The sequence below is a fragment of the Pontibacter sp. CAU 1760 genome (assembly GCF_054482735.1).
The window spans coordinates 1-115,343 of sequence record NZ_JBTLRL010000003.1; the positions used below are offsets into that span (position 1 = coordinate 1).

101 protein-coding genes (1 of these 101 running past the window's edge) are annotated in these 115,343 nt (G+C 51.1%); 65 read left to right on the top strand and 36 right to left on the bottom strand.

Annotated features, from left to right (window positions below; all coding sequences use genetic code 11):
- Positions 1-142: 142 nt before the first annotated feature.
- Positions 143-1,495, bottom strand: coding sequence for an adenylosuccinate lyase (gene purB / locus ACXYMU_RS04835; RefSeq protein WP_458985231.1), 1,353 nt, complete (start codon positions 1,493-1,495; stop codon positions 143-145).
- A gap of 318 nt (positions 1,496-1,813) precedes the next feature.
- Here purB and ACXYMU_RS04840 point away from each other — a divergent pair, with 318 nt between their 5' ends.
- Entirely contained in the window at positions 1,814-3,817 is a 2,004-nt protein-coding gene (locus ACXYMU_RS04840) for a biosynthetic peptidoglycan transglycosylase (RefSeq protein WP_458985232.1), read from the top strand.
- Positions 3,818-3,905: 88 nt separating this feature from the next.
- Positions 3,906-4,958 carry a bile acid:sodium symporter family protein gene (locus ACXYMU_RS04845; RefSeq protein WP_458985233.1) on the top strand — a complete coding sequence of 351 codons (1,053 nt, stop codon included), beginning with the start codon at positions 3,906-3,908 and terminating at the stop codon, positions 4,956-4,958.
- Positions 4,959-5,036: 78 nt separating this feature from the next.
- Here ACXYMU_RS04845 and ACXYMU_RS04850 read toward each other — a convergent pair whose 3' ends face one another.
- The 8 genes from ACXYMU_RS04850 to hemG form a co-directional block, all read right to left on the bottom strand.
- Positions 5,037-5,360: a DUF3817 domain-containing protein gene (locus tag ACXYMU_RS04850; RefSeq protein WP_458985234.1), complete on the bottom strand. Its 324-nt coding sequence runs from the start codon at positions 5,358-5,360 to the stop codon at positions 5,037-5,039.
- 163 nt (positions 5,361-5,523) lie between these two features.
- Complete coding sequence (locus ACXYMU_RS04855) at positions 5,524-6,639, bottom strand: chorismate mutase (RefSeq protein WP_458985235.1); 1,116 nt, start codon at positions 6,637-6,639, stop codon at positions 5,524-5,526.
- Positions 6,626-7,816 carry a pyridoxal phosphate-dependent aminotransferase gene (locus ACXYMU_RS04860; RefSeq protein ID WP_458985236.1) on the bottom strand — a complete coding sequence of 397 codons (1,191 nt, stop codon included), beginning with the start codon at positions 7,814-7,816 and terminating at the stop codon, positions 6,626-6,628. Before ACXYMU_RS04860 ends, ACXYMU_RS04855 begins: the two co-directional genes overlap by 14 nt.
- A gap of 4 nt (positions 7,817-7,820) precedes the next feature.
- Positions 7,821-8,702, bottom strand: a complete 882-nt coding sequence (locus ACXYMU_RS04865) for a prephenate dehydratase (protein WP_458985237.1) — start codon at positions 8,700-8,702, stop codon at positions 7,821-7,823.
- 380 nt (positions 8,703-9,082) lie between these two features.
- Entirely contained in the window at positions 9,083-10,186 is a 1,104-nt protein-coding gene (locus tag ACXYMU_RS04870; protein WP_458985238.1) for a 3-deoxy-7-phosphoheptulonate synthase, read from the bottom strand.
- A gap of 359 nt (positions 10,187-10,545) precedes the next feature.
- Positions 10,546-11,490: a TerC family protein gene (locus ACXYMU_RS04875; protein ID WP_458985239.1), complete on the bottom strand. Its 945-nt coding sequence runs from the start codon at positions 11,488-11,490 to the stop codon at positions 10,546-10,548.
- Positions 11,491-11,763: 273 nt separating this feature from the next.
- A complete protein-coding gene (locus ACXYMU_RS04880; protein ID WP_458985240.1) occupies positions 11,764-12,498 on the bottom strand; it encodes a polyprenol monophosphomannose synthase in 735 nt (244 codons plus the stop codon).
- 17 nt (positions 12,499-12,515) lie between these two features.
- Positions 12,516-13,862, bottom strand: coding sequence for a protoporphyrinogen oxidase (hemG, locus tag ACXYMU_RS04885; RefSeq protein WP_458985241.1), 1,347 nt, complete (start codon positions 13,860-13,862; stop codon positions 12,516-12,518).
- 290 nt (positions 13,863-14,152) lie between these two features.
- Here hemG and ACXYMU_RS04890 point away from each other — a divergent pair, with 290 nt between their 5' ends.
- Positions 14,153-14,689, top strand: a complete 537-nt coding sequence (locus ACXYMU_RS04890; RefSeq protein ID WP_458985242.1) for a D-glycero-alpha-D-manno-heptose-1,7-bisphosphate 7-phosphatase — start codon at positions 14,153-14,155, stop codon at positions 14,687-14,689.
- A gap of 271 nt (positions 14,690-14,960) precedes the next feature.
- Here ACXYMU_RS04890 and ACXYMU_RS04895 read toward each other — a convergent pair whose 3' ends face one another.
- Positions 14,961-16,355, bottom strand: a complete 1,395-nt coding sequence (locus ACXYMU_RS04895; RefSeq protein WP_458985243.1) for a type III PLP-dependent enzyme domain-containing protein — start codon at positions 16,353-16,355, stop codon at positions 14,961-14,963.
- Positions 16,356-16,533: 178 nt separating this feature from the next.
- Between ACXYMU_RS04895 and rocF the strand changes: the two genes are divergently transcribed.
- The 5 genes from rocF to ACXYMU_RS04920 all read left to right on the top strand — a co-directional run bounded on the left by rocF (position 16,534) and on the right by ACXYMU_RS04920 (position 21,980).
- Positions 16,534-17,505: an arginase gene (gene rocF, locus ACXYMU_RS04900; RefSeq protein WP_458985244.1), complete on the top strand. Its 972-nt coding sequence runs from the start codon at positions 16,534-16,536 to the stop codon at positions 17,503-17,505.
- Positions 17,505-19,295, top strand: a complete 1,791-nt coding sequence (gene argS, locus ACXYMU_RS04905) for an arginine--tRNA ligase (RefSeq protein WP_458985245.1) — start codon at positions 17,505-17,507, stop codon at positions 19,293-19,295. The genes rocF and argS overlap by 1 nt, the downstream gene beginning before the upstream one ends.
- A 60-nt stretch (positions 19,296-19,355) precedes the next feature.
- A complete protein-coding gene (locus ACXYMU_RS04910) occupies positions 19,356-19,967 on the top strand; it encodes a glutathione peroxidase (protein WP_458985246.1) in 612 nt (203 codons plus the stop codon).
- A gap of 76 nt (positions 19,968-20,043) precedes the next feature.
- Positions 20,044-20,979: a 1,4-dihydroxy-2-naphthoate polyprenyltransferase gene (locus ACXYMU_RS04915; RefSeq protein WP_458985247.1), complete on the top strand. Its 936-nt coding sequence runs from the start codon at positions 20,044-20,046 to the stop codon at positions 20,977-20,979.
- 212 nt (positions 20,980-21,191) lie between these two features.
- Positions 21,192-21,980 (top strand): polysaccharide deacetylase family protein, encoded by a 789-nt coding sequence (locus ACXYMU_RS04920; protein WP_458985248.1) that lies wholly within the window; start codon positions 21,192-21,194, stop codon positions 21,978-21,980.
- Between the two features lie 74 nt (positions 21,981-22,054).
- On the opposite strand, the gene pncA is transcribed toward ACXYMU_RS04920, so the two are convergent.
- The gene (gene pncA, locus ACXYMU_RS04925) at positions 22,055-22,666 is read right to left on the bottom strand and encodes a bifunctional nicotinamidase/pyrazinamidase (RefSeq protein ID WP_458985249.1); all 612 of its coding nucleotides are present in this window, start codon (positions 22,664-22,666) and stop codon (positions 22,055-22,057) included.
- A gap of 120 nt (positions 22,667-22,786) precedes the next feature.
- Positions 22,787-24,241 carry a DEAD/DEAH box helicase gene (locus ACXYMU_RS04930; protein ID WP_458985250.1) on the bottom strand — a complete coding sequence of 485 codons (1,455 nt, stop codon included), beginning with the start codon at positions 24,239-24,241 and terminating at the stop codon, positions 22,787-22,789.
- Positions 24,242-24,895: 654 nt separating this feature from the next.
- On the opposite strand from ACXYMU_RS04930, the gene ACXYMU_RS04935 reads away from it, so the two are divergent.
- The 5 genes from ACXYMU_RS04935 (at position 24,896) to ACXYMU_RS04955 (ending at position 30,331) form a co-directional block, all read left to right on the top strand.
- On the top strand, positions 24,896-25,660 hold the full coding sequence (locus ACXYMU_RS04935) for a YebC/PmpR family DNA-binding transcriptional regulator (protein ID WP_458985251.1): 765 nt from the start codon (positions 24,896-24,898) through the stop codon (positions 25,658-25,660).
- A gap of 99 nt (positions 25,661-25,759) precedes the next feature.
- The gene (locus tag ACXYMU_RS04940; RefSeq protein ID WP_458985252.1) at positions 25,760-26,875 is read left to right on the top strand and encodes a CaiB/BaiF CoA transferase family protein; all 1,116 of its coding nucleotides are present in this window, start codon (positions 25,760-25,762) and stop codon (positions 26,873-26,875) included.
- 125 nt (positions 26,876-27,000) lie between these two features.
- Positions 27,001-27,681: a hypothetical protein gene (locus tag ACXYMU_RS04945; RefSeq protein WP_458985253.1), complete on the top strand. Its 681-nt coding sequence runs from the start codon at positions 27,001-27,003 to the stop codon at positions 27,679-27,681.
- A gap of 290 nt (positions 27,682-27,971) precedes the next feature.
- Complete coding sequence (locus ACXYMU_RS04950) at positions 27,972-29,048, top strand: alkaline phosphatase (protein ID WP_458985254.1); 1,077 nt, start codon at positions 27,972-27,974, stop codon at positions 29,046-29,048.
- Positions 29,049-29,200: 152 nt separating this feature from the next.
- Positions 29,201-30,331 carry a hypothetical protein gene (locus tag ACXYMU_RS04955; RefSeq protein ID WP_458985255.1) on the top strand — a complete coding sequence of 377 codons (1,131 nt, stop codon included), beginning with the start codon at positions 29,201-29,203 and terminating at the stop codon, positions 30,329-30,331.
- A 24-nt stretch (positions 30,332-30,355) separates the two neighbouring features.
- On the opposite strand, the gene ACXYMU_RS04960 is transcribed toward ACXYMU_RS04955, so the two are convergent.
- The 3 genes from ACXYMU_RS04960 to ACXYMU_RS04970 form a co-directional block, all read right to left on the bottom strand.
- The gene (locus tag ACXYMU_RS04960) at positions 30,356-32,242 is read right to left on the bottom strand and encodes an ABC-F family ATP-binding cassette domain-containing protein (RefSeq protein ID WP_458985256.1); all 1,887 of its coding nucleotides are present in this window, start codon (positions 32,240-32,242) and stop codon (positions 30,356-30,358) included.
- A gap of 91 nt (positions 32,243-32,333) precedes the next feature.
- Positions 32,334-32,723, bottom strand: a complete 390-nt coding sequence (locus tag ACXYMU_RS04965) for an SPW repeat protein (protein ID WP_458985257.1) — start codon at positions 32,721-32,723, stop codon at positions 32,334-32,336.
- An 86-nt stretch (positions 32,724-32,809) separates the two neighbouring features.
- Positions 32,810-33,310 (bottom strand): RDD family protein, encoded by a 501-nt coding sequence (locus ACXYMU_RS04970; protein ID WP_458985258.1) that lies wholly within the window; start codon positions 33,308-33,310, stop codon positions 32,810-32,812.
- 324 nt (positions 33,311-33,634) lie between these two features.
- Between ACXYMU_RS04970 and murI the strand changes: the two genes are divergently transcribed.
- The 17 genes from murI to ACXYMU_RS05055 all read left to right on the top strand — a co-directional run bounded on the left by murI (position 33,635) and on the right by ACXYMU_RS05055 (position 53,794).
- On the top strand, positions 33,635-34,450 hold the full coding sequence (gene murI, locus ACXYMU_RS04975) for a glutamate racemase (protein ID WP_458985259.1): 816 nt from the start codon (positions 33,635-33,637) through the stop codon (positions 34,448-34,450).
- 39 nt (positions 34,451-34,489) lie between these two features.
- Positions 34,490-35,557 (top strand): glycosyltransferase family 2 protein, encoded by a 1,068-nt coding sequence (locus ACXYMU_RS04980; protein WP_458985260.1) that lies wholly within the window; start codon positions 34,490-34,492, stop codon positions 35,555-35,557.
- A 47-nt stretch (positions 35,558-35,604) separates the two neighbouring features.
- Positions 35,605-36,153 carry a hypothetical protein gene (locus ACXYMU_RS04985; protein ID WP_458985261.1) on the top strand — a complete coding sequence of 183 codons (549 nt, stop codon included), beginning with the start codon at positions 35,605-35,607 and terminating at the stop codon, positions 36,151-36,153.
- Between the two features lie 18 nt (positions 36,154-36,171).
- On the top strand, positions 36,172-37,350 hold the full coding sequence (locus ACXYMU_RS04990; protein ID WP_458985262.1) for a glutathionylspermidine synthase family protein: 1,179 nt from the start codon (positions 36,172-36,174) through the stop codon (positions 37,348-37,350).
- A gap of 15 nt (positions 37,351-37,365) precedes the next feature.
- Positions 37,366-37,959 (top strand): hypothetical protein, encoded by a 594-nt coding sequence (locus ACXYMU_RS04995; RefSeq protein WP_458985263.1) that lies wholly within the window; start codon positions 37,366-37,368, stop codon positions 37,957-37,959.
- Positions 37,960-38,050: 91 nt separating this feature from the next.
- Positions 38,051-39,193, top strand: coding sequence for a glycerate kinase (locus ACXYMU_RS05000; RefSeq protein ID WP_458985264.1), 1,143 nt, complete (start codon positions 38,051-38,053; stop codon positions 39,191-39,193).
- Positions 39,194-39,434: 241 nt separating this feature from the next.
- Positions 39,435-40,097, top strand: a complete 663-nt coding sequence (locus ACXYMU_RS05005; RefSeq protein WP_458985265.1) for a DUF481 domain-containing protein — start codon at positions 39,435-39,437, stop codon at positions 40,095-40,097.
- Positions 40,098-40,133: 36 nt separating this feature from the next.
- The gene (locus tag ACXYMU_RS05010; protein ID WP_458985266.1) at positions 40,134-41,492 is read left to right on the top strand and encodes a GntP family permease; all 1,359 of its coding nucleotides are present in this window, start codon (positions 40,134-40,136) and stop codon (positions 41,490-41,492) included.
- 544 nt (positions 41,493-42,036) lie between these two features.
- Positions 42,037-43,140, top strand: coding sequence for a complex I subunit 1/NuoH family protein (locus ACXYMU_RS05015; protein WP_458985267.1), 1,104 nt, complete (start codon positions 42,037-42,039; stop codon positions 43,138-43,140).
- A 59-nt stretch (positions 43,141-43,199) separates the two neighbouring features.
- Positions 43,200-43,808 (top strand): NuoI/complex I 23 kDa subunit family protein, encoded by a 609-nt coding sequence (locus tag ACXYMU_RS05020; protein ID WP_458985268.1) that lies wholly within the window; start codon positions 43,200-43,202, stop codon positions 43,806-43,808.
- Between the two features lie 145 nt (positions 43,809-43,953).
- Positions 43,954-44,421: an NADH-quinone oxidoreductase subunit J family protein gene (locus tag ACXYMU_RS05025; RefSeq protein WP_458985269.1), complete on the top strand. Its 468-nt coding sequence runs from the start codon at positions 43,954-43,956 to the stop codon at positions 44,419-44,421.
- Entirely contained in the window at positions 44,421-44,732 is a 312-nt protein-coding gene (gene nuoK / locus ACXYMU_RS05030) for an NADH-quinone oxidoreductase subunit NuoK (RefSeq protein WP_458985561.1), read from the top strand. The genes ACXYMU_RS05025 and nuoK overlap by 1 nt, the downstream gene beginning before the upstream one ends.
- Positions 44,733-44,742: 10 nt before the next feature.
- The gene (nuoL, locus tag ACXYMU_RS05035; protein WP_458985270.1) at positions 44,743-46,929 is read left to right on the top strand and encodes an NADH-quinone oxidoreductase subunit L; all 2,187 of its coding nucleotides are present in this window, start codon (positions 44,743-44,745) and stop codon (positions 46,927-46,929) included.
- A 187-nt stretch (positions 46,930-47,116) separates the two neighbouring features.
- The gene (locus ACXYMU_RS05040; protein ID WP_458985271.1) at positions 47,117-48,862 is read left to right on the top strand and encodes a complex I subunit 4 family protein; all 1,746 of its coding nucleotides are present in this window, start codon (positions 47,117-47,119) and stop codon (positions 48,860-48,862) included.
- Entirely contained in the window at positions 48,863-50,368 is a 1,506-nt protein-coding gene (locus tag ACXYMU_RS05045) for an NADH-quinone oxidoreductase subunit N (RefSeq protein WP_458985272.1), read from the top strand. It begins immediately after the preceding gene.
- A 16-nt stretch (positions 50,369-50,384) separates the two neighbouring features.
- The gene (locus ACXYMU_RS05050; protein WP_458985273.1) at positions 50,385-52,280 is read left to right on the top strand and encodes an amidophosphoribosyltransferase; all 1,896 of its coding nucleotides are present in this window, start codon (positions 50,385-50,387) and stop codon (positions 52,278-52,280) included.
- Between the two features lie 311 nt (positions 52,281-52,591).
- Positions 52,592-53,794 carry a T9SS type A sorting domain-containing protein gene (locus ACXYMU_RS05055; RefSeq protein WP_458985274.1) on the top strand — a complete coding sequence of 401 codons (1,203 nt, stop codon included), beginning with the start codon at positions 52,592-52,594 and terminating at the stop codon, positions 53,792-53,794.
- A gap of 70 nt (positions 53,795-53,864) precedes the next feature.
- On the opposite strand, the gene ACXYMU_RS05060 is transcribed toward ACXYMU_RS05055, so the two are convergent.
- The 4 genes from ACXYMU_RS05060 to ACXYMU_RS05075 all read right to left on the bottom strand — a co-directional run bounded on the left by ACXYMU_RS05060 (position 53,865) and on the right by ACXYMU_RS05075 (position 56,370).
- Positions 53,865-54,191, bottom strand: coding sequence for a HesB/IscA family protein (locus tag ACXYMU_RS05060; RefSeq protein WP_377483653.1), 327 nt, complete (start codon positions 54,189-54,191; stop codon positions 53,865-53,867).
- Between the two features lie 13 nt (positions 54,192-54,204).
- A complete protein-coding gene (locus ACXYMU_RS05065) occupies positions 54,205-54,615 on the bottom strand; it encodes a hypothetical protein (protein ID WP_458985275.1) in 411 nt (136 codons plus the stop codon).
- A 12-nt stretch (positions 54,616-54,627) separates the two neighbouring features.
- Positions 54,628-55,041: a Fe-S cluster assembly scaffold IscU gene (iscU, locus tag ACXYMU_RS05070; RefSeq protein ID WP_458985276.1), complete on the bottom strand. Its 414-nt coding sequence runs from the start codon at positions 55,039-55,041 to the stop codon at positions 54,628-54,630.
- Between the two features lie 114 nt (positions 55,042-55,155).
- On the bottom strand, positions 55,156-56,370 hold the full coding sequence (locus ACXYMU_RS05075) for an IscS subfamily cysteine desulfurase (RefSeq protein WP_458985277.1): 1,215 nt from the start codon (positions 56,368-56,370) through the stop codon (positions 55,156-55,158).
- A gap of 116 nt (positions 56,371-56,486) precedes the next feature.
- Here ACXYMU_RS05075 and mce point away from each other — a divergent pair, with 116 nt between their 5' ends.
- The 3 genes from mce (at position 56,487) to ACXYMU_RS05090 (ending at position 59,648) form a co-directional block, all read left to right on the top strand.
- A complete protein-coding gene (gene mce, locus ACXYMU_RS05080) occupies positions 56,487-56,888 on the top strand; it encodes a methylmalonyl-CoA epimerase (protein ID WP_458985278.1) in 402 nt (133 codons plus the stop codon).
- A gap of 587 nt (positions 56,889-57,475) precedes the next feature.
- Entirely contained in the window at positions 57,476-58,048 is a 573-nt protein-coding gene (locus ACXYMU_RS05085) for an L-threonylcarbamoyladenylate synthase (RefSeq protein ID WP_458985279.1), read from the top strand.
- A 187-nt stretch (positions 58,049-58,235) separates the two neighbouring features.
- Positions 58,236-59,648 (top strand): CCA tRNA nucleotidyltransferase, encoded by a 1,413-nt coding sequence (locus ACXYMU_RS05090; RefSeq protein WP_458985280.1) that lies wholly within the window; start codon positions 58,236-58,238, stop codon positions 59,646-59,648.
- Between the two features lie 194 nt (positions 59,649-59,842).
- On the opposite strand, the gene ACXYMU_RS05095 is transcribed toward ACXYMU_RS05090, so the two are convergent.
- Together ACXYMU_RS05095 and ACXYMU_RS05100 are read right to left on the bottom strand one after the other, a co-directional pair.
- Positions 59,843-62,335: a PspC domain-containing protein gene (locus ACXYMU_RS05095; RefSeq protein WP_458985281.1), complete on the bottom strand. Its 2,493-nt coding sequence runs from the start codon at positions 62,333-62,335 to the stop codon at positions 59,843-59,845.
- Positions 62,332-62,676 carry a PadR family transcriptional regulator gene (locus ACXYMU_RS05100; protein ID WP_458985282.1) on the bottom strand — a complete coding sequence of 115 codons (345 nt, stop codon included), beginning with the start codon at positions 62,674-62,676 and terminating at the stop codon, positions 62,332-62,334. The genes ACXYMU_RS05095 and ACXYMU_RS05100 overlap by 4 nt, the downstream gene beginning before the upstream one ends.
- A 279-nt stretch (positions 62,677-62,955) precedes the next feature.
- On the opposite strand from ACXYMU_RS05100, the gene ACXYMU_RS05105 reads away from it, so the two are divergent.
- Together ACXYMU_RS05105 and porU2 are read left to right on the top strand one after the other, a co-directional pair.
- Positions 62,956-64,056 (top strand): putative type IX sorting system protein PorV2, encoded by a 1,101-nt coding sequence (locus ACXYMU_RS05105; protein WP_458985283.1) that lies wholly within the window; start codon positions 62,956-62,958, stop codon positions 64,054-64,056.
- Positions 64,057-64,093: 37 nt separating this feature from the next.
- Entirely contained in the window at positions 64,094-69,130 is a 5,037-nt protein-coding gene (gene porU2, locus ACXYMU_RS05110) for a putative type IX secretion system sortase PorU2 (protein WP_458985284.1), read from the top strand.
- An 81-nt stretch (positions 69,131-69,211) separates the two neighbouring features.
- On the opposite strand, the gene ACXYMU_RS05115 is transcribed toward porU2, so the two are convergent.
- The 3 genes from ACXYMU_RS05115 to ACXYMU_RS05125 all read right to left on the bottom strand — a co-directional run bounded on the left by ACXYMU_RS05115 (position 69,212) and on the right by ACXYMU_RS05125 (position 71,992).
- Positions 69,212-69,697, bottom strand: a complete 486-nt coding sequence (locus ACXYMU_RS05115) for a dihydrofolate reductase (RefSeq protein WP_458985285.1) — start codon at positions 69,695-69,697, stop codon at positions 69,212-69,214.
- A 142-nt stretch (positions 69,698-69,839) separates the two neighbouring features.
- On the bottom strand, positions 69,840-70,769 hold the full coding sequence (fmt, locus tag ACXYMU_RS05120) for a methionyl-tRNA formyltransferase (RefSeq protein ID WP_458985286.1): 930 nt from the start codon (positions 70,767-70,769) through the stop codon (positions 69,840-69,842).
- 2 nt (positions 70,770-70,771) lie between these two features.
- A complete protein-coding gene (locus ACXYMU_RS05125; protein WP_458985287.1) occupies positions 70,772-71,992 on the bottom strand; it encodes an exo-beta-N-acetylmuramidase NamZ family protein in 1,221 nt (406 codons plus the stop codon).
- Positions 71,993-72,064: 72 nt separating this feature from the next.
- Between ACXYMU_RS05125 and ACXYMU_RS05130 the strand changes: the two genes are divergently transcribed.
- Positions 72,065-73,273, top strand: coding sequence for an ABC transporter permease (locus ACXYMU_RS05130; RefSeq protein ID WP_458985288.1), 1,209 nt, complete (start codon positions 72,065-72,067; stop codon positions 73,271-73,273).
- 102 nt (positions 73,274-73,375) lie between these two features.
- On the opposite strand, the gene ACXYMU_RS05135 is transcribed toward ACXYMU_RS05130, so the two are convergent.
- The 3 genes from ACXYMU_RS05135 to ACXYMU_RS05145 form a co-directional block, all read right to left on the bottom strand.
- A complete protein-coding gene (locus ACXYMU_RS05135) occupies positions 73,376-74,197 on the bottom strand; it encodes a mechanosensitive ion channel family protein (protein ID WP_458985289.1) in 822 nt (273 codons plus the stop codon).
- 91 nt (positions 74,198-74,288) lie between these two features.
- Entirely contained in the window at positions 74,289-74,990 is a 702-nt protein-coding gene (locus ACXYMU_RS05140) for a peptidoglycan DD-metalloendopeptidase family protein (protein ID WP_458985290.1), read from the bottom strand.
- A gap of 60 nt (positions 74,991-75,050) precedes the next feature.
- Positions 75,051-75,611 carry an HNH endonuclease gene (locus tag ACXYMU_RS05145; RefSeq protein WP_458985291.1) on the bottom strand — a complete coding sequence of 187 codons (561 nt, stop codon included), beginning with the start codon at positions 75,609-75,611 and terminating at the stop codon, positions 75,051-75,053.
- A gap of 268 nt (positions 75,612-75,879) precedes the next feature.
- On the opposite strand from ACXYMU_RS05145, the gene ACXYMU_RS05150 reads away from it, so the two are divergent.
- Together ACXYMU_RS05150 and ACXYMU_RS05155 are read left to right on the top strand one after the other, a co-directional pair.
- The gene (locus ACXYMU_RS05150; RefSeq protein ID WP_458985292.1) at positions 75,880-76,962 is read left to right on the top strand and encodes a 2Fe-2S iron-sulfur cluster-binding protein; all 1,083 of its coding nucleotides are present in this window, start codon (positions 75,880-75,882) and stop codon (positions 76,960-76,962) included.
- Positions 76,963-77,078: 116 nt separating this feature from the next.
- Complete coding sequence (locus ACXYMU_RS05155; protein ID WP_458985293.1) at positions 77,079-78,809, top strand: M3 family oligoendopeptidase; 1,731 nt, start codon at positions 77,079-77,081, stop codon at positions 78,807-78,809.
- Between the two features lie 95 nt (positions 78,810-78,904).
- Here ACXYMU_RS05155 and paaD read toward each other — a convergent pair whose 3' ends face one another.
- The 5 genes from paaD to ACXYMU_RS05180 form a co-directional block, all read right to left on the bottom strand.
- Complete coding sequence (paaD, locus tag ACXYMU_RS05160) at positions 78,905-79,390, bottom strand: 1,2-phenylacetyl-CoA epoxidase subunit PaaD (RefSeq protein ID WP_458985294.1); 486 nt, start codon at positions 79,388-79,390, stop codon at positions 78,905-78,907.
- 80 nt (positions 79,391-79,470) lie between these two features.
- Positions 79,471-80,226, bottom strand: a complete 756-nt coding sequence (paaC, locus tag ACXYMU_RS05165) for a 1,2-phenylacetyl-CoA epoxidase subunit PaaC (RefSeq protein WP_458985295.1) — start codon at positions 80,224-80,226, stop codon at positions 79,471-79,473.
- Entirely contained in the window at positions 80,223-80,864 is a 642-nt protein-coding gene (locus ACXYMU_RS05170) for a phenylacetic acid degradation b (RefSeq protein WP_458985296.1), read from the bottom strand. Before ACXYMU_RS05170 ends, paaC begins: the two co-directional genes overlap by 4 nt.
- Positions 80,865-80,964: 100 nt before the next feature.
- Positions 80,965-81,951, bottom strand: a complete 987-nt coding sequence (gene paaA / locus ACXYMU_RS05175) for a 1,2-phenylacetyl-CoA epoxidase subunit PaaA (RefSeq protein WP_458985297.1) — start codon at positions 81,949-81,951, stop codon at positions 80,965-80,967.
- Between the two features lie 92 nt (positions 81,952-82,043).
- Positions 82,044-82,643 carry a TetR/AcrR family transcriptional regulator gene (locus ACXYMU_RS05180; RefSeq protein WP_458985298.1) on the bottom strand — a complete coding sequence of 200 codons (600 nt, stop codon included), beginning with the start codon at positions 82,641-82,643 and terminating at the stop codon, positions 82,044-82,046.
- A 263-nt stretch (positions 82,644-82,906) separates the two neighbouring features.
- Between ACXYMU_RS05180 and ACXYMU_RS05185 the strand changes: the two genes are divergently transcribed.
- From ACXYMU_RS05185 to ftsZ, 24 genes are all read left to right on the top strand, one after another.
- Positions 82,907-83,716 carry an enoyl-CoA hydratase/isomerase family protein gene (locus ACXYMU_RS05185; protein WP_458985299.1) on the top strand — a complete coding sequence of 270 codons (810 nt, stop codon included), beginning with the start codon at positions 82,907-82,909 and terminating at the stop codon, positions 83,714-83,716.
- A 50-nt stretch (positions 83,717-83,766) separates the two neighbouring features.
- The gene (locus ACXYMU_RS05190) at positions 83,767-84,252 is read left to right on the top strand and encodes a sterol desaturase family protein (RefSeq protein ID WP_458985300.1); all 486 of its coding nucleotides are present in this window, start codon (positions 83,767-83,769) and stop codon (positions 84,250-84,252) included.
- The gene (locus tag ACXYMU_RS05195) at positions 84,233-85,111 is read left to right on the top strand and encodes a MerR family transcriptional regulator (protein ID WP_458985301.1); all 879 of its coding nucleotides are present in this window, start codon (positions 84,233-84,235) and stop codon (positions 85,109-85,111) included. The genes ACXYMU_RS05190 and ACXYMU_RS05195 overlap by 20 nt, the downstream gene beginning before the upstream one ends.
- 224 nt (positions 85,112-85,335) lie before the next feature.
- Positions 85,336-85,851 (top strand): RNA polymerase sigma factor, encoded by a 516-nt coding sequence (locus tag ACXYMU_RS05200; protein ID WP_458985302.1) that lies wholly within the window; start codon positions 85,336-85,338, stop codon positions 85,849-85,851.
- Between the two features lie 32 nt (positions 85,852-85,883).
- Positions 85,884-87,392 (top strand): phytoene desaturase family protein, encoded by a 1,509-nt coding sequence (locus tag ACXYMU_RS05205; RefSeq protein ID WP_458985303.1) that lies wholly within the window; start codon positions 85,884-85,886, stop codon positions 87,390-87,392.
- A gap of 10 nt (positions 87,393-87,402) precedes the next feature.
- Positions 87,403-88,236 (top strand): phytoene/squalene synthase family protein, encoded by an 834-nt coding sequence (locus ACXYMU_RS05210; RefSeq protein WP_458985304.1) that lies wholly within the window; start codon positions 87,403-87,405, stop codon positions 88,234-88,236.
- 90 nt (positions 88,237-88,326) lie between these two features.
- A complete protein-coding gene (locus ACXYMU_RS05215) occupies positions 88,327-88,773 on the top strand; it encodes a hypothetical protein (protein WP_458985305.1) in 447 nt (148 codons plus the stop codon).
- Entirely contained in the window at positions 88,774-89,472 is a 699-nt protein-coding gene (locus tag ACXYMU_RS05220) for a lycopene cyclase domain-containing protein (RefSeq protein WP_458985306.1), read from the top strand.
- 6 nt (positions 89,473-89,478) lie between these two features.
- On the top strand, positions 89,479-90,330 hold the full coding sequence (locus tag ACXYMU_RS05225; RefSeq protein WP_458985307.1) for a 4-hydroxy-3-methylbut-2-enyl diphosphate reductase: 852 nt from the start codon (positions 89,479-89,481) through the stop codon (positions 90,328-90,330).
- Positions 90,331-90,373: 43 nt separating this feature from the next.
- Positions 90,374-91,063, top strand: coding sequence for a fatty acid desaturase (locus ACXYMU_RS05230; RefSeq protein ID WP_458985308.1), 690 nt, complete (start codon positions 90,374-90,376; stop codon positions 91,061-91,063).
- 648 nt (positions 91,064-91,711) lie between these two features.
- The gene (mraZ, locus tag ACXYMU_RS05235; RefSeq protein WP_458985309.1) at positions 91,712-92,179 is read left to right on the top strand and encodes a division/cell wall cluster transcriptional repressor MraZ; all 468 of its coding nucleotides are present in this window, start codon (positions 91,712-91,714) and stop codon (positions 92,177-92,179) included.
- Between the two features lie 3 nt (positions 92,180-92,182).
- A complete protein-coding gene (rsmH, locus tag ACXYMU_RS05240; RefSeq protein WP_458985310.1) occupies positions 92,183-93,103 on the top strand; it encodes a 16S rRNA (cytosine(1402)-N(4))-methyltransferase RsmH in 921 nt (306 codons plus the stop codon).
- Between the two features lie 33 nt (positions 93,104-93,136).
- Entirely contained in the window at positions 93,137-93,568 is a 432-nt protein-coding gene (locus ACXYMU_RS05245; RefSeq protein WP_458985311.1) for an FtsL-like putative cell division protein, read from the top strand.
- On the top strand, positions 93,558-95,660 hold the full coding sequence (locus ACXYMU_RS05250; RefSeq protein WP_458985312.1) for a penicillin-binding protein: 2,103 nt from the start codon (positions 93,558-93,560) through the stop codon (positions 95,658-95,660). Before ACXYMU_RS05245 ends, ACXYMU_RS05250 begins: the two co-directional genes overlap by 11 nt.
- The gene (locus ACXYMU_RS05255; RefSeq protein WP_458985313.1) at positions 95,660-97,123 is read left to right on the top strand and encodes a UDP-N-acetylmuramoyl-L-alanyl-D-glutamate--2,6-diaminopimelate ligase; all 1,464 of its coding nucleotides are present in this window, start codon (positions 95,660-95,662) and stop codon (positions 97,121-97,123) included. Before ACXYMU_RS05250 ends, ACXYMU_RS05255 begins: the two co-directional genes overlap by 1 nt.
- A 39-nt stretch (positions 97,124-97,162) precedes the next feature.
- Positions 97,163-98,383, top strand: a complete 1,221-nt coding sequence (gene mraY, locus ACXYMU_RS05260; RefSeq protein WP_458985314.1) for a phospho-N-acetylmuramoyl-pentapeptide-transferase — start codon at positions 97,163-97,165, stop codon at positions 98,381-98,383.
- A 49-nt stretch (positions 98,384-98,432) separates the two neighbouring features.
- Entirely contained in the window at positions 98,433-98,789 is a 357-nt protein-coding gene (locus ACXYMU_RS05265; RefSeq protein ID WP_458985315.1) for a four helix bundle protein, read from the top strand.
- 31 nt (positions 98,790-98,820) lie between these two features.
- Positions 98,821-100,164: a UDP-N-acetylmuramoyl-L-alanine--D-glutamate ligase gene (gene murD / locus ACXYMU_RS05270; RefSeq protein ID WP_458985316.1), complete on the top strand. Its 1,344-nt coding sequence runs from the start codon at positions 98,821-98,823 to the stop codon at positions 100,162-100,164.
- Between the two features lie 30 nt (positions 100,165-100,194).
- The gene (locus ACXYMU_RS05275; RefSeq protein WP_458985317.1) at positions 100,195-101,361 is read left to right on the top strand and encodes an FtsW/RodA/SpoVE family cell cycle protein; all 1,167 of its coding nucleotides are present in this window, start codon (positions 100,195-100,197) and stop codon (positions 101,359-101,361) included.
- Positions 101,354-102,466, top strand: coding sequence for an undecaprenyldiphospho-muramoylpentapeptide beta-N-acetylglucosaminyltransferase (gene murG / locus ACXYMU_RS05280; protein WP_458985318.1), 1,113 nt, complete (start codon positions 101,354-101,356; stop codon positions 102,464-102,466). The genes ACXYMU_RS05275 and murG overlap by 8 nt, the downstream gene beginning before the upstream one ends.
- The gene (gene murC / locus ACXYMU_RS05285; RefSeq protein ID WP_458985319.1) at positions 102,463-103,872 is read left to right on the top strand and encodes a UDP-N-acetylmuramate--L-alanine ligase; all 1,410 of its coding nucleotides are present in this window, start codon (positions 102,463-102,465) and stop codon (positions 103,870-103,872) included. The genes murG and murC overlap by 4 nt, the downstream gene beginning before the upstream one ends.
- A gap of 100 nt (positions 103,873-103,972) precedes the next feature.
- Entirely contained in the window at positions 103,973-104,623 is a 651-nt protein-coding gene (locus ACXYMU_RS05290; protein ID WP_458985320.1) for a cell division protein FtsQ/DivIB, read from the top strand.
- An 11-nt stretch (positions 104,624-104,634) separates the two neighbouring features.
- Positions 104,635-105,954, top strand: a complete 1,320-nt coding sequence (gene ftsA / locus ACXYMU_RS05295; RefSeq protein WP_458985321.1) for a cell division protein FtsA — start codon at positions 104,635-104,637, stop codon at positions 105,952-105,954.
- Positions 105,955-105,977: 23 nt separating this feature from the next.
- Entirely contained in the window at positions 105,978-107,531 is a 1,554-nt protein-coding gene (ftsZ, locus tag ACXYMU_RS05300) for a cell division protein FtsZ (RefSeq protein ID WP_458985322.1), read from the top strand.
- Between the two features lie 103 nt (positions 107,532-107,634).
- Here the strand turns inward: ftsZ and ACXYMU_RS05305 are convergent, their stop codons facing one another.
- The 4 genes from ACXYMU_RS05305 to ACXYMU_RS05320 all read right to left on the bottom strand — a co-directional run bounded on the left by ACXYMU_RS05305 (position 107,635) and on the right by ACXYMU_RS05320 (position 111,859).
- Positions 107,635-108,159 (bottom strand): NADPH-dependent FMN reductase, encoded by a 525-nt coding sequence (locus ACXYMU_RS05305; protein WP_458985323.1) that lies wholly within the window; start codon positions 108,157-108,159, stop codon positions 107,635-107,637.
- Positions 108,160-108,320: 161 nt separating this feature from the next.
- Positions 108,321-109,073 (bottom strand): succinate dehydrogenase/fumarate reductase iron-sulfur subunit, encoded by a 753-nt coding sequence (locus ACXYMU_RS05310; protein WP_458985562.1) that lies wholly within the window; start codon positions 109,071-109,073, stop codon positions 108,321-108,323.
- Positions 109,074-109,222: 149 nt separating this feature from the next.
- Positions 109,223-111,157, bottom strand: coding sequence for a fumarate reductase/succinate dehydrogenase flavoprotein subunit (locus ACXYMU_RS05315; RefSeq protein ID WP_458985324.1), 1,935 nt, complete (start codon positions 111,155-111,157; stop codon positions 109,223-109,225).
- A 21-nt stretch (positions 111,158-111,178) separates the two neighbouring features.
- Positions 111,179-111,859 (bottom strand): succinate dehydrogenase cytochrome b subunit, encoded by a 681-nt coding sequence (locus tag ACXYMU_RS05320; RefSeq protein WP_458985325.1) that lies wholly within the window; start codon positions 111,857-111,859, stop codon positions 111,179-111,181.
- A 222-nt stretch (positions 111,860-112,081) separates the two neighbouring features.
- Between ACXYMU_RS05320 and ACXYMU_RS05325 the strand changes: the two genes are divergently transcribed.
- The 3 genes from ACXYMU_RS05325 to fabD all read left to right on the top strand — a co-directional run.
- Positions 112,082-114,835 carry a T9SS type B sorting domain-containing protein gene (locus ACXYMU_RS05325; RefSeq protein WP_458985326.1) on the top strand — a complete coding sequence of 918 codons (2,754 nt, stop codon included), beginning with the start codon at positions 112,082-112,084 and terminating at the stop codon, positions 114,833-114,835.
- A complete protein-coding gene (locus ACXYMU_RS05330) occupies positions 114,832-115,260 on the top strand; it encodes a thiol-disulfide oxidoreductase DCC family protein (protein ID WP_458985327.1) in 429 nt (142 codons plus the stop codon). The genes ACXYMU_RS05325 and ACXYMU_RS05330 overlap by 4 nt, the downstream gene beginning before the upstream one ends.
- A gap of 81 nt (positions 115,261-115,341) precedes the next feature.
- Positions 115,342-115,343 carry a 2-nt sliver of an ACP S-malonyltransferase gene (fabD, locus tag ACXYMU_RS05335; RefSeq protein ID WP_458985328.1) on the top strand. Its footprint extends 874 nt past the window's final position, so only 2 of the gene's 876 nt are visible here; its start codon straddles the right edge of the window (only 2 of its three bases are visible, at positions 115,342-115,343); its stop codon lies off the right edge, out of view.

Genomic DNA, 115,343 nt, shown 5'->3' on the forward strand with positions numbered 1-115,343 from the left:
ACCGGCAAAGTAAGCTAAAGGCAAAACAGTGGAAAAAGAAAACCTCCAATACAAATGCACTGGAGGTCTCAAATTAAAAAGTAATTTCGTCTAAAATCCGTCAACTTATTTCAGGACAAGACATAATAAGTAGTGAAGAAGCTTACAGCAAGTCCACGCCTGTGTAATTGAACGGCGAGATCTGCTTAAGTTCGGCCTTCACGGCATCATTTATCTCCAGCGTATCTATGAATGCATGGATGCGCTGCTCGGTCATTTTTTCGTTTTTGCGGGTGAGGGCTTTCAGCGCCTCGTAAGGCTGCGGGTAACCTTCGCGGCGTAATACCGTCTGGATTCCCTCGGCCACCACAGCCCAGTTTGCTTCTAAGTGGGCATGTAAAGCGGCCTCGTTTAGCTCCAGTTTGCCAATACCACGCTCCAACGATTTAAGGGCTACCACCACATGTGCAAGCGGCACGCCCAGGTTACGCAGCACTGTAGAGTCTGTCAGGTCGCGCTGCAACCTGGAAACAGGCAACTTTGCCGCTAGGTGCTCCAATATCGCATTCGCGATACCGAGGTTGCCTTCTGCGTTCTCAAAATCGATCGGGTTCACCTTGTGCGGCATGGCCGAAGAGCCAACCTCGCCCGCTTTTATCTTCTGCTTGAAATAGCCCATGGAAATATATTGCCACACATCCTTCGAGAAATCCAGTAAGATAGTGTTTAGGCGCTTCAGGCCATCGAAGTAAGCGGCCAGGTTGTCGTAATGCTCAATCTGGGTCGTGTATTGGCTACGGTGAAGCCCCAGCGTTTCCTGCACAAAGCGGTTGCCGAAGGCAGGCCAGTCGACAGAAGGGTATGCCACGTGGTGCGCGTTGAAGTTACCAGTCGCGCCGCCAAACTTGGCAGAGAAAGGCACCTGACGCACCTGCTGCAACTGCGCCTGCAGGCGCTCGGCAAACACCATGATCTCTTTGCCCAGGCGTGTCGGTGAGGCGGGTTGCCCGTGGGTATGCGCCAGCATCGGGATGTCTTTCCATTCCTTTGCCAGGCTTGTCAGGGACTCCTGTAGCTGCTGGTAAGCTGGCTGAAGCACCTCCCTGTCTGCCTCCAACAGGGAGAGCGGAATTGCCGTATTGTTCACATCCTGCGAGGTCAGGCCAAAATGTATAAACTCCTTTGAATCACCTAGCCCCAAGGCATCAAATTTCTCCTTCAAGAAGTACTCCACTGCCTTTACGTCGTGGTTCGTCACCTTTTCGGTTTCTTTGATACTGAGTGCATCGGCCTCCGAAAATTGCCCGTAGATCTCGCGCAGCCTCGGGAAGGTAGCTTTATCCACGTGCTGTAACTGGGGCAATGGCAACTCGCAGAGCGCAATAAAATACTCTACCTCTACCAATACACGGTAGCGAATAAGGCCAAACTCAGAAAAATAGGCAGAAAGGTCGGCCGTGTTGCGGCGGTAGCGCCCATCCACCGGCGAAATAGCGGTTAGTGATGTCAGGTTCATAAAGGAAAAATACTTTGACCAAAGATACATACGTTTGCCTCAGGATGCCAACGCCTTGGCCCCGAATTACGCCGGAGCATATATGAATTCCTTGCTTGGTGTGTAAATGGTTGCTATTTACCATGATAAGGGGCGGAGTGGCCAGGCTTTGGCACCATGCTTGTAACAGGGGCACGTATAATATATCTTAAGTTAAATATTTCCGTAGAACGTGAGGAGCGTGCACACTGCTGCATCGTCAATTTTATGCGGAGAATCCCCTATCTTGCAGGCTGCACGGGAGGGTGAAACCATTTTTCTAATTTCTATCAAACTATTTTGGATCATCGATTAAGAAAAAGGCTTATAATTGTGTTCGGAGGCATCATTGCCTTTCTGGTGCTATTAGTGGTAGTGTTCTTTGTTTTCAGGAGCAGTGTGTTGCGGTATACCCTTGGCCTGATCGAGGAAAAAGTGGAGAACCGATACCCCGCCGACCTGACCATCGGGAACGCTGAGTTTGTGGATTGGAACTCGGTGGTCTTGACCGACATCTCCTTCGTGCCGCACAAGGCAGACACGCTTTTCCGGACAGACAGTGTGTATGCTTCCGTTAGTTTTCGGTCGATCTTCGCTGGCCGCATCGTTTTTAAGCGACTGGAAGTGGACAACAGCTTTCTAACGGCAGTGAAAAACGGCGACAAGAACAATTTCGGCTTCCTGTTTAAAAAGGACGACGAAGGGACAGAAGAAGTGCCCGCCGACACAACAGCCGAGGACCGCAACTACGGTGCCCTGCTGAACCGTGTGCTGGAGACTGCCTTTGAGAACGTACCGGATCAGGTAGACTTCGATAACCTCAATGCTTCCTACACTTCCCCGAACCGCACCATCGATATCAAGATGCCATACCTCCGGGTGGACGATGGGCGGATCGAGTCGCAGGTTTCGGTGCTAACGGACTCCATCGCAAACAACATGCGGGTATATGGCACCATCGACCCCAAGGATTACAATATTGCGGGCAAGCTTTACGCCTACGATGACATGGGCATCCGGCTCCCTTACGTCAAGGACAAACTGAATGCGGCGGTGTCGTTTGACACGGTGCGGTTTAGCTTGGTGGATAAAAGTTTCAGAAACGAAAAGCTGACCATGCGGGGAAGCGCCCAAGTGAACAACCTGACCTTGAACCACCCCAAACTGGCTGGCGAAGAAGACATTAATGTGCGTGAGGCGGCTGTTGACTATGTGGTAACGCTGGGGCAGAACCTATACGTGGTTGACAGCCTGACGGAAGTGCGCGTGAACAATGCCCGAGCCAATGTATTTGTCTCTTATCAGAACAAGGACTCCAAGATTATAGATCTGAAGGTAAAGACCGAGCAGGTGCCCGCCAACGATTTTTTTGGTTCGCTGCCTACGGGCCTGTTTGAGAACCTGGAGGGTATACAAGCACAGGGGAAACTGCAGTATGACCTGAACTTCCATGTGAACATGGACAGCCTGAAGCAGCTGGTCTTCAACTCCGACCTGGATGCTACCGAGGATTTCAAGATATTGAAGTGGGGCAACACCAATATCCAAAAGATAAACGGCTCTTTTGTGCATACCGTGTATGAGTATGGCAAACCCGTCCGAACGTTTACTGTTGGCCCATCCAACCCGTTTTACAGCCCGATAGGGCAAATATCAAGGCATTTACGCAATGCTATCCTGACGGCCGAAGACGCTGGCTTTTACAGCCACAAGGGTTTCCATGAGGAAGCTTTCCGGCAGGCAATCATCCAAAACCTCGAGAAAGAGGAGTTTGCCAGAGGGGGTAGCACGATCTCTATGCAGCTCGTGAAGAACGTGTTCCTGTCGCGGAAGAAAACAGTAGCCCGAAAAGTAGAGGAAGCTATTATTGTTTGGCTGATCGAAAACCAGAACCTGGTGTCTAAGAGCCGCATGTTTGAGGTATACCTGAACATCATCGAATGGGGGCCGGATGTATATGGCGCAAAGGATGCCTCGCGCTTTTATTTCGGCAAGCAGCCCTCAGAGCTGAATCTGGCCGAGGCGATCTTTCTGACCAGTATTATCCCAAGCCCGAAACGTTACCGCAGCTCCTTCGACAGCTATGGCAACTTGCGTAGTCATAAAGGCTACTACTATCGTTTGATAGGAGGCATCATGCGCCGCCGCGGCTTGATTACGGAAGAAGAGTATGAGAACCTTTACCCGAACGTACGCCTCTATGGCCGTGCCCGCGATCTGATCGTGACGTCCCGTGACACCTCAGCCATAGAGCAGGATACAACCCAGTTTGAACTCGAAACGATAGACTTGCTGGACTTTTAAGCCAGGAAATTGGCGACTATATTTGTCACGGCCATGCCCTGCGGTATGGCCGTGACGCTTTTAAGACTTCCCCTATCCAGGTTTTGGCATGACAGACAACGTTAAAAAAGAGGCAGGCAACGCGGTGGGCCTCATACCCAGGGCGGGTGCCCTGGCCGCACGGGCCGGGCTGGACTGGTTCCTGTTGGCCCTTGTCGGTATGATTGTGCTGGCCTCGTTTTTTCCGGAACTTGGGGTAGACCGGGATCCGCTTTCGCTGGGCGATCTAGCAGGGTATGGCGTATCGGTTATTTTCTTCTTTTATGGTCTGCGCCTTAGCCCCGCGAAACTGAAAGCCGGGCTAAGCAGTTGGAAACTGCACCTGGTGGTGCAACTCAGTACGTTCGTGCTATTTCCGCTACTCATCTTGCCTTTGCATTCCTTTTTTGAAGGAAGTGAGCAGGAACTGCTTTGGCTCGGCACTTTTTACCTGGCGGCATTGCCTTCTACGGTTTCTTCCTCGGTGGTGATGGTGTCGATTGCCGGTGGAAACCTTCCGGCGGCCATCTTCAACGCCAGCATTTCCAGCCTGATGGGCATTTTTCTGACACCACTTTGGATGGGACTTTTCCTCTCCGGTACCTCCACCGATTTTGACCTGGGCAGCGTGATGGGCAAACTGATACTACAGGTGTTATTGCCGGTGGTGCTGGGCATTTTGCTGCACCGCTACTGGGGCGGCTTTGCCGAGCGAAACAAAAAGCGGCTCCGGGTATTTGACCAAGTTATTATCCTGCTGATAGTGTTCACCTCGTTTTGCGAGTCCTTTGCCCGGGATATGTTCAGTGGCTATACCCTCGGTAATCTTCTGTTGCTGGGGATGGCTTTGATTGCCTTGTTCTTCCTGGTGTACTTTATCATTGCAGGTGTCAGCCGCTTGCTGGACTTTTCCAGAGAAGACAGCGTAACGGCGGTTTTCTGCGGCTCCAAAAAATCTCTGGTGCACGGCACTGTTATGTCCAAGGTGCTCTTCCCAGACGCCAATATGGTCGGTATTATCCTACTGCCTATTATGCTGTACCATGCCTTTCAGTTACTGGCTGCCAGCATCATTGCCCAGGCCTCGGCGCGCAAAGCCGGATTGGCAACAAGAGCGGAGTAATAGGTGCAAGGGGTATAAATGCGAACCGCCTGCCAATAATTTACCGGCAGGCGATTCGCGTGTATGAAGGCATGAAACTTAGGCTACTTGTCTTGGGCGCTGAGCAGCCTTTTCCTCTTCGGCGTGCAACAGTTTCTTGTCCAGTATAAACGGGCCGAAGGGCAGGAGCGAGGCGATTACACCAGCTGCCGCTTTCAGCAAAGACCAGCGATGCACCAGCACGACCTGCAGCAGAGCCACCATGTATAGAATAAACAGCACGCCGTGTGCCCAGCCAACGTACTTTACCACCTCCGGAATACCCAGCATATATTTGAGCGGCATGCCCACCCCGAGTAAAAGCAGGTAAGAGATTCCTTCGTAAATGCCTACGGTGCGGAGGCGGGAGATTGGAGTTTTCATGTGCTAAAAATTCATTTGGTTGATGCTGCATTGCAACAGCACAAAAGTAGGAATCGTGCCTTTGCCACCATAGTTTATGTGTCAGATTATTGGGGTGAGGCCACAAAAAAAGCGCGGCAAGTATAGTGGCTGCCGCGCTTTCTGAAATTATAGCTGAAGTATGTTACTTCTCAACAGAGCTTTCGGAGGCTTTCGGGGCCATGTTGATTACCTCGTTCTGCACCCCGATGGAGTGCTGGTGTATGGCATCGAAAATAGCGCTGATAAAACTCTCGTCCACTCCAATCTCATTGGCTAATTTTAGTCTATCTTCCACGATGTCTTTCCAACGGCCTGCCTGAAAAATATCCAGTTTGTTGGCACGCTTGTACTCTCCAATACGCTTCGACACGTCTGAGCGCAGGAACAGCATGTTGATCAGGTCATGGTCTAAACGGTCGATCAGGCTACGCAGGTCCTGAAGCTGCTCTGGGCTGGCTACATGCTCGTGGTCAAGGTCCAGTTTATTCAGCAGCGCTGTCAAGCCTTCAGGCGTCACCTGCTGTGAGGCATCGCTCAGGGCCACATCCGGGTTAATGTGCGACTCGATCATCAGGCCGTTCACACCCAGGTGCAGGGCCTGCTGGCTTACGGTTTCCAACAGGTCGCGACGGCCGGCAATATGGCTTGGGTCGCAGAAAAGCGGGATGCCCGGCGCCAACGCACGGATTTGCTGTATCGTTTCCCATTTCGGGTGGTTGCGGTATGGCTTGTTGTTTGGCGTAGAGAAACCTCTATGGATCAAACCTAGATCCGTAATGCCTGCTCTGTTCAGGCGCTCCAACGCACCCAGCCACAACTGAATATCGGGGTTAACCGGGTTTTTCACCAGCACCGGAATGTCCACGCCTTGCAGGGCATCGGCCACTTCCTGCACCGAGAACGGGTTTACCGTTGTGCGTGCACCCACCCACAGAATATCCACACCATACTTCAAGGCCTCTTCCACGTGTTGCGTGTTAGCCACCTCAACAGCCGTTGGCAAACCAGTTTCCTGCTTCACCGTTTGCAGCCACTCCAAACCTACTCTGCCCACACCCTCGAACAGACCCGGGCGCGTGCGCGGCTTCCAGATACCGGCTCTGAAAATGTGTACGCGATGGTCGCTGATCAGGCCGCGTGCTGTCTGCAGCATCTGCTCTTCGCTCTCGGCGCTGCAAGGGCCGGTGATAAGCGTTGGCAGCGGACCGCCGTATAAGATTTTAGAGTTAGGGGTAATGCTAAGGTTATTTGAGCTCATGGCTAACGGTTTGTAAGTTATGGTGTTTAATTCTTTTAATGGCTTCTTCTAACAAGTCTGCTGATACACAAAGCGATACGCGTAAATATCGTTCCCCTTGGCTACCGAAAATTTTGCCCGGAGTGATGAAAACGCCAGCTTCGTAAAGCAATTCGTCGAGGTAGGCTTCCACATCGGTGATGGCATCGGGCACGCGGGCCCATACAAACATACCTACTTGCTTCGGGTTATAACGGCAGTTCAGTTCGTCGAGTAGTCGGTGTGCCAGCACTTTACGCGCGGCATACACCTGGTTGCGGGCACTGTGCCACTCCTTGTCGTTACGCAGGGCCTCCACGGCAGCTTCCTGCAAGGGCAGGAACATGCCCGAGTCCATATTGCTTTTCACGGCTAAGACAGTGGACAAGTATTCTGGCTGGCCTAGCACCATCCCGATGCGCCAGCCAGCCATGTTATGCGACTTACTGAGCGAGTTCAGTTCAAGGCAGCAATCCTTCGCGCCAGGTATGCTCAACAGGCTCAGCGGTGATTGGTTTGGCAGCACCAGGCTGTATGGGTTGTCATTTATCAGCAAAATCCGGTGCTTGCGCGCAAAAGCCAGTAAATTCTCCAGCACCTGCCGGGTTGCTTCGGTACCGGTGGGCATGTGCGGATAGTTGATCCACATCAGCTTCACACCTCCTTCAGCCACCAGTTGCTCCAGCTCCTGCTCCTGCGGCAACCAGCCGTTTGCCTCGCTTAACTGATAGCTTACAGGCTCGGCACCAGCCAAGCGGGCCGCCGAAGAGTAGGCCGGGTAACCAGGGTTGGGCACCAGCACTTTGTCGCCCGGGTTCAGGAAAGCCATCGAGGTATGCACGATGCCTTCTTTGGATCCCATCAGCGGGAGCACTTCAGCCTCTGTCAGGTCTACGTGGTAGGTATGGCCGTACCACTCCGCCACCGCTTTCCGGAAAGCCGGGATGCCAGTATAAGGCTGGTAACCATGCCCGGTGCCTGATGAGGCAGCGGTATGCAGGGCCTCAATAGTAGCCGCGGAGGGTAACTGGTCCGGGTTGCCAATGCCCAGGTTAATGATCTGTTTGCCCTGTTCGTTAAGTGCCCGCACTTCGGCCAGCTTCCTGGCGAAGTAGTACTCTTGCACGTGCTGCAGGCGGTCTGCTTTCGGAATAATCATGGTGCTAGTGCTGTAATGCGTTAACCTTTTTCGCTGGGTTCGGATGCTCCGGGTATTTTGTTTTCTGATAAAGGCCGAGCAGGTACTGGTAGTCTACCAAAGGCTTCAGCGTAGCAATGGTTTCCTGCAGGTTCTCACTCGACTCACCTTCCAGTTCGATCACCAGGTAATGGGCATGGCTGCGCGCCGTGGCCGGCAGCGTCTGGATAAGCGCCGTATGAATGTGATGCAGGCTCAGTTGCGTGAAGATATCAGCCAAAGAGCCATCGTGTGAAACCTGCAGCAGCAGCGTAGCCTTATTAGAAAAGGCGTTGATTTGCTGCGGACGCTCCCGGTTCACGACTAGAAAGCGCGTGAAATTGTCGCGTCGGTCCTCGATGTTTTCTGCCAGCATCTCCAGGCCATACAAAGCGGCTGCCTGCTTGCTGGCAATGGCGGCTACGCCCATTAAACCCTTTGCTCTGATCTCTTTGGCGCTGTCAGCCGTGTCGTGGCTTTCCTGCTGTTGAATGTCCGGGTACTGCTTCAAGAACTCAGAGCACTGGTTCAGCGCCATCGGGTGTGTTACCACTTTGGTCAGCTCCTTCAACTGCTGGCCGGGCAGCGCCATCAGGTTCTGCTCAATGGGCAGCCAAAGCTCACCGGTAACAAACAGGTTATATTGGTGCAGCAGGTTGTAATTAGGCAAAATGCTGCCTGCGATGGTGTTTTCCACCGCCATCACGGCCCGGTCTGCCTCACCCTGCTGCAACACCTCGCACAACTGCCGGAACGACTGACAAGGAATACTTTGCACGTCAGACATTGGGAAGCACTGCTGGGCAGCAACTTCATGAAACGAGGCAGGCCCACCCTGTATCGCTACTTTTATTTTGTTCTGTACCATATAAAGAAAAAGCCCCGCTGTTGGCGGGGCTCTCTGAGTTTTATACTGTGATGCACTGACACAATAGCTTAGCTCTGGAGCCCCTATGGGGTACCAAAAAAGTAGTAGCTAAAGTAAAACGTGTTATGCATGGTGATTGTCTTGTTTGTAATGATGCCCTAAAACTACTGAAGGATTTTTATAATGCAAAGCTATTTTTGAATTTTTGTTAAAATATCAGCAAAAATAGTTGCCAACAGCCTAAGGAAGCTGGTAAAACAGAAGAAAAATTTGCGCAAGGGCTAGAGGGCAGGCCAGCGGTTTACTGCCAGCGAAGCGCAGGCTAAAGCTAAACCACGCCTGTTGCCAGGGCAAAACAGGCGTGGTCTAATATGAATGTGTTAGGCTACTGCAGAGCCGCCTAAGCCACTTGTGTGGTTGCTGTGGTGCTGCAACTCCAGCAATACGGACTCTACCAGGCTTTTCTCTTCGCTTTGGTCAAAAGAATGTTCCAGCAGGCTGTTCAGTTGCCTTTGCCAGCGCTGCACCGGCTGCCCTGGCTGCAATTTGCCCATCTGGCGCTCGCTCATTTTTTTCGACATCTCAGTGCGGCGCAACAACAACTCAAGCAACTCATCATCCAGGCTCTCTATCTGCTGGCTCAGTTCCGCCAGGTGGTCCACCAACTCAGAGGTGCCGGTCAGTTTCACGTTAGAGGCCACTGCGTTTACCAGCAAATCCAGTTCTTTCGGCAGCAGCTGCTGCTGCGGACTGCTCAGGGCCGCCGGCGGGTTGATGTGCGACTCAAACAACAGGCCATCCACTTCCATACCCACCGCTTTCTCGCTTACTGGGTACAGCAGGCTGCGCCGACCGGCTATGTGCGTGGCATCGCACAGGATAGGCAACTGCGGGTAGAGGTCTTTGAGTTGCAGCATGTGGTCCCAGCGCGGGTGGTTGCGGTAAGGGTACTGCTCATCTGTGGCAAAGCCTCTGTTTATCACGCCGATGTCCGTTAAGCCGGCTTGCTGCAAACGCTCCAGGGCACCTATCCAGAGATCCAGGCTAGGGTATACCGGGTTGTTTACCAGTATGGGTGTATGAGTGCCTTTCAGCACCGCGGCAATTTCCTCCATCGCGAAAGGGTTCACGGTGGCTCTTCCGCTGATGGTAAGGATGTCCACGTTGTGCTTCAGGGCCTCTGCCGTATGGGTGGCGTTGGCTACCTCGCAGGCGGTGCGCAACCCGGTTTCCTGCTTCACTATCTCCAGCCACTGTAGTCCCTGCGTGCCTACTCCTTTAAAAGAGTCTGGGCGCGTGCGCGATTTCCAGATACCGGCCCTGAAGACTGACATCCCTTTGACATCCTTCAGTTGTTGGGCTGTTTTTAGCATCTGTTCTTCGCTTTCTGCACTACATGGGCCAGCAATCAGCACAAGCGTGCCGTCCGGGTTGCGGAAGCTGCTCTCTGGTGCTACATTGATGGTTGTTCTACTAGCTTTCATGAGATTAGGTGTTAAGTGTTCTTGGGTTTACAGTGAGCTACTGGTTTTTTGGGTTGAACAATCGGGTTAAAACGACAGAAGCCCCGCTGTGGGCGGGGCTTCTGGAGGTATGTCAGTTCGAAAACTTTTAGCGCATCGCACTACCCACGGAGCCCCACGAGAGGAATCTGCTTACGGTTGGATAGAATTTGTGCGACTAGTCTTTTCATGTGTTTCTTTCTATGCACCAAAGTAAAGTAAAAGTTTTACTAAATGCAAACAAGAGATTGTGTAAATGCTTAAAAAATATAAAAATTAGAAATAGGCTATGCTTTATGGAGGGCTATGCAATCAAAATCATAATAATTTAATAACTACCCCTATTTATGAACAGGGGGTTCTGGTTGTTCTGCTTCTTTTTTAGGAAACAGTAACGATGCCACTACGGATGCTGTCAGGATTAGGCCCACTACAACCAGGGCATAGCGCATGTCTATTTCTACAAGATCACTGAGGAGCAGTTTGGCCCCGATAAACACCAGAATGGCTGATAAGCCATAATGCAGGTAATGGAATAACTGCATGATACCCGCCAACGCAAAGTATAGCGCCCGGAGCCCCAGTAGCGCAAACACGTTGGAGGTATACACAATAAACGGGTCTTTAGAAATAGCCAGAATGGCGGGAATCGAATCAGCCGCAAACACTACATCAGTGCTTTCCACCATAATCAATACCAGGAAAAGCGGCGTAGCAAACAGCTTTCCATCGTGCTTCACGAAAAACTTGCCTCCGACAGAAGTTTTGGTGATACGCATGTGCTTGCTTACCCAGTTTACCAATGGGTTGTTCTCCGGGTGCACTTCCTCATCGCCGTGCGAAAAGGCCATTTTAAGCCCCGTAAACACGAGGAAGCCGCCCAGCAGGTAAATGATAAAGTGAAACTTTGCAATAAGGGCTACCCCTACCAGAATAAACGTAGCCCGCAGCACCAGCGCCCCAATAATACCCCAAAACAGGATCTTGTGCTGGTATTTGGTAGGTACCTTAAAGAAATTGAAGATCAGGATAAAGACGAAAAGGTTATCGACGCTGAGCGACTTCTCGATCAGATAACCCGTGAGAAATTCGAGGGCGGGAGCGGGGCCTTGCCAATAATAGATCAAGGCGTTGAAACTCAGTGATAGCGCAATCCAGAATGCGCTCCAAAGCAACGCCTCCTTTATTTTGACTTCATGCTCTTTCCGGTGGAAAACAAAAAGGTCCAAGCCGAGGAGCAGGAGCACAAAAACATTGAATACAATCCAGAACGTGATGTCATTCATAAAAGAAAACTAAACGGTGTTTGCCACAGGGCAAGCAAGGGCAATACTTTACTGAATCAGTAAATTTAATGGGAAATGCCTACAATTACGCAATCCTACTGAAGTATAATTTGAAAGGATAGAAGCACAGGCACAGAAAAGCTAGGTAGCTTTTAGAATGCTGATCAATCCTGTATAGCATCATATCAATATGGGGTAACCTGCATTTGAAAGGAGATTATGGAGAAGAATGCAGTTGAGCAGGCAGGGGGATGCATGCCCCGGGAAGTTTGCTTAATATCGGTCGAAGTGACGGAAATAACTGTTGACTTTCATCTGCATAACACCCAGCACAGCTTCCTTGAAAATGCTTGACGACATTTTCGATACGCCTTTGGTACGGTCAGTGAATATGATCGGCACCTCCTTGATCTTGAAGCCAAACTTATAGGTAAGGAACTTCATCTCGATTTGGAAAGCGTAGCCCACGAACCGGATTTTGTTTAGCTGAATTGTTTCAAGCACTTTTCGGCGGTAGCACTTAAAGCCCGCCGTGGTGTCGGCAATAGGCATGCCCGTTACCAAGCGCACGTAGGTGCTGGCAAAGTAAGACATCAGCACGCGGCTCATGGGCCAGTTCACCACGTTTACGCCTTGTATGTAACGGCTGCCAATGGCCACATCATACCCATCCACGGCGCAGGCGTAGTAGAGGCGCATCAGGTCGTTGGGGTTGTGGGAGAAGTCGGCATCCATCTCAAAAATGAATTCATACCCTTTGTTAAGGGCGTACTTGAACCCGTGGATGTAAGCCGTGCCCAGGCCGAGTTTGCCTTGCCTGGTTTCGAGGTGCAGCCGGTCAGGAAACTCAAACTGCAGGTCGCGCACTATACCGGCAGTGCCGTCAGGAGATCCGTCGTCAATCACCAACAGGTCGAACGGGTGCGGCAATTGCATCACCTTGCGCACCATGCCCTCTATATTTTCCCGTTCATTGTAGGTTGGGATTATGACCAACGAATCTTTCATGCCACAAATATAGGCAATCAGCTATTGAGGTTGGCAGGGCGCTTTAAATTTATTCTGTGCGCAAGCTCCTTGGCATGCCGGATACAGTGGGCCACCGATACCCCGGCGTGCCAGTTAGCGGCTATGAACAGGCCATCCTGCTCTAGCTGGCTGGCAATTTCGTGCGCATCTTCTATGTAAATGTCGTGTTGGGGGAGCGAGTGCTTCCAAAGGTGCATGTACTGGAAGTTTGGTTTGTCCGCTGAAATCTGATGCAGTGCAGCCAGCTCCTGGTGTACCTGACGCATGAGTTGCGAGCGCTCCGTCATGGCGTGCTGAGGCGCATGGCTGCCGCCCACAAAGGTAGTAAACAGCACCTCATGCGGCCGGCAGCGGCCTTCAAAAAGGGCACTGCTCCAAATGGAGCCTGTGCCAAAGGCGTCCTCGGCATGTGGGTGCAAAGCCCCAAAGCCCGTCAGGTGGCCCGCCACCTCCTTGCGGTTATACACGGAGTGCACGACCGCTAACGGCGGGTAATTAATGTTGTGCAGGGCCGCAGCCATACCCGGAAAGGTGTATTGCAGCAGGTCTGCCGCCTGGTGCGCCGGTAGCGCCAGTGCCAGCAGGTTATACTCCTCTGTGTCGCTGTCGCTGGAAGAGGCACAGGAAACCACAAACTTGCCCTGGCTGCGGGTGATCATCTCTACATGGTGCTCCAGATGCAGGGAAATCAGCTTCTCGGCGATGGCGCAGGGGAGGGTATGCATGCCGTTCGAAAATGAAAAGGAACTGTGCGGCCTGAACTGGTCTGGTTGGTGCAGCAGTCCTTTCAGCACGGACCCATGTTTCATTTCCAATTCCTTCAGGTACGGCAGTGCCTTACTCATAAGCAGCTTCTGGGGATTGCCAGCGTAAAGGCCCGTCATAAAGTGCGGCAGGGTATACTCAGCCACTTCGCGGCCAAAGCGGCGCTCAAAAAACTGCTCCACGGTTTCATAATCGATGTCGGCGGGGGGCACGCGCTTTTCCTGCAAGATACGGTATTTGGTTTCCCAGGAGAAGAAGTCGCTGGAAAGCAACGAAAAGGGAGAGCTGGGCAGGAGGGTATACGCACCATTGCGCAGCACATAGCGCCGTTCATTCTCCGGGGATGCTTTCACCACCTGGTACTCCAGTTTCAGTTCGCGCACGAGCTCTTCCAATTCTGGAGTCAATTGCAATGCATTAGGGCCCAGCTCTAGCAAGTAGTCATGCACCTTCACGGTCCGGAGGTTTCCGCCCACTTGCGTGCTTTCCTCAAACAGATCATACCCTATCCCCAGTTTTTGGAGGTAGTATGCCAGCGCCAGCCCTGAAATTCCTGCTCCTATAATTGCTACTCTCATGCGTTTAATGTTAACTCTGCCCGCTCAAGGATTAAAAGAACAGAGGGAAAATGTATCTGGGGAGACTGCCAATGAAGCTGTGCCCAGAATATACTACCTGAAACGCTTTTGAGTGCCCAAAGTATGTATTTGACTTTCTCTACTTTTTAAATCGGGCTTAGTTGGTCAGGCAATGCAATTTTTTTTTCAACGGGTTCGTGACGATTGCGCCTAGAATTGCAAGGGAGGTATGGGTAGGCGAGGATTATCCGTACTTTTATGCGCTCCAACACTCAATTCTACAAAACTAAATGGAACACCTTAAAACCAAATGCGTTTTCCTGGACCGCGACGGTGTGCTGAACCGCGAGCGGGGAGACTATACCTACAAGCTGGACGAATTTGAAGTGCTGCCCGGGGTGCCGGAAGCGCTCAGGTTACTGAAGGAAAACGGCTATCTGCTGATCGTGATCACGAACCAGGCGGGCATTGCCAAAGGGCGCTACCTGCGCTCCGATGTGCTGGCCTGCCACCAGAAGCTGCAAGATGCGTGCGGGCAGTTGATTGATGCGATCTATTACGCACCCGGCCACCCCAGTTTCTCGGAGTCGCTTTCACGCAAACCGGATAGCCTGATGCTGGAACGCGCCGTGGCCAAGTTCAACATCGACCCGGTTGCTTCGTGGATGGTGGGAGATTCGCTGCGCGACCTGGAGGCAGCCGCGAAAGTAAAGGTAAAGTCGGTGTTGGTGGGGGACAAGTATGCGGCGGGTGCCCATACCTATCAGGCGCACAACCTATGGGAAGCGTCACAACTGATTATGCAGAAAGCAGAAAAGCCGGCGTAGCGCCGGCTTTTCTGTAATATGGTCATGGGGTACGTTGATTAGGTATTGGCTACCTTCTCCGTTGCAGAAGATGATGCTTTATCTGTCGTGTCTTCCACACTGGCCAGGTTATAGGCCGGACAATAAGTTTTACATGAGGCCATACCTAAGCTTAGGAACAATACGCCTGCTATCATCACTTTTTTCATATTCTTGTTGATGTGAAGCCTGAATTTGTTTGCATTTATAGATCTAACGGTGTAATCCCGAATTAATTGCTATTCCTTCAGTATTACACCTCGTACCCTAAGATACGTAGCATTGACTCTGGTGTTTGCTCCGGGGCAAATTGTCTTGTAATAATATTTCCTTCTTCGTCACGATCTACCAAAATGTGCTGTGGCGATGGAATCAGGCAATGTTTGATGCCGCCATACCCACTCAGTTGCTCCTGATACGCCCCGGTGTGGAAGAAGCCAATGTACAGTGGCTCATCCTTCGGGGCCTTCGGCAGGAATACCTGGAACGAGTGCATTTCGGAATTGTAATAATCCTGGCTATCGCAGGTCATACCCCCAAGCTGTATTTTGCGATATTCCTTGTCCCAGTGGTTTACGGCCAGCAAAGGCCAGCGCTGGTTCAGGGCCCACGCGTCCGGCAGGTTCGTGATAAAGGAACCGTCGATCATGTACCAAAGCTCCTTGTCGTTCTGCAGCTTTTCGTCCAGGATCGAGTAGATATTTGCCGCACTCTCGCCTACCGTAAATATACCAAATTCTGTGAATATGTTAGGCTCCGGCACACCTTCTTCGGCACAAATGCGCTTGATGGTGCGCAGAATCTCCGTTACCATATAACGGTAATCGTAATCAGCCTGGATGGAGGTCTTGATCGGGAAGCCGCCACCGATGTCTATCGTGTCGAGTTCCGGGCACAGCTTCTTCAGCTCGCAGTACTTGCGCAGGAAGCGGCTCAGCTCCGACCAGTAATACGAGGTGTCCTTGATGCCGGTGTTGATGAAGTAGTGCAGCATCTTCAGCTCGAAGCGCGGGTCCTCTTTTATCTGCTGCTCATACAGGCCAATCACATCGTTGTAGCGCACCCCCAGGCGGGAGGTGTAGAACTCAAACTTCGGCTCCTCGTCGGAGGCCAGGCGCATCCCCACCTTCGTCTTCACCTGCACGTGCTCCTTATAGTATTCTATCTCGCCCAAGTGGTCCAAAATCGGCATGCAGTTAGTAAAGCCCTCGTTGATCAGCTCCGTGATCCACTGGCGGTAGCGCTCGCGCTTAAAGCCGTTGCAGATAATGTAGGTGCTCTTGTCGATCTTCCCCTTCTTATACAGGGCCCGGATGATCTGCATGTCGTACCCGGAGGAGGTTTCGATGTGCACGCCGCTTTTCAGGGCCTCTTCCATCACGAAAGAGAAATGCGAGGCTTTGGTGCAGTAGCAGTAGGTATAAGTACCCTTGTAGTCAAGCTCCTGGATAGCGTCGGCAAACAGGCCCTTCGCCTTCCGGATCTGGGAACCGATCTTGGGGAGGTATGTTAATTTAAGAGGAGTGCCGTATTCTTTGATGATCTCCATCAGCGGGATTCCATTGAACTGTAGCTCATTGTCTACCACCTGGAACTCGTCTGTCGGGAAATCGAACGTTTGATGTATGAGGTCTGTGTATTTATCCATTTACGGGAACAGTGATATAAGAAAAAATGCAATATTGTTCGTTATTTACCATCTTTGCAAAAACTTTGTTCAGATTATATACAAGCTTTCTGCAATACCTTTGGTGCAGAAGGCGTAACAATCTACATAAACTGCGCATATGTTTTGTCTGTGCAGATTATCCTGTAAACGACAGATTATGAAAAAAATTAAACTGATAGAAGTAAGGTCTGAATTAGGAGCCGGTACCCGGGGCGCCAGCATGGGCATCGAGGCCCTGAAGGTGGCGTGCTGGGACAAAGGGTCCGACTACTTCAAGCGCTTTAATTCTGTCAGCGTACCCGACCTCAACTACACGCTCTTCGACAAGGACATCTTCCCGAACGCGCACCGCATCGACAGCATCCTGACGGTGCAGAAGAACATCGCCAACGCCGTGGAGCAGACCATCGCCATCGACATGTTTCCGCTGGTGCTGGCCGGCGACCACTCCAACGCCCACGGCACCATTGCCGGCATCAAGGCGGCCTACCCCGACAAAACGCTGGGTGTGATCTGGATCGATGCCCACGCCGACATCCACTCGCCGTATACCTCGCCCTCGGGCAACGTGCACGGCATGCCGCTGGCCATGGCCCTGAACGTCGACAACCTGGACCGCCAGATCAACGACCCGACCCCGGAGACCGTGTTTTTCTGGAACTCGCTGAAGAAACTGGGCTACGACGGCCCGAAGCTGAAGCCCGAGCACCTGGTTTACATCGTGGTGCGCGACACCGAGGAGCCGGAGGATTACTTTATCGAGAAGCACGGCATCAAGAACTTCACCTACAAGGAATTTACCCAGAAGGGGGCCGAGCAGGTGGCCGCCGAGGCGCTGGATCGGCTGCGCGACTGCGACATCCTCTACGTGTCGTTCGATGTGGACAGCCTGGACTCCAAGTTCTCGAAAGGGACCGGCACGCCCGTGGCCATCGGGCTGACCGTGGAGGAGGCGAAAGCCCTGAATTACCATTTGCTGCAGGACCCGCGCGTGGTGTGTTACGAGATGACCGAGATCAACCCGACGCTGGACACAGAGAACACGATGGCCGAAAACGCCTTTGAGATACTGGAGACCGCCACCTCCGCCATTTTACACCGAGAATCTAAAAGTACAGCTATACAATAATGCAACTTCAAAATGTCCTTAGCCAGAGCATCAGCCAAGCGCTGCAAGCTTTGTTTTCCATCTCCGTAGACGCCGGACAGATTGCCCTGCAGCCTACCCGCAAGGAGTTTGCCGGTTCTTTTACCTTCGTTACCTTTCCGTATACCAAGCAGGTTGGCAAAGGCCCTGAGCAAATCGGGCAGGCCATCGGCGCATACCTGAAAGAAAACTCACCCGAGATCCGTGACTTTAACGTGGTAAAGGGATTCCTGAACCTGGAGATAGAGGACACGGAGTGGTTGCGCCTTTTCCGCGGATTGATGCAGGACGACAGCTACGGGCAAGCTGAGCCGAGCGGCCGCAACGTGATGGTGGAGTACTCCTCACCCAACACCAACAAACCGCTGCATTTGGGCCATCTGCGCAACAATTTCCTGGGCTACTCCATGGCCGAGATCCTGAAGGCCAACGGCCATGAGGTAATGAAGGTGAACCTGGTGAACGACCGGGGCATCCACATCTGCAAGTCGATGCTGGCCTACGAGAAGCTGGGCAACGGCGAGACGCCGGAAAGTAGCGGCATGAAAGGCGACCACTTGGCGGGCAAGTACTACGTGCTGTTCGACAAGCAGTACAAAGAGCAGATAGATGCACTGGTGGCTGAGGGCATGGACAAGGAGGAGGCGAAGAAGAAAGCCCCCTGGATGCTGGAAGCCCAGGACATGCTGCTGAAGTGGGAGCAGGGCGATGAGCAGGTGGTGAACCTCTGGAAAACCATGAACAGTTGGGTATACGCCGGCTTCGACGAGACCTACCGTAACATCGGGGTAGACTTCGATAAATACTACTACGAGTCTGAGACCTACATGCTGGGCAAAGAACTGGTGGAGGAAGGACTGCAGAAAGAGGTGTTCTTCAAAAAGGAGAACGGCTCAGTGTGGGTGGACCTGACAAGTGAAGGCCTGGACGAGAAGCTGCTGCTGCGCGCCGACGGCACCTCGGTATACATCACCCAGGACCTGGGCACAGCCCAGCTGAAGTATGACGACTTCCCCTACGACCAGTCGGTATACGTGGTGGCCGATGAGCAGAACTACCATTTCCAGGTGCTGCAGGCCACGCTTAAGATCTTAGGCAAACCTTACGCCGATGGCATTTATCACCTGTCCTACGGGATGGTGGATCTGCCTTCCGGCAAGATGAAATCGCGGGAGGGCACCGTGGTGGACGCCGACGAGTTGGTGGCCGAGATGATTGACACGGCACGCCAGCAGACCGAGGAACTGGGCAAGATCGAGGGCTTTACCGAGGAGCAGGCCAACGAGCTGTACCATACCCTAGCCATGGGTGCGCTGAAGTACTTCCTGCTGAAAGTGGACCCGAGGAAGCGCATGCTGTTCAACCCACAGGAGTCGATTGACTTCCGGGGCAACACCGGACCGTTTGTGCAGTACTCGCACGCCCGTATCTCCGCCATCCTGCGCAAAGCCGCCGACATGGGGCTGCACGTGGATGTGGCTGCTTTCGGCCAGGTGACAAGCCTGCACGAAACAGAGCAGGAGGTCATCACGCAGCTGGTGAACTTTCCGGCAGTAGTAAAGGAAGCAGGGAACCTGTATGCCCCTTCCGTTATCGCGAACTATGCCTACGAACTGGCGAAAGCCTATAACCGCTTCTATCAGGAGGTGTCCATCTTTAACGAGACCGATGAGCAGGCGCGTAATTTCCGCATCGCCCTCTCGGCCATGGTGGCCCGCTTCATCCGAAACAGCATGCGCCTGTTAGGGATAGAGGTGCCGGAGCGCATGTAAGAAAACATATTGACCGATTGCCTGTTTCGCTGGCACAGCAGTGCTTAACTAATTTGACTTATGACAATTAAAACTACTTTCCTGAAGCAGGCCGCAGCGCTGCTGAGCTTAATCTCCATCTTAAGTGCCTGCCAGGACAGTGCAAGCAACACTTTAGAATCAGACGCAATGGCAACAGAAACAACCTCTAACCCAAACGCTCAGGTGAGCGACTTTTATGGTTTCCAGGCAAAGACGCTGGACGGAAAGAACATAGACTTCTCACAGTACAAAGGGAAGAAAGTGCTCGTGGTAAACACGGCTTCGGAGTGCGGCTATACCCCGCAGTATGCCGAGCTGCAGCAGTTGCACGAGCAGCACGGCAACGACGTGGTGGTGCTGGGTTTCCCGGCCAACAACTTCGGCGGCCAGGAGCCAGGCAGCAACGAGGAAATCGCTTCTTTTTGCCAGAAAAACTTTGGCGTTACCTTCCCGGTGTTCGAGAAGGTGTCGGTGGTAGGCGAAGACAAGCACCCGCTTTATGTGTGGTTGCAGCAGCAAAGCCCAAACCAGGAGGAGCCTAACTGGAACTTCTGCAAATACCTGCTGGATGAGCAAGGCGAGGTAGTGGCTTTTTTCCCATCCAAGGCCAAGCCGATGGGCGAGGAAGTGCTGGCGGCTATCCAAAAATAAATTTTAGCGAGTTAATAGCGCTTAGGCTTAACCTGGCGCAAGCATTTACCTGCGCCAGTATTGGATTTATACTAACTTGACGACATCCGAGCACATATCAACTCAGAATCCAGGTCTTGTGAAGGCCTGGATTTCGGCTTTTAGGCCACGTACCCTGCCGCTGGCCCTTTCATGCATTGGCATGGGCGGTTTTATGGCAGCGGCGCAAGGCGTCTTTAACGGCACCATCGTGGGCCTCTGTATCCTGACAACACTATTTCTGCAGATCCTCTCGAACCTGGCCAACGATTACGGCGACTCCAGGCACGGGGCCGACAATGAGCACCGCGAGGGCCCGAAACGCGCCGTGCAACTGGGCCACATCAAAGCCGAACAGATGAAGAAAGGGATGCTGGTGTTTAGCCTGCTCTCGCTGGTATCCGGGTTGCTGCTGTTGTGGGTGGCGTTTGGCACAGAAGGAATGCTGCTCTTTGTGGTATTCCTGGGGCTGGGGCTGGCCTCCATCTGGGCGGCCATCAACTATACTGCCGGCGACAAGCCTTATGGCTATGCGGGGCTTGGGGATATCTCCGTGTTTGTGTTCTTTGGCCTGGTAGGCGTTTTGGGGACATACTTTCTGCAGGCACAGGCACTGCAAGGGATGGTGCTACTGCCAGCATTGGTTTGCGGCTTCTTCTCAACGGCCGTGCTGAACGTGAATAACATCCGTGATATAAAGTCGGATACGTTGGCGGGCAAAAATTCCATACCGGTCCGGCTTGGCCCCGAGCGTGCGCGCATATACCACATGCTGCTGCTGTTGGGTGGTGTGCTGAGTGCCGTGGCCTATGTATGGCTCAACTTTTACAGCCCCTGGCAACTGCTGTTCTTGCTGGCCTTCCCGCTTGTGCTCGTGAACGGTATAAATGTGTGGCGCAAGCAAACCTCGCAGCAACTAGACCCTTACCTCAAACAAATGGCGCTTACAACGCTGCTGTTTGTGCTGCTCTTCGGGCTGGGGCAGGTGCTGTAAGCAAATCTTCTTGTTAATGCTATCACCGGCCGATACATCATTGTATCGGCCGTTTTTGTTTAAAAGTGGGGTATGGGAAGTTAACCAGGCATGCCGGATACAGGAAGTTTGAGTTTAAACGCCTATATTGAGTGTACTTTGGCTGATGGATCACAGATAAGGAAAGTGACTTTCGTAGCTAGATTGATTTGAACCCTAACCTGACTTTAGAGATGCTTTTGACCAGAATCCTCGCTTTCGTGTTTTGCCTGTGCAGCTTTTCGGCTTTCGCCCAGAACTGGAATAAGAAACAGGCCGCGGTCGTGCTGACATACGATGATGCCCTGAACGTGCACCTCGACAACGCCATCCCTGCCTTGGATGCCCTGCAGCTGAAAGGCACCTTTTTCCTGACCGCCGCTGCGCCCGCTTTTACCAAGCGGTTAGCGGAATGGAAGAAAGTGGCCGCCAACAAGCACGAACTGGCAAACCATACCCTTTTTCATCCCTGCGATGGCAGTCAGCCGGGCCGCAGCTTCGTAACGCCGGATTACGACCTGGCAACATATTCGGTGCGCCGGATAACAGACGAGATTAAGATGACCAATGCGACCCTCCAAGCGTTGGACGGGAAAAAGGAACGCACTTTCGCCTACCCCTGCGGCGATACGCAGGTGGATGGAAAGACCTATATCGAAGACGTGAAAGGGGAACTGGTAGCTGCCCGGGGGGTACATGCCGAGATGCTGCAACGTGAGCCTACCGACGTGTATAACATCGGCTCTTACATGGTAAACGGCCAGACAGGCGAAGAACTGATTCAGTTGGTGGAGCAGGCAGTGAAAACAAACAGCCTGATTGTATTCCTGTTCCATGGCGTGGGCGGCGAACACGGCCTAAACGTGTCGCTGGAGGCGCACAACCAGTTGCTGCGCTACCTGAAAGACAACGAGAAGAAAATCTGGAACCCAACCTTTATAGAAGCGGCCAAATACATGCAAGCCGCTGAGAAAAAGAACTAGTATTGATGATGGTTATGTAAAAGGCGATGCCAGTATTCATACGGTATCGCCTTTTACGCAATTTCTGTAAAGCATCAACCCAGGATACTGCTGCTCTGTACGATTTTAGCCCCTTTGCTGCGCAAATCTTCCTTCGCTTTCCCAAACCCTTCCTGGCTGATGGCACGGGTGGCATCTTCTACAAAGTAAACGTCAAACCCTTCTGACAGGGCGTCTTTAGCCGAGAAGTAGACGCAATAGTCAGCGGCAAGGCCAGCCAGGTATACCTGAGTAACACCTTTGCCATGCAGGTAATCTGCCAGTCCGGTGCTTTTTAAGTGGCCGTTATCATAAAAGCTGCTGTAAGAATCAATTCCCGGGTTCATGCCCTTCCGGAAAATGGCCTCCACTTTGTTCATCTCCAACTTCTCCGAAAACTCAGCCCCTGGGGTGCCTTGTATGCAGTGGTCGGGCCATAGCACCTGCTCCAATCCCTGCAACGTGGTTACATCGAAAACTTCCCTTCCCGCGTGTTGGGAGGCAAAGCTTTTATGGTTTTGCGGATGCCAGTCCTGGGTGGCCACAACCAGATCGAACTTGCCTTGCAGCTGATTCACCAACGGTGATATGGCATCGCCCTCGGGCACGGCCAATGCGCCACCTGGCAAGAAATCATTTTGGATATCGATGAGTAAGAGCGCTTTCATAAACTTATGTGTTAGTCTGCCAGAAGAAATAAGAGGGTATGGTAACCGTCTATAAATAGGGCGAAACCAACAGAGCCGCTGGAATGGCGGCTCTGTTGGTTCAGTTAAAGGATGTGTATGCTACGAAGCAGCAGGCTGCTGGTTTTCGCCAGCCGGCTTGCCACCCTCATTGCTGTTTCTGTTCCGATTCCGGTTGTTGCGGTTGCGCTTCTTTTTAGGGGCGCCCTCAGCGGTCACGGCCTCGCTGCTGGCAGGTCGCGGAGATGGGTTGGCCGCTTTGATCGGTCGGTCGTTTTCATCTTTAGAGCGCTCTCTTGCCGGTTTGCTGTCGCGATGGTGCCTGCTTTTGTGCTGCTTGTTGCTGCCGCCTGGGCCTGGCCGGCCTCCGCTTCTATGGCGATGACTACCGCCGCTTTCCTGGCGCTTGCCTGGGTCGTAGGCTGGAGCCGGGCCGAAGTTATCCGGAAGCGGGAGTTTAGGCAGTTCACGCTCAATCAGGCGCTCCACCTTCTGCACCCGGTACATGTCTTTCTCGTTCACAAACGTAATGGCCATACCTGTTGAGGCGGCACGGGCCGTACGGCCCACGCGATGCACATAGTCCTCGGCATCCTGCGGCATGTCAAAATTCACCACATGGCTCAGGCTGTCAATATCTATACCCCTCGAAAGGATATCGGTGGCTACCACAATCTGGTACTGCTTGTTCTTAAAGCCCTGCAGCGCCTTCTCGCGCTCATCCTGTGTCATGTCCGAGGAGATGCCCTCCGCGGTAAAGCCCATTTTCACGAGCGAGCGCACAATCTGGTTCACGTTAGATTTGCGTGACGTGAAAATGATCATGCTCTGTACATCCAACTCCCGCAGCAAATGCTCAAGCAGGGGCAGTTTCTGGTTATCGAAAGTCAGGTAGATGCGCTGGTCAATGCCTTCTGCCGGCTTGGATATGGCCAGGTTTATCTCCGCAGGATCTGCTAAGATCTGCTGCGCAAGGTCACGGATCTTGCGCGGCATGGTTGCGGAAAAGAGCAGCGTCTGGCGCTCTTTTGGCAACTGGTTGATGATCTTCAGCAGGTCATCCATGAAGCCCATATCCAGCATCTTGTCGGCCTCGTCCAGTACCAGGTGGTTCAGCTGCTCAAGCTTTACATAGCCCATAGCCAGGTGCGAAAGCAAACGGCCCGGCGTAGCAATGATGATGTCGGCACCCGTCGTCAGGGCTCGTTTCTGCTGCTCCCAGTCATCTCCCTTGTTACCGCCGTAAATAGCGATTGAAGACACAGAGGCAAAATATCCAAAACCTTCCACCTGCTCATCAATCTGCTTGGCGAGCTCGCGGGTAGGCACCAGGATTAGGGTGCTGGTATGCTCGTAGCCTCCGTTGGAGATGCGGTCGATGAGGGGAAGCAGGTAAGCGGCTGTTTTGCCTGTGCCGGTTTGGGCGCAGGCAATCATGTCTTTGCCGTCTAGTATGAGTGGGATGGCCTGTTCCTGCACGGGAGTCGGGTTGTTATAGCCCATCGAGTTGATTCCCGTTAAAACATCGTCGTGTAGGTTAAAAGAACTGAAGTTCAAAATATGAGTGCTTTTTGATTTGAAACTGTCGCTCTTATGTATGCTTTATACAGAGCGTCTGCAAAGTAAAGATAACATAAATATAGCTTTGTTGCTACATGGTGCGGCGTAAACATTCGCTTAAGCCTCGTTCGACACCAGATGGGGTAACTGTTCGGGGTACTCCGGGGGAGGAGTGAAATAGTGCAAAACAGTGTGGGCGAGGTTTTAGGAATTATTGAACTAACAGGAGTAATCGGCATTTTTTATAGTAATTAGTTTATTAATATATAAACATAGTTTAATGTTTTGATGTATTAGCAAAGTGCAATAAATTGAAACTTGCAGGGGGGCTTGACGTAAATATGCTTTGAATGCAAACACGTAATGTTTGCAAGTGTAATATACTTTATTTTATATATTATGAAAAAAGTTGTACAAGACTCCCCTAACCTGTTTTTGTTGTTAGGGCTTAACATCATCAATGCTGTTTTTATGTTTCTGCTTTAGCAGATACCGGCCTCCATAAGCTAGATACACCACCAGTAAGAGCAGCCTCGCTATCATCGCGGGGCTGCTCTTTTTGTGCCTTTTCAGCATAATTCCTTTATTTTGCCCGTATAGCAGGTGCGGCACTTAGGGGCCACACAAAACTTTGTAAAGCAAGCAACAGCTATGGCAGGACATAACAAATGGTCTCAGATCAAGCGCAAAAAAGGGGCTCTTGACGCGAAGCGCTCTAAAATCTTCACCAAGCTAATCAAGGAAATGACGGTGGCCGTGAAAGAGGGCGGTGCCGACCCGGACGCCAACCCTCGCCTGCGCTTGGCAATACAGCAAAGCAAGGCGGCCAATATGCCCAAAGATAATATTGAGCGGGCCATCTCGAAGGGCGAGGGAAGCGATGCCGGGGATTACAGCCAGGTGAACTACGAGGGGTATGGCCCGGGCGGGGTGGCCGTGTTTGTGGAGTGCCTCACGGATAATATCAATCGCACGGTTCAGAACTTGCGCACCATGTTCAACAAAAGCGGAGGCAGTTTGGGTACCAGTGGCTCAGTGGAGTATCTTTTTGACCGAAAAGGGGTGTTCTCCATCCGCCGCAAACCGGAGCAACCCGAAAACCAGGACGAACTGTTGCTGGCATTGGCAGACGGCGGTGCCGAGGAAGTGGAGTTTGAGGAGGACTACATCACGATATACAGCGCCATGGAAGATTTCGGGATGTTGCAGAAAAAGATAGAGGAGCTACACCTGGAGGTAGAAAGCGCCGACCTGCAACGCCTTCCCCAAACCACCGTGACAGTAGAGGACCTGGACGCCGTCCGGAAAAACCTACGCCTGTTCGATGCCCTGGAAGACGATGACGATGTGCAGCAGGTATACCACAACCTGGAACTGAGCGAAGAAGTACTGGCCGAACTGGAAGAAGGAGCTTAGCGGTAAAGTGCTTTATGCTTGAGGTCATAGCCTTTTATAGTATGATGTCACGCTACCGGCTGGATGCAGGTGTGTGTGTATTTCTAAATCAGAGAATGTATGGCAAGTGCCGTGTTTAAGGATATGCTGGTACTGGAACTGGCAAGTGTACTGGCAGGGCCAAGTGTCGGGCAGTTTTTCGCCGAGCTAGGTGCCCGTGTGCTGAAAATTGAGAACGCTGCCACCCACGGCGATGTGACCCGCACTTGGAAGCTCAGCACAGAAAGTGCCGCTACCGATACTCCGGCCTATTTCTGTGCGGCCAATTGGGGGAAAACATCCCTGGCGCTTAACTTCTCTGAAACATCTCACCTGCAACAACTCTATACCCTGGCTCAAAAGGCCGACCTCGTGATAGCCAGTTATAAGCCCGGCGATGCTGAAAAGCTCAGGGTAGACTACCACACTTTGAGCGGAATTAACCCACGGCTTATTTATGGGCATATCACAGGGTATGGCCCGGAAGATGCGCGAGCAGGGTATGATGCCGTGGTGCAAGCGGAGAGCGGGTTCATGTACCTGAACGGCGAACCAGGGGGCGCCCCGCTGAAAATGCCTGTTGCCTTGATGGATATTCTGACTGCCCACCAACTAAAGCAAGGGTTGCTGGTGGCACTGCTAGAGCGGGAGCGGAGCGGAAAAGGGCAGTTGGTGCAGGTCTCGCTGTTTCAATCGGCAGTGTCGGCGCTGGCAAACCAGGCAACTAACTACCTGGTGGCAGGGCAAGCGCCGCAGCGCATGGGCTCTGAGCACCCCAACATCGTGCCTTATGGGTCGGTTTATACCTGCAGATGTGGCAGGCAGTTGGTGCTGGCCATCGGCGATGACAGGCAGTTCAGGCGTTTATGTGGCATACTGGGCCAGGCGGGTATGGCAGACGACGAGCGGTATAAATCGAATAGCGGCCGCGTGGCTCACCGGGCAGAGGTAAACGCGCTGCTGTGCAAGTTGGTAGCGGATTGGGACCGGGAGGCTTTGCTGGCGGCGTTCCATGCGCAGCATGTACCCGCTGGCGCCGTGAATGCCATACCGGAAGTCTTCGGGTTACCCGCTGCTCAGCAGATGCTACTAGTGCACCCGGATGCAAAGCCAGGACTGCGGCAAGTAGCTTTTCAGTTGGCAGGTAGGGAGGCGGCAACTCTCGGCCCACCACCAGCTTACCAATCAGAAGGCTGATTGAGTGAGCCTGCCCCACAGAGGTAATCCGACTGAAAACCAGCCTGCAGGAGTGCTGCGGCAAACAAAGTGCCCTTAACTGAGGTACACTAGGGGAGAGACATAACTTACGGCAAAAACCTACTATGGAAGATAAATTAGACGATATCATAAACGGCCTGCACCAGAAGTCCAAGACCAAACAAGCGATTTACCGGAACACGCTGGAGGCTTTTAACCGCATGAAGGAGATTTCCAAAGAACTGGTGCAGGAGCTGACCGAGCGCATCACCACCCAAGATGCCGATATCCTGATCGAGTACCGGAACGTGGGTGAACTGGAGTTTCAGATCAAGTTCTCCGGCGATTTGCTGGTGTTTGTCATGCACTCGAACATTGTCACTTTCCCGGACGATTATGAGATTATGCGCAGCGAGTATGTAGAAGAAGACTTCCGAAGACGCTTCTTTGGCCACATCATGGCCTATAACTTTATGGCGGATACCATCAAGTATAATAGGTTGGAGGACCCGGGTTACCTGGTAGGGCGTATGCTCATCAACATAGACAAGCATTTCTGTATTGAAGGGGTGAAGCAACTGGATTTACCGGTCGAAAAGATTACCAACATCGCAGCAAACGTCATCACTGACCGTATCTTGCGCACCATTTTAGAAAGTGCTATGGTTGCAGCCGTTAACAACGACTTGATGGGCCAGGACGTCAGCGACATCGAGCGCATTACGTTAAAACAGAAATTAGAGAACTCGCAACTGACCAAGCCCCGCAAACTGGGTTTCCAGATTAGCCACGAGCTAACGCATTAACAGCAGAGCGCTCAGGCTATTGTCTGAGCGCTCTTTTCCCCTATACCTACCAGCTCATCCCTCAAATTACACCTTAAGGTTCTGTTCGTTTTTCATCCTTGTGCTCACCTCCTGCATACAGCTTTCTGACTTTGATAAGTTGCTCTATTCCTGGTGATTGCTGGCTTTCGTAAAGCCAAGTTTATACAGCTTTTGTTATGTTGCCTGCGTATACTAAATAGAGGGGTTTCAAAAACCATAGTGTAGGTATGAGACAACAATACGCATATACCAGGAACAGTAATAACAGGATGTTAACAGCTTATTTAAGCTGGTTTATGTTGCTGCTGGCGCTCGTGTTTTTTGGGTCCTGTAGCTTATCGGGCATCAAAAGCAAGAAAGGGCCAAACACCAAAAATGTGGTGATTGTGGTGATCGATGGCCCGAGGTACTCGGAGATGTGGGGAGAAGCGCCTGGCCATATCCCAAACATGGCCACCAAGCTAAAGCCAAAAGGCACACTTTACAGTTATTTCCAGAACGACGGCTATACCTATACCAATTCCGGGCATGCCGCCATCACCACGGGCGTGAATCAACCCATCGACAATTACGGCGAAGAGTTTCCTGCAAACCCCTCCATATTTCAGTACTGGCGCAAGGCAACTGGCAAACCCGCCTCCGACACCTGGATCATCGCCAGTAAAGACAAGTTGCATATCCTGGCCAATACCACTGATTCGGCGTGGCACAACCAGTTTCTGCCTTCCGTAAATTGTGGCGTAAACGGGCCAGGCACCGGTTACCGGGCTGACTCCCTGACCTTGGCAACCGCCAAAGAAATCATGACGGCCAACCACCCAAGTCTGGTGCTGATCAATTTTATGGAGCCCGATGGCTACGCCCACGCCGGCAACTGGGACTATTACATACGAGGCATTTCCAGGTCAGACCAGTACGTGAAGGAGCTGTATGATTTCTTGAGGAAAGACAAGTTTTACCGCAAAAACACAGCCCTGCTCATCACCAGCGACCATGGCCGGCACTTGGATGGTATCGCTACCGGCTGGCAAGACCATGGCGATAACTGCGATGGCTGTCGGCGCATTAACCTGCTGGCCTTGGGGCCGGATTTTAAGAAGAACACCGTGATGGAAGCCGGGGGAAGCCTGGTAGACATCGCCCCGACTGTAAGCAAGTTATTGGGCTTTGCCATGGCAGAGCAGGTAGCGATACCCCGCCTGGATACCGTTGCGGTGGTTCTCGCCTCCGACACAACAGGCGCTGTATTACCGCTTGACTCAATTCAGGTGGTGAAGAAAATGACCACCGCAGCCCGAAAAGGACGTGTATTGAATGAACTGCTAACACCGGATGCGCTTCCCTAAATAACGGGTTAAGTCATTGCCGGTGACTGGAAGCGCATGTATGCTACGGCCGAATGCATCCTTTGCTCCTGAAATAACGCCCTCTTTTCAAGCTGATATGCGGGCTTATCCATGGGTGTACCCGCTGTTGCTGTCGCGACACAATATATAGTATGAAATATATTTTCAGGCTCCTGCTTCCACTTGTTTTCGCCATTGGTTTCCAAACCATGCCTCTGGCGCAGGGCGCTATGGGCAATACCTGGCCGAAGGAGCATTTAGAAAAGCTTTCTCAGCAGATTGTAGTACCTAGTATTGCCGAGAACCCCCTTTTTGCACAGGAGGAGGTGCTGCGCTTCACCATCAACTCAACTTTTAAAGCCTTACTGAAGGACCGCGACGAAGATTCAGCGTACCATCCTGCCTCGCTGGTTTACCGCGATGCTGCCGGTCAGGACGTGCGCGTAAATCTAAAGATAAGGGTGCGGGGGAACCATCGGCGTGACCCCAGGGTATGCCGTTTCCCGCCTATCCTGCTTAACTTCTCCCGGAAAACATCACAGCAAACCATATTTAAGCATGTGAACAAGGTAAAGCTCGTGACGCATTGCCTGGATGAGGAATATGTATTTAGAGAGTATCTGGTGTATAAGCTTTACAACCTTTTCACGGACATGAGCTTTCGGGTGCGGCTGTGCCAGGTAACTTATCAGGATGTGGAAGACGGGCGAAGGACTGAGGTGCGCTATGCTTTTATGATAGAGGATGATGAGGAGATGGCGGACCGAAACAAGGCCACTATTGTGCCTGACGAGCTGATCATAGGTATGGAAGGCACGGATCAGAAGCACATGGCGCTACTAGCCATTTTTCAGTACATGATCGGGAACACAGACTGGTCGGTGCCATACCGCCACAACATTAAACTCTTGTCTGTAAACCCGTTGAGGCCTCCGGTGCCGGTGCCTTATGATTTTGATTACTGCGGGCTTGTAGGGCCTCCCTACGCTGTGCCACCTCCGGAACTGGGCATCACCTCGGTTCGTGACCGGCTTTACCGGGGGTATGATTCCCCGACGCATGTTTATGCGGAAGTGGTGCAGGGGTTTAACGCCCAACGCACGGCGGTTTTTAGGCTGTACGAAGATTTTCCGCTGATCAATAAAAGCACTCAGAAGCAGACCATTAAGTTTTTAGAGGACTTCTACGGGATTATCAATGACCCGAAGGATTTCAGGCGTAGCATTGTGCAGGTGGCCCAAAAGAACCAGCACAATTATGTGAATATAAGCGGGCTGAAGTAGTCCCTCAGCCCGCTCAATCAATTGCTATATAATCTCAGACAGCTCAAGCCATCGGAATTCCTTTTCTTCCAGACCCTCGTTGATCTCCTTGAGCTCGGTGGCCCAGGCGGTCAGCTGCTCATGGTCGGTGGTAGTGCCGGCACTCATGATCTCTGTGAGTTCAGTTTTGCGCTTTTCCAGGTTGGCAAGGTCCTTCTCTAACTGCTCATACTCTTTTTGCTCGGCATAGGAGGCTTTACGCTTGTTAACAGGTTTGTCCTGCTTTTTCTCCTCTACCACCGGTGCCACAGCTTTCTTCGTCTCTTGCTCCAGCTTTTCCTGCTTCTCCTGCTCTTTTAACCACTCCCGATAGTCGGTGTAGTTGCCCGCGAAGTTGCGGATCCTGCCTTCGCCCTCAAACACAAACAGGTGCTCCACCAGCCGGTCCATAAAGTAGCGGTCGTGGCTCACGATGAGCATACAACCACCGAAGTTCAGCAGGAAATCCTCCAGTATATTCAGCGTGATGATGTCAAGGTCGTTGGTCGGCTCATCGAGAATCAGGAAGTTCGGATTTTTGATGAGCACGCGCAGCAGCTGTAAACGGCGTTTTTCGCCACCGCTCAGCTTGCTGACAAATGTATACTGTTGTGCCGGCGGAAACTGGAAGTGCTGTAAAAACTGGCTCGCCGTGATCACCTCGCCGTTGGCCATTTCCACAACCTCGGCAATCTCCTTCACGATGTCAATTACCCGCTGATCGTCTTTAAAGGTTAGCTCGTCCTGGGTATAATAACCGAAAACTGTCGTCTGCCCGGCATCAATGAACCCGGCATCCGGGGCAAGGCTACCGGTCAGCATATTCAGAAACGTGGACTTACCCGCACCGTTAGGACCAACCACACCGATGCGGTCTTTCTTTTTGAAGACGTAGGAGAAATCATCGACAATTTTCTTGTCACCGAAAGACTTGGTGATATGCTCTACCTCGATGATCTTGCCGCCTTGGCGCGTCGTTTTTACGGAAAGCTCCAGTTGTGGCGCAGCGGTTTTCTTGGCAGCTTTTTCCTTCAGCTCCTCAAAGGCGTCTACCCGATACTTCGCTTTGGTGCCGCGGGCTTTCGGCATGCGCCGAATCCACTCCAGTTCCTTGCGCATCAGGTTGCGCGCCTTCTCGGTTTCTGCCACAGCTGCCTCTTCGCGAGCGGCTTTTTTCTCTAAAAAGTAGCTGTAGTTGCCCTTATAGGTATAAATCTCTCCGTTGTCGAGCTCCGCGATCTCATTGGCCACCTTGTCCAGGAAGTAGCGGTCGTGGGTCACCATCAACAAGGTAGTGTTCTGCGTCGAGAGCACACCCTCCAGCCATTCAATCGTATCCAGGTCGAGGTGGTTGGTCGGCTCATCCATGATCAGCATATCCGGCTCGTCAATCAGCACGCGGGCCATGGCCACACGCTTGCGCTGCCCCCCCGAGAGGTTCTTGACAATGGCATCCAGGTTATTTATACCCAACTTGGAAAGGATTTGCTTTACTTTTACCTCAAAATCCCAGGCTTGGTGCTCATCCATGCGCTCCATCACCTCCTGCATTTTCTCGCCGCTGGTGTCAGGGTTGGCCATAACCGCCTCATACTCCCGGATTACGTCTAGCACCTCGTTCTGGCCCGAGAAAATATTCTGCTGCACGGTCAGGTCTTCATCAAACGCGGGGTTCTGGCCCAGGTAGCCGATGGAGACTTCCTTTCGTACGCTCACACTTCCTTCGTCGGGGGGCAGGAGGCCTGCCAGCACATTTAAGAGCGTTGTTTTGCCGGAGCCGTTCACGCCTACCAACACAATGCGTTGGCCCTGGCTGATGCCGAAGTTCAGGTTTTTGAACAGCCAGCGGTCGGCGAAATTTTTAGAGATATTTTCTGCTGATAAGAAATTCATACCGCAAATTTAGGCATTAATCTGCACAGGTGCCTGTAAAATAAAACAGGCCAGCCAATTGGCTAGCCTGTACTTCATGCGTTATAAATGATTATGGCAGGTTTTGATGCTGGGTATAAGCGTTTCTGTAGCTTTCGCTGGGGATGCGGTGTGTAGTCAGTGAGGCCAGGATGGCAAAAATACCGCCAATGAGATGCGGGCTGTATATCTCCGCTGCAAAGTCTAACATCCAGGGCGATGCCGCTAATAGAGCGCCTAAGCCGAAGTCACCGATGAGGTGTATCTTCATCGGTGTTTTGCGTATAATACCTACCTCAAAGTCAGTGAGCACAGTTAGCGCTAGCACAGCTATACCCGCAATCACCATTACCCAACTTGCCAAAGCCATGTCGGAGAAACTGAATATCCAGGGAGCCAGCAAAAACAGCATCCCTACAACATAGTCCAACATCCCGTGAAAACGGGTAGGTATAAACCTCATATTACTCCTTTTAACAGTTTGAATTCAGTAAAGCTTATACGAACTGACTGAAAAAGAGTGAAAAACGAGTGCAATTTTTTTTGAATTTAGTTCGTCACTACGAGTGTGCGGGAGATGTAGTCGTGCAAGGCCTGCTTTCGGCGGGTAGACAGCGTCAGCATAAAGCCAAGGCAGATAGGAATTGCAGAAAGTATTTTGGCGAAATAACGCAGGTTAGCGTGTATAAAGCTGATGCGCTTGCCCCTGAGGTCGGTTACTTTCATCCCTAACGTGAATTTGCCGATGGTAGCCTGCCTTTTGGAGGCATGTAAGATGGTGTAGTACAACCAGTGCAAAATAGGGAAGTAGGGGTTGTAGAAAATCATCCGGCCCGTCTCTAGCAACTGTGCCTGGATATCCTGGGCATGCATGCCACTATCCCAGCTCCTAAACTGTTGGGCGGTATCGCTTAGGCCGTACAGCACAAACGAGTAGGAGAAAACCAGGATAGTAGTATCAATCAAAAAAGCCATGAATCGTGACGCAGTACTTCCATAAAGCTCGGAGCTCTTGATGGTGGGGCCCGGTAAAACAAACGCTTTTTGCATGGTACTAATAATGGCTAAGGGTTAAGTTGATTTAAAAAGCTAGTTGTACACTAGGTGGTGCGGAGAGTCAGTACTAATTGTGTTGTAACTTTGTATCCGAGCTGCATTACCTGCCGAATCCGACTACTAAATTACTGATTTGGTATAATCTAACAAATATTTAAACATAATTTATTTGCACTGATCTAAAGTGTTTATGACCTGATAAATTATTAAACTTTTCTGAGTCCGGATTGATTCCTGAAAGTGGCATGAACTAAGCGAAGTGCTTGTTTCTGTAAGTCAAAGTGACTTTTGCACACATTTTCTTTAACTTGGGCCTTAATGGCAGAAGATATCAAACAAAGGCCAATTGGCATTTTTGACAGCGGTATAGGTGGCCTTACCGTGGCACAGGCAATCATCAATGTGTTGCCCAACGAGCGTATGATCTATTTCGGCGATACCGCCCATTTGCCTTATGGGGATAAGTCGACGGCGGCTATACAGGCCTATGCCGTCAAAATCTGCGACTTATTGATCAAGCAGCATTGCAAAGTTATCCTCATCGCCTGTAACTCAGCCTCAGCGGCAGCTTATGAGCTAGTGAAGGAGTATGTGGGCAGCAAGGCCAAAGTGCTGAACGTGATAGACCCCACGGTGCAGCATATCGGTCAGCGTTACCCGGATAAAACCATAGGGCTAATCGGCACAAAGCAAACGGTGAACTCGAATGTATACCGCAAGAAGGTTGATGAACTGGACCTGGGCATTAATCTGCAGTCGCATGCCACGCCACTGCTGGCTGCCATGATTGAGGAGGGGTTCTTTAATGACTCCATCTCGGAGAGCGTGATCCATACCTACCTTTCCGACCAGGACCTGCAGGGCATCGAGGCGCTTATCCTGGGCTGCACGCATTATCCACTGATTAAAAAGCAGATTGAAGGATATTATAAAGGGGAAGTAGATGTGCTGGATGCCAGCCAGATTGTGGCCCAGCACGTGAAAGCCTACCTGGAGCAAAACGGACTTGCCGCTGAAAAACTCATTGGCGACCACAAGTTCTACGTATCAGACTTTACCCGTTCCTTTGAGGAAAGCACCCGCATTTTCTTCAAGCGGCAGGTGCACCTGGAGCATTACCCGCTGTGGGAGTAGGGGGTAGTGTGCGTTATATGTAATGACCTTAACCTCTTCGTGGAAAATCATACGCATCTTCTTTCTATCATTATCCCCTTTCACAATTCGAGGGGTAAATGTGGGCGCGTTCTGCAAAATTTGCTGCATCTAAAGCATGCAAATACAGAGATAATTCTTGTAGATGATGGATCTTCAGATCAGACCTATGAAGATTTAATCGAAGTCTCCAGCAAGATTAAATGTAAATGCCATGTAGTAAAACAAGAGAATAGAGGGCCTGGAGGAGCGCGTAATGCCGGTTTTGGGCTTGCAAGAGGCAAATATGTATGGTTTGTTGATTCTGATGATAACTTCCGGCAAGAGGCGCTGGTTTTCCTTGAATCCGTTGCAGAAGAAAATTACGACTTTATTGATTTCAATATTGAATCAAACAAAGAGGTAGTTAACAGTGTCGCTTTTGATGAAGGGGAATATACTGTGAATCATGAAGTTAGGGCGGCCCTGATTTCGAATTTTGGCAGAATTGTATCTAAGGTTTTTAACCGAACGTTTCTTCTTGATACAGGTATTCTTTATCCAGAAAACTGCGTTTATGAAGATAATTCATTGACGTTTATTTATCCTTTTGTAGTAAAGCGTTTTTATAAATCATCTGTTACCGGGTATGTGCATCATGAGGAGTTTGAATCGGTGACACGGGTAAAAGCCATAAATCAGAGATTTTACGATCGATTGGCAACAGCCTTATATGGATTTGAATACAGTATGCATTTTGTCAAGTATCCTGAAGCGCGTTACGCTGTTGAGGAGAGGTTCATTAAGCTATTTCTGTTAAATACTGTTAATTGTTTGATTACAAAATACCCTGGGGCGGGATGGTTAATGGCTATGCGGGTAATGAAATACTATCAACAAGTGACAAAACCGATGAATGTCCGGACTATGCCCACAACATTACTAAATGCCAATAAGAAAAATAGTTTTGTATTCAAACTACTTTGGAGACTTTCATATGCGTTGCCAAAGCAACAAGGTTTCTTCGAGCAATTGCACTTGAAAGCTTGGGGAAAATCCATCAAGTATGCTCAACTGAGGACTGCACGCTTATCTACAATAATAGAATAAAGCTGTTGTTGATATGATAAGGACCAAAGTATAAAATTGAGTGAATTATGAAAAAAAGATACTTATCCATAGGCGACTTCAAGCGGAACGCTTTTATTGTGGCCGCTGCCGCTTGCATGGGCCTGACAGGCTGCACTAGCAACTCCGACCAGAACGAGTGGAATGCGGAAAGTGAGATGGCGAAAATAGACGGTGTTATCACCGAAATGACGGAAGAAGCGCCGGACGAATGGAAAATTACGGATGAGCGCACCACGGCCCCCGGCAAGAGCATGGCCATCCTGAAATACGGTGACGGGCGCGTGGACACGCTGCAGGGGCTTGAGCTGCAAAACCGCCTGAAGGATGTTTCCAGCAACGAAAGCACGCACCGGCAGGGCGGCTTCGGTATGAGCAGCGTGCTGTGGTGGAGCGCGTTGGGCTATATGGCCGGCCGAAACACCGCCCCACGCGCAGGCTATTATGCCAACCCCAACCTCATGAACCGCACCGACACCTGGCGACAGGACGTGCAGACCACGCGCCAGCGGGCCACGGCACCCAGTTCGGGGCGCAGCGGTTTTTTCAGGGGACGTAGCGGCGGAGCTGGCGCTTAATTTCAGAAGACAATAGCTATGACAAAAGGAACTGTGCGCCTGACGACACACACCGGCGACGTGGAAACTGCCGTGCGTGGCCTCGGCTGGGAGTGGTGCGTGGAAGACGGTTGCGCGAACTATGTGCCGGGCGAGGCGGTGGTAGTGGCCGAGAAAGAGGCCGATGCCCTGCTTGATGCCGCTGACACTCTCTATGATATGCTGCTACAGGCTGTGCCAGATGAATTGCCGGATGGCTTTCTGCAAGTATTAGGGATACCTGAAAACCTATGGCCCATGGTGCGGCAGTCGTGGAACGACGACCGGCATTGGCACCTCTACGGCCGTTTTGACCTGGTGCAAACACCGGAAGGACCAAAGCTGCTGGAGTTTAATGCCGACACCGCCACGTCCATACCCGAAACCGCTGTCGTGCAGTGGGCAAGCCTAGCTGCTGCCGGTAAAAACGAGGCAAGCCAGTATTCTGGCCTTTACGAAGCGTTGGTGGAGCAGTTCAAAACGTGGCGCATGCTTAACGAGGATTTAGTCCCCGCCCTGTTGCTGACTTATATTGGCGATAGTGCCGAAGACGAATCGAATTGCGCCGTGTTGGCGCAGGCTGCCCGCGAGGCCGGTTTTGAGGCGCACCTGTGCCCCGTGGCGGAAATGACCGTTTCGACGGAAGGCGCAGAGAAGGGGGTATGGGCGCAGGTGGGAGCGGAGCAGTGGCAGCAGTTTCCGTTTTTGTTTAAGCTGCTGCCCTGGGAACAGATTGCCTGGGAAGAGCCTGAACTGCTCGCTGACCTCACGCTTCTCTCTAATACCCGCACCGTTGTCATCGCCAACCCGGCCTATAGCCTGCTTTTCCAGAGCAAGGGCATGCTGGCATGGCTCTGGAAGGCATATCCCTACCATCCGCTCCTGCTGGAAACCGACCTGGAACCGATCAGCGGCAAATATATACGCAAACCCTATTTTGGGCGTGAGGGGCAAAGCGTGGAAGTGATCGATAAGGTGTCCATCACGAAAATGGCCGGTGAGTACGATGCGCAGAAGCAGGTATACCAACGTTGGTGCGACCTGCCCGAAGATAGCCAGGGTTATACCTACCAGGCCGGTGTGTTTTGGGCAGGCGAGGGTTGTGCCATTGGTTTCCGCAGAGAGAAAGGCATTATCACCAACCTGTCGCAGTTTGTGCCGCATTTGGTGGAGGGGTAGGAAGTAATGCCAAATATGAGAGGAGTAATAAAGTGTTTAATTCTGATTCTGCCATTAATTTGTAGCTATAATGCCTTAGCCTGCATCTGTAGTAGTTCTGAATGGAACATTGAAAGAGTTTATGATAATATCAAGCAGAGTGATTTGATTTTTATTGGTGATGTAATCAGTGAAAATGGTAATTCCTATGCATTTAGAGTTGTCGAAGTATTTAAAGGAGAGATTAAGGCAGATACAGTTTTTGGAGAAGCCAGAGAAGGCTGTTCAATGACTCCCTATATAGATGGCCTATGGGTTATTTATACTGATGTAGATGAAAAGGGGATAATAGATTTTGATGTCTGTAGTTTATCCAGAAGCTTAACTACATTTTCTCCACTACCACCTTATCCAGATTCTGCAATCACAGAAAGTTTATACACCTCTATAAGAGGCAAGTCACTTCCGTTAGCCATGCGAGATTGGGTAAATGAATACACATTGCTCTTGAATTTGAAGGATGCGAAAAATGTAGTTGGAAAAGAGACAAATCAGACTGAGCCAGTTAAACTTGAAGATAAAAAAGTTGCTACGAAATTTATAGCTTACATAGCTGAGCCTTGGCTTTGATTGCGCTATTAATCGCTTACAAGAAAATTGATTAGAAAGCTCTTGTTTCTAATTTCTAGATTTTGCAACAAATCCAAAATACATATCTGCCATGAAAATAATCGTCGCTCCGGATTCCTTTAAAGGCAGCCTGTCGGCCAAAGAAGTTGGGCTCACCATACAGGAGGCTTTTCTAAAAGAGATACCTGGGGCAGAGGTGGAGGTGCTGCCCATGGCGGATGGGGGGGAAGGCACGCTGGACGCCTTGCTGTTTGCCACCAATGGCGAGAAGGTAAACACTGTAGCCACAGGCCCGTTGGGCGAGCAGGTAACTACGGCCTATGGCATTCTGAGCGATGGCAAAACGGCTGTGATTGAAATGGCGCAGGTGGCGGGGCTCCCCATGGTGCCGGCCAGCAAACGAAACCCTACGCAAACTACCACTTATGGCGTAGGCGAACTGATAGTGGCTGCGCTTGAGAAAGGCATTCGGTCTTTTATCATCGGCCTGGGCGGAAGCGCCACCAACGACGGCGGCCTCGGGATGCTGCAGGCTTTAGGCGCTGTTTTTCTGGACCAAGCCGACATGCCTGTTAAACCGATTGGTGCTTCTCTCTCAGAGATTACGAAGGTAGATTTAACGAACATGCATCCGGGCTTGAAAGAGAGCCAAATCAGGATAGCCAGCGATGTGGAGAACCCATTATGTGGAGAAAAAGGCGCGTCTCACGTTTTCGGTCCTCAGAAAGGCGCAACGGCAGCGCAGGTAAAACAACTGGATGCTGGTTTGGCAAACTACGCCCGCCTGGTGGAGGCGCATCTAGGTAAGAAGTTACAGACCATCCCAGGGGCAGGCGCGGCAGGAGGCCTGGGGTTTGGTTTCCTGGTGCTCAGTGCCGAGATACTATCGGGTGCACAGGTGGTGGCTGAGGCAACTGCCCTGGAAGACCGCATTGCAAAAGCAGACCTGGTAATTACAGGAGAGGGCCAGAGCGACTTTCAGACGCTGTACGGCAAAGCTCCCTTTTACGTGGCGCAACTTGCTAAAAAGCATGGCGTAGGCACCATCCTCATCTCAGGCGGACTCGGGCAAGGGCATGAGCAATTGCTGGAGCATTTTGTGAGTTGCCAAGCCATCGTTAACACCCCGATGCCATTGGAGCAGGCGATTGCCCAGGCGCGGCCGCTTTTATTTTCAAGCGCAAGAAACATCGCGCGGCTACTTAACTTAACATGCCCTAAAAACGGTAGATAAAAGAGTAGCCTCAGCCTCATGCGCAAGGATATAACATAATATCCCCTGAGGATTTTCCACTCTAATTTTTCCGGCTGGCTTTTTAGTTTATTTTTGAGGTATGGGAAAATCTGCCTGCCTCCATTTTCTAGCCTTATTTATCCTTTATAGCTGCAGTACCGGCCAAACGGTTTGGGCGCAGCAACCCGAAGGCCTTCCCCCCGCTCAAATCAGCCCCGACAGTATAACTACTCCCCCCTTTGTGTTGATAGACAGTCTGAACTACCGCTTATTTGGCGACGGCAATTTTACGCAAGGCAATGTGAGCCGCAGCCTTATGGTGTTGCGTGCCGAGGTGGCCTTGAACGGACCTGTGATTTCCATTTCCTCCAACCCGCGTTTCAGTTATGGCAAACAAAATGGGGTGCTGGCAGAGCGCGACACCTATGTAGATCTGTTTGTGGATGTCTTCAAGAAAAAGCGCACGTATGTGTTTGGCCTGGCCACTATGGAAATAAGCCACCTAAGGGGCATCGACCTGCGGCAACTGGCCGGGGCAGGCCTTGGGTATCGTGTGCTGCAATCTGAGCGAAACAAGCTCACGCTTACCAATGCCATCATCCACGAGTCCACTGATTTTAAGGAGCGAGCCACCATCGTAACACAGCGAAACTCTTTTCGGATGAAGGGCACCCATCTTTTTCTGAGCAAGAAGATGCGATTCAATCATATCACTTTTGTGCAGCCCTCACTTGCCGACTTCTCCAATTTGCGCTGGAACACACTGCTCTCACTCGAACTGCCCCTGGCCAAATGGATTGCCCTGCGCACGAGTTTTTCGAACTCTTATGAGAGTGAGGTAGAGGCCTCGCGCAAAAACAATGACTCGAACATTACCTTCGGCATTTCGGTGGGTAACCTCTAAGTATAGTTTTTAAATCATACCCCTTCAGACACACACATGGTGCAAGGTCCCGTTCTTTTCCTCATTCTCTTATTGGGTGTAGGCTTCATTGTGCTGGCCACGGCCAAATTCAAACTCCACCCGTTTTTCGGGCTGCTGATTGCGGCCTTTGGGGTAGGTATAGCAGCGGGCTTGCCGCTGCAGGATGTGGTGAAAGCCGTAAACGATGGCTTCGGTGGCCTGATGGGTTACATCGGTATCGTGATCGTGGCGGGCACCGTGATCGGGAAGATACTGGAGAGGTCGGGGGCAGCGCTGCGAATGGCCGAGGTGGTGCTGCGTGTGGTCGGGGAGAAGCGGCCGCAACTGGCCATGTCGCTGATTGGGGCCATTGTCAGCATCCCTGTCTTCTGCGATTCTGCCTATGTGATCCTGTCCAGCCTGAAAAAATCGCTGGCGCAACGCGCGAAGGTACCGCTGGCGTCCATGTCCATTGCCCTGGCCACAGGTTTGTACGCTACCCATACCCTTGTGCCGCCCACGCCCGGCCCTATTGCAGCGGCAGGTAACATCGGGGCCAGCGGTTACCTCGGCACTATCATTCTGATTGGTTTAGTGGTGGCCATACCTGTGATGGCAGTGGGGTATGTATGGGCTGTGAAAGTTGCCGCGACCATCAAAATAGAGGGAGAGGACGAGGTGCTGTATACCTATGAGGAGGTGGTTCGGGAGTTCGGAGAGTTGCCCTCCACGCTCAAGTCGTTCATACCCATCTTCTTGCCTATTCTGCTGATTGGCGTTGGGTCTGTGGTGAGTTACCTGCAGTATACCGGGGGTATGGCCAACTTCCTGCTGTTCCTGGGCACGCCGGTGGTGGCCCTGCTCATCGGGGTGTTTGCCGCTTTCCCGCTGCTGCCCCACTGGAACGAGGAAACGCTGACCGGCTGGCTCGGCGATGGGCTGAAAGACGCGGCCATCATCCTCCTGCTGACGGGCGCTGGCGGGGCGTTCGGCTCCGTTATAAAAGCCACAGCGGTGGCAGACGTGATTAAAAGCTTCGCGGCAAACGGGAACCTTAACGGCGCCTATATTCTGCTCATCTCTTTTGCCGTGGCAGCGGCTCTCAAAACGGCCCAGGGCTCCTCTACAGCTGCTTTGGTAATCACCTCGGCGCTGATGGCCCCCATGCTGGGCGAGGCAGGCATAGTCGGTGCGGTGCCCCTGGCACTTGTCGTGATGTCCATCGGGGCAGGGGCCATGGCCGTCAGCCACGTCAACGACAGCTACTTCTGGGTCGTGACGCAGTTTAGCGGCATGAAAGTAACCGACGCGTACAAAGCCCACACCATGGCCACGCTGGTGCAGGGCATCACCGCCATTGCTGTTACCTTGTTGTTGTGGTTTGTTCTGGTTTGAGAAAACGCTGTCTGATTTCCCGAAAAATCAGCCTAAAATTAATTTCACTGTGTGCTCAATTTGACTGCAGGCTATACCCAGCGTGATGCCGATTCATTTTGTCTTTCTGAAGCAAGTTTTCAAACTTGTGAGTCTTTATAACTTCGCGTTTGCTACTCGACTGGGGCGAAGCCACAATAACCGGGCGAAAAGAACCACCCCGCCTGCGGCACCCCTCCTTGAAAAAAGGAGGGGAATCAAAAACTGCTTTTGGGTGGCTAGCTGAGAGAATAATTTGGCATTTATTCTTGTATGTTGATTGGTATATAAAAGATTGCCAGGCGTATCCCCACATAGCCAAGCCCTTGTTTCCGTTTAGCGAAGCAAACCGATGCTATTCTGGCTTATTTAAAACCTTATAACTAGTTCCCACTCGCTTTCCCTGGTGTGCTTAGGCGTTGGCAATTCCCAAGCCTTTTTCCAAAACATCAATTCCAGGGGCTAATCATTAGCACATTCCCATATTATGCCCTAACTTCGCTTCCTTAAATCAACCCGAACGCCTATGCTTGCTTTCCTGCTGACACTGATGCTCTTACTGAGTGTGGTAATTGTGCTGGCATATGCGGAGCGTAAGGTGGCGGCCTTTATGCAGGACCGGCTTGGGCCGACTGAAGCAGGGCCCTACGGCTCGTTGCAGGCGGTGCTTGACGTACTGAAGCTGTTGCAAAAGGAGGATATAGTGCCAGCGCAAGCGGACAAAGTCCTCTTTAAGATGGCCCCAATTCTCATCTTTGCGGCTGTTTTCGCAGGTTTTGCCGTGATGCCTTTTACGCCGGATTTAGTGCCGGCAGGTATTGGCATCGGGGTGTTTTACTTGCTGGCTATTGTCTCGTTGGATGTAGTGGGCTTGCTGATGGCAGGCTGGGGCTCGAATAACAAGTATGCCATGCTCGGTGCCATGCGCTCCGTGGCACAAATTGTTTCGTATGAGATTCCAGCCGGCTTAGCCATACTTTCTGCAGTGATGATCTGCCAGTCGCTCGATTTTCAGGAGATTAGTTATCAGCAAGGCGTGCTGATGCGCTTTTTCCCGGGCATGGGCACGGAGACGAACTGGCTGTTCGGGATAGAAGCCCTGGGCATTGACACGACAAAAATAGGGGGCATCACGACTTGGAACATTTTCCGGGCACCGATGCTGTTAGTGGCGTTTGTGATTTACTTTATCGCTTCGCTGGCCGAGAGTAACCGGGCGCCTTTCGATATCCCGGAGGCGGAGTCGGAATTGGTGGCGGGTTTCCACGTGGAATATTCCGGATTTCGGTTTGCCGTGTTGTTTCTGGCAGAGTATAGTATGATGGTGCTGGTTTGCCTGGTGGCTGTGGTGCTTTTTTTGGGGAGCTGGAACACACCGCTGCCAAACATCGGTCCGGTGCAGCTGGCGAACTGGACAACCGGAAGTATCGGCGAATTATCCGGAAACCTATGGGGGATATTCTGGTTGCTTTCCAAAACGTTTATGCTGCTGTTTGTGCAGCTTTGGGCTCGCTGGACATATCCGCGCCTGCGCGTGGACCAATTGATGCACCTGTGCTGGAAAGTACTGACGCCTGTTGCGCTCGGCGTAGTGCTGGCAGCTGGTATATGGCGGCTCTTGATGGTATAATAGTATCAGGCAACCACTGTTTTTAGTAGCAAAGGTTACCTGATACCCAAGACCTTACAATGGAAAAAGAAGCTTATAAACATAAAACAGGGTTCTGGCAGGGCGTGAAGTCGCTGGTAAGCGGCGCGCGCCTGACGTTGCGTCATTTCGGCAATGCAGGCAAGCGCCGTGAACCAGTTTACGTGTCGGACGACAGTTACTTTAAGCAGCCCGACGGCTTGGCTACGCTCACGTACCCGTACGAAGCGCTGCCTGTGCCCGACAACGGTCGTTACCGCCTGCACAACGAGATGGAGGATTGCATCGTCTGTGACCTGTGCGCCAAGATATGCCCGGTTAACTGCATCACCATCGAGTCGGTGAAAGCGACAGAAGATATTGGTGTGACATCCGACGGTACGAAGAAAAGGCTTTACGCCCCGGTATTCGACATCGACATGGCCAAGTGCTGCTATTGCGGCCTTTGCACCACCGTGTGCCCCACCGACTGCCTGACAATGACGCCGGTATACGATTTCGCGGAGGTGGACATCAAGAACATGGTCTACCACTTCACCGATCTTTCGCCGGAGCAGGCGAAGGAAAAGCAGTGGCTCTTCGAGAAGCAGCAGGAGGAAATGGCCGCCGCGAAAGCTGCCGCACTCGCTGCCCGGAAGCAACAGGGGTAGTTATACCTGGCATCCGAGACCCTGCGAGAGTTAAATTATAAGACACATGGCGGCGTCTGGTGTGCTTACCGATAACTGATAATTGAAAACTGAAAAAATGCTTTTCTATATTTTTGCTTTACTCGCAGTACTTTCAGGGGCCTACATGGTCCTGACGCGGAACTTGCTGTATGCAGGCTTTGCACTGTTAGTCACGCTGTTGAGTGTGGCGGGTATTTACGTGCTGCTGTTCGCTGATTTTATTGCCGTAACGCAGCTGATGGTCTATGTGGGTGGGGTGTTGGTGCTGATTCTGTTCGGTATCATGCTCAGCAGCCGGGTACACGACAAATCAGTGATGTCGGAGAATGTGAATACCGTTTGGGGCACGCTCATCACCTTTATTGTATTGAGTGGGTTGAGTTATACCATTCTGCATGCCAATGTCCAGGCATTGCCTTGGCTGCAAAACGCTGATGTAATGGCCTTGGGCACACAGAAAAGCACGGTGCAGGCCATCGGCATCAAGCTAATGACAGACTTTGTATTGCCTTTCGAGCTTGCCTCGCTGCTGTTGCTGATTGCCTTGATGGGGGCCGCCTACATCGCCACCGATAAACAACAAGCACCATGATGGGGGAAATTCCGATAGCGCATATCCTGCTGTTAAGTGCTGCCTTGTTTAGCCTGGGGATACTGGCAGTGATCACAAAGCGACATGCTGTGGTGGTATTAATGGGCATCGAACTGATTTTTAATGCCGCGAACCTAAACCTGGTCGCTTTTAGCCGCTACGATGCCACCCTGATGCAGGGGCAACTCTTCTCGCTGTTCGTGATTGTGGTGGCCGCCGCCGAAGCCGCTGTGGCACTGGCCATTGTGCTGCGGGTGTACCAGCACTTCAAGACAGCGAATCTGAACCAAATCAATCAACTTAGCAAATAAATCGCATCCATTGGAGCTAACTTCCCTGATAGAGCCACTGGCGGGTACGCCGCAAACGCAGCTAGCGCTCTGGGTACTCCTGCTGCCGCTGCTCAGTTTTGCAGGGCTTGCCTTGCTAGGCCGCAAACTCCCGCGGCAAGGCGATTGGCTGGCAGTGGGTATAACCCTTGTGGCTTTTGCCCTGTCGGTATGGCTATTCACCCAAACATGGAACACAGCTGTTTTCCATAGTCGCCTTATCTGGTTTAGCATACCCTCCTTGGGTGGTGCCTTCACGCACTTCACCGCCGGTATACTGCTCGATAACTTAACCGTGCTGATGTTGGTGATCGTCACCTTCATCTCGCTGCTGGTGCAGCTGTTCTCTATCGGGTACATGCACAATGACAAAGGGTATGCGCGCTACTTCGCCTACCTCGGCCTGTTTACGTTTAGTATGCTGGGCATTGTGCTGGTGGATAACTTGCTGCTGCTCTTTGTTTTCTGGGAACTGGTGGGCTTTTCGTCCTACCTGCTCATCGGATTCTGGTTTGAGCGTCCGGCCGCCATCGCGGCCAACAAAAAAGCATTCCTGGTGAACAGGGTGGGTGATATTGGCCTGCTCTTAGGGCTGTTCGTGTTTTATACCTATTTCCGCACTTTTGACCTGGAGGCCCTTCGAACCCTGATCAGCATGGGCACCTGGACGCAGGAGGGCTTTTCCGTAACTTACGCCCTGCATGGGCAGGAGTGGCTCATGGAAACACCTTCCCTGCTCCTGACTTTTGCTGGGCTTGGGCTGTTTATGGGCTGTGTGGGCAAGTCGGCGCAGTTTCCGTTACAGGTATGGCTACCCGATGCCATGCAGGGGCCAACGCCCGTTTCAGCCCTTATTCACGCGGCCACTATGGTGGCCGCCGGGGTATACCTGCTGGCCCGCTGCTATGCTTTCTTTACGCCTGATGCACTGACTGTTATCGCCATTGTCGGGGCCGTGACGGCTTTGCTAGGGGCAGTGGCCGCGCTCACGCAATATGACATCAAAGCGGTGCTGGCCTTTTCTACCATCTCGCAGCTCGGGTATATGGTGATGGGAATGGGCACCGGAGCACACGATGCATCCCTGTTTCATTTAACCACCCACGCGTTTTTCAAAGCGGCGCTGTTCCTAAACGCCGGCATCATCATTCATGCCATGCACCGCGGGCTGCACCACACGCACCAACCCGAGGACACAGACCCGCAGGACATCCGCAACATGGGCGGGCTGCGAAAAGCGATGCCTTTAACATTTTATACCTACCTGCTGGCTGCAGCGGCTTTGGTGGGCTTACCGTTATTTTCCGGCTTCCTGTCTAAAGACGCGATCTTGTCGGGGAGTTGGGCCTGGGCGCAGGGCATGAGCGCAGACGGCAGCGTGCTCTATTACCTGGTGCCGTTAGTGGGTTTCACGGTGGTGTTGCTGACTGCTTTTTACATGGGGCGGCATATGTGGTTCATGTTCTTCGGCGAGTTCCGGTTGCCGTTTGATGTACGGGAGCTGCGCCTTTCAGCACAGCGGGAACTGGAGGGCGTAATGGCTCTGCCGGTTATCTTACTGGCAATCTTGTCGCTCGGAGTCTTTTTCTCTCTTAACCCTCTAAGCTTTAGCGGAAGCTGGGTACTGCAGGGGATTAGCCTGAACAGGCTTGCCTTAGGGGAGAATCTGCTGGCCGCTGATTTATTGCAGGCGGTTGTGGCGCAGGATGAAGCGAACCATACGGCACACCTGGTCATCGGGGTACTCTCAGCCATACTGGGTATAGCCGGTTTGGGCCTTGCGATATTCAAGTACAAAAGTAAATCTTCCGGACAGCTGTTGCAGGAGCAACCGCAAGGGGCTTTTGCCCAGCTGTCGTTCAATCATTTTTACCTCGATGCTTTTTATGAAAGAGCATTTGTTCGTCCTGCACAAGGGCTGTCTAAAATGCTCTACCGGGTTGATAAACGCGTGATAGACTATACCCTGAACTACGGCAGCAAATGGCTGGTGGTGTTTGCCAAAATGATCGGCGGCTTTGACAGGTTGATAGTGGACGGGCTAGTATGGGTAATAGCCGTATTGCCCCGGCTGTTTGGCCGCATCGGGCGCGGTTTGCAAAACGGGAAAGTACAGTCTTACTACGCTTACTCCATTTTTGGATTTATTTTGATTATTCTATACATCCTCATCTATTGATGCTTAATTTCGTGCTTCGATTGGGGTTAGAGGTTGTCTGGCTTTACGGTGAAGGAAAATAAGCGCAGAAGGACTTGTTGCAGATTATCCGGACGGATACAAACAATAGGTCTGCTTGAGCGAAAGGCCTGTTCCTGAATTACGGATAAATATTTAAACTATTACTAATCAACCATAAAAGCTGTTGATGGATTTTATACTCAGTAGTCTCATCTTTACCCCATTGCTGGCAGCACTTGTTGTGCTGCTGCTGCCTGCGCACCTGCAAAAGGCAACAAAGGCTGTGGCACTGCTTGGGGCGCTGGCGCAAATGGTTTTGAGCGTGCTGCTCTACCTGCGCTTCGATGGGAGTGCGCTTGCCAATGGGCAGCAGGGGTATCAGTTTGTGGAGAAACTTAACTGGATCGGCTTTTCACTCGGCACGCTGGGGCGCTTCCAGATTGATTACTTTCTGGGGGTAGATGGCATCAGCATCAGTATGGTGCTGCTCACCGGCATTGTAGGAGTTATTGGTGTTATCTCCTCCTGGACGATCACCAAAAATGTGAAAGGGTATTTCTTGCTCTACCTGCTGCTGCTCACCAGCGTGATGGGCTGTTTTTTAGCTCTCGATTTCTTCCTGTTCTACCTTTTCTTCGAGTTTATGCTGCTGCCGATGTATTTCCTGATCGGCATGTGGGGCGGGCCAAAACGCGAGTACGCAGCCATCAAGTTCTTTATTTATACCCTCGTCGGCTCTCTTTTCATCCTGATCGTGATGATCGGGCTTTATTCTTCCGTGATTGACCCAGCAGCTACAGCGCTGCAGTTAGGGATGGCGGAGAACGGAGCCGGGTTAGGCCAGCATGCCATCCGGCAGGTACAGCAAATGCTCCAGCAGAACGCGATCCAGTCTGTGGACATGGTGCACACTTTCAGCATCCCGGCCATGATGGAAGCCGCCAATTTTCTTCCTGATAGCTTACTGCATGTGCTGTCAGGCGTGCAATTGTGGGATACGCCCATCCGCTTCATTGCTTTTCTGCTGTTGTTTGCAGGGTTTGCCATCAAGGTGCCGGCAGTGCCGGTGCATACCTGGCTGCCTGATGCGCACGTGGAGGCGCCCACCCCAATCTCAGTATTGCTGGCGGCCATCTTGCTAAAAGTGGGAGGGTATGGCCTGATCCGGATCGTCTACCCGATTTTCCCGGACGGAGCAGCTTACTTTTCAGTCTTCGTTGGTGGCTTAGGCGTGCTTTCTATCATTTATGGCGCCCTCAACGCCTTGGCCATGAACGACCTGAAAAAGCTGATTGCTTATTCCTCAGTGTCGCATATGGGTTTTGTGCTGCTGGGGCTTGCTTCGCTTACCACAGAGGGTGTGAACGGGGCAGTGTACATGATGTTCAGCCACGGTATTATCTCCGCCATGCTATTCCTGGTGGTAGGTGTGGTGTACGACAGGGCCCACAACCGGATGATTCAGAACTTTAGGGGACTTGCCTCCCAAATGCCGGCTTACACCACGTTTGTCGTTATCGCCTTCTTTGCCTCGCTGGGCCTTCCCGGCTTCTCAGGATTCATTTCAGAGTTACTGGTGCTAGTGGGCAGTTTCAGTGCGCCAGAGGCAACAGGCATGCTGCCGCGCTGGCTGACGGTAGTGGCGGTATTTGGCCTTTTGCTGGCAGCCGCATACTACCTCTGGACCTTGCAGCGCATGTTCTTCGGCAAATACTGGATATTTCCGGAGCTGCGCGAAAAATCGGTTATGACCGACCTGAACGCGCGGGAATACCTGATGCTGATACCGCTGGCTTTGCTCGCCTTGCTGTTCGGTATTTTCCCGCACCTGCTCATAGACAAGATAGGGATGGCGGTAAACGGCTTTACCGAACTTATGCTGCTAAATGGGCAGGAGCAGCTCAATATGGTTTTATCTTCCATCGTACGCTAAGTGAACGGACAGGCAGCAAATCTTACCCAATCTATTGATGCCATACTGGCGGGCGCGGGTTCGCTGCTGCCCGAACTGCTGCTGGCCTTCTTTTTTCTGCTGCTTGTTACGCTGGATCTTTTCAAGTCAGAAGCGGTGAAGCGCCTGCTGCCCTGGTTGGCATTGTCTGGTTTGTTTGCCGCCCTGGTGGTGCAGGCGCTCAGTGGTGACGCGGCCAGCAGCGAGCCTTTTTTAAACCTGCTGTTAACGGACGGGCTGGCACGTTATGGCGGTATCTTATTCAGTGCAGCAGGTATCTTTACCATCCTGCTCTCATTACAAAACAGGAAACTGGAGCGATTGGCAAGCGGCAAAGGCGAATACTACGCCTTATTACTATTGCTGGTGCTGGGCCTCAACCTGATGGCCAAATCAGTGAACCTGCTCATGGTTTTCCTGGCCATCGAAGTGGTTTCAATTGCCTCCTACATCTTAACACTAACCTTGAGGGAAGAGAAGAGCGCCGTAGAAGCCGGGTTAAAATATGTGTTGTACGGAACGCTATCAGCAGGTGTGATGCTGTACGGGATGTCGTTTTTCTATGGCCTTACCGGTTCGCTGCATTACGCCACCGAAGCGTTCGCGCTGGCTTTGGTACAGGCTGATACCCTGCTGGTAACAGTTGCGGCTATCCTTGTTTTTGCCGGGTTCTTCTTTAAGATATCGGCAGCTCCTTTCCATTTTTGGGCACCGGATGTATACCAGGGTGCGCCCTTGCCAGTAGTAGCCCTTTTCTCGACAGGGCCTAAAATAGCAGGCGTTATCGTGATCATGCGCTTTTTAAGTGCCTTTACCGACCCGCTGGCTTTTCAGGATGTGCAGCTTTTTATCGGTGTGGCCGCCCTGATTACGCTGCTCGTAGGTAACTTTACAGCGCTCTGGCAACAGACACCACGTCGCCTGCTGGCCTATTCGTCTGTGTCGCATGCAGGTTTCCTGCTAACGGGGCTGCTGGCTTTTGGCACGCACTACGAGCCGAGCATCCTTTTTTACCTGACGGTGCTGCTGTTCATGAACTTTGGTGTGTTCCTGTTCGTGCAGTTGTTTGAAGAAGGGTATGGCGTGCAGAAGCTGGAGGAGTATGCTGGTTTGGGTCGGGTAGCGCCATATGCCAGTATCGTAGCGTTGGTATACTTCCTATCGCTTACCGGTTTGCCGCCTTTGGGAGGGTTCATGGGCAAATTGCTGATCTTTAGCAATGTATGGCAAGCCTATGGAACAGGGCAGCAAACGCTATTGCTTGTCTTGCTCATCGTGGGCGTTGTGCTGACAGGGGTGGCGCTCTTTTACTATATCAAGATACCTTACTACCTTTTCTTCAAAGGGAATCATAAAGCAGAAAATTTAGTTACTTCACTGTCGGATAAACTGCTGCTGGCGCTGTTTGCTATTCCGTTGTTGGTCTTGTTTTTTAAACCCGACCTGCTGTTGGACTGGCTTGCAGAGTTGCTGGCGCAAACACCATAATTTTTTAATAGCACTCATGAGCGACGCTATAAAGCACGAATGCGGGATTGCCTTAATCAGGCTTAGAAAACCGATTAGCTATTACGTAGAGAAGTACGGTACTCCTATGTATGGCGTAAATAAACTTTACCTGCTGATGCAAAAGCAGCATAACCGAGGGCAAGACGGGGCAGGGGTAGCCAGTATCAAGATTAACGCTCTGCCTGGCATCGAATACATCAGCCGCTTTCGCTCAGTTAAAACGCGTGCTATCGACAGCATCTTCGGGAAGATTGGCAAGGAGTACAAAAACCTGAAAGAAGCCCATCCGGATAGAGCCGACGATACTGACTGGGTATGGGAGAACATGCCATTTCTGGGCGATGTATACCTGGGCCACCTGCGCTACGGCACGCACGGCCTGAATAGCGTAGACAACTGCCACCCAATGGTACGGGAGAACAACTGGCGCAGCCGAAGCCTGGCTGTAGCGGGTAACTTCAACATGACCAACGTGGATGAGCAGTTTCAAAAACTCCTTGAACTCGGCCAGCACCCAAAGCAGAAATCTGATACCATTACGGTGCTCGAGAAGATCGGCCATTTCCTGGATGAGGAAAACCAGCGCAAATTCGACCACTTTAAGCAGGGTGATCATTCCAACAAGGAAATAACACAACTGATCGAAGAAAACCTGGACCTGCCACGCGTACTGCGCCGTGCCAGCCGCGATTTCGATGGTGGTTACGCCATGGTGGGCCTTACAGGCTATGGTGCCTCCTTCGTGCTCCGCGACCCGAACGGTATCCGCCCAGCCTATTACTATTATGATGATGAGATTGTGGTGGTGGCGTCTGAAAAGCCTGCTATTAAAACCGCATTTGACATAGAGTACAGCGAAATCCAGGAAATTGCCCCAGGCCATGCCCTGATTGTAGACAAGGCAGGCAACCCGCAGCACACAGAGGTCGTACAGCCCCGCGAAAAACTTTCCTGCAGCTTTGAGCGCATCTATTTTTCGAGAGGCAACGACCCCGAGATTTACAATGAGCGCAAGAACATGGGCAAACTCCTGTGCCCGCAGATTTTGGAGGCGATCAACTACGACCTGAAGAACACGGTGTTTTCTTACATCCCAAACACAGCTGAAACCTCTTGGCTGGGTATGATGAAGGGAATTGAGAGTCACCTGCGCGAATACCGCAAAAAGGCTATCCTGAACCAGGACTTGACGGAAGAGCAGTTAGATGATATCCTGCAGTTTAAGCCGCGTGCCGAAAAGCTGGTTATCAAAGATGTGAAGCTACGCACGTTTATCACTGATAACGATAGCCGCGATGACTTGGTGACACACGTGTATGATACCACATACGAGGTAGTGAAAAAGGGCGTGGATACGTTGGTAGTGCTGGACGACTCTATAGTGCGGGGAACCACCTTGGAGAAGAGCATCATTAAAATGCTGGATAAACTGGAGCCGAAGAAGATCATCATCGTTTCGTGCGCCCCACAGATTCGATACCCTGACTGCTACGGCATCGACATGTCGCGCATGAAGGAGTTTGTGGCTTTCCGAGCGTTGCTGGGCTTACTTAACGACCGTGGGCTCTATTACAAGGCTGAGGAGGTGTATGAAAAATGCGTGGCCTTACAGGGTACTCCGGCCTTCAGAGAGGCGAACTATGTGCAGGAGTTGTATGACCTGTTTACAGCCGATGAAATTTCGGAGAAAGTAGCCCATATCGTAAAGGCCCCGGACGTAAACGCAGAAGTAGAGGTGATCTACCAACGCATTGAGGACCTGCACATCGCTTGTCCGAACCACAAAGGCGACTGGTACTTTACAGGCAATTACCCAACCCCAGGAGGTATAGGCGTGGTGAACAGAGCTTTTATGAATTTTATGGAAAATAAACTAGCCAGAGCCTACTAAAAATTGCACTGATTATTTTTTTGAATATCCTTTTTGAGGCCTGCCCTGATTTATTCGGGGCAGGCCTTATGCTTTTAGGCTTTACCAGTTTTATTTTAAATTATTATAATAAACATTTGAACTATTGGTGAGTAAGCCAGGTTGTGAGCCTGATATATGCTGAATAATCACAGTTAATATCAGTAAAATATTATAAATATCTCACAGGCTTAGGAATGAATACACCTTTTACTGGCTATGGATACGGCATCATCCTGGCATGCTTACTGTACTTTAATTTTAAAGTTTCTGACGTCACAGCACAAGTGTTGATGGAGAAAGGTACTACCCAGTACAGTCAGAACTTTGATACACTTCCTGCCTTGAAAGACGATATTTGGGAAAACGGCACTAGTTACATAGATGGCTGGTACGTGCAACGGACGAAGCAGACCAACACCCTTGCCATTAACCCAGGCAACCAGGTGGCAGGCAATCTTTACAGTTATGGCGCCACAGGTTCTACCGAAAGGGCATTGGGTTCGCAAAGCTCCCTGAATGCTGGCGAGTTTGCCTGGGGCTTGCTATTGCACAACAATACAGGCGGCACGGTACACTTCGTGAACGTTAGCTTTTATGGCGAACAGTGGCGCATCTCAAACAAAACAGCTGGAGAGCATAAAATCGACTTTTACTATGCTGTTAGCGCTGACCCTACTTCCTTTAAGCTGTCTCCAAAGTCGGACAATGGGTGGGTTCCATACCCTGAACTGAATTTCAAAAGCCCTCACTACTTCAAGGAAGGCAAAGCCCTGGACGGGAATGCTGCCAGCAACCGAAAGTTGATGGCAGCGATGTTGAACGTTGAATTGCGGGACGGGGAATTCCTGATGCTGCGCTGGAAAGACCTAGATGAACTGGAGGTGGACCATGCCCTGGCCATCGACGACTTTACTATATCATGGACTGTGGAGGATAAGCCTGTGGTGGTGCTCCCAGTTGAGTTGACCCGGTTTACAGCGCACAGCCAAGGCAGTGCCGTAACCTTGCATTGGGCAACAGCCTCTGAGTACTTGAATGACCATTTCGTTGTAGAGCGGAGCCTTGATGCAAAGGACTTTGAGGTGCTTGCAAAGGTAAAGGGGCAGGGTACCACTTCTAAAGAAAGTATCTACAGTTTTACCGATGAAAGCCCTATGGATGGCGCATCTTATTACAGGTTAAAGCAGGTAGACGAAGATGGGACCTACAAATACTCAAAGACAGTTGCAGTAATGCGGCAGCAAAGTAAGCTGGCTTACAAGGCTTACCCTACCATTGTATCAGATTTCCTTGAGCTCGAGCAATTGGGAGTTAATGGTTTATACTCGGCAGTAATATTGGATGCAGTCGGGAAGAAGTTGATTGAGAGGCCGCTTAACCCGGCAAAGCGCAGACAGCAATTAGATGTGCAGAGCCTGCGTAACGGAACTTATATATTAGTCCTTTCGGATGAGAAAGGTACAAGGCATAACTTTCGGTTCCTGAAGCAATAGGGGAGGCATAAAAACAAAACAGGCCCTGCTTTAGAAGCAGGGCCTGTTTTGTTTTTATGATTTGTATGCGTTACACCGAGAAGCTGTCGCCGCAGCCGCAAGTACGGGTAGCGTTTGGGTTGTTGAAATAAAAACCTTTGCCGTTCAGGCCGTCAGAGAAATCAAGCTCGGTGCCTGCCAGGTATAAAAAGCTTTTCATGTCTACTACTACTTTCACACCCTTGTCTTCAAACTCCTGATCCATGGGCTTTACCTCATCGTCAAAATCAAGGTTGTAAGAAAGGCCAGAGCAACCACCACCCGCTACAGAAGCGCGCAAGCGGTATGTGTCATCCAACTGAGCATCCTGCTTCAGCTTGATGACCTTCTCTTTTGCTTTATCTGAAACTGTGATCATAACATCTATAATTTTAGGAGACAGGGTTAAGCACCACACTGAAAACAGTGATAGTGTTCATGTCTCGGCCATAGTATAATTTATCAAGCGCCTCATACATATTACGTGCCCGGAAATAAGAAGTGTTTAACTCCTTGTTATCGCGTGATATCCATTGCACGGTATAAGAACTCTCCTGGTCACGGTAGTTCTGCACGTAAACCAGCATCTTCTGCAGAGCATCCACCCGGTCATATCCCGACTCTGAATGGAGCAGGAAAGACTGGTGGTGGCGTGGGTTTACCGTGATCAGGTCGAGGCGCTCTTTGTTGTTGATGAGCCTGAATTCAAAAAGCAGACTGTTTCCGCTTAATCCTAAGTGGTCTTCAATCTGCTTTTGAATACGTGCACATTTCACATGCACATCGGTATTTTGTGACTCCATCGAGTCTTGGTCTTAGTGGTGCGACTTAGCCATTTCCAGGGCTGGCAGACCATTCTTCACTCTATAGTCGTTGATAGCAGATTTGATTGCATCCTCCGCCAGTACAGAACAGTGAATTTTAACCGGAGGCAAAGCCAGTTCTTCTACAATCGCCATGTTGTCGATAGCAAGCGCTTCGTCAACAGACTTTCCTTTCAGCCACTCGGTGGCCAGGGATGAAGAAGCGATGGCAGAACCACATCCAAACGTCTTGAACTTTGCGTCTGTGATGATTTGGTTCTCGTCTACCTCAATCTGAAGGCGCATTACGTCGCCGCACTCAGGGGCGCCCACAAGGCCAGTACCAACACTTGCTTTTGATTTATCAAGCGTACCTACGTTACGTGGGTTGCTATAATGATCGATTACTTTATCTGAATAAGCCATAGCTATATTTAATTACGAATTAAAATTATGAATTAGAAATCAAAGTCATAAGTTAATACTAGTATACCTAAACACAGTATCTCTAATGCTCAACCTCTGATTTTAATTTTGGTCTTAATGCTCAGACCACTCAATAGAGTTTAGGTCAATGCCTTCTTTGAACATTTCCCACAGCGGAGATAGTTCACGAAGCTTGGCAACCGCCTCTTTCACATGATCAATGGCGTAGTCAATTTCCTCGTCCGTAGTGAAACGGCTTAAGCCGAAACGCAAGGAAGAATGTGCCAGGTCATCGCTCAGGCCAAGGGCCTTCAGTACATAAGATGGCTCCAAAGAAGCAGAAGTACAAGCAGAACCAGAAGAAACGGCCAAATCTTTCACGCCCATCATCAGGCCTTCACCCTCTACATAAGTAAACGAGATGTTGGATACGTGCGGCAAACGGTGCTCTGTAGAACCGTTCACATAAGACTCCTCAATCTTGGTAAGCTCGTGCTCCAGTCTGTCGCGCATGGCGGCGATACGCTTGGTATCAGCTTCCATGTCCTGCTTCGCTATTTCGGCAGCCTTGCCTAAACCTACAATACCAGGTACGTTCAGTGTGCCCGAACGCATGCCGCGCTCGTGTCCACCACCGTCCATCTGGGAGGTTACTTTAACCCGTGGGTTCTTGCGACGAACATAAAGTGCGCCAACGCCTTTCGGGCCGTACATTTTGTGGGCCGAGAAAGCCATCAGGTCAATGCCGTCGGCAATCACATCCACCGGAATTTTACCTACTGCCTGCGTCGCATCTGTAAAGAACAGGACACCGTGCTTTTTAGCAATGGCAGAAATTTCACGGATCGGCTGAATAACGCCAATCTCGTTATTGGCATACATCACAGAGATCAAGATGGTTTTGTCTGTGATAGCAGCTTCAAGCTCCTGCAGGTCGATCAGGCCTTTCTCGTTTACCTTCAGGTAAGTTACTCTGCCACCAATCTTCTCGAGGTGCTTACAAGTGTCCAGAACAGCTTTGTGCTCTGTGGTAACCGTAATAATATGGTTACCTTTTGATGCGTACATCTCAAACACACCTTTAATGGCAAGGTTGTCGGACTCTGTGGCACCAGAAGTAAAAATGATTTCCTTTGGAGAACAGTTGATAAGCGATGCGATTTGCTCGCGGGCATAATCAACGGCTTCTTCAGCCTGCCAGCCAAATGCGTGGTTGCGTGAAGCGGCGTTACCGAACATGTTTGTCATGTATGGCAACATGGCCTCCAGCACACGCGGATCGAGTGGCGTAGTGGCATTGTTATCCAAATATATAGGAAGTGTTAGCATATCACTGATATTATCTATTTATGATCTGTTTTATAAACAGTTGAAAGAAATTATTAGTTTTGACTCTGCCGCAAAATTAATAAAAAAAGGTTACTTAGACTAATTACAAATAGAAAATGCGAAAGGTAGAACATATAGGGATCGCCGTGAAAGATTTTAGCGATGCGAATGCTTTATACCATAAACTGTTGGGTGTAGAACCTTACAAGGCGGAATTTGTTTCGTCAGAAAATGTTAACACATCGTTTTTTAAGGTAGGCGATACCAAAATAGAGCTTCTGGAAGGCACCAGCGAAGATAGCGCCATCACAAAGTTTATTGCCAAGCGCGGCGAAGGCCTTCACCACATTGCCTTTGAAGTGGACGATATTTTAAGTGAGATGGAGCGGCTGAAGAAAGAGGGCTTTACTTTACTAAACGAGATACCCAAAAAAGGGGCTGATAATAAATTGGTTTGTTTTGTGCATCCCAAAAGTGCCAATGGGGTGTTGATTGAACTGACGCAGGAGATAAAGTGAGTGTTTGGTTGAATTGGTAAATCATTAGAAGCGATCTCAAATCAGCGCTTGAGCTTTTTTGTGACGCTTGTATGGAGCCAATAAAGGAGCAGTGGGAAAGCAAAGGACCTGATGGAGCAAGGCGGTGTGGACTTAAGCGCGTGCTTTATTGACGTCCCTTGCTGCATGGACTAAACGGGGGCGCTGCTGTGGGAACGACTACGCGCGGCAAGGGCGCCAAGCGCATGGCAGCCACTCAACGTTACAAGTCTTGTTTTAGCTGTCTCAGCCGCCTCGGCCTACTATCACGGGGCAGGCAAGGTTTCATAGAGCAACTGCCCCGCACCGCAAAAACAGGGTAAAGAAAAAGATATAGGGCGGTAGATCGCTCAGGCGCTACCGCAAAAGGTGGAAAGTGGAAGCGCTTCTTCGTCTGGCTCTTCAATTTCAGGAGCACCTTGGGCAGGGATGCGTATAAAGCTGCAAGCGACCTGGCCTTCGTCCTGCTAGCCTGCAGGAAAAGCATGCGAAGGTATTTTTGAAATAGCTTCTAGTTGAATATAACAGAAACAACCATTTAGCCATCAAACCATGATAGAACAATCAAGATGAAACAGTTGATAAAAGCGGTGCAGGCTGCCGAAGAGGAGCTGTTGCTGGGAAATGTGATTTTATACCCCACTGACACGGTATGGGGAATTGGTTGTGATGCCGGGAACGTGGCAGCCGTGAAAAAGATTGTGGAACTGAAGGAAAGGGATGCCTCCAAAGCCATGATTTTGCTGGTAGCCGATAAGGAGATGTTGCGGCACTACGTTCAGGAGATTCCTGCCGATTTTGAGGAGGTGGTGGAGCAGCAAGAGCGGCCTACTACCTATGTTTTCTCTAACCCACGCAACCTGCCCGATGAGGTATTGGCAAAAGACGGTACGGTGGCCATCCGGATTGTAAAAGATGAGTTTTGCCACCGCCTGATTCGGCAAATCAGCAGGCCAATTGTATCTACGTCGGCCAATATTAGCGGTGAGCCCTCCCCGAAAACATATGGCGATGTCTCCAACGAAATCCGGCAACGGGTTGATTACATTGTGCCCTGGCGGCAGAACGACCAGATGGAAGCACGGCCATCCCGCATTGTCCGCATTAACCCGGATGGCAGCCAGGAGGTACTGCGTGATTAGCAGGTGGTTTTTATCTGTTTTTAAATAAAGCCTCTGTCTTGTCCTGGCGCAGACTAAATGGCTGGGAAGAGGCATGGGAGCATATAAACTTGGAATTAAGAACCCTTAATTCGTAATTGAAAAGGTATTACCTTAATTTTGCACCTCAGGCTGCGCCAACGCGGACTGAGGTTTTTATTTTTAAGCGATGGAGAGAGCAGAACTACCCGAACACCCGATCTTTAAAGTTGTTGCCGATGCAGCTGCGGAACTGAACACCGATGCCTATGTGATTGGCGGCTTTGTTCGGGATTTGGTGTTGAAAAGACCATCAAAAGATATAGACATTGTGTGTGTGGGCGACGGCATTGCTTTGGCAACCAAAGTGGCGCAAAAGCTGCCTCACAGGCCAAAGGTATCTGTCTTCAAGAATTTCGGGACAGCCATGCTGCGCGCCGACGAGTGGGAAGTGGAGTTTGTAGGTGCCCGCAAGGAGTCGTACCGGGAACATTCGCGCAAGCCGGAAGTGGAGTTGGGCACATTGGACGATGACCTGAAACGGCGGGATTTCACCATAAACGCTTTGGGCATCAGCCTGAACATGGAAAACTACGGCGCGCTGATTGACGAGTTCGGTGGCCTCCGCGACATGAAGCGTAAAATCATCCGTACGCCGCTTGCGCCGGGTATAACTTTCTCCGACGATCCGCTGCGCATGATGCGTGCCATCCGGTTTGCCTCGCAGCTGGGCTTCGACATCGACCCGGATACCTTTGATGCCATCGCGGATAATAAAGAGCGCATCAAAATCGTGTCGCAGGAGCGCATTACCGATGAGTTGAATAAAATCATCCTCTCGCCGGTGCCGTCCTATGGCTTCAAACTGCTGTTTGTGTCGGGCTTGCTACAACTCATCTTCCCGAAAATGACAGAGCTGCATGGTGTTGAGACCATCAACGGGAATGCCCACAAAGACAATTTCTACCATACCCTGCAAGTGCTGGACAATGTGGCCGAGGTTTCAAATGACCTGTGGTTGCGCTGGGCGGCCATCATGCACGACATTGCCAAACCTGATACCAAGCGCTACTCCCCGAAGGTAGGCTGGACGTTTCATGGGCACGAAGACCGTGGCGCACGCATGGTGCCGAAGCTATTCACCAACTTAAAACTGCCCCTGAACGAGCACATGAAGTTTGTACAGAAGCTGGTACGCCTGCACCTTCGGCCGATTGCTTTGGTGAAAGAAACTGTCACGGATTCGGCTATACGCCGGTTGCTGTTTGAGGCCGGTGACGATGTGGAGGCGCTCATGATGCTGTGCCGGGCCGATATCACGTCTAAAAACGATAACAAAGTGAAGCGTTATCTCCAAAACTTCGATAAAGTGGAGAAGCGGTTAATAGAGGTAGAGGAGAGCGACAAGCTACGCAATTTTCAGCCTGTTATCACCGGGGAGGTTATCATGAATACGTTTGACCTGAAGCCATCTAAAACGGTTGGCGAACTGAAGGAGATCCTGACGGAGGCGATACTGGAGGGGAAGGTGCGAAATGAATTTGACGAAGCCTTCGCATTCCTGTTAGAAAAAGGAAAAACGATGGGGCTTCGTCAAGGATAATCAAACAACTAAACAAACATTAGTACTCTGTAAACGCGCAGTGCCTCACAAATATTACTTATCGCCGGATGATAAATTTCTGAGGAAGCTGCTGAAGCTTTTCAATAATTTTATTTTGTACGAATGGCATATGAAAGGTGGCGCTGCTGACACAGATCGGTGTGCCACCTTTTTTATATGTATGGGGTATAAATTTAACGCCGCTTTACTGAGCTCGGTCCGTTGCTGTCGATGGTGGTATTGGCAGGGTTGCCCCGGTACGTGATGCGGCTGGCACCCGATGCCTCAGCACGCAAAGTAGTGGTAGCATATACATCGGCTTTGCTGGCTCCAGTCGCGTCTACTTTCACGGTTGTAGCTTTTAAGTCCTCCGCATCAATCAATCCGGCTCCGGTCACGTCCAGCTCAAAGTTCTCAGCGCTGCCGGTAAAGTTGCTCTTGCAGGCCCCGGAGATGTCTACTTTGAGGTTGCGCACTTTAAGGTCAGCGGCAGATTTGATGGCTCCTGAAAAAGTCAGGCGCAGTTCGTCTGTTGTGATACTCCCAATATCTGCCCTAATGGCGCCACTCAGGTCGATATGCTTGAAATCTGGTGCCGTAATCTGGATCAGGACAGGGGCGTGGTCCTCAAAAATGTTGATGCTCCTTTCTTTATAACTCAACATTAACTCACGGCCCTGCTTTTCAACCTGCAGCATTTTCAAGTCTTTGTTAGCGGCGCGTACCTGCACGGCATAGTCATTGCCCTGTTTCAGTTGCACAAAGTAGGGTCCGCTCACGGTTACGCGGTCAAAATCACGCATGTCAAACACCTGCACGTTACTGCTGTATTCTTCCTCGTCCAGCAACACACTGCCGCGCAAAGTCTGGCCATCTGAGGTTAGGCTAAAATCATTGCGGTTCTCGTCGGTGCCTAGTGTGTCGGCAGCGCAGGTAAGGCACTCTAGTTGGTCGCCACTCACCTGCCAGGTGTTGCGCACAATCTTGTCGGTTCCATAGTCTTGGGTAAAGGTAGCGCTAGGCAGCATGTATACAAACTCGCGGGTCAGGCGCAACGGCTTGTTTTGTGGCAACATCAGGGTAATGTTTAGCTCCTGGTCGCGGTATCGGGCGCCTTTTTTAAACTCGAAGCTGTTGTCGAGGCGCAAGGTGGAGTCTTTGTGCACGACGCGGTAAGTAATCATACGGGCGTTTTCCTGGGCTTCCTCTTCCGTTCTGCCCTTTGCCGCCGCGCGCTGTATCACCTCCACGTTGCTGCTGTTATGCGCACGCACATCCACATTAATATGGTTGAAGTCAGAGGTGGTGTCGTAAGCATCCAGCGTAAGGGTGCCAAAGCCAGTTGTCGGGAAGGACTTGGAGGTGATCACCTCGCCAGAGCGGCGGAAGTTCGTGCTGTGCATGGCAATGATAGTGCCCATCGTGAACACGCTTACCAGCCATACCCCAAATAGCGACCAGCCTACAATGGGCCGCATAAAGAAGCGTTTCGCTAAAAGGCTGGCCGCCAACACTGTCAGGAAAAGCAGCGGGATAAGACCTACAAAAAAACCTGCCACCAGTCCGAGCCTGGGAAAGCCCCCGAGCAGTACGGAGGCCGGAAGATTACCGATGACGAAATACTGCGACTCTTCAACAATGCCAAGGGCTACAAAAAGCGTGGAGAAAAGGGCAAGCGTAAGGCCAATAGACACGACCAGCAGAATAACACCAGCCCCAACGCGGATCAATGTGATCAGGAAAGCCAAGATTGGGCCGAGCGCAGTGCCGAGCCAGCCAAAAAGCTGCGATATAAGCCGGATGGGGAGCAGTATGATTTTGGCAAGCGGCGTTTCCTCGCCGTTGCTGTCTTTCATGTTCAGGTTGTCTTTCAGCGTTTTCTCGATGCCCGCCAGCGTTACCGGGTCTCCCTGCATCTGCATGCGCTCGGTCAGGGTAACGGCTTCGGGTGTTGCCACCCAAAGCACGATATAGGTGATGATCCCAAAACCCCCCAGGAAAATAGAGACGATAAACAGGATGCGCACCACCGATACATCGACGCCAAAATACTTGGCTATGCCACTGGCCACACCTGCCAGCCGTTTATCGTCCGGGTCACGGAATAGCTTTTTGGCCGATGTTTCCGGTAATAGCGTGTTCTCAGGCATCGCAATCCACAGCGCTACATATAGGATAACGCCCATGGCTGCCGATATGCCCGCTGAGAGAATGCCCAACAGTACAAAAAGCACGAAGAAGAGCCTGATCCAAAGCGGGTCAACGTTGAGGTAGTTGGCCAAGCCCGCCGAAACCCCAGCGATGACTTTGCGGTTCACGTCGCGGAACAGCCTTTTGGGGCCGGTGCTGGTGTAGCCACTGTTTGTGTCGTGCGCCTCAGGGTTTGGCTGTGCGTGTGGCGCGTCCTCCTCCATTATCGGGTCCAGTACCGCGAAGTCAGACACGCTGCCCATCCGGGCGATCAGGTCTGCCACGTCCAGCTGTGAGATTACCTGTTTGCCCGGGGAGAGCTTGGCAGAGAAAATCTCAGCAATACGCGCCTCAATATCCTCTACAATCTCCTCGTGGCCTTCATAGTTAGAAAAATAGTTTCTGATGGAAGCAAGGTAGTTGCTGAGCTGCTCGTAGCCATCTTCCTCAATATGGAAGATGATGCCTTGCAAGTTGATGCTTATGTTCTTTTTCATGATTGCTGAGCTTTCTTGTTTAGAATAATGTATTCGGTCGAGGCTACTAAGTCGGTCCAGGTTTGGCGAAGCTGTTCCAAGAACTCGCGCCCGGCCTCGGTAAGGGTGTAGTATTTGCGTGGTGGCCCGGAGGTGGACTCTACCCAATTGTAGTCGAGAAGCGACGCGTTTTTCAGTCGGGTGAGCAAAGGGTAGAGAGTTCCTTCCACAACGATCATCTTGGCCGCTGTCAGCTCTTCCAACATATCCGACGCATAAACTTCACCACGAGAGATAATCTCCAGGATGCAGAATTCGAGGATACCCTTCCTCATCTGCACTTGTGTGTTTTCTACTTTCATGATGATTCGGTTATAATGTTGAGGCAAATATATGATAAGGTACTATGTAACGCAAGGTACTGTATAAAATAATTTACGGCAGATTATTTTATTGGTTCACAGGTTGGTAGGGATCTCTTGATTAATCAGTATTTTTGATGCAAGATTTTTAAGGCTGACTTTCAACTAAAACTGGTTATGGCGTGTTGCAGGGGGAATTAACGCGTGCTTTCGCACGTTTGCAGGAAAGCAATTTGTACCAAATAATTTTTTTGAATTGAGTTTAGCGCTACACAATATATGACCAAGTCTACCCTTCACTGCTTGTGGGTATTATCGTTGCTCTTCGCCTGGTCGTCGGGAATGGCGCAGGTATCCACGCCCAAGTACAGCAATGAGTTTCTGAATATTGGGGTAGGGGGGCGTGCCTTGGGTATGGGCAATGTGCAAGCCGCCATTGCCGACGACGCTACGGCAGGTTACTGGAACCCAGCTGGCCTCCTGCGCCTTTCCAGGAAGTATAATGTGAGCCTGATGCACTCTGAGTTGTTTGCGGGCATCGCTAAAAATGATTTTGCCAGCTTTGCCATGCCACTCGATACCAACAGTGCTTTGGCCATCTCGGTTATTCGCCTGGGTGTTGATGACATTGCCGACACGCGGCGGCTGCAAAACGAATACGGCTACATCCAGTATGACAGTATTCGGTTTTTTTCGGTGGCTGATTATGCCATGTTGCTGTCTTATGCACGCAGGAGCAACCTTGTGCCAGGCCTGATGCTGGGTGCCAGTGCCAAAATAATTTACCGTAATGTGGGCGAGTTTGCAAACGCCTACGGGTTTGGGATAGATGCCGGCGCGCAATTGCAACGCGGCAACTGGCAGTTCGGCCTGATGGCCAAAGATATCACCACCACCTTTACCGCCTGGACGCACAATGTAGAAGAGTTAGAAGCAGCCTACCTGCAAACAGGCAACGATTTACCCGAGAGCACCGCTGAACTGACGCTGCCTCGGCTGGTGCTGGGTATAGGCAAGGCCTTCCAATTCAGTGATAAGCTGTCCGCCCTGCTAGCCGCTGACCTGGACTTTACTTTCGATGGAAAACGCAATGTATGGCTCAAGTCTGATGTAGTGTCGGTAGACCCGCATGTGGGCGTAGAACTGGCTTATGCTAACACAGCTTATGTGCGAGGCGGAATCAACAACTACCAGGAGACAAGGAATTTCGACGGAGGCACCACCAAACGGCTCCAGCCAAACTTCGGAATCGGGGTCCGAACCGGGGATATCACCTTGGATTTGGCACTGTCACGCGTAAATAACAGCGAGCGTAACTCTGTGGGAGGGGCCAACACCTCATCCGTTATTGTGTCCTTCGCTTATACTTTCGATAAATAGAGCTTCAAAAAAGCCCTTGTCTATACCTTATTTAATGATGAAGCGATCCTTACTGTTTTTACTGTTCCTATTGTCCTCAGCCTTTGTGGTTAGGTCTGTACAGGCGCAGCAGGTATATGGGAATGAGTGGATAGATTATTCCAAATCTTATCATAAACTAAGCGTCGTTAACACCGGACTGCACCGGCTAAGCTATGGCTTCCTGGATAGCCTTGGCTTGAGAAGTGTAAACCCGCAACACTTGCAACTCTTTCGCAGGGGTAAGGAAGTTTCGATATACGTGGCTGGCGAAGCGGATGGCAGGCTCGATGCGCAGGATTATGTAGAGTTCTACGGCGAGCGAAACGATGGTGCTTTAGATAGGGAGTTGTACAAAAATCCAGCGCACCAGGTTCATCAGTTTCACAGCTTATACACTGATACGGCCGCTTACTTTCTGACTATAAACCCTGGAGGGGGCAAGCGCATGCGCGAGTTAAACCCTGCTCTTACAGGCCTCACTCCGGAACCCTACCATTTGCAAAAGGCTATTTCAGTTAGGGCAGATCGGTTTAACTACGGGAAATTGTATTCATCTAGCCGCCAACCCTGGCTTGACGAGGGAGAAGGTTATTTCTCCCATTTTTCTATAAACCCCAGATCATATGAAATTGCGGGCATAGTGAACGTTGAGCCCAGTGGACCGAAACCAGTTATTGAATATGCCACTGTTGGGGCGTTCCCTGAGTTCCATAGATTTGATGTGAATGTGATTGCGCCGACCGGAACACGCAAACTCAATTATTTTGAATATGACGAATTTGCGTGGGCGAAAGACCGACAGGCAGTGGAGTTTACCGATGTTAGTTCAACAGGGCGGTTCACCATTCAGGTGTTTCCAGTTGCCACGTCTACACGAGGTAATGCGATTAGCTTTGCTTATGGCATATTTACCTATCCTCAGAAACCAGTCTTCACTGGGTCGTCAATGCTTTTGTATACGGACTCTACCAGAAGCGCTACCCCATTTTTTAATCTAGCCAATACGCCATCAACAGCAATAGCCTATGACATAACGGATACTTATAATGTAACCAGGATAGCAGGCCATGTTAATGGAACCACGAAAGGCTTTGTAGTAGGAGCTAACGGTACTACCCGCAAATTAGTAATTACTGATGGGGTTAAACCCTTTAAGCCGATTGGGAAAACGAGGCGGGCATTAACCTTCAGGCCACTAGACCCTAATAAACATAATTACCTTATTCTTACAAATAAGAAGTTGATGAAGCCTGCTTCGGGAAGCCAGGCGACCGCCCCTCATGCTTATGCGGCTTATAGGGCCTCTGCGGCTGGTGGGGGGTATGACACGCTTTTAGTTGAGATGAACCAGATCGTGAATCAGTTTCATTATGGGGAGTTCTCTGCGAACGCCATACGTCGGATGGTGCATTACATGGGCACTTCCAAACGGCCGTCCCAACTGTTTATACTAGGCAAAGGGGTGAAGTACGCAGACCAAGAGTATTTCTCCACATATTACCCCGGAAAGTTTAGCTACTACCAGGTAGGAGCGAGACACCCTAAAGTAAGCGAGTTGGATTTGGTGCCTACCGGCGTCGTGCCTGCCTCAGACCTCTTGTTCTCTGCCGATTTCCAGCAGGGGTCATATACCCCTGTCATGCCTATTGGTCGATTGGCGGCTACCAGCCCAGAGGCCATCATGGCTTACCTAAACAAGGTAAAGGAGTATGAAGCTGTTAAGGAGGGTGAGCCTTGGAGAAAGAACATTTTGCAGTTAGGAGGAGGAAAAACAGCTTCTGAGATCAGCCAAATTACCAATTACTTAACTGCTTATACCAGCATAGCGGAAGGTCCACTGCTTGGCGCCAATGTAATTGAACGTTACCGGCAAAATGTGAGCGAGACTGTGGAAGCGGTTAATGTGTCAGAGCAGTTGAATAAGGGACTTTCCCTGCTGACGTTCTTTGGGCACAGTTCACCGGGCACCACAGACTTGGATATTGGGTATGCCTCCAGTGCAGTGAACAACTACAATAACAAAGGTAAATACCCGCTGATGCTGATGAACGGCTGTAACGTGGGCAATGCGTTTATCCCGAACTATGTGTCTTTTGGGGAAGACTGGCTGAACACGCCCGACAAAGGTGCAGTGGGGTTAATAGCCCACGTAGACGCAGGCTATCCTAATTACCTTAATGTATACTCTACTTATTTTTATCAAGCTGCTTTCAGAGACCCTCAGTTTTATGGAAGTTCTATAGGAGAAGTTCAAAAGGAAACTATCAAGCGGGTGATGCAGGCAATCTCAAATGACTTGGCTGTGGCAATGGTTTTAGAGATGACACTACAAGGGGACCCGGCCTTAAAACTATACAATCCAAGCAAGCCTGACTATGCCATTAAGGAAGGCGGCTTTGACGTGCTGAGCTTGAACAGCGAAATCGTAACAGCATCTGCGGATAGCTTTGCAGTGGCTTTTGAGGTAGAGAATTTAGGCAAGGCGATAACAGACCCCGTTTACGTCTCTGTAAAAAGGACTTTGGCTGATAACACTGTCCTGCTGCATGACAGTCTACTGATCGGGCCAATTATCAAAGGCAGAAGAGTGCTGCTGAAGTTTTCAAATAAAAATGTGCAAGCTGCTGGCATGAACAAGTTTGAAATCACGTTGGATAGTCCGAATACAGTAGCTGAGCTCAGCGAAACCAATAATACCGCGCAGTACCAGCATTACTTCCCGGTCAGCAGCATCACAGCCATTTACCCCGCTAATTACAGCATTGTGGGTACAAGTAATGTGAAGCTTGCAGTGCAGGCAAGCAACCTGATTGATGACCAGGGATTCTATTATGAATTAGACACCACCCAGGCTTTCAATAGCCCCCTGCGGATGACGCACACAATCGCCAATACCGGTGTGCCCCTTTGGGAGGTGACTTTGCCACCTGCCGCCAGAGACAGCACTGTGTATTATTGGCGCGCGCGCTTCACTAAATATGCGGCTGAAGAAGACACTGTCTGGATCACTAACTCTTTCCGGCATATCGCCAGCGTAAAGGGGGGATGGTCGCAAAGCCATGTGGGGCAGTTCAAAAGCGTTCACGCCACTGGCTTAGAGGCCGTGTCGGAGCAGAGCAGGGAGTGGAAGTTTACACCTACGCGAAGATCTGTCCGAATCAATACAGCAGGTGGTGATATCCGGTATGCTGAATCTCCTTTCGGGATTTTTATAGATGGTGTGGCTGAGATGAATAGCGCCTGTGGCAACCCGAGCGGCTCAGCTGTGCCTCGGTTTTTCTTTATCGTGATTGATAAACATACCTTAAAGCCCGTTACCTCGGTACCTGGTTTCAACTTTTGCTCTACTTGGGTAGAAGTGCCATACCTTTATGATACCGGGGACTTGTCAAAGCCTGCAGGAGTGGCAAACTTGAAAAATTTTCTGGCTGCTGTACCTCAAGGCCAGTATGTCTTGGGCATCAGCATCAACAAAGTGCCCTTCAGTACATACGCAACCGATGTGAAAGCCGCTTTTAAAAGCATAGGATCTAGCTTGATAGACCAGTTGGTGACAGGATCCCCTTTTGCGATTGTCGGGCAAAAAGGCGCTGAGCCCGGTACGGCGCAGGAGTTGACAGCCAATACAGCCAGTTCTACACCCGTCTTGTCTCAGTCAATTTCCCTCGATGCCACCTTGCATTCTGCAGGCACCAGCGGAACGCTTACTTCTACTACGATAGGGCCAGCCCAAAAATGGGGTAGCCTACATCATCAGATTGCAGCCCACAAAGGCGGAGATGACAGGTATAAGTTAAGCGTATTGGGTATAGATACCGCAGGGAATGAAACAGTGCTGGTGACGGATGTTAAGGAAAAGGCGCATGATATCGCTAGTATAGACGCGAAATTATACCCCCAGTTGAAGCTGTCGGCTTTCCTGTCTGATTCTACGGCTCGCACAGCACCCCAGTTAAAACAGTGGTATGTGCTTTATGAAGAGGTGCCTGAGGGGATTATACGTCCCGATTTGGTAAAGGTAAGCAGTGAGTTGCTGACACAGCAGGCGAATGCAGGAAGCATTACGGTACCGATGGCTTTCCAGAACATCTCGCAGGTAGCCTACCGCGATTCTGTGGTGGTGGAGGTAAACGTTTCGGGTGACGGTATGCAGCCAGCAGTTACACGGTTTAAGATTAAGCCAGTGGCGGCCAACGAAACCGTGACGTTCAGCTATACTATGTCAACCCAGGCCTTGGATGGCAATTACAAACTGAGCATCTACGTGAACCCTCGGGTACAACCAGAGCAGCATTATTTCAACAATATTTACGAAGTTGGCTTCCGGGTGAAATCCAAATTGCACCCGATTATGGATGTGGCCTTTGATGGCGTGCACATCATGGACGGAGACCTCATCTCACCAAGCCCAGTCATCAGCGTGACTGTGAAAGATGAAAACCGGCACGTGTACTTGCAGGACCCGGCAGGCATGTCGCTGATCTTGCTTACACCGGAGGGGGCAGAGCAGGAGATTACGCTGCTGAACAACCCGCACGAGGTAACTTATAAAGCTGCCACGGCACAAAACGACTTTAAGCTGGAGTATAAGCCAAATAAGCTGGCAGACGGTAAGTATACCATGGAGGTGCGGGCGAAGGATGCCGTTGGGAAGTCATCGGGAATATCGCCGTATAGGATTGGTTTTGAAGTGATCAGTGAGGCAAGTGTAACGAACTTTTATCCGTTCCCAAACCCCTTCTCCTCTAAAACCAACTTTATCTTTACCCTGACAGGCAGCACCATACCAGAACACATGAAAATCCAAATCCTGACCGTGACGGGCAAGGTGGTGAAGGAGATCATGAAAGAGGAATTGGGGCCATTACGCATTGGGCATAACAAAACAGCCTATGCCTGGGACGGTACCGATACTTACGGGGATAAGCTGGCAAATGGCGTATACCTGTACCGTGTGGTGATGAGCAAAACAGAGGAGGAGTTGAAGCACCGCATCACGTTTGGAGACAAAGCGTTTAAGAACGGGTATGGCAAGCTATACATCCTTCGGTAACTAATAAAATACTGATATAACAGAAACGGGCAGCTATAACTAGCTGCCCGTTTCTGTTATATCAGTATTTAAGTCGCCTTTCTATTTTCGCTGAAGTTCCAGGAAACTATAGCTATAAGGGTTCTTTTCATCTGGTTGATGATGCTCGGCTGATACGGTGACCCAGTCGGCAGTATCTAAAGCAGGGAAGGACACGTCGCCCTCGAAAGCTTGGTGTATCCTGGTAAGGTAGACGGTATCTGTGAGCGGGAGTGCCTGCTTGTAAATCTCCGCCCCTCCAATGATGTATACAGCTTCATCCAGCTTTTTTGCCTCATCCAGCGCCTCCTGCACCGAATACGTGATAATGCATCCTTCCGCTTTATAGTCTTCCTGAGAGGTGATGATAACGGTGGTGCGACCGGGCAGCGGCTTGCCAATTGACTCATAAGTTTTGCGGCCCATCACAATAGGGTGGCCCATGGTCATCTGCTTGAAGTGCCGCAGGTCGGCTGGCAAATGCCAAATCAGGTTATTGTCTTTCCCAATCACGTTGTTCTCGGCGGCGGCTACTACAATTGCTATCATCTCTTTTTGGGCTAAAATGTAAGGTTGCGGATAAGATAAATGGTGGAATATGCTGCGTAACAGCGGCAGTGCACAACATATAGCTGATTTAAGATTCAATAACCATGATCCTGGTATAGGAAAGAAGCAGCTTGTCTGGCTCTTAAGCCTCGAATTTATACCCTCGCAGCAGGTCCTGCACCGGCATCCGCTTTTTGCCTTCCATTTGCAGGTCCAGCAGAGACAAAGCACCTGCAGCGGTTTGCACGTTCAGGAACGTCTTGTTGTCGGTATGGACCTGGCCAGGCACTGAATCATCGGCTGTATTATCCAGTACCTGCGTTTTAAAGATCTTGAAGGTTTTGCCGTTCAGGCGAGTCCAGGCGGCGGGGTATGGGCTGAGGCCACGTATAAAGTTATGCACCTGCCGGGCGGGCTGGTTCCAGTTGATCTCGCAGGTGTCTTTGAATATCTTAGGCGCGTGCTTCGTTTCTGCGGAGATTACCTGCGGCTGCGGCTGCACTTCCCCGCGCTCAATGGCTTGTACCGTGCGAAGCGCCAGTTCTGCGCCTTTATACTTCAGTTTTTCGTAAACCGAGCCAAAGTCATCTTCCTCTAAAATTGGAACCCGCTCCTGGAAGATCAAATCACCGGTATCGATCTCATGTTTCAGGAAAAAGGATGTGACACCGGTTTCTTTCTCCCCGTTAATGATGGCCCAATTGATTGGTGCAGCCCCGCGGTACTGTGGCAGCAACGACCCGTGGATGTTGAAGGAACCAAGCTCAGGCATATCCCATACCACCTCCGGCAGCATCCGGAACGCCACTACAATCTGCAGATTAGCTTCGTATGACCGTAACTCCGCCAGAAACACCTCCGATTTGAGGTTGGTAGGCTGCAGCACCGGTATGTTTTGGGAAACAGCGTATTCCTTGACTGGCGACTGACTAAGCCTCTGTCCGCGTCCTGCGGGTTTATCTGGCGCCGTGATAACAGCCACCACCTTGTACTGGTGCTCAACAAGCGTTTGCAGGGTAGGCACAGCAAAATCGGGTGTGCCCATAAACACAATGCGTAAATCTCGTTTCATCTCTAGTTCTTTTCAGGGTATAGCAAGTACTGCTGTCGGAGTTTTTTGTAGGCCGATAACTCAGGCTCCCAACTGGCGCGGATCTCAGCTTCTGTTTTGCCGCTGATAATCTGCTCGCGCAACTTGGAGGTGCCTGCCAGTTTCTCAAAGAAGTTGTTAAAAAACTTGTCCTGCTGAGAAGAGTTCTGGTACATCTCCAATAGGTATGCTAGTGTAAAAGGCTGCGCTTTGGAAGGATCTGTCAGATCCATGCCGTAGCAGGCCTGGCCTTTATAAGGCGGGTTCGTAGCGCCGGCAGTGCTCTCGGGTGTAAAGTCAAAGCTTTTGTCTTTGTAATAAGGGCTCCCGATAATCTGGAAAGGGACAGGTGTGCCGCGGCCGACACTAACGTTAGTACCTTCAAATAAACAAAGTGAGGGGTATAAAGTAATCGCTTGTGCATTCGGCAAGTTAGGGGATGGCTGCACAGGGAGGATGTACGCTGTATTGTGGGTGTAACCGGCAACAGGAATCACCGTCAGGTTAGCCCTTCGCTGCCCTTCGAGCCATCTCTCGCCGTTAATCATATTCGCCAGCTCGCCAACCGTCAGGCCATGCACAATCGGGATGGGGTGCATCCCCACGAAGGACGTGTGAGCTTTCTCCAATACCGGTCCATCCACGTAATGTCCGTTGGGGTTAGGGCGGTCCAGCACCAGCACCGGTTTGTTGTTTTCGGCGGCAGCCTCCATCACATAATGCATGGTGCTGATGTAGGTATAAAATCGGGCACCCACATCCTGTATGTCAAACACCAGTACATCCAGGTTCTTCAGTTGCTCCGCCGATGGTTTTTTGTTCTTCCCGTATAGCGACACAATCGGCAGGCCCGTACGGATGTCCCTGGCGTCTTTTACATAGGCCCCGGCATCGGCCTCCCCCCGGAAGCCGTGCTCTGGCGCAAAGATTGTGACTACGTCTACGCCCCGGCTCAACAAGGTGTCTACTAAATGCGTTTGGCCCACAACAGAGGTCTGGTTAACGACCAGCCCCACACGCTTGCCTTGCAGTTGAGGCAGGTATGCGCTGAGTTGCTCAGCCCCCGTTTTCAGAGGTTTAGCCTTTTGCGCAGCGACAGCGGGAGCCTGCTGTTCGGTAGGTGTTGTGGCGCTCGCCGTAGCAGGCGCTTGTTTAGGGGCGCAGTTGCCTAAGGCAAGTAAAAAAGAAGTAAGCAGTAGAAGCATGGGCTGTGTCATAGTCATAAGGCAGAAGTCAAATTTCGTACCTATCTTTAAGGCTGTAAGAAATCGAAACGAGTGAACATATCCAGATACATATCCGATAAAATCTCAGAAGTGCAGGCCGGCTCGTTTACCTCGTCGGTCACAAAAATAGCAATAATCAGCATAGCGGCAGGCATCGCCATCATGATCGTTTCATTTGCTATTCTGGAAGGCTTCCGCGACGAGATCCGGCATAAGATCTTCTCGTTCGGCTCGCACCTGCAAATAAGTAAATACGATACGAACAACTCTTACGAGGGGTCGCCGATCAGCATGAACATTGGGGTGACCGACTCTATTGCCGGCATCAAGAAAATACAGCCTTTCGCCCGCAAAACCGCCATCATCAAAACCGAAGATGAGGTGTTGGGCGTAGTGCTGAAGGGGGTGGGGCCCGACTATGACATGAGCGCCATGCAGCAGAACCTGAAGGCCGGGGAGTTGATCAGTTACTCCGATACAGCCTCGTCAAAGGACGTGCTCATCAGCCAAAGCGTTGCCAGTAAACTTGCCCTGGAGGTAGACGATGAGGCGATTTTCTACTTTATTCAAAATCCGCCCCGTGCCCGCAAACTCAAAGTCAAGGGTATTTTTAATACGGGGTTGGAGGAATTCGACGAGGTGTTCGTGATCGGGGACATGGCGCTGATACGCGAGTTGAACAACTGGCCCGACACCTTGGTGGGAGGCATTGAGATTGTGCTGCAGGACTTTGACCAGATAGACCGGGCCGCAGACCAGGTATTTGAGCAGATGAACTACGACCTGCAACTCGAAAAGATCACAGACCGGCACGCCCAGCTTTTTGATTGGCTGAAGCTGTTGCGTAAAAACGTGATCATCTTTCTGGTGCTCATCATTTTTGTGGCCTCGTTCAACATGGTTTCCACGGTCTTTATTATGATTATCGAGCGCATCAACATGATTGGTGTCCTGAAAGCCGTAGGGGCTACCGATGCCCAGATCCGGCAGGTGTTTTATTTCCGTGGCCTGCGCCTTACCATCAAAGGCCTTATTTGGGGCAATGTGATTGGTCTGGGTTTTTGTGCGATACAGCACTATTTTAAAGTCATACCCCTTGACCCGGAAAACTATTATATGGACCGGGTGCCTATAAGCTGGAACCCAGGTATAATTATTGGCTTGAATGTGATTACGCTGATAATGACCATGCTGGCTATCCTCGTTCCCGCTGCCATGGTATCGCGCGTTAAACCAGTCAAGGCAATCAAGTTTGATTGATAAGATTTGCCGACTTTCGACAATTGCCTGCAAAGTATATAACTGCCAGCGCCCCACTGAATAGAGGGGCGCTGGCAGTTTTGTTAAGGTTCAGCGATTGTGTCAGGCGACTGTCACCACTTCTCGTTTCTGAATTGGAGCAGGTGCTTTAATGCCCTGCTCGGCAAAGGCAATCTTCACGCGCTCGTTCATTTCCCAATTCAGCGGCCAGAACTCTTCCTTCTTGGCCCATAGGCGCATACTGATGGTGAGAGAGTATTCTGTGAACTCCGTAACGGCGATAACCGGAGCGGGGTCTTCGAGGATGCGCGGGTCGTCTTTGATAAGGTCTTGCAGCAGCTGCTTCACCGAAGCCAAATTATTGTCCGGGCTGATGACCAGTTTCAGCTCCATCCGGCGCGTAGGCTCCACCGAGTAATTGACCACCACACTCGACGCTAACGGGCCATTAGGCATATAAATTACCTGGTTATTCCCTGTCTTGATCACTGTGTTAAAGATGTTGATCAGGTGCACCGTTCCCGCTTGCCCCTGCGCCTCAATAAAGTCGCCGACCCTGAAAGGCTTAATAGTGAGGATAAGCACGCCCCCGGCAAAATTAGAGAGGCTCCCCTGCAGAGCCAGGCCAATAGCCAAGCCAGCAGAGCCGAGCACCGCGATAAACGAGGTCATCTCCAGTCCGATTTGCGCCACAACCAACACAATCAGAAGTACCCAAAGCGATACGTTGATGATGCTGCCTAAAAAGGGGCGCAACGACGGGTCCACGTTTTTGCGCAGCATCAGGTTTTGCAACAGCACGTTCATGCGTTTGATGACCCAGGCGCCAATAATCAGAATTAGAACGGCTACCAGAAGGCGCAGGCCATACACCATCGCAAAATTCAGAACCAGCTCGCGTATCGAGTCAATATCCAGGATCATATGAAATTGAATTGTGGGATTAAAAAAATAGCGCTGCATTTGGCACAGCGCTGGAAAATGCAATTCTAGTTAAAAATAGAGGTACTTGCAATTACTGGGGCAAGTGCCGGCTTTGCAGAATTAGGTTGGGGTTGGGGCAAAGCAGCTGGTAAACAGCCTTTTCTGAAGTGGTGGCCACACCCGGGAAATCCCCGGACCGGCCCTCCATCGAGGCTATGACCTGAAAGTGCAGGTGGGGCGGCCAGTTGCCATTCTCAGGATAAGGACCTACCGTAGCGATTTGCGCTCCTTTGTTAAGCTGCTGGCCTGCCTTTAGGTTTTGCAACGAGGCGTTAGACAGGTGCCCGTAAAGGGTATAAAAAGGAACACCCTCCAGCTCATGTTGCAGGATGATGGTAGGTCCATAGTCACCGAAGTTGTCGTTGTTCTGGAACGAGTGCACAGTAGCATCCAGCGGGGTGAAAACCGGGGCACCTGCTTCCAGCCATACATCCACGCCCAAATGCAGGTTACGGCTCTCAGCGGCAACATCAAAGTGCTGACTGCGGCGGTATATAAAGCGGTCCTCAAGGTAGCCGCCCACCCCCACAGTGGCGTTTTTTGCTGATAGCATTTGCTGCACGGCAGCATCAAAGGCCGCAGTGTCGCGCAAATCGGTAGCTTGTAGGAGGGTATTGGCGGCAGTGAAATCCAGCGCGCATACATGCCCTGTGCTCAAATCCATACCCAGCACGGGGGCAAAGGCTTGCTGGTTTCTCTGAAGGATTTCGGAAAGGTTAGCCTGCTTGTTCATATACGTATACCTGCCAAGAGGGAAATTAAGACTTTTGGCAGGTACAAGTATAAGCAGAAATTAGCTGAGGGCCACTTCCTCGGTCACTTTAGAAAGTGTCTTCAGGCTCTTGGTCTTGCCAAAGAGCTCTTCTGACTTTTTGCTATAGGCATTTGCCGCTTCTTGCAGGGTTTCAAACGTGCCCAAGTTGATGCGTTGCTTGTTGAAGTGGATGATAGCGCGGTATTTCTGTGCCTCTTTGTGCACCCCGCGTACGCCTAACTTGTTCTCTGTTTTGGAGGTGTTACGCACTATTTTGCAAAGCGGAGCCCATTCAAGGTTTTCCAGGCGACAGTCCAGCTTGTTTCCGTTTTTAAAGTGCACATACAGTTTCAGGTCGCTTTCCTGCTTCTGCAGCAACTGCTCGCCAATCATCTTGTGCAGGTAAATTGTCTCGTTCCGGTACTTACCGTTCTTCAGGGGCCAGTTCTTCTGGAAAAAAGCATATCCGTTGGAGTGGATACGCAGGTGCTTTAAAAATTCTACCTGTTGCAGGTATGGGTTGTTTTGAATATACTCGTAGGTTTTATCATCTACGACTACGGTTTTCTCACAGTTTTTGAGCGTAAGTTTATACAGCATGTTGTTTTCATTAATAAAAGGACCAGGTATGCGCAACACTGCCAGCCAGCACGAGGATTAACTCATACTCACACAGCATGCAGTAAAGTTGCAGCTTTTTTTATATCTGATACAACTAATATTCATTAAAATTATTAATCTTTTTATATTCAAATTCAGGAATGCCAGTTTCTATACGCAACTTTCGAAGAACAGTCGGGATTATCGTAACTTTAAGTCAGAAAAGTAGTTTTTTCTAACAAACCCAACACGAGCAAACGAATAAACTATGAGTAGCCCTTATCTTAACCTGAAGGTTGTAGACATTACCCGGGAAACCCCCGACGCTGTTTCTGTTCATTTTGAGCATCCCGAAAAGAAGACCATCCCATACAAGCCAGGCCAGTTCCTGACGCTGATCCTACCGATTGAGGGAAAGGAGTTTCGGCGATCTTACTCGCTGAGCAGCGGGCCAAAGGAGGCGCCACGGCTGTCCATTACTGTAAAGCGTGTAGAAGGAGGCGTTATATCCAATTATCTGGTGGACCACCTGCAGGTAGGCCAGGAGGTAAAAGTGATGGAGCCAACGGGCAACTTCTGCATCACCTGTGCACCGGAAAACCAGCGCCACGTGATTCTGTTTGGAGCAGGTAGCGGCATTACACCGCTGATGTCAATCCTGAAGTCGGTGTTGGAGGATGAGCCAGAGAGCCGCGTGACGCTACTGTATGGCAACCGGGACGAAGACAGCGTGATCTTCCGGGACCAGTTACAGGGGCTGCAGCAACAGCATGCAGGCCTTTTGTATGTGGAGTATATATACAGCCAGCCTAAGCACGATTGCGAGCACCGTGGCCGTATGAACCAAAGCTTGATTATCAAGATTCTGGAGCGGTTGCAGCTGGCCAAACTGACGGATGCCGTGTACTTTATGTGTGGCCCTGAGGGGATGATGGCAGAAGTGCGCCATGCCCTGGATGTGCTGCATGTGCCGGCAGAGCGCGTGCACCGGGAAAGTTTTGTGAGCAGCAAGGCCTCGGCAGCGGAAGCACCGCAACATGGTGATGTGGCCGCTACAGACGAGGATGGTGAGATTACAACACAAACCGTGACCATTATTTACGAAGGCGCTGAGTATGCCGTAGAGGTAGCACCTGACCAGACTATTTTGGAAGCCGCCCTTGACCAGGACATTGATCTGCCATATTCCTGCCAGGCAGGCCTGTGCACCGCTTGCCGTGGCAAGTGCATGAGCGGAAAAGTGCATTTAGACGAACGAGAGGGCCTTTCGGATGCCGAAATGGAGGAAGGCTACGTGTTAAACTGTGTGGGCCACCCGCTTACAGCCAATGTAGTGATAGAAATCGGGTAAGTATTAACTACGTATAAAGAAGCAGTGCCAGAGGATTATTCTGCAGATGGCACTGCTTTTTTTTGCACTTTCAAGAGAAGTGCCTACATTGTACTTCTAAAATTCTTCGTGCCACAATGACAACGCAGACTGCTAACCTTACCATACCAAAACGAAAACCAAGGGTATACCTGCCCGAGGATTTCAAAGTTGACTCCTGGGAAACGCTTCAGCCTTATTTTAAAGAGCTAAAGAGCCGACAGATACAGCATGTGGCTGATCTGGAGAAATGGATGCAAGACCGCAGCGAATTGGAAAGTATCCTTTCCGAAGACCTCGGCTGGCGCTACATCCGGATGACATGCGACACACAAAATGAGGAAACCACACAGGCTTTCCAATATTTCATTTCCGAGATTGAGCCGTACATCGCTCCCCTAGACCATGAACTGAACCTGAAGCTGATGCACTCGCCTTACGTGAATGCCCTGGATCAGGAGAAGTACAAAATATACCTGCGCGGTGTGGAACGGGCACTGGAGATCTTCCGGGAAGAAAACATCCCACTCCAAACCGAAATCAGTACCAAGCAACAGCAGTATGCTGCCATTACCGGTGCCATGACGGTAACTTTGGACGGAGAAGAAGTAACGCTGCAGCGTGCCGCTGACCGCCTAAAGCGCACAGACAGGGCCGTTCGGGAAGAAGCATGGCGTGCGGTGCAAGAGCGCCGTTTTGCAGACCACGAAAAGCTAGACGACCTGTTTGATGAACTGCTAAGGCTGCGCCACCAGGTAGCCACCAACGCAGATTTTGAGAATTTCCGGGATTTTATGTTCGCTGCCTTAGGGCGCTTCGATTATACCCCACAGGATTGCTTTGATTTTCATCAGTCCATCGAGGATACAATCGTTCCGTTCCTGACAAAATTGGATGAAGAGCGAAAACAGGAACTGGGCGTGGCGCAATTGCGCCCTTGGGATCTGGATGTTGACCCTACTGGCAGGAAGCCGCTGGAGCCTTTCCAGACTGGGGAAGAGCTGTTGGAGAAAACCGTGCAGGTGTTTTATAGCCTTGATACTTATCTAGGCGATTGCCTGGCCACAATGCGCGAAATGGGCCACCTGGACCTGGAGTCGCGCAAGGGCAAGGCACCGGGGGGGTATAACTACCCGCTGGATGAGATTGGGGTACCGTTCATTTTTATGAATGCCACCTCCAGCTTGCGCGACGTGATTACGATGCTGCACGAAGGGGGGCACGCTGTCCACTCGTTCCTGACCCGCGAGATAAAGCTCAATGCCGCCAAACACCCGCCTTCTGAGGTTGCTGAGTTGGCCTCTATGTCCATGGAGTTGATCTCTATGGATTATTGGGACATCTTTTTTGAGGATGAAGAAGAGTTAAAGCGCGCGAAGAAGATACATCTGGAGAGTGTGCTGGAAACGTTCCCGTGGGTAGCCACAGTCGATAAATTTCAGCACTGGGTATACGAGCATCCTGAGCAAACACAGGAAGAGCGCCACCAGGAATGGATGCGCATTTTCGAAACCTTCAATCAAAAAACTGTTACCTGGGAAGGACTGGAGAAGTACAAACCCTTCATGTGGCAAAAGCAGCTGCATATCTACGAAGTACCGTTCTATTACGTCGAGTACGCCATGGCCCAGCTTGGCGCTATAGCTGTCTGGAAGAACTACAAGGAAAACCCAACAGAAGGGTTGGCCGCCTACAAGCAAGCGCTTAGCTTGGGTTATACCGTTTCCATCGGGGAGGTATATGAGGCAGCCGGTATCAAGTTTGATTTTAGTACAGACTACATCAAAAGCCTCGTTGACTTTGTGAAAGACGAAATGGCTAAGATTTAGATCCTATAAAAAGCAAAAAGAGAAGCCCTGTTATAGAAATATAGCAGGGCTTCTCTTTTATAATAGCAGCAAAGCAAAGGCTGCGTGATTTATACCTACAGCGGTTTAAACTGCTCAAACATTTGCCGGCAATCGTTGCAGTAATGCATCGAGCGGCAGAGTGTCGGCCCAAACGGAGTGCGCATGGCGGTGTTCTCGCTGTTGCAATAAGGGCAGGTGGCATACTCCATGATATCGAGGTCAAGCACTATGTTATACTTAGGAGGAGGGGCCAAGCCATACTCCTTTAGGTGTTGCCGACCCCTTTCTGATATTTTATTACTGTCCCAGGGCTTGTCAAAACTCATATTAACGGTGTGTTGGCTGATGCCGTGCTTCTCTAAGGTGCGTGCTACATCCTTTTTCATGTAGTCCATGGCAGGGCAGCCAGCAAAAGTGGGAGTCATGTTAACGGTGACGTGGCCGTCTTCTGAAATCTCAATTCCCGTAATCACCCCTAGGTCTACCAGCGATAAGACGGGTATCTCAGGATCTTTTACTTCCTCCAGCAGGGTTAATATGTGTTCTTTGGTTAAGCGCATTTATTTGGTGTGATTCGTTGATGATTGTTCGTTGCCTGTAATTCAGACTGCCCGGACTAAAGTCAACGGTCAACGGAAACCTACCACTCCGCAGTAGGGTCAATTTTGAACACCTCTGACATTTCGTCTAAGAGCGGCTGCAGGTGCTCGGTATGTTCACCTCTTCTACCACCAAACTTGGGTTCAATCGGACCAAGGTCAGGAAGCTTAAGGTCAGTCTTCTCAATAACAGCCTGGATACGCTGCAGCCATTCAGCTTTCACAGCCTCTTCGCCCGCATAGACACCAGCAGCAATCAGCTCCTGCTCATACTGCGATGGCTCGAATATACCCAAAGCATAAGGCAACGCCTCTTCTAGCGAATACTGCAGGCGGAGGATAGCCTCCTCAGTAGATGTGCCCAGGTTCTTAATCCAGGTATTGGCATGCAACACATGGTACTTCACTTCGCCTTTCAGTTTGGTGGCTACCTTAGCAATTGGCTCATTGCTGGAATGCGCCAGCATCTCGAAACGGATAATTTCGGCGTTGTCGTAGAGGAAGTGACGGATCAGGCTGAAGTCGTACTCGCCGTTTGGCAACTCGACCAATTGGCTGTTATGAAACTGGTTAGCGTTTCGGTTGAAGGCAACCGTATCGGGCTCTGCTTCACCTAGCTCGTGCAGTAGCGTGTAAAATGCCAGGCTATGGCCGATTTTATCCTGCGCCATCGAAGAGAAGGCAATATCCTCTTCCAGGATCGGGCCGAAGCCTGTCCACTCAGAGTTGCGGTGGCCAAATATTAGCTGGTCGTCTGCCAGTTTGTATAACAGGTCTTTTATTGCTAACTCGTTCATGATTGCACCTCTGTGTTTTTACGCTCCTCCTTAAATTTCGTGATCCTGTCCATTACCTTATAGGCAATGGCCTCGCGGTACTTTTTCTCCGGTACTGTTGCCCATATGTCCTTGTCTTCCTCAGCCGACTGCAGCACATCCTTCGATTTCACGACCCAAACATTAACCACGGGGCCTTTCTCGCCAAACGCTTTCTTGGCTTCCTGCAGTGCCTCGAGGTATGAAGTAGCCAACACGCGGCCAGCATGGGAATGCGCTTTGCCACGCTTTTTTAAATGGAAAATCTCATATGGCTCCGCTTGCGCGGTCTGCTCGGCTGGTTCCTCTGCCTTGAGCATGTTGTAAACAATCTCCCCATCGTTGGCATAAGGGGTTACCTGTATGTTTTCGGTGCGCACGATCCATAAGCCAACGCAGGTAAAGCGGCGGCTATACTGCTCTTTGGCGAATAGGAAGGCAACGTCCTCGTTTGGAGCATGCACTGGGCCTACATAGGTATGGGCTGCGCCCTCCTTCTTCTGATGGAAAACTTCGTATGTCTCAAACTGATCTAACAGCGGTTTTTCCTCCATCGGAGGCACTTCGCCTTCCGGAAGGTTTAACCGCGTTACGCGAGGGTCTAATGATTTTAAGCTCATCTCTTTTGATTATGAATTCAAAATTAGAAGTCAAAAAGGTAGGTGCGCTTTCACAGGAGCAGCCACACGCACCGCTTCGGTCTCTAATTTATAATTGCTGCTAAGCCAGGGGCTTTACGTATTTTGCCTTTGGGTTAAGCAGTGCCCGGCGCACCCAGGCACCACGCTCCTCAGCAGTGCGGCGAACAGCCAAACGCTCGGCGTTGCACGGGCCATCTCCATTAATTACACGCTTGAACTCATCCCAGTCAGGCTCTGAGAACTCCCACTCACCCGTTTCAGCGTTTTTCTTCAGATTAGGGTCCGGCACAGTTAAACCAAGTTCCCAGATCTTCGGCACATACATATCCAGGAACTGCTGGCGGCACTCATCGTTAGTGGCCATTTTTACTTTCCAGCGCATCAGGGTTTCCGTGTGGGTGCTCATCTTATCGGCAGGTCCGAAGAAAGTCATGATCGGTCCCCACCAGCGGTTAAGGGCAGCCTGAATCATTTCGCGTTGCTTCGGAGAGCCGGTAGCCATGTGTACCACAGCATCATGTCCGTACTTCAGGTGAAATGCCTCCTCAGCGCAGATGCGCTCCAGCGCACGGGAGTATGGGCCATAGCTGCCTTTGGCGTTCGCCATCTGGTTTACAATAGCCCCTGCGTCAATAAGCCAGGAAATGATGTTAGAGTCAGCCCAGGTGAGGGCCGGGTAATTAAACACGTTGGAGTACTTGGACTTGCCGTTGATCAAATCGGTCAGCATCTGCTCCCGCGACTTGCCCAGCGTTTCGGCGGCGGAGTACAGCAGCTGCGCATGGCCGACCTCGTCTTGCACCTTGGCCATTTGCGCCATTTTGCGGCGGAAGCCAGGGGCACGGGTAATCCAGGTGCCTTCCGGCAAAGACCCGATGATCTCAGAATGCGCATGCTGCTCAATCATCCGAACCAGCTGCTTGCGGTAGAGCGCCGGCATCCAATCATTCGGCTCAATTTTCTCGCCACGCGCTATGCGTGCTTCAAACTCGGCCAGTTTCGCAGGGTCTTCAGTCTGCAGGTCGTCGAATTTAGTAGCCTCAAAAACGTTTCCTCCTCCGTACATGATATATAAAGTTTTAAGGTTCTTAAAAAATGCCGGGCCGCGTTACCAGCCCGGCATGTTAGATAGTGAGTAATGCAATAATGTGTGAGTAGTTATGTAGTATGTATAGCGGTGTTTTTTGTTGTTAAGCCATGCAGCAACATCTCAGACAGATTCTCAGCAATCTCTGCCGGCGACATTTTCCCTTCCGGTTTATACCAGGTATGAATCCAGTTTAGGCCGGAAAGTATGGTCAGCACTGCGAATTTCTCATCGGGCACCATAAACTCTCCGTTTGCCATCCCCAGTTTAATAATGTCCCGGAAATGCCTCTCGTATTTGTCGCGCAACGCCAGGAACTCGCCGTGATGAGGCTCGCTCAGGTGGCGCCATTCGTGTAAAAAAACGGCAGAGGCCGCCGTGTTCTTGGTCAGCACCTGCACGTGGGCAGCAATGGCGTTTTTCAGTTTGGCGGTGGCCGTGTCTCCTGTAGCTTCTGCGCCTTCGATAGCCTCAAAAAACTCTTGTGCCATCCGGAAGCAAATGCGCTGCAGAATCTCCTCCTTCGAGCGGATGTGCGAATAAATACTCGCAGCCTCTATACCCAAGGCATTCGCCAAGTCCCGCATCGAAGTGGCCGAGAAGCCTTTCGCTTTGAAGAGGGTGGTGGCTGTATGTTCTATTTGTTTTTTTCTGCTCACTACTTCCGTCATAGTATTTAACAAATATAAGCGACCTAACGTTCGTTAGCAAGTGTGTTTGTTTTAAACGAGCGATTTTATTTTAAGTTGAGCGGCAGGAAGTTAACCCGCTACCCCGAATGTTATCAGGCGAACTCTGGTGTGTTTTTTGCTTCCGTTGCAGTAGCGGGTCTGGCCTTGTACCTTTGCCCTGTGCCCGCGCTCCATCAGGCGATTGCCTAAAACCGAAACCTTAGCTGATTTTTTAAGCTATACTGTATATAAATAGACTTACTATGACGGATACTATAAACACCCTTGATATGCCTACCAAAGAGTTTGTGCACTACGAAGTGCGCGAGCGTGTGGGCTACATCACGCTTACCCGTGCTGAAAAGCGCAATGCTTTGAATTTCGAGGTAGTGACGGCGCTTAAACGTGCCTTTGCCGCTGCCGAAGAAGACGAAGCCTGTAAAGTGATTGTGTTGCGGGCAGAGGGTAAGGTTTTCTGTGCCGGTGCTGACTTGGAGTATATCCAGCAACTGCAGCAAAACGACTACCACGAGAACCTGCTGGACTCTACCCACCTGATGGAGTTGTTCCGGATGATTTATACCCTGAAAAAAGTCGTGATCTCGCAAGTGCACGGGCATGCCATTGCGGGCGGCTGCGGCTTGGCGGCCATCTGCGACTTTGGTTTTACGGTGCCAGAGGCCAAGTTCGGGTATACAGAGGTGAAGATCGGTTTTATACCTGCTATTGTTAAAGTGTTCCTGTTGCGTAAAATCGGGGAGGCCAGGGCCAAGCAACTATTGCTGACCGGTGACCTGATCTCGGCGGAGGAGGCCTCACAGATCGGACTGGTAAACTACGTTGTGCCAGCCGCCGAGCTGGAGGAGAGGGTGTTTGCTTTTGCCCAGAAGCTTTGCAAGGAGAACTCGCGCCAGTCGATGGAGGTGACCAAAGAGATGATTGCGCGCGTGCAGGGTATGAGCCTGGAGGAGGGCTTGCAGTATGCCGCTGAGATGAATGCCGTGGCCCGTGGCAGCGAAGACTGCCAGCGCGGCATAGCGGCTTTTTTGAACAAAGAAACGTTAAGCTGGTAACTATCTGTTTAATTGTTTAAACCATTTGTTCAACTCGCTGTTCTTGGGGTATGCTGACAGGCATCGGAATAATATTGCTTACCTTTATGGTGATGGAGGGCGTGGCATGGGTCATGCACAAGTATGTGCTTCACGGTTTTCTGTGGTTCCTGCACAAATCCCACCACGTACGTCATGCGCACGCTTTTGAGCTGAATGACCTGTTTTTCGCCTATTATGGGGTGTTGGCCATGTCGTTCTTCGTCTTTGGCAGCGACCCGATCGATTACAGATTTTGGATCGGGGCAGGCATTACTGTATATGGCGTTGCTTACTTTCTGATTCATGATGTATTTATTCACCGCCGCTTAAAGCTTTTCGGTAAAACGTCTAATGTTTACCTGAAAGCGTTAAACATGGCGCATAAAGTACATCACCGCACACACGGCAAATACGGGTCAGAGTCGTTTGGCATGCTGTGGGTAGCTCCGAAGTATTTCCGGTCGGCATACGCAACAGTTAAAAATAAACAAAAGCGTGGCTCAGTACACTATTAAAGAACTCGAACATCTTTCCGGGATCAAGGCTCATACTATTCGGGTATGGGAGCAGCGCTACAATATACTCAACCCCAAGCGCACCGATACCAATATTCGCTTTTACGACGATGCCGACCTCAAATCGCTGCTGAATATTTCCTTGCTCAACGAGCGGGGGTATAAGATCTCAAAGATCGCGCAGATGGAGCCTGATGAGATTCTGCAGATGGTGACGCAACTCTGTGATGCACCTTGTGTGTGCTCCAACCATGTCAGTGCCCTGGTTTCGGCAATGGTGGACATGGATGAGGTGAAATTCGAAAAACAGCTTTCCACGGCCACCTTGCAATTTGGCCTGCACGAGGCCATGCAGGAAGTGATTTACCCTTTCCTCCGCAAAATCGGGATTCTATGGCAAACAGGCAACATCAGCCCGGCGCATGAGCATTTTGTAAGCAACCTGATTCGGCAGAAGTTGATCGTGGCTATCGACGGACAGGTGATCCACCGCAAGGAGAATGCCCCTGCCTACATTTTATACCTGCCGGAAGGGGAGTTGCATGAAGTGGCCTTGCTCTATATGAGCTATATTCTGCGGTCAAAGGGCCAGCATGTGGTTTACCTAGGGCAGAATCTTCCATTTAAGGATTTGGAACTGACCTATGAGCAGTTTAAGGGGGCACGCCTGTGCTCGGTGCTTACTGCTTACCCGGAGCGAGACCAGGTGCAGGCTTACCTTAACAAGCTTTCTGAACGGTTCTCCGATACTACCATTTATGTCTGTGGGTATCAGGTGCACCACGACTTTTTAAACCTTCCGCATAACGTGCAGCGCTTTGGTTGTATGCGTGACTTTGCAAACTCCCTGTCCGTTTAAATCTCAATAAGGCAATCCGGGCCCCTGTCCGTTTCGTTTATCGAAGAAGGCAAGGGCTTTTTTTTTAACTTGTCGTTCGCCTTAAAAACAAGTACGTACACGGGTTCAAGAATGTCGTTTGTCGTAATTGTTTAACTAATATAGAAAATAAGTTAAACAAAACGAGTTTTATTCCAGATTCTGTCGTATATTTGTTTATGGTTTAACCATAAAATATAAACAGAATGACTTCTATCGAATTCAATCATCTCGTACAAAATATAGCACAATCTCTTCGTCCCGTTGCCATGAACCTTACCCGCGACGCGGATGATGCCAAGGACCTGGTACAGGAGACCATGCTGAAAGCGTTGACGAACCGTGATAAATTTAAATCAGGTACCAACCTGAAGGCATGGCTGTATACCATCATGCGTAACACGTTCATCAACAACTACAATAAAATCACCAAGCGCAGCAGCAACATCGACAGTTCTGAGTACCTGCAGTACCTGAACACGGATGAAAGCTACGTCACGCAGAACAAAGGCACGGCAACTTTCGTCATGAACGATATTAACAAGGCGATTGCCAACCTGAGCGAAGAACATCGTACCCCGTTTATGATGTACTACATTGGGTATAAGTACCTTGAAATTGCCGAAAAGCTGCAGATTCCGATTGGTACGGTTAAAAACCGCATCCATATTGCCCGGAAAGAATTAAAGCAGGCGCTTAAGGTATATAACAGAGATATTTAAGCTATCCGTTTCCCGTACCCGCACCCTACTGCATGAGGCATACCAAAGTAATTGTCATCGGATCTGGTTTTTCCGGTTTGTCGGCGGCCACGTGCCTGGCCGATCAAGGATATGACGTAACGGTATTAGAGAAGAACAGCAGCCCCGGGGGCAGAGCGAGAAGCTTTGCCGACCGGGGCTTTACTTTTGACATGGGGCCAAGCTGGTATTGGATGCCGGATGTATTTGAAGCTTATTTCAGGCGTTTCGGTAAAACCGTGTCCGATTATTACCACCTGAAGCGCCTCGACCCGTCCTACGCCGTTGTCTTCGGGCCAAACGACTTCATGCAAGTGCCCGCCAGTATGCCGGAACTGCGTGACCTGTTCGAAAGCCTGGAGCCAGGTAGCGCGGCGCAATTGGATAAGTTTCTGGAGCAGGCAGCCTATAAGTACGAAGTGGGTATAAACCAATTGGTGTATAAGCCGGGGCGTTCGGTGAGGGAGTTCCTGGACTTGCGCCTGCTGCTGGATGTGCTGCGAATGGATGTTTTCCAGTCGATCCACAAGCACATACGCCGCTTCTTCCGCCACGAGAAAATCATCAAACTGATGGAGTTTCCGATCCTGTTCCTGGGGGCATTGCCCGAGAATACGCCGGCCCTGTACAGCCTGATGAACTATGCCGATATGAGCCTCGGGACCTGGTACCCTATGGGCGGGATGCACAAAATAGTAGAGGCGATGGTGCAGCTGGCCGAAGAGAAAGGCGTGAAGTTCTATTATGACCAGCCGGTGCACCGCATAGAGGTGGAGGACGGAGTGGCCACGGCGGTTCATACAGACTCAACCCGGTTTTATGCCGACGTAGTGGTAGGCAGCGCCGATTACCATCATGTGGAGAAGAACCTGTTGCCCCGCGAATACCGAAGCTACTCCGAGGGCTATTGGGAATCACGTGTGATGGCTCCTTCTTCGCTGCTATTTTACCTTGGCGTGGACAAGCGCCTGCACAACCTGCAGCACCATAACCTGTTTTTCGATGAGGATTTCGGTCCGCACGCGCATGAAATCTATACCGATCCGAAATGGCCTGAAAAGCCGCTTTTTTATGTGTCTGCCCCTTCTGTAACAGACCCTTCTGTGGCACCCCAGGGGTATGAGAACCTATTTGTGCTGATCCCGGTTGCCCCGGGGCTTCACGATACGGAGGAAGTCCGGGAGAAATATTATAACTTGGTAATGGACAGATTGGAGAAACTGACTAACCAGGATATCCGCAGTTCCGTTATATATAAGCGCAGCTATGCACACAGCGACTTCATCAGCGACTACCATGCCTTTAAAGGCAATGCCTATGGCCTTGCCAATACGCTTATGCAAACAGCGCTCCTGAAGCCGGGGCTGAAGAGCAAGAAGGTAAAAAACCTGTTTTATACCGGCCAGCTGACGGTGCCGGGGCCGGGAGTACCCCCATCGCTTATTTCAGGGCAGGTGGTGGCTTCCGAAATTGCCAAAGAGTATGCTGCCTCGCCCGCAGCAGTTAACGAATCGCAGCCTTAATCTAATCATCATGGAGCTTTTCAGACAAACCTGTTTGCAGTGCAGCAAAATCATTACGCAGGCCTATAGCACGTCTTTTACACTAGGCATCAAAACGCTGGACAAGAAGTTCCATCTACCGATCTATGCGATATATGGCTTTGTGCGATGCGCCGACGAGATTGTGGATACCTTCCATGCCTATGACAAGCGTAAATTGCTGGCAGAGTTTAAGCAGCAAACCTATCAGGCGCTCGAAGCGGGCATCAGCCTAAACCCCGTGCTGCATGCTTTCCAGTGCGTGGTGAAAGAGTACAGCATTGACACGGATTATATTGATGCCTTCCTGAAGAGCATGGAAATGGACTTGGATGACCATGTGTATGATAGCGCACTTTACCAGGAGTACATCTATGGTTCAGCGGAGGTGGTGGGTCTGATGTGCCTGAAAGTGTTCTGCCAGGGTGATGCGGCCATGTTTGAGCGTTTGAAAAAGCCCGCGTGTAGTCTGGGGGCAGCCTTCCAGAAAGTGAACTTCCTTCGCGACATGGAGAGCGACTACAAGGAGCGGGGTCGGGTATATTTCCCGAAAGTGGAGTACGCAAAATTCAGCAATACCTGCAAGGCCGAAATAGAGGCCGATATCCTCCAGGATTTCCGGGATGCCTATACCGGAATCATGGCGTTGCCTCGCAGTGCCCGCATGGGGGTATACCTGGCCTATGTGTATTACCGCAAGCTTTTCCGGAAGATACAGAGCCTCCCAGCAACCCATATCATGAAAGAGCGCGTAAGAGTACCTGATAATACGAAACTGGCCCTATTATTGGGCTCGTATCTCAAGTACCGATTTAATGCGATTTAATAAATGTTGAAGAATACCCTTATCCTATGCCTTTTAGTTGTACTCCACACTGGCGCATGGGCCGACAGTACCCGTTATAATGTTACACAATTGCGCTTACAGTACCTGCAAGCCAGCAAGGAAGAGGAGGTAGCGAAGCAGTTTCATCAGAAGATGAGTGCCTACCAGCAGGCCAACCCCTTGGTGCTGGCCTATAAAGCGGCCTCAGAGGCTGTGATGGCTAAATATGTGTGGAACCCTTATCATAAGCTAAAGCAGCTGCGCACCGCCTCCGAGATTTTTGAGGATGCCATTGCCATAGACCGGCATAACCCGGAGATACGGTTTCTGCGCTTTACTGTGGAGCACTATGTGCCGCGCTACCTTAACCTGAGCGCGCACGTGGAGGAAGACAAGCGCTTGGTGATCAAAAGCCTGCAAGCATACCCTAACGGGCAGTTGTCGGAGCCACTGGCCCGCACTATCCGAGATTTCCTGCTGACAAAAGACCATTGTACAGAGGCTGAGAAAAAAATACTGCGTAGCATCCGGATCTAAATGTACCTATACCTCTACCTGCACCTGTTCACCATCTCATTCCCGCTCCTCCTGTCTTTCGACAAGCGGGTGGCCTTTTATAAAAACTGGCCCATCCTGTTCCCGGCGATTTTGTTGAATGCGGCCGTGTTTGTGATTTGGGATGTATGGTTTACAGCGATCGGGGTATGGGGTTTCAACGAGGCATACCTGACGGGAATCTATATATTCAACCTGCCTTTGGAGGAGGTCTTGTTTTTCGTGACAGTGCCCTATGCCTGCGTGTTTATCTACGATGTGCTGAATACATACATCAAGCGCGATCTGTTGCAGCCTTACGCGAAGCGCATTGCGGTAACGCTGATGGTTTTGTTGCCGCTCATCGCGGTGTTACATGCTGGCCAGCTTTATACCTCAATCACGTTCGTTGCGCTCGCCTTGCTGCATCTGGTGCATCTGCGGCTGTTCGGCACCCGCTATTTGGGGCGCTTTTACATGATGTATGTAGTGCACCTGCTCCCGTTTCTGCTGGTTAACGGCGTGCTGACCTACATGCCGATTGTCTGGTATAACAACGCCTACAACCTTGGGCTGCGCATTGTCAGCATCCCCGTAGAGGACACCATGTATTCGATGTTGATGCTTTTGCTAACGGTCTCAGTGTATGAGGGATGGCGGCAACAAAAAAGGGCTAAACAATCTTCGCCAATTGCTGTATAGTAGTATATGCATAGCCTCTCTGTTACCATAGACTCAAATTCAGGATTTTGCTTCGGAGTGGTGTATGCCATCCAGATGGCAGAGGACATACTGGACCAGCAGGGCTACCTATACTGTCTGGGTGATATCGTGCACAACGACGAAGAGGTAGAGCGGTTGAAGAAACGGGGGCTGCGCATCATTGACCACGAAGACATGACGGCACTGCAGAACGAAACCGTGCTGATTCGGGCACACGGTGAGCCGCCCGCTACTTACCAACTGGCGATGGCAAATAACCTGACGCTGATTGACGCTTCCTGCCCGGTGGTGCTGAAACTCCAAAACCGTATTAAAACCAGCTTTGACAAGGGCGACAAAATCTTTATCTACGGCAAGCATGGCCATGCCGAGGTTATGGGGTTGTTGGGGCAAACCAGTGGCGAGGCAGTGGTTTTTGAGAGCATGGAGGAGTTGCTGCAGCACGAGTTGCCGGCCAACATTACACTCTATAGCCAGACAACCAAGAGCACCGATAGCTTCTACCGTGTAAAAGGTGAACTGGAAGGGCGCGGATACCAGGTGAATGCCAATGATACCATTTGCCGGCAGGTATCTAACCGGGATAAAGAACTACGGAACTTCGCAGCTAAGTTTGACAAGGTTGTCTTTGTGTCAGGTACCAAATCGTCTAATGGCAAGGTGCTCTACCAGGTTTGCAAGGATACGAACACAAACACATACTTTGTGTCGAAAGTAGAGGAGTTGCAGCCCGGATGGTTTCAGAAAGGCGAGACAATAGGGATTTGCGGGGCTACTTCCACCCCCATGTGGCTAATGGAATCGGTGCGCGAGACCCTGTTAACCTATCAACTATAACGCATCAGAGGAGGTATGAGCAGACTCCGGCAGCTGTAAATTAATGATAAGACCAAAGCCATTTACATACCGAGGCGTCGCGATTGCGGCTATTATTGTAGTGCTATGGGCTGGGTTACTGGCTTACCTGCTTACCTGGCCAGTATCTTTTGCTTCTCCGTTTACTTATCTTTTTGTGCTGGTGCAAATGCACCTGTATACAGGCCTGTTCATCACGGCCCACGACGCCATGCATGGGGTGGTAGCGCCCGGAAGGCCAAAACTGAATCGGTTTATTGGCACACTAGCAGCTTTTCTTTTCGCGTATAACTGGTATCCACGGTTGCTGCCGCGGCACCACCAGCACCACCGGCATGTAGCCACTCCCCACGACCCTGATTACCATACAGGCGCATTCTGGGTCTGGTACCTGAGCTTTCTAAAGCAATACATCACGTGGTGGCAACTGGTGCTAATGGCAATTACCTTTAACGTGCTGAAGCTCTTTTTCCCGTTAGAGAACGTGGTGTTATTTTGGATGCTGCCAGCTATCCTGGCAACCTTTCAGCTTTTCTACTTTGGTACCTACCTGCCACACCGTGGTGAGCATCAGGAGGATAACGTGCATAAGTCCGGGTCGCAGGCTAAAAACCACCTGTGGGCATTCATCAGCTGCTACTTTTTTGGCTATCATTATGAGCATCACGACAAGCCATACCTGCCTTGGTGGCAACTCTATAAAGCTAAAAATTAAGGCGGGGTTCTGTTGTGGTTTTTTGCCTATGCCACTGCAATATGGGTATGACTTAAATGCGGAATCGCCTTGCTATTAGTAGAGTTCCCCTCAATCCTAAAGAATTATAGTGCAATTAAGGAGCCGCATTTCAGGTACAAATCCATCCGATTCCTGCGTCTAAACATCTTACCACAATCCCATCCTGTCTGCTAATTTTATTAGTATTTTAGGCGCCTTTCGGCAGTTGCCTAGCTTGCCCTGCTATGGAGTTGGGCTGGTATATTTGCGAGATAGAGTATGACTGTTTTAGTTATGACGCACCTATCCAGGCATTGAGTCTTCCACATTTCCCCACTTATGGCATTTTCCGCCACTTTTGAGGCAAAATCAAGGTGCTTCAATTTATTGTTTAGCACAAAGCTTTATGGTGTTGGTTATCAGCGTATTAAATAATGATGGTTCGTATTTTATAGAATTGTTGAGAATAAAGCAAATAAACTTATACCCAAAATATAAACCAGAAAATGTGGATAATGTGGATAAGTGGGGTGGATAACCATAATTTATCCACAAAGTGGTAAAAAGTGGTAGATTGTGGTTGTTGAGTTTTGCTGATTCGCTACATTTGTAGAGTCCGAAATCTATACGGTCCAAAACACTGTGCCTATGAACTTCCTCTCTGGCGAGTATGAGTGCAAGATTGACCCAAAGGGAAGATTGGTTTTACCTGCAAAGATAAAAGCCAATCTGCCGGAGGCATCTGGCAATCATGTCGTACTAACGAGAGGGTTTGAGCCTTGCCTGGTGTTATACCCGAAGGCTGATTGGAAAGTGATTTACGACAAGGTGGCTGGCCTGAACGAGTTCAACGAGGAGTACCGCCATTTTCAGCGGAATTTCTTCCGGGGAAACACCGAAATAGAGCTTGATGGGACAGGGCGCTTCATCGTTCCGAAAACCATGGCGCGTTTCGCCTCCCTCGAAAAAGAGGCGATCGTGGTGGGGCTCGGTAACCGTGTCGAGATTTGGAACCCGGAGCAGTACGAGGAGTTCCTGATCAAGGACCAACAGAATTTTTCACAGTTAGCCCAGAAGTTTTTGGGCGATAAACCGGCTCAAGAGCCATTGCTTTAGTTCATGGAATACCATCGCCCTGTCATGTTAGAGGAGTCTGTAGAGGCTTTGGCAATTAAGCCGGATGGGATTTATGTGGATGTGACCTTTGGCGGTGGGGGGCATTCCACGCTAATCACAAGCAAGCTTACAACCGGTAAGTTGTATGGCTTTGACCAGGACCGGGATGCAGAGGAGCAGGCGCAGAAGCTGGATACGGACACGTTTCAGTTTGTGCGGGCCAACTTCCGGGACCTCAAAAAATACCTGCGCCTCTATCGTGTAACGGCCGTGGATGGTGTGCTGGCAGACTTGGGTGTCTCGTCGCACCAGTTTGATGTGCCGGCGCGTGGCTTTTCAACGCGTTTTGATGGGCCACTGGATATGCGTATGAACCCGGATGCCGGGATAACAGCCCAGGAAGTGCTGGAAAGCTACTCGGAGGAGCAGTTGCACCGCATCTTCGGCATATACGGCGAGGTGAAGAATGCGAAGACATTGGCCCGGACCGTTGTGGAGAAACGCAACCAGATGCCTTTGCAGACGATTAGCCAATTTAAGCAGGCGATTAGCTCTTGTACGCCGAAAGGCAAAGAGAACAAATACCTGGCACAGGTTTTCCAGGCGCTGCGCATCGAAGTGAACGATGAGATGAAGGCGCTGGAGGAGATGCTGGAGCAGGCCACGGAACTGTTAAAGCCCGGAGGCCGCCTATCGGTTATCTCGTACCACTCGCTGGAAGACAGGCTGGTCAAGAATTACATTGCCAAGGGCAAGTTTTTCGGGGAGGTAGAGAAAGACCTCTTCGGCAACGAGATAAAACCGCTGGAAGCGGTGCACCGCAAACCGATAACACCAACAGAGCAGGAGTTGCTGCAAAACAGCCGCTCCAGAAGCGCAAAGCTAAGGGTGGCAGAGAAGAAGGAGGAAAGCGTACGAAAGTAAAGCATACGAATTAGCTCACGAAAACAAATTGATATGGCTTCAAACGTATTAACTAAGAAAGCAGCCGCGCCCCGGGCAAACCAGGCGCGGATGAAGCCAGAACCTGAGGCACCAAAAGCCAAGAAAGGCAGGAGCTTCAGTATTTTTGCACTGCTTGACAAATATGCCAACGTAGATGCCCTGTTTGAGGAAGGCGTGCCGCTGAAGTTTATGCCGCACGTGCTTTTTCTGACAGGCATAACCATTTTCTATATCGGCAATACCCACTTCGCCGAGAAAACCATCCGCAAGATAGACCGCATCAAAGTGGAGACCGAGGATCTGCGCGCCGATTTCACAACACTAAAGTCTGACTACATGGAGGCCAGCAAGCAGTCGGAGGTGGCACGCAACGTCGCTCCCCTGGGCCTGGTCGAAAGCTCATCCCCTCCTTACCAAGTAGAAGTGCCTGCAGATGAATATTAAGAAATCCATACTGATTCGGGTACGGGTAGCTTTTTTGGCTATCTGCTTATTTGCCTGCGCGATCGTGTATAAGATTGCGCAGATTCAGTTTATGGACGGTGAAAAATGGAAAAGCATCTCTAAAGAGCGCCGTATTTATTACAAGCCTGTGGCGGCCACGCGCGGCAATATCTTTTCAGACAACGGCAGCATTCTGGCCACTTCCCTGCCTTTTTACCGCGTAGCCCTGGACCCCACTGTATCCAAGGCTGAGGTGTTTAACGGCGGGGTAGATTCCCTGGCATACCTGCTCTCTAGGTTTTATGGCGACAGGTCTGCAGATTATTACAAGCGCAAGATCAAGAACGCGCGTCACGCTGACCGCCAGTACATCCGCCTCAACAGCCGCCAAATTAATTACCAGGAAAAGAAAATGTTGGCCAAATGGCCAATTTTCAGGGAAGGGAAAGGACGCGGCGGCGTGATTTTCGAGAAAGTAGAGAAACGCTTCAAGCCTTTCGGCATATTAGCAGACCGCACCATCGGATTCATTAATGAAGACAAGAACGGGGCAGGGCTGGAGTATAGCTTCAACAACAATTTGGCGGGCACCGATGGGGAGGCCCTTTTTGAGCGTATAGCCGGCGGTAGTAAACCGATCTACGACGGTACTGATGTGAAGCCGCAGCACGGCTATGATATCAAGACGACCATCGACATTAACCTGCAGGACGTTGCGGAAAACGCGCTTTACAAGGCACTGGAGAAAACCAATGCCGAGTATGGCTGCGTGATCATGATGGAAGTGAAAACAGGCGAGATCAAAGCCATCGCCAACCTGGGCAAGACGAAGGGCGGCTACATTGAGGACTACAACTACGCCGTTGGTAACCAGGGGCGGACGGAGCCAGGCTCTACCTTTAAGCTTGCCTCCATGATGGCCCTTTTTGAGCATGCGCCCCACGTGAGCCTGTCTGATACCATCGATACAGGACATGGCCGTTACCGCATCAAGAACACGTACATGACCGATGCCAAAATCAATGGGTATGGCAAGCTAACGGTGCAGCAGGTATTCGAGAAATCATCCAACATCGGGGTAGCCAAACTGATGGAGGCCACCTTCGGGCAAAACCCTCGGGCCTATGTCGATTACCTGCACAAGTTCGGGCTGAGCAGCACGCTGGGTTTCCAGATGGACGGGGAGGCAAGGCCATACATGAAAAACCCACAGGACAAGAACTGGTATGGCACCACCCTGACCTCGATGGCAATCGGGTATGAATTGAAGCTGTCGCCGTTACAGACGCTGGCCCTTTACAATGCCGTGGCAAACGACGGGGTGAAGATCCAGCCGATCATCGTAAAGGAAATCCGCAAGGCCGACAACGTGATACAGTCGTTCAGCACGCGGGTACTGAACGAGAAAGTTTGCTCGGACGAGACACTGAAAAAACTGAAAGCGATGCTGGAGGGCGTGGTAGAGCACGGCACGGCTAAAAACATCCACAGCGAGGACTACAAAGTGGCAGGTAAAACCGGCACAGCGCGTAAAGTGAAAGACGGGCGCTATGTAAAGGAATACTCGACCTCCTTTGCGGGTTACTTTCCGGCCGATAACCCCAAGTACTCCTGCATTGTGATCATTGACAGCCCGAAAGGGGTGAACGTGTACGGCGGTGACGTGGCAGCCCCGGTGTTTAAGGAGCTGGCGGATAAAGCGTATGCCCGCGACTTGGCCATGCACAAGCCGATGCACGCACGTGTGATACCGAACAAAGACAGCCTTCCGCTGGTAGAGGCAGGAAATTTTGATGACCTGAGCATTATCCTGAACAAAGTCGGCATCAGCAACCACAGCGCCGCGGCTGCAGATGAAGAGTGGGTAAAAGTAGCGCCGCAGCGCCGCTCGCTGAATTTTTCAGCGAACCCGGTCTTGCAGGGTAAAGTGCCGGATGTAACCGGTATGACCCTGCGCGACGCGTTGTTTATACTGGGCAACCAGCACCTGGACGTAAATGTAGAGGGAGCAGGTAAGCGGGTGCAAAAACAATCGCTGGAGCCTGGCACAGAGATAACTAAAGGAAAAAACATAACGATTACGCTTAGCTAATGCAACAGCTACAAACCATACTGCAGAATGTAAAGGTGCTGGACACCCGGGGTGTACTCGAGGTGCCGGTGCAAGCAATTACGTTCGATTCGCGCCAGGTGCGGGAAGGGGTGGCTTTTGTGGCGGTACGCGGGGTTCAGACAGACGGCCACGACTTTATTAGCAAAGCCGAGGAAGCAAAAGCGGCAGCCATAGTCTGTGAAACCCTGCCTGCCGACTTACATCCAGGTATAAGCTATGTAGTTGTAGCCAACTCAGCCACCGCGCTGGGGCAAATGGCCTCCAACTTTTACGGCAACCCATCCGCCAAGCTAAAGCTGGTAGGTGTTACCGGCACGAACGGCAAAACTACTTCTGTCACCCTGCTGCACAAGCTTTTCCGGGAACTGGGCTACCATGTGGGCCTGCTCTCGACGGTGCAGAACCAGATTGACGAGGAAGTGATACCTGCCACCCATACCACCCCGGATGCTGTGAAGCTAAACGAGTTGCTGGCACAGATGGTAAAGGCAGGCTGCACGCATTGCTTTATGGAAGTAAGCTCGCATGCCATGGTACAGCAGCGCGTGGCAGGGCTGACTTTTGCAGGCGGCGTGTTCACGAACATCACCCACGACCATTTAGACTATCACGGCACCTTCGACGAGTATATCAAGGCCAAGAAATCCTTTTTTGACATGCTGCCGAAGGGTGCTTTTGCCTTGATCAATGCCGACGACAAGCGCGGACCGGTGATGGTGCAGAACACCAAAGCCAATGTACGCTACTTTGCCTTACGCAAGGCGGTGGACTTCAAGGCGCGCATTGTGGACAACACGCTGCAGGGCCTGCACCTGGATGTGGACGGCCACGAGATCTGGGTAAAGCTGATCGGCGCTTTCAATGCCTATAACCTGTTAGGCGCCTATGGCGTGGCAACCCTGCTAGGCGAAGACCAGATGGAGGCGCTGACTGTGCTTTCGGGTCTGGACTCGGCGGCAGGCCGATTCGATTATATCGTCTCGGATGAACATATCACCGGTATTGTGGACTATGCCCATACCCCGGATGCGCTGGAGAATGTGCTGACGACCATACAACAGATTCGCAACCCAACGCAGCAAGTGATTACGCTGGTAGGCTGCGGAGGAAACCGCGACGCGGCCAAGCGGCCTGTGATGGCCGACATTGCCTGCCGCTACAGCGACAAAGTGATCCTGACCTCCGACAATCCGCGCTTTGAGGAGCCGCAGGCCATTATCGAGGACATGCAGAAAGGCGTGAAGCCACTGGATTACAAGAAAACCCTAACGGTGCTGGACCGGCGCGAGGCGATTAAAACAGCCTGTATGCTGGCACAGCCTAACGATATTATACTGGTGGCCGGAAAGGGCCATGAGACTTACCAGGAAATTAAAGGCGTACGGCACGACTTCGATGATAAGCAGGTGCTGCGCGATACGTTCAGGCAACTGGGCAAATAAATTTTTGATTTTTAGCCAAAGGAAACCGATTACGATTTAATGCTTTACTACCTCTTCACATACCTCGACCGCGAGTATGACTTCTTCGGTGCAGGTGTATTCCAATACATCTCGTTCAGGGCAGGTATGGCTACGCTTGTGTCGCTGTTGATCGCCATGATTTTTGGCGGGAAGCTGATAAAGGTCCTCCAGCGCAAGCAGGTGGGCGAGAGCATCCGTGACCTTGGCCTGGAAGGGCAGCTGGAGAAAAAGGGAACCCCAACGATGGGCGGACTCATCATCCTGTTGGCTATCCTAGTGCCTACTTTGCTTTTCGCACGGCTTGATAACATCTACATCCTGTTGATGCTGGTATCTACCATATGGCTGGGGCTCATCGGTTTCCTGGATGACTATATCAAGATCTTCAGAAAGAACAAAGAAGGACTGGCGGGCCGCTTTAAAATCCTTGGCCAGATTGGATTGGGACTGATCGTGGGCCTCACACTATATTTCAACGATGATGTGGTGGTACGCCAATATATCTTCAGCGACGGTTCTACTTCTGCCGTGAACGCCTCCAGAAAGTACATGGACGTGCACAGCATGATCACCACCATCCCATTCCGCAAGAACAACGAGCTCGATTACTGCAACCTGTTTTCGTTTGCGGGGCCGCTTTTCCAGGACTGGTCCTGCTACCTCTACATCCCGTTTGTAATCCTGATCATCACGGCGGTTTCCAATGGCGCGAACATCACAGACGGCATCGACGGGCTGGCAGCAGGTACCTCTGCCATCATCGGCATGACGCTGGCCATCTTCACCTACGTTTCGGGTAACACCATTTTCGCGGACTACCTTGATATCATGTTTATACCCAACTCCGGCGAGCTGGCCATCTTCTGTCTGGCCTTTGTGGGGGCCTGTGTGGGCTTCCTGTGGTATAACACGTACCCGGCGCAGGTATTTATGGGCGACACGGGCAGCCTGGCGATTGGGGGAATCATCGCGGTGCTGGCCCTGATCGTGCGCAAGGAGCTGCTGATCCCGATCCTGTGCGGTATCTTCCTGATCGAGAACCTGTCGGTGATGCTGCAGGTGAGTTACTTTAAATATACCCGGAAGAAGTATGGGGAGGGGCGCCGCATCTTCAAGATGTCGCCGCTGCACCACCATTACCAGAAGTCCGGGTACCATGAGTCGAAGATCGTGGGCCGTTTCTGGATTATCGGCATCATGCTGGCCATCCTGACACTGGCAACCTTGAAACTGAGATAGGAGAAGGTTAATCGTTCTCTGTTGATCGTTTATCGAGAGAAAGTTTACGATGAAAGATTATAAAGGGCTTGATGTCTGGAAAAAAAGCAGAGAATTGGCAAGTCAGGTGTATAGCATTACGAAGTTATTTCCGAAAGAGGAAATATTCGGTTTGACAAGCCAAATGCGACGTGCGGCAGTGTCAGTGGCATCAAACATAGCAGAAGGCTGTGGCAGACAACATGCAAAAGATGCCATACAGTTTTTTTATATAGGCAGAGGGTCTTTATACGAACTGGAAACACAGCTTTACATTGCAACTGATTTGAACTATCTAAATGCAGCTACTTTGGCAGAAGCCTTGGAACTGATAATAAGTTGTAAGCAAATGTTGAACGGGTTAATCAAGTATTTTAGGCAGCTCTAATACGCGCACAACGAATAACAAACAACGAACTATGAAAATTGCGATACTAGGGGCAGGAGAGAGTGGAGTAGGAGCCGCTTTGCTGGCAAAGGCAAAGGGGCTCGACGTGTTTGTATCGGATATGGGTAAGATTAAAGAGCAGTACAAGGCCAAGCTGGCCACTGCTGCCATTCCTTTTGAAGAAGAAACACACACTACTCACAAAATACTAAACGCAGATGAAATCATTAAAAGTCCTGGCATTCCTGATAAAGCTCCAATTGTACAAGAAGCAGCCAAAAGAGAGATACCGGTCATTTCAGAGATAGAGTTTGCCGGCCGTTATACCGATGCGAAGTTTATCTGCATCACGGGTACAAACGGCAAGACGACCTCTACGCTTCTGACCTACCATTTGCTGAAAAGCGCTGGTTTGAATGTGGGCTTGGCCGGAAACATTGGGGAAAGCCTGGCTGAGAAGGTGATCGACAACAAGTATGATTACTACGTGGTGGAGCTGAGCAGCTTTCAGCTGGACAACATGTACCAGTTCAAGGCGCACATTGCAGTGCTCACCAACATCACGCCTGACCATCTGGACCGCTACGCCTACAGCATGGAGAAATACGCTGCCTCTAAACTGCGCATCGCCCAGAACATGACCGGTGCAGACTTCTTCCTCTACAACGCCGATGACCAGAACATCGCCAACGCTTTTCATACCGAGAACTTTGCCGGTACGGCCGTGCCTTTCTCCCTGCAAGGGGCAGGCAAAGGAAAGGTATACTTCGAAGGACAGGATATAAAAGTGGATGTGAAGTTCTACGAAGGGACAGTGGATACCTCCAAGTCAAGCCTGATCGGGAAGCACAACCAGTACAACACGATGGCGGCCGTGGCGGTGGCCAAGTTAATGCAGGTGGAGGACGCGGTGATCGCGCAGACCCTGGAGACTTTCCAAAATGCCGACCACCGTTTGCAGGAAGTAGGCGTGGCCAAAGAGGTAACCTACATCAACGACTCCAAAGCGACCAATGTGGAAGCAGTTTGGTACGCACTAGAGGGTATAAAGCAGCCCATTATCTGGATAGCGGGAGGCGTGGACAAAGGCAATGACTACAGCAGCCTGGTAGAGCTGGCGCGCGAGAAGGTGAAGGTGCTGGTATGCCTGGGCAAAGACAACGAAAAGCTGAAGCAGGCCTTCGGCAGGGTAGTGCCTATCCTGGCGGAAACCACCTCCATCGATTATGCGGTGCGCCTGAGCCGCTCGCTGGCAACCCCCGGTGACGTGGTGTTGCTGTCGCCGGCCTGTGCCAGTTTCGACCTGTTTAACAACTACGAACACCGTGGGCAGCGATTTAAAGAAGCTGTAGAGAAGATAGTGCTGAAGAAATAAGAAGAATAACATAGCCGAAGCCAAAGGTTTATGATAAAGCAGTGGTTACAGAAAAACCTGAAGGGAGATGCCGTCTTATGGGGCATCGTGATCATATTCTCGCTGATCAGCGTGGCGGTGGTGTATTCTGCAACCGGCACACTGGCCTATAAAAAGATGGAGGGAAATACCGAGTATTTCCTGTTCAAGCACTCTTTCCTGATCATCGTCGGTCTGGCATTTATGTGGGCGGCACACAAAATCAACTACCGCTATTACTCTAAGCTTTCCCTGATTACCCTTATCCTGTCGGCCCCACTGCTGATCATTACCTTTTTCTACGGATCGAACATCAACGAAGCCTCGCGCTGGATCACGATTCCGGTGATCAACCAGACATTCCAGCCTTCGGATTTAGCCAAACTGGCGCTTATCTCATACCTGGCCAGCATGCTCTCGAAGCGCCAGCAGGTATTGCATGACATTAAAGGGACCTTATTGCCAATTTTCGGATGGACAATAGTCATCTGTGCATTCATTGCCCTGACCAACACCTCGACGGCCGTGCTGCTTTTTGCTACTTGTTTGTTGCTGATGTTTATTGGCCGCGTACCAATGAAATACCTGGCAGGCGTAGTGGTGGTTGGTATTGTGGCGGGCGGTATTGGACTGGCCGCTGGGCAGCGTATGGACACGGCCATCAGCCGGGTGCAGGACTTTATGGACCCCAATGAGGTGCCTTTCCAGTTAGAGCAGTCTTATATAGCCATTGCAACGGGCGGTGTGATGGGCAAAGGCCCCGGAAACAGCGACCAACGCGACATCCTGCCACATCCTTACTCCGACTTTATCTATTCGATCATCCTGGAAGAGTATGGGCTGGTTGGCGGGCTCTTGGTTTTATTTATGTACCTGGCGCTGTTATACCGCGGGTTAGTAACGGTTAGCAAAAGCAACGGTGCTTTCGGGGGCCTGCTTTCTGCCGGTCTTAGCTTCAGCCTGGTACTACAGGGTATGGTGAACATGGCTGTGGCCGTGGGGCTAGGCCCAATCACGGGTTTGCCCTTGCCACTGCTCAGTATGGGAGGTACCTCCCTGATCTTTACCGGAATTTCTATTGGGATTATCCTAAGTGTGAGCCGAAATGAGGATGACCTGTCGCGAAATGCCATGGCCACTACCGTGAACAAACCAATTAATACACCGATCCATGCCTAAGCCAAACCGACCATATCGCGTGATTATCAGCGGGGGCGGTACCGGCGGGCATATATACCCGGCGGTAGCCATCGCAAACCAGCTCAAGGCTGTGAACCCGGAGACAGAGATTCTGTTTGTCGGGGCGAAGGGCCGCATGGAGATGACACGGGTGCCGGAAGCGGGGTATAAAATCGTGGGCCTGTGGATCAGCGGGTTGCAGCGCCGCCTGACCCTGGATAACCTCTCCTTTCCATTCAAGGTGTTTTCCAGCATTCGGGCAGCGCACAAAATCATACAGGAATTCAAGCCCGATGCCGTGGTGGGCGTGGGGGGCTATGCCAGCGGACCCCTGCTGTATGCCGCCACCGCGCGTAAGATTCCGGCGCTCATCCAGGAGCAGAACTCTTATGCCGGCATTACCAACAAGCTGCTGGCCAAGCGGGTGAACAAAGTGTGTGTGGCTTATCCCAACATGCAGCAGTTCTTCCCGGCCGAAAAGTTGGTTCTGACAGGAAACCCGGTGCGCAGCGACATTATGGACAGCCAGCAGAAACGGCAGGAGGCTTTGCAGCATTTTGGCTTGGTTGGCAACAAGAAGACCATTTTGGTCATCGGCGGGAGCCTTGGCGCCCGCACCATCAACCACAGCATCGCTGCCGGGCTGCCTCAGATTTTGGAGGCGGGCCATCAGTTGGTATGGCAGACCGGCAAGTTATACCACCCGGAGGCACAGGCACTGGAAGAAAAATACAAGGCGCAGGATGTGCGTGCGTTTGATTTTATCAAGCGGATGGACCTGGCCTATGCCGCCGCCGACATTGTGATTTCCAGGGCAGGGGCCTTGTCTATCTCAGAACTATGCCTCGCGGGCAAGCCATCGCTGCTGGTGCCATCGCCGAATGTGGCGGAAGACCACCAGACGAAAAATGCGATGGCCTTGGTAGAGCAGCACGCGGCCCTGTTAGTGCGGGATGCGGAGGCGAAAGAGAAGTTGGTGCCGGCTGCGCTGCAACTGGCCGAAGATGAGCAGGAGCAGAAGCGCCTTCAGGCAAACATCCTGAAAATGGGCCGGCCGGACGCCGCCGCCGATATTGTGAACGAGCTTTTAAAACTAATCAAGTGAAACTGGAGGACTACCGATATATCTACTTTTTAGGCATTGGCGGCATCGGCATGAGCGCCATTGCCCGATGGTTCAAAGCCAAGGGTTTTCCGGTGTTGGGCTATGATAAAACCCGCACCACCCTAACCGAGGCATTGGAGCAGGAAGGTATTGTGGTGCACTATGAGGATGCTGTGGACCAATTGCCACAAGAGGTGTTGCAGCACAAGCAGGAGACGTTGGTCATATTGACCCCCGCCATACCCGCTGACCATGCTGAGTGGGCTTACCTGAAAGAGAACGGCTACACGATCAAAAAGAGATCTGAAGTATTGGGGATCATCACTGCAGCGGCTTATACCGTAGCTGTGGCCGGCACCCATGGCAAAACCACGACTTCCTCCATCGTCGCGCATCTTTTGCACCAGGCCGAGGTAGACTGCTCTGCCTTTTTGGGCGGAATCGCCACCAACCTCAACTCAAACCTGCTGGTTAGCAAAGGCACTTCCGAGAAAGAGGTGATTGTGGTGGAGGCCGATGAGTATGACCGATCGTTCCTGACACTGTACCCGGATATTGCCATTGTAACGTCCGCAGACCCAGACCATTTAGATATTTATGGGGATAACGAGGAACTGATCCGCACTTTTCAGCGGTTCATAAGCCAAATTAAGCCGGGCGGCTACCTGTTTATCCATGAAAGCACGGACCCACGCCTCACCGATCATGTGCAGCAAGGTGTGCACGTAATCAAGTATAGCTTGGAGCAGGGGCAAGCGCATACCCAGCAGCTGGAAATAAACGGCCGATGGTTTGAGTATGACACGGTGAGCCCATTCGGAAACATGAACGGTTTTAGCCTGGGAGTACCAGGTTTCCATAACGTAGAAAACACCTTGGCGGCTACGCTGGCAGCCCAGGCGCTAGGGGTTCCGGAGAGTAAGATAAGAGCAGGAGTAAAGACTTTTACTGGGGTGAAGCGGCGCTTCGAATTTGTGTACGAGGGCCATGGCAAAGTATACATCGACGACTACGCGCATCACCCCAAAGAGATAGACGCTTTCATGACTTCGCTGCGGGCGCTATATAAAAATAAGAAAATTTTAGTGATATTTCAGCCGCACCTTTTCAGCCGTACCAGGGACTTTGCAAACGAGTTTGCGGAGAGTTTAAGCAAGGCAGATAAATTAATATTGCTGGATATATACCCCGCACGGGAGAAACCCATACCGGGAGTGACTTCTGACATCATTTTGGACCAAGTAAATGCCTCCGAAAAAATGCTTGTGCATAAAGACGATTTACTGGAAAAACTGTCCAAAAACCTCGATTTTGACGTTTTGGCCACAGTTGGTGCCGGTGACATTGACACGCTTGTAAAGCCTCTGAGAAATTTTTTAGAAAATAACGGCGATGGGCTTGAATAGTAAAATAAAATCTTTAATTTTTGCAGGTTGTAGCATGGCTACAATGGGCGCTTTAGCAACATTTGCTTCTTCGCGGCAGAATGAAAAAGTATGTGAAAAAGTGTCAATTAAAATTGATAATGAGTACAATAATTACTTTATTGGGGATAAGGAAGTACGAGACCTGCTCACACGTGAAGGGGAGCGGAAATTAGAGGGCCTGGCTAACCAAGAAATTGACCTGAAGAACCTGGAAAAGCGCATTGAAGCAAACAAATTTGTGAAGGATGCGGAGGTGTCAAGGGGGTTGGATGGTAATGTACATGTACATGTAAAACAGACAAGGCCTATAGCGCGAATTATACGAACAAATCAACAGGATGTCTACATTGACGCAGAGGGAAACATACTGCCCCTGTCGGACAGATATACCGCTCGTGTAATCCCCATAACGAAGTCAGCACTTATCAAGTCGTCTGACAAAGGATTCTTTCAGGATTCTATAGGCCATTCTTACCTTTCGTTGCTGGCGTTTATTGAGAACGACCAGTTTTGGAAGGCCCAAATTGCCCAAATGCACATAAACGGTGTTGGGGAAGTCTCTTTCCTGCCGCAGGTAGGTGAGCACACCATTGAGTTTGGCAAGCCTGTAAGGGTGGAGCAGAAATTCAAAAAGTTAATGATCTTTTACAAGGAGGTGCTGCCCACCATGGGCTGGGACCGCTACAAGAGAGTTAACGTGGAATACGAAGATCAGATTATTTGCGAATAACATAGAAAGATATGCAGAACGACAAAATAGTAGTAGGCTTGGATATTGGCACCACCAAGGTTTGCGCACTTGTAGGTCGTAAAAATGAGTTTGGCAAGCTGGAGATATTGGGCATGGGCAAGGCTGTCTCGGAAGGGGTAGTACGCGGCATCGTCAGCAATATCGATAAAACAGTTGAAGCCATCCGAAAAGCGATTCGTCAGGCTGAGGAACAATCAGGCATTAACATTGGCGTAGTAAACGTGGGTATTGCAGGGCAGCATATCAAGAGCCTGCAGCACAATGGCAGCATCACCCGCCAAGTGACTGACCATGAAATCACGGTAGACGATGTAAATCGCCTCACAAACGACATGTACCGGTTGGTAACTCCGCCGGGGAGCGAGATCATCCATGTAATGCCACAGGAGTACAAGGTTGACTACGAGGAAGGAATTGTGGACCCAGTTGGGATGTCCGGGGTGCGCCTGGAGGGCAACTTCCACATCATCACGGCACAGTCAAACGCCATCAACAACATCAACAAGTGCGTGTCGCGGGCAGGCCTTGAGATTGACCAGCTGATTCTGGAACCGCTTGCCTCCAGCATGTCTGTGCTGAGCGATGAGGAGAAGGAAGCAGGGGTAGCTTTGGTAGACATTGGCGGCGGCACGACCGATTTAGCCATCTTCAAAGACAATATAATCCGGCACACGGCAGTTTTACCTTTCGGAGGGGATATCATCACCTCCGATATCAAGCAGGGCTGCATGGTGATGCAAAACCAGGCAGAACAGCTAAAGGTGAAGTTCGGAAGGGCTATCGCCAACGAGGCGTCAGAGAACGAGATTGTTTCTATACCTGGCTTGCGGGACCGCACGCCGAAGGAGATTTCGCTGAAAAACCTGGCATTCATCATCGAGGCCCGCATGGAGGAGATCGTGGAGCTGGTTTATGCAGAGATTGTCCGGTCGGGGTATGCCAACAGTCTGGCCGGTGGCATTGTGGTAACGGGAGGGGGATCTCAGTTACAGAACCTGGTGCAACTGGTAGAGTACATCACCGGCATGGATACCCGCATCGGCTACCCGAACGAGCACTTGGGCAGGTCAAAAATCGACGCGGTGAAGAGCCCAATGTATGCCACGAGTGTGGGATTGGTGCTTGCCGGGTATCAACCGCTTGACCAGCGTGCGGAGGGATACACAGGCGTAATAGAGCAGCCAGTATACCATAACAAACCACAAGCAGAGCCTAAAGGAACCAGTAATGGAGGCAGCACCAGTGGTGGCCTGCTGCAAAAGCTGAAAGGCTTTTTATCTGACGACATCGACAACAAACAAAGTTATTAACCCATTAGAGCAGGAAAATTAGCATGAGTTCAATGTATACGTTTGACTTGCCAGCCAGCGGTAAGTCTATTATAAAAGTAATTGGCGTTGGGGGAGGTGGTAGCAATGCTGTGAACCACATGTATAGCCAAGGTATCAAGGACGTTGAGTTTATCATCTGTAACACCGATGCCCAGGCATTGAAGAGCAGCAGCGTCCCGAACAAACTGCCCATCGGCCAGAACCTGACCGAAGGCCTGGGTGCCGGCGCAAACCCTGAAAAAGGCAAGCACGCCGCCCTGGAAAGCAAGGAAGAGATTCGGGAGATGCTGAGCTCAGACACCAAGATGGTCTTCATCACGGCGGGTATGGGCGGTGGTACCGGTACAGGTGCCGCTCCGGTGATTGCCAAAGTAGCCAAAGAACTCGGCATCCTGACTGTGGGCATCGTAACGGCTCCTTTTGCTTTCGAAGGAAAGAAAAAGAAAACCGCTGCGGAGAACGGCGTGAAGGAACTGAGCGAGAACTGCGACACGATCCTGGTTATCCTCAATGACAAGCTGCGCGAGATGTTCGGTAACCTGACCATCCGGGAGGCTTTCGCCAAGGCTGATAACGTACTCACAACTGCTGCTAAATCTATTGCTGAAATTATTACAGTTACAGCCGAGGTAAACGTCGACTTTGAAGACGTTAAAACGGTTATGAAAGACTCTGGTGCGGCAGTGATGGGTTCTGCCACCACAGAGGGCGAGGGCCGTGCCCTGCGTGCTGCAGAAGAGGCGCTTTCATCTCCTTTGCTGAACAACACTGATATCCACGGGGCGCAGAAAATCCTTCTTTCGATTATGTCTGGGGAACAGGCGGAACTGGAGATGGACGAACTGACTGAGATCACGGAATACATCCAGGACAAAGCTGGACAGGAGGCGGAAGTCATCTTCGGGCACGGCATCGATTCCTCACTGGGTCAGAGCATCCGCGTGACGGTTATTGCCACAGGCTTTGCCAGTGATGCCGAAAGCATCATTGAGCCGAAGAAAACGGTTTTTGACCTGGATAGCCAAAAAAAAATTGAAGTAGCTGAGCCGGCAAAGCCTGAGCCAGCGCAGGAGGTTGCCTCTTTCGTGCCGCGCCCTGTTGCGCCAGCACCAGTGGTAACACCGCAGCCAACGCAGCAAACACCGCCACCGCAGCAGTCTACTTTCGAACCGATGCGTCGGCCGGAGCAGCCGCAGCAACAAGCGCCACAGCCAAGGGTTTTCGTGCTCGAGGATGACTATACACAGAGCCCTTCCAATTTTCATCATGAGGAAGAACGCGCCGTACGCACCCATGATGAAGAAGCCAGAAAGGCCTCAGAGCGTGAACTAATGGTTCGCCGCGCTGAAGAGCGCAAGGAACGCCTGCGCCTGCTTAGCCTGGAGAACTCCTCTGAAGCGATCAAGGAGAAACTGGACACGCCAGCTTACCTGCGTCGCAACGTGGCCCTGGATCGTGTGTCGCATTCATCGGAGCGCAACATTTCGCGTTTCAACCTGAACGATGACAACGAGATATTAGGCGATAACCGCTTCCTGCACGATAACGTGGACTAAGCCAAAGCTTGAAAGCATAAAAAGCAAAGGGCCTGCACATCATCTGTGCAGGCCCTTTGCTTTTAGGTATGGTTGGTTGGGCAGTTGCTGCGTGTATAGTCAGTTAAAATTTGATGAGCTGCTCTACATGTTGCTCCAATAGTTCGTTGTATAGCTTGTTTGTGATGAGTGTTCCATCAAAGTTTTGCTCGATGTGGGCCAGCTTAAGCTTCATGGCCATGATGTGCATACCCAGGTAGTTAAGGATGTCGGTGAGGTGGCTGAGGGCCAGGCCGCTGCCTTGCATCCCCGATGACAAGCCAATCAGTGCTCCTTTCTTGTTCTGGAATGGGCACGGATAGCTAAGAGCATCGATAAAGGCCTTCAGGACACCCGGGAAGGACGAGTTATACTCCGGCACCACAATTACAAACTTATCGCCGGAAATTACTTTCTCTGCCAACTGGTTGAACTGCTCATTCCGGCCAGTATTGTCATACATCGCCGAAGCGGTAAAGTCGGCTGGCAGATCCGCCAGGTCTAGTATTTGATAAGCCTCGCCTTTCTTGTCAAGCAGGCTGGCATACAAGTCTACAATGGCTCTGGATCTGGAGTCGGGCCTGTTAGTACCTGATATGAGTGTGATCATGCGTATAGTAAGGTTTCTACTGCTAACAGCTGCGCGCGCACTATGTTAACAGGATAGGTATAAAATCTTAGGATGGCAAGCCGTAAAAGTGGTATCCCCTTGAAACAGAAAAGGCGAGAACAGTGGATGCTGCCCTCGCCTTTATCTGAATGCCATCTAACTTAGATGTTCTCTGAAGTTGCTTTGGCGGAGATAAATTCTCTTCTCAGCATGTTGATGTTTTCCAAGGAGATGCCAACCGGGCACTCGGCCGCGCAGGCACCTGTGTTGGTGCAGGCACCGAAGCCTTCAATATCCATTTGCGCCACCATGTTCTCCACACGTGTTTTGCGCTCTGTTTTGCCTTGTGGCAACATGGCCAGCTGCGATACCTTCGCGGATACGAACAGCATGGCTGAAGCATTTTTACAGGCCGCTACACAGGCACCACAACCGATGCAGGTCGCCGCATCAAACGCTTTGTCAGCAATGGATTTCGGGATCGGGATCTCGTTGGCATCCGGCACACCACCCGTGTTCACGGAGATGTAGCCTCCCGCCTGCTGGATGCGGTCAAAAGCCGAGCGGTCTACCACCAGGTCTTTGTGCACCGGGAAAGCAGCGGCTCTCCAAGGCTCAATCGTGATGGTATCGCCGTCGTTGAAGTGGCGCATGTGCAACTGGCAGGTAGTGGTGCCGCGCTCCGGGCCGTGTGCACGACCGTTAATGAAGAGGCTACACATACCGCAGATACCCTCGCGGCAGTCATGGTCGAAGGCAATAGGCTCCTCTCCGCGTACGCTCAGGTCCTCGTTCAGCACGTCGAGCATCTCCAGGAAAGACATATCCGGAGAAATGCCCTTCAGGGGGTATGTTACCAGCTGACCTGCTGTATCTCTATTTTTTTGGCGCCAAACCTTCAGTGTCAAGTCCATCGGTTTAGCATTTGGATTACTTCCAGCCATCTCTTTTTAATTAGAAATTATAAATTATGAATTAGAAATCATTAGACCTGACGCTTATCCTAATCTGGTAGTAGCATTCATTTCTAATCTTTAATTTCTAATTTTTAATTATTTATCAATTACTTGTAGCTACGCTGCGTCAGCTTCACGTTCTCGAACTCCAGTTCCTCTTTGTGAAGGATCGGGGCACTGCCCACGCCAGTAAACTCCCAGGCCGCTACGTATGCATAGTTCTCATCATCACGCAGGGCTTCGTTCTCAGGCGTCTGCGACTCCTCACGGAAGTGACCACCGCACGACTCTCTTCTGTTCAGCGCATCCTCTACCATCAGTTCGCCAAGTTCGATGAAGTCGGCGACACGGTTGGCTTTTTCGAGTGTCTGGTTCAGTTCTTCGCCAACACCCGTCACCTTTACATTACTCCAAAACTCCTCGCGCAGCTTCGCGATTTCCTGCTTGGCAAACTTAAGGCCTTCCTCGTTTCGGGCCATACCGCAGTGGTCCCACATGATCAAGCCGAGCTGCTTGTGGAAATCATCTACGGTGCGTGTTCCCTGGATAGAAAGCAACTGGTTGTTTTTGGAGATAACCGCTTGCTCCGCCTCCTTGAAGGCCGGGTGATCCGTCGCTACTTTATCATAAGGCATTTTCGCCAGGTAGTCACCAATGGTGTATGGCAACACAAAGTAACCATCTGCCAGACCTTGCATCAGGGCAGAAGCTCCCAGTCGGTTTGCACCGTGGTCAGAGAAGTTCGCCTCACCGGCGGCGTACAGACCAGGGATGTTGGTCATGAGGTTATAATCAACCCACAGGCCTCCCATGGTATAGTGTACCGCAGGGTAGATGCGCATAGGGCGTTCATACGGGTTCTCGTCCGTGATTTTAGCGTACATCTCAAAGAGGTTGCCGTACTTCGCAGCGATTGCCGGCTGGCCTTCGCGCTTGATGGCGTCTGCAAAATCAAGGTATACCGCTAATCCGGATGAACCTACGCCACGGCCTTCGTCGCATACCAGTTTGGCGTTACGGGAAGCCACGTCGCGCGGCACCAGGTTACCAAAGGCAGGGTACTTGCGCTCCAGGTAGTAATCACGGTCTTCTTCCGCAATGTCGTTTACCGTGATCTCGCCTTTACGCAGGCGCTGTGCCATCTCCACTGTTTTCGGAACCCATACACGGCCGTCGTTACGAAGCGACTCCGACATCAGCGTGAGTTTAGACTGGTACTCGCCGGATACCGGGATACAGGTCGGGTGAATCTGGGTAAAGCAAGGGTTCGCGAACAAAGCGCCTTTCTTGTGTGCTCTCCAGGCCGCCGTTGCGTTAGAGCCCATCGCGTTAGTAGACAGGAAGAACACGTTTCCGTAGCCGCCCGTCGCCAATACCACCGCGTGTGCACTATGCGATTCGATCTGACCGGTGATCAGGTTACGCACCACGATACCGCGGGCTTTGCCGTCTACCATTACCAGGTCCAGCATCTCGGTGCGTGGGTACATCTTCACCTTGCCGTAAGCGATCTGGCGGTTCAGGGCTGAGTATGCACCCAACAGCAGTTGCTGTCCGGTCTGGCCACGGGCGTAGAACGTACGCGATACCTGCGCACCACCAAACGAGCGGTTAGCTAATAGCCCACCGTAGTCACGCGCAAAAGGCACACCCTGCGCCACGCACTGGTCGATGATGTTGACAGACACTTGCGCCAGGCGGTAAACGTTTGCCTCACGTGAGCGGTAGTCACCACCTTTAACCGTGTCGTAGAACAAACGGAAAACAGAGTCACCGTCGTTCTGGTAGTTTTTGGCGGCGTTTATACCGCCCTGGGCAGCAATAGAGTGCGCACGTCGTGGCGTATCCTGAAAGCAGAAAGCCTTTACGTTATACCCCAGTTCACCGAATGTAGCAGCAGCGGAGGCACCAGCCAAACCCGTGCCCACTACAATAATATCATATTTACGCTTGTTAGCCGGGTTCACCAGCTTCACATCAAATTTATGCTTATCCCACTTTTCCGCTATCGGGCCTTCCGGGATTTTAGAATCTAATATCATAGCAACTATATCAATTAGTTATTATTTTAAGAAGAAGAAGTAGAGTGGGATGATGGCAAAGCCCAGGCATACGATAACCGAGAAGGCATAGCCAAACATCTGGATGAACGGCGTGTATTTCTTGTGGTCAAGCCCTAGGGTCTGGAACGCACTCTGGAAACCGTGAATCAGGTGGTAGGCAAGCGCTACCATCGCAATCACATAAATGGCCACATACCACCAGATCTGGAATGACTCTACCACACGGCTATAAAGGTTATCATACTCCACGTCTTCAATTACAACACCCTCCAGGCCGCCAAAGCGTGCCGGCACGAAGAAGTTCCACAGGTGGATGATCAGGAAAACCAAGATAACCGTGCCTAAAAGGCCCATGTTGCGTGAAGACCAAGTGCTGTTCTGCTCGGGGTGGTTATTTACATACCCAACCGGGCGGGCTGCCTTGTTTTTGCGCGACAGCACGATAGCATCGTAAATGTGAAAAAGGAAACCAGCCAGTAAAACAATCTCCATCGTGCGGATAATGGGATTAGTACCCATAAAGTGGGAGTATATATTAAATGACTCCCCACCGTCGTTATTAAAGAGCTGCAGGTTACCGATCAGGTGTACTACTAAGAAAGAGCACAGAAAAAGGCCCGTAATCGACATTACGATTTTGCGCCCCATGGTACTGGAGAACGTTTTAGTAAACCAATTCATCTGTATTAGTTATAGGTTAAGTTGATAAGCTTTTTAATTCTCAAAGGTACATGCGCACCCTATATAAACCAATATAAATAGCATATTTTGAATCAATCTAAATTGCTTCGCGTACCTGAAAAAGCTATATAATGTTAACCTACCAGACTTCTATTTGTTAAGAATAAAATCAAAAAACAGAAGTTAATTAATTGCCTATATTTACCGACTAACCCTAGGAATATGCCATATAGTCTACCGTCGAGGTATTTGCTGCGCGTCTCCCTGATGATGTTGCTGTTTGTGGTGATGGGCTGCCTCTCAGAGGCGCAGGCCACCCACATCCGGGCAGGTGACATCACCGCAAAACGCGATACGACCCCAAACCCTAACCCCCGCCGCTTCTTTTTCACCATGACGATCTATACCGATAAGGCCTCTTCGGCCGAGGATCCGGTAGTGTTTATGAACATGGGGGGCGGTGTGGTGCTGGAAGTGCCGCGCAAATCCGTAACAGACATTGGCAACGAGACCGACCGCGAGGTATACCAATGGGAGTATACCTTCCCCGCAGATGGAACCCACCGGGTATCGTGGGTCGGGGTAAACCGAAACAACGACATCCTGAACATGGCCCCGCCATCTGACCAGCGGTCGTTTTATATCGAAACAGTAGTTAACATCAACGCGCTTCGCGGCTTTAACAGTACCCCGGTGCTGACGGTGGCCCCAATAGACGTGGCAGCGGTAGGCCGCAGGTTCGTGCACAACCCCGGTGCCTTCGATGCCGACGGCGACAGCCTTTCCTTTAAGCTGATTGTGCCGCGCTACGAGGATGCCCAGGGCCGGATAACGGTTGTGCCGGGCTATAGCCTCCCGCACCTTACCTTCCGCAATGCCAACTGTACTACCTCAGATGGTTCCGGCCCCGCCACGCTTGCCCTGGACCAGCAAACCGGTCAGCTCACCTGGAACGCTCCCTGCGTAAAGGGCGAATACAACGTGGCTTTCGTGGTGGAAGAATGGCGTGTGTCGCCAAACGGCGGTGCCGTGAAACTTGGAGAGGTGGTGCGCGACATGCAGATCTTGGTGAAGGAAACGCCTAACCGACCGCCAGTGCTGGTGCCCCGCGATACGTGTGTGGTAGCAGGAACTTTGCTACGCGGCACGGTGCGCGCCACTGACCCCGATAACGATTTGATTGACATCACAGTGGCTGGTTCCGGTATCGTGCCGCCTGCCACCTTTAGCCAGACCCAACGGCAGCCGGGCAGGGCCTCTGGCATCCTGCAGTGGCAAACTGCTTGCAAGGATGTGCGTGAGCAACCTTACCAAGTGATTTTCAGGGCAGAGGATGTCCGGCCACCCGCAGAAACCCGGCTGACAGACGTACAGCCCTGGAACATTAAAGTGATAGGGCCAGCACCCCAAAATCTGGTGGCCACAGGAGGGCAAGGCAGTGTTACGCTCAACTGGGATGCCTATACCTGTGCCAATGCCCAAACCATGCGCATCTACCGCCGCGAAGGCCCTTCGGGCTTTGTGCCAGATGTCTGCCAGACGGGTGTGCCAGCCTCCACTGGCTATACCCTGATTGGCCAGGTGCCTGCAGGCTCAGTCAATACGTTTGTGGACGACAAGGTGCAGGCTGGTGTAGAGTACTGCTATATTATCTATGCCGCCTTCCCGGCTCCGGGCCGTGGCGAGAGCCTTGCCTCCAACGAGGCCTGTGTGGGTGTGGAACGCGACATCCCTTACCTGACCAACGTGACGGTAGATAGAACGGATGCAACCAACGGGCAGATCACGGTACGCTGGACACAGCCTGATTTTCAGCTGCCGGTTTTACCGTTGGAGTATCGCCTGCTGCGCAAAGTAGGGCAGGAACCGGGCGCTGGGTTCACAGAGGTTTTCAGAAGCCGCAATATCGCGGATACTACTTTTATAGACCAACGCCTTAACACATTAGCGCAGGCCTACCGGTATAAGCTGGAACTGTACCTGGCCGAGACGCCAGCAGGGCAGCCTACCAAGCTCCGAGAAAGCACTGAAGCCTCCAGTGTGCGGCTGAATGTAGCACAAGTGGCCAACGACCAGCCGGCATTCAGCCTGAGCTGGACTTACCAGGTGCCCTGGGACAACGGGAAAGCCCAGCACCGCATTTACCGCCGAACCGGCAACGGGCCGCTCCAACTGATCGCCAGCGTGGGGGCCACTGCTACCAGCGGAAGCTATACAGACCAAAGCACAGACTTGGCAAGAGGCCAGCAGTACTGCTATGTGGTGGAAACCGTGGGATCTTACGATATTGCCGGGCTGCCTAGCCCGCTGGTTAACCGTAGCCAGGAAGCCTGCGGCCAGCTGCCGTTGCAGATATGCGCGCCGCAACTGAGCATCGACCAGCTCGACTGCGCCGCCTTTAACAGAAATCCGCAACAGCCGCCGTATACCAACACCCTGACATGGGTGCCGCAAATAACCGGCGACTGTACCGATGAGATTGATTTCTATACCGTGTACTTCAAGCCTTCGCTTGATGCAGAGTATGTTTCGCTGGGTACTACCACTGAAACCACCTTCCTGCACCAGGGGCTGGAGTCTTTTGCAGGCTGCTATGTGGTGACAGCGACGGACAAAGCAGGACGAGAGAGTGCCTTCAGCAACGAGGTATGCAAGGATAACTGTATCTCCTTCCTGCTGCCGAACATCATCACACCAAACGGCGATGGCCGGAATGATGTGTTCCGGCCGGCCTCCGGCTCTGCGTTTATCCGCAGCATGAAGTTTAAAGTCTTCAACCGCTGGGGCGTGAAGGTGTACGAACTGAATGCGCAGCGCGGCGGAGACCAGCTGTCCATCAACTGGGCGGGTGTAGACCAGGACGGAAACCGTTTGACGGACGGCACCTACTTTTATGAAGCCGAAGTAGAGTTCCATACCCTGGATCCAAGCCAGGCCCGGGCCACATACAAAGGATGGGTGGAGATTGTGCGATGACAGACCAACCGGATATACAGCAGCTAAAGCAGAAAGCCATCGTTTTTTACGATGGCACCTGCGGTTTCTGCCAGGGTAGCGTACAGTTTTTGTTGCGGCACAACAAGCACCGCACGCTACACTTCGCAGCCCTGCAGTCGGGGGTGCTGGAGGCACTGGTGCCGCCCCAATTGAGGCCCGCTGCGTTACCGGATTCTGTTGTCTTTTATGAAAACGGACAGCTTCACACAGAGTCAGAAGCCGCCCTGCGCATTGCCCGCCACCTCGATTTTCCGTACGCCATACTTGCTGTTTTCCGCATTATTCCTTTATCTTTCCGCGATTTTGTGTACCGCCTGATAGCCAGAAACCGCTACCGGATAGCGGGACGCACAGAAGCCTGCCTACTACCCAGCCCGGCACAAAGGGCGCAGTTTGTAGCTTGATAAGAGCTGGTGCAGGGCCTGTGCCCATACCATCTAACTTAATGAAGAAAGATAAACGAACACTATTAAACAAAATATCAAAT

Excerpts from the sequence above, each read along its gene's own strand:
- purB (WP_458985231.1), bottom strand. The coding sequence starts at position 1,495 with ATGAACCTGACATCACTAACCGCTATTTCGCCGGTGGATGGGCGCTAC.
- ACXYMU_RS04845 (WP_458985233.1), top strand. The coding sequence starts at position 3,906 with ATGACAGACAACGTTAAAAAAGAGGCAGGCAACGCGGTGGGCCTCATA.
- ACXYMU_RS04850 (WP_458985234.1), bottom strand. The coding sequence starts at position 5,360 with ATGAAAACTCCAATCTCCCGCCTCCGCACCGTAGGCATTTACGAAGGA.
- ACXYMU_RS04855 (WP_458985235.1), bottom strand. The coding sequence starts at position 6,639 with ATGAGCTCAAATAACCTTAGCATTACCCCTAACTCTAAAATCTTATAC.
- ACXYMU_RS04860 (WP_458985236.1), bottom strand. The coding sequence starts at position 7,816 with ATGATTATTCCGAAAGCAGACCGCCTGCAGCACGTGCAAGAGTACTAC.
- ACXYMU_RS04865 (WP_458985237.1), bottom strand. The coding sequence starts at position 8,702 with ATGGTACAGAACAAAATAAAAGTAGCGATACAGGGTGGGCCTGCCTCG.
- ACXYMU_RS04870 (WP_458985238.1), bottom strand. The coding sequence starts at position 10,186 with ATGAAAGCTAGTAGAACAACCATCAATGTAGCACCAGAGAGCAGCTTC.
- ACXYMU_RS04875 (WP_458985239.1), bottom strand. The coding sequence starts at position 11,490 with ATGAATGACATCACGTTCTGGATTGTATTCAATGTTTTTGTGCTCCTG.
- ACXYMU_RS04880 (WP_458985240.1), bottom strand. The coding sequence starts at position 12,498 with ATGAAAGATTCGTTGGTCATAATCCCAACCTACAATGAACGGGAAAAT.
- hemG (WP_458985241.1), bottom strand. The coding sequence starts at position 13,862 with ATGAGAGTAGCAATTATAGGAGCAGGAATTTCAGGGCTGGCGCTGGCA.
- ACXYMU_RS04890 (WP_458985242.1), top strand. The coding sequence starts at position 14,153 with ATGGAACACCTTAAAACCAAATGCGTTTTCCTGGACCGCGACGGTGTG.
- ACXYMU_RS04895 (WP_458985243.1), bottom strand. The coding sequence starts at position 16,355 with ATGGATAAATACACAGACCTCATACATCAAACGTTCGATTTCCCGACA.
- rocF (WP_458985244.1), top strand. The coding sequence starts at position 16,534 with ATGAAAAAAATTAAACTGATAGAAGTAAGGTCTGAATTAGGAGCCGGT.
- argS (WP_458985245.1), top strand. The coding sequence starts at position 17,505 with ATGCAACTTCAAAATGTCCTTAGCCAGAGCATCAGCCAAGCGCTGCAA.
- ACXYMU_RS04910 (WP_458985246.1), top strand. The coding sequence starts at position 19,356 with ATGACAATTAAAACTACTTTCCTGAAGCAGGCCGCAGCGCTGCTGAGC.
- ACXYMU_RS04920 (WP_458985248.1), top strand. The coding sequence starts at position 21,192 with ATGCTTTTGACCAGAATCCTCGCTTTCGTGTTTTGCCTGTGCAGCTTT.
- pncA (WP_458985249.1), bottom strand. The coding sequence starts at position 22,666 with ATGAAAGCGCTCTTACTCATCGATATCCAAAATGATTTCTTGCCAGGT.
- ACXYMU_RS04935 (WP_458985251.1), top strand. The coding sequence starts at position 24,896 with ATGGCAGGACATAACAAATGGTCTCAGATCAAGCGCAAAAAAGGGGCT.
- ACXYMU_RS04940 (WP_458985252.1), top strand. The coding sequence starts at position 25,760 with ATGGCAAGTGCCGTGTTTAAGGATATGCTGGTACTGGAACTGGCAAGT.
- ACXYMU_RS04945 (WP_458985253.1), top strand. The coding sequence starts at position 27,001 with ATGGAAGATAAATTAGACGATATCATAAACGGCCTGCACCAGAAGTCC.
- ACXYMU_RS04950 (WP_458985254.1), top strand. The coding sequence starts at position 27,972 with ATGTTAACAGCTTATTTAAGCTGGTTTATGTTGCTGCTGGCGCTCGTG.
- ACXYMU_RS04955 (WP_458985255.1), top strand. The coding sequence starts at position 29,201 with ATGAAATATATTTTCAGGCTCCTGCTTCCACTTGTTTTCGCCATTGGT.
- ACXYMU_RS04960 (WP_458985256.1), bottom strand. The coding sequence starts at position 32,242 with ATGAATTTCTTATCAGCAGAAAATATCTCTAAAAATTTCGCCGACCGC.
- ACXYMU_RS04965 (WP_458985257.1), bottom strand. The coding sequence starts at position 32,723 with ATGAGGTTTATACCTACCCGTTTTCACGGGATGTTGGACTATGTTGTA.
- ACXYMU_RS04970 (WP_458985258.1), bottom strand. The coding sequence starts at position 33,310 with ATGCAAAAAGCGTTTGTTTTACCGGGCCCCACCATCAAGAGCTCCGAG.
- murI (WP_458985259.1), top strand. The coding sequence starts at position 33,635 with ATGGCAGAAGATATCAAACAAAGGCCAATTGGCATTTTTGACAGCGGT.
- ACXYMU_RS04985 (WP_458985261.1), top strand. The coding sequence starts at position 35,605 with ATGAAAAAAAGATACTTATCCATAGGCGACTTCAAGCGGAACGCTTTT.
- ACXYMU_RS04990 (WP_458985262.1), top strand. The coding sequence starts at position 36,172 with ATGACAAAAGGAACTGTGCGCCTGACGACACACACCGGCGACGTGGAA.
- ACXYMU_RS04995 (WP_458985263.1), top strand. The coding sequence starts at position 37,366 with ATGAGAGGAGTAATAAAGTGTTTAATTCTGATTCTGCCATTAATTTGT.
- ACXYMU_RS05000 (WP_458985264.1), top strand. The coding sequence starts at position 38,051 with ATGAAAATAATCGTCGCTCCGGATTCCTTTAAAGGCAGCCTGTCGGCC.
- ACXYMU_RS05010 (WP_458985266.1), top strand. The coding sequence starts at position 40,134 with ATGGTGCAAGGTCCCGTTCTTTTCCTCATTCTCTTATTGGGTGTAGGC.
- ACXYMU_RS05015 (WP_458985267.1), top strand. The coding sequence starts at position 42,037 with ATGCTTGCTTTCCTGCTGACACTGATGCTCTTACTGAGTGTGGTAATT.
- ACXYMU_RS05020 (WP_458985268.1), top strand. The coding sequence starts at position 43,200 with ATGGAAAAAGAAGCTTATAAACATAAAACAGGGTTCTGGCAGGGCGTG.
- ACXYMU_RS05025 (WP_458985269.1), top strand. The coding sequence starts at position 43,954 with ATGGTCCTGACGCGGAACTTGCTGTATGCAGGCTTTGCACTGTTAGTC.
- nuoK (WP_458985561.1), top strand. The coding sequence starts at position 44,421 with ATGGGGGAAATTCCGATAGCGCATATCCTGCTGTTAAGTGCTGCCTTG.
- ACXYMU_RS05040 (WP_458985271.1), top strand. The coding sequence starts at position 47,117 with ATGGATTTTATACTCAGTAGTCTCATCTTTACCCCATTGCTGGCAGCA.
- ACXYMU_RS05050 (WP_458985273.1), top strand. The coding sequence starts at position 50,385 with ATGAGCGACGCTATAAAGCACGAATGCGGGATTGCCTTAATCAGGCTT.
- ACXYMU_RS05055 (WP_458985274.1), top strand. The coding sequence starts at position 52,592 with ATGGAGAAAGGTACTACCCAGTACAGTCAGAACTTTGATACACTTCCT.
- ACXYMU_RS05060 (WP_377483653.1), bottom strand. The coding sequence starts at position 54,191 with ATGATCACAGTTTCAGATAAAGCAAAAGAGAAGGTCATCAAGCTGAAG.
- ACXYMU_RS05065 (WP_458985275.1), bottom strand. The coding sequence starts at position 54,615 with ATGGAGTCACAAAATACCGATGTGCATGTGAAATGTGCACGTATTCAA.
- iscU (WP_458985276.1), bottom strand. The coding sequence starts at position 55,041 with ATGGCTTATTCAGATAAAGTAATCGATCATTATAGCAACCCACGTAAC.
- ACXYMU_RS05075 (WP_458985277.1), bottom strand. The coding sequence starts at position 56,370 with ATGCTAACACTTCCTATATATTTGGATAACAATGCCACTACGCCACTC.
- mce (WP_458985278.1), top strand. The coding sequence starts at position 56,487 with ATGCGAAAGGTAGAACATATAGGGATCGCCGTGAAAGATTTTAGCGAT.
- ACXYMU_RS05085 (WP_458985279.1), top strand. The coding sequence starts at position 57,476 with ATGAAACAGTTGATAAAAGCGGTGCAGGCTGCCGAAGAGGAGCTGTTG.
- ACXYMU_RS05090 (WP_458985280.1), top strand. The coding sequence starts at position 58,236 with ATGGAGAGAGCAGAACTACCCGAACACCCGATCTTTAAAGTTGTTGCC.
- ACXYMU_RS05095 (WP_458985281.1), bottom strand. The coding sequence starts at position 62,335 with ATGAAAAAGAACATAAGCATCAACTTGCAAGGCATCATCTTCCATATT.
- ACXYMU_RS05100 (WP_458985282.1), bottom strand. The coding sequence starts at position 62,676 with ATGAAAGTAGAAAACACACAAGTGCAGATGAGGAAGGGTATCCTCGAA.
- ACXYMU_RS05105 (WP_458985283.1), top strand. The coding sequence starts at position 62,956 with ATGACCAAGTCTACCCTTCACTGCTTGTGGGTATTATCGTTGCTCTTC.
- porU2 (WP_458985284.1), top strand. The coding sequence starts at position 64,094 with ATGAAGCGATCCTTACTGTTTTTACTGTTCCTATTGTCCTCAGCCTTT.
- ACXYMU_RS05115 (WP_458985285.1), bottom strand. The coding sequence starts at position 69,697 with ATGATAGCAATTGTAGTAGCCGCCGCCGAGAACAACGTGATTGGGAAA.
- fmt (WP_458985286.1), bottom strand. The coding sequence starts at position 70,769 with ATGAAACGAGATTTACGCATTGTGTTTATGGGCACACCCGATTTTGCT.
- ACXYMU_RS05125 (WP_458985287.1), bottom strand. The coding sequence starts at position 71,992 with ATGCTTCTACTGCTTACTTCTTTTTTACTTGCCTTAGGCAACTGCGCC.
- ACXYMU_RS05135 (WP_458985289.1), bottom strand. The coding sequence starts at position 74,197 with ATGATCCTGGATATTGACTCGATACGCGAGCTGGTTCTGAATTTTGCG.
- ACXYMU_RS05140 (WP_458985290.1), bottom strand. The coding sequence starts at position 74,990 with ATGAACAAGCAGGCTAACCTTTCCGAAATCCTTCAGAGAAACCAGCAA.
- ACXYMU_RS05145 (WP_458985291.1), bottom strand. The coding sequence starts at position 75,611 with ATGCTGTATAAACTTACGCTCAAAAACTGTGAGAAAACCGTAGTCGTA.
- ACXYMU_RS05150 (WP_458985292.1), top strand. The coding sequence starts at position 75,880 with ATGAGTAGCCCTTATCTTAACCTGAAGGTTGTAGACATTACCCGGGAA.
- ACXYMU_RS05155 (WP_458985293.1), top strand. The coding sequence starts at position 77,079 with ATGACAACGCAGACTGCTAACCTTACCATACCAAAACGAAAACCAAGG.
- paaD (WP_458985294.1), bottom strand. The coding sequence starts at position 79,390 with ATGCGCTTAACCAAAGAACACATATTAACCCTGCTGGAGGAAGTAAAA.
- paaC (WP_458985295.1), bottom strand. The coding sequence starts at position 80,226 with ATGAACGAGTTAGCAATAAAAGACCTGTTATACAAACTGGCAGACGAC.
- ACXYMU_RS05170 (WP_458985296.1), bottom strand. The coding sequence starts at position 80,864 with ATGAGCTTAAAATCATTAGACCCTCGCGTAACGCGGTTAAACCTTCCG.
- paaA (WP_458985297.1), bottom strand. The coding sequence starts at position 81,951 with ATGTACGGAGGAGGAAACGTTTTTGAGGCTACTAAATTCGACGACCTG.
- ACXYMU_RS05180 (WP_458985298.1), bottom strand. The coding sequence starts at position 82,643 with ATGACGGAAGTAGTGAGCAGAAAAAAACAAATAGAACATACAGCCACC.
- ACXYMU_RS05185 (WP_458985299.1), top strand. The coding sequence starts at position 82,907 with ATGACGGATACTATAAACACCCTTGATATGCCTACCAAAGAGTTTGTG.
- ACXYMU_RS05190 (WP_458985300.1), top strand. The coding sequence starts at position 83,767 with ATGCTGACAGGCATCGGAATAATATTGCTTACCTTTATGGTGATGGAG.
- ACXYMU_RS05200 (WP_458985302.1), top strand. The coding sequence starts at position 85,336 with ATGACTTCTATCGAATTCAATCATCTCGTACAAAATATAGCACAATCT.
- ACXYMU_RS05205 (WP_458985303.1), top strand. The coding sequence starts at position 85,884 with ATGAGGCATACCAAAGTAATTGTCATCGGATCTGGTTTTTCCGGTTTG.
- ACXYMU_RS05210 (WP_458985304.1), top strand. The coding sequence starts at position 87,403 with ATGGAGCTTTTCAGACAAACCTGTTTGCAGTGCAGCAAAATCATTACG.
- ACXYMU_RS05220 (WP_458985306.1), top strand. The coding sequence starts at position 88,774 with ATGTACCTATACCTCTACCTGCACCTGTTCACCATCTCATTCCCGCTC.
- ACXYMU_RS05225 (WP_458985307.1), top strand. The coding sequence starts at position 89,479 with ATGCATAGCCTCTCTGTTACCATAGACTCAAATTCAGGATTTTGCTTC.
- ACXYMU_RS05230 (WP_458985308.1), top strand. The coding sequence starts at position 90,374 with ATGATAAGACCAAAGCCATTTACATACCGAGGCGTCGCGATTGCGGCT.
- mraZ (WP_458985309.1), top strand. The coding sequence starts at position 91,712 with ATGAACTTCCTCTCTGGCGAGTATGAGTGCAAGATTGACCCAAAGGGA.
- rsmH (WP_458985310.1), top strand. The coding sequence starts at position 92,183 with ATGGAATACCATCGCCCTGTCATGTTAGAGGAGTCTGTAGAGGCTTTG.
- ACXYMU_RS05245 (WP_458985311.1), top strand. The coding sequence starts at position 93,137 with ATGGCTTCAAACGTATTAACTAAGAAAGCAGCCGCGCCCCGGGCAAAC.
- ACXYMU_RS05250 (WP_458985312.1), top strand. The coding sequence starts at position 93,558 with ATGAATATTAAGAAATCCATACTGATTCGGGTACGGGTAGCTTTTTTG.
- ACXYMU_RS05255 (WP_458985313.1), top strand. The coding sequence starts at position 95,660 with ATGCAACAGCTACAAACCATACTGCAGAATGTAAAGGTGCTGGACACC.
- mraY (WP_458985314.1), top strand. The coding sequence starts at position 97,163 with ATGCTTTACTACCTCTTCACATACCTCGACCGCGAGTATGACTTCTTC.
- ACXYMU_RS05265 (WP_458985315.1), top strand. The coding sequence starts at position 98,433 with ATGAAAGATTATAAAGGGCTTGATGTCTGGAAAAAAAGCAGAGAATTG.
- murD (WP_458985316.1), top strand. The coding sequence starts at position 98,821 with ATGAAAATTGCGATACTAGGGGCAGGAGAGAGTGGAGTAGGAGCCGCT.
- ACXYMU_RS05275 (WP_458985317.1), top strand. The coding sequence starts at position 100,195 with ATGATAAAGCAGTGGTTACAGAAAAACCTGAAGGGAGATGCCGTCTTA.
- murG (WP_458985318.1), top strand. The coding sequence starts at position 101,354 with ATGCCTAAGCCAAACCGACCATATCGCGTGATTATCAGCGGGGGCGGT.
- ftsA (WP_458985321.1), top strand. The coding sequence starts at position 104,635 with ATGCAGAACGACAAAATAGTAGTAGGCTTGGATATTGGCACCACCAAG.
- ftsZ (WP_458985322.1), top strand. The coding sequence starts at position 105,978 with ATGAGTTCAATGTATACGTTTGACTTGCCAGCCAGCGGTAAGTCTATT.
- ACXYMU_RS05305 (WP_458985323.1), bottom strand. The coding sequence starts at position 108,159 with ATGATCACACTCATATCAGGTACTAACAGGCCCGACTCCAGATCCAGA.
- ACXYMU_RS05310 (WP_458985562.1), bottom strand. The coding sequence starts at position 109,073 with ATGGACTTGACACTGAAGGTTTGGCGCCAAAAAAATAGAGATACAGCA.
- ACXYMU_RS05315 (WP_458985324.1), bottom strand. The coding sequence starts at position 111,157 with ATGATATTAGATTCTAAAATCCCGGAAGGCCCGATAGCGGAAAAGTGG.
- ACXYMU_RS05320 (WP_458985325.1), bottom strand. The coding sequence starts at position 111,859 with ATGAATTGGTTTACTAAAACGTTCTCCAGTACCATGGGGCGCAAAATC.
- ACXYMU_RS05325 (WP_458985326.1), top strand. The coding sequence starts at position 112,082 with ATGCCATATAGTCTACCGTCGAGGTATTTGCTGCGCGTCTCCCTGATG.
- ACXYMU_RS05330 (WP_458985327.1), top strand. The coding sequence starts at position 114,832 with ATGACAGACCAACCGGATATACAGCAGCTAAAGCAGAAAGCCATCGTT.